Origin of the sequence: Gordonibacter sp. RACS_AR49 (assembly GCF_030418435.1) — a bacterium.
Classification (GTDB): Bacteria; Actinomycetota; Coriobacteriia; order Coriobacteriales; family Eggerthellaceae; genus Gordonibacter; species Gordonibacter urolithinfaciens.
In genome coordinates this window covers 57,672-173,014 of record NZ_JAIUDM010000005.1, presented here as the reverse complement: position 1 = coordinate 173,014, position 115,343 = coordinate 57,672, and the positions used below count along the sequence as shown (strand labels likewise).

The window sequence follows — 115,343 nt, the reverse complement described above, 5'->3', positions numbered from 1 at the left end:
TGCGCCGCCTCTCGGTCAAGCCCGGCCTCACCGGCTACTGGCAGGTGAGCGGCCGCAGCGACACGACCTTCGACGACATGGTGGAGCTGGACCTCAAGTACATAGAGGAGCGCGGCGTGCTGACCGACTTCAAGGTGATCTTCAAGACGGTGGCCGTCGTGTTCACCGGCAAGGGAGCGTGCTAGGTGGCTGCCGAGCCCTGCGTCCAGGTCCCGCCGCGCGTGCCGGTCATCGGCGTGCCCATCACGGCGGTCGACCTCGAGGGGTGCGTTCGCTTCGTCGAGGAGAACCTCGACGCGATCCGGGGGAGCTACCTCTGCCTCTCCAACGCCCACACCACGGTCATGGCCCACGACGACCCGGCGTACTTCGAGGTGCAGGCGGGATCGCTGATGTCCCTGCCAGACGGCAAGCCCCTCTCCGTAATCGGGCGCAGGAGCGAGCCCTCGATGGGCCGCGTGACCGGCCCCGACTTGCTGCGGGCCCTGCTCGAGCGATCGCCGTCGCACGGTTGGTCCCATTACTTTTACGGTAGCACGCCGGAGAACCTCGGGCTCTTGGCGGCCGCCCTCGGGCGGGACTATCCGCGGGTTCGGGTCGTCGGCGCCGAGCCCTCGGTTTTCCGGGAGATCTCCGACGAGGAGGTGGGGGAGCTCGCGGAGCGCGTGGACGCCTCCGGCGCGGACTTCCTCTGGGTCGGCATCGGGGCCCCGCGCCAGGAGGCGCTCTGCGCGCGCCTCGAGGGCAGAACGCGCTGCCTCATGGCCGGCGTCGGCGGCGCGTTCAACATCCTGGCCGGGGTGGTGCCGGAGGCTCCAGGCTGGATGCAGCGGGCGGGGCTCGAGTGGCTCTACCGCCTTGTCCAGGAGCCCGGTCGGCTGTTCGAGCGCTACGCCGTCACCAACACGAAGTTCGTCTACTACGCGGCGACAGGGAAGAAAAGGATCTCCTAGATGCGGGCAATGGAAGGCAGGACCCTCATGATAACCGGCGGCACGGGCAGCTTCGGCTCCACCGTGCTCGAGCACTTCGTCGGATCGGACGTGGGCGAGGTGCGCGTGTTCAGCCGCGACGAGAAGAAGCAGGACGACATGCGCCACCGCCTGCAGGAGCGCGACCCCGGGCTCGCCGCGAAGGTGCGCTTCCTCATTGGAGACGTGCGCGACGAGCGCAGCGTCCGCGACGCGATGCGCGGGGTCGACTACGTGTTCCACGCCGCGGCGCTCAAGCAGGTGCCCTCCTGCGAGTTCTTCCCGATGGAGGCCGTGAAGACCAACGTGGTCGGCACCGACAACGTGCTGCACGCCGCCATCGACGAGGGCGTGCAGAAGGTCGTGTGCCTCTCCACCGACAAGGCCGCCTACCCCATCAACGCCATGGGCACCTCCAAGGCCATGATGGAGAAGATCATCTACGCCAACGCCCGCAACGGCGCGGGCCGGACCACCATCTGCTGCACCCGCTACGGCAACGTCATGTGCAGCCGCGGGTCGGTCATACCGCTGTTCATCGACCAGATCCGCGCCGGGCGGCCCGTGACGGTCACCGACCCGGCCATGACGCGGTTCCTCATGAACCTCGACGAGGCGGTCGACCTGGTGCTCTTCGCCTTCGGGCACGCCGAGCCGGGGGACCTCTTCATCCAGAAGGCGCCCGCCGCCACGGTGGGCGACCTCGCCGAGGCCGTGCAGGAGCTCTTCGGGCGCACGGGCACCAAGGTCATCGGCACCCGTCACGGCGAGAAGCTCTTCGAGACGCTCATGACGCGCGAGGAGCGCCTCCGGGCCGAGGACATGGGGGAGTACTTCCGCGTGAGGGCCGACACGCGCGACCTCAACTACGACAGGTTCACCGTGGGCAACGTGCGCACCCAGGCCGACGAGTCCTACACCTCCCACAACACCGAGCGGCTCGACGTGGCCGCGACCGTGGGGAAGATCGCGACCGCCTCCTACGTTCGCGAGGCGCTCGCCGGGCGGAAGGGGGACCTGCTGTGAGGGTGCTCGTGACCGGCGCGAGGGGCTTCGTGGGCCGCAACCTCTGCGAGTCGCTCAAGGCCATCCGGGACGGCAAGGACCGCCGGCCGCGCTACGCCCCGCTGCTGCCGCTGGAGGTCTGGGAGCACGATCGGGGCTCCTCCCCGGAGGACCTCGACGCGTGGTGCGCGGGGGCCGACTTCGTCTTCAACCTCGCCGGCGTGAACCGGCCCGACGACCCCGCCGAGTTCATGGAGGGCAACCTCGGGTTCGCCTCCGAGCTCCTGGGCCTGCTGGAGCGCTGCGGCAACGCGTGCCCGGTCATGCTCGCCTCCTCCGCGCAGGCGTCGCTGGAGGGCCGCTACGCGGGAAGCGAGTACGGGAAGAGCAAGCTCGCCGGCGAGCGCCTGTTCCGAGAGCACTCGGAGCGGACGGGCGCGAAGGTGCTCGTCTACCGCTTCCCGAACCTCTACGGCAAGTGGTGCCGCCCGAACTACAACTCCGCCGTGGCCACGTTCTGCCACAACGTCGCGCGCGGGCTTCCCGTGAGGGTCGACGACCCCTCGACGGAGCTGGAGCTCCTGCACGTCGACGACCTCGTCTCGGAGATGCTCGAGGCCCTGCTCGGGAACGAGTCCCGCGGCGACGACGGCCTCTGCCATGCCGGCCCGACCGACAGGGCCACCCTCGGGGAGATCGTGGCCCTGCTCGAGTCCTTCCGCGACTCGCGCGCCACCCTCGTCGTCCCCGACCAGTCGGAGGGCTCCTTCTCCAAGAAGCTCCACTCGACGTTCCTGAGCTACTGCGAGCCGGAGTCGCTCTCCTACCCCCTCGACCCCAAGAGCGACGAGCGCGGCTCCTTCTGCGAGGTCCTGCGCGCCCCCGACCGCGGCCAGGTGTCCGTGAACGTCTCCAAGCCCGGCGTGACCAAGGGCAACCACTGGCACTGCATGAAGTGGGAGAAGTTCCTCGTCGTCTCCGGCGAGGCGTCGATCAGGCTGCGGCGCGTGGGCCTCGACGAGGCCGGCGGGCCGTACCCCGTCGTGGAGCACCGCGTCTCCGGCGGGCGCCCCGAGGTCGTGGAGATGGCGCCGGGCATGACCCACTGCATCGAAAACCTCTCGGCCGAGCGCGACCTCGTGACCCTCATGTGGGCCAACGAGCCCTTCGACCCGAACGACCCTGACACGTTCTACGAGGAGGTGGATCTATGAGGACGGACTTCTCCGACGTCTCCTTCAAGGGCGACGGCCGCCTCAGGCTGCTCGTGATCGTGGGCACGCGCCCCGAGGTCATCCGCCTGTCCGAGACGGTCAAGAAGTGCCGCCGGCACTTCGACTGCCTGCTCGCGCACACGGGGCAGAACTACGACTACTCCTTGAACGGCGTCTTCTTCCGCGACCTCGAGCTCGGCGACGCGGACGTCTACCTGGACACGGCGGGGGAGGACCTCGGCGAGACGGTTGGCGCGATAATCGAGTCGAGCTACAAGCTCATGGCCGCCGTCCGCCCCGACGCGCTCCTGGTCCTCGGCGACACGAACTCGTGCCTGTCGGCCATCCCCGCCAAGCGCCTGCACATCCCCATCTTCCACATGGAGGCGGGCAACCGCTGCAAGGACGAGAGGCTCCCCGAGGAGACGAACCGCCGCATCGTCGACATCATATCGGACGTCAACCTCGCCTACTCCGAGCACGCGCGGCGGTACCTCGCCGAGTGCGGCTGCGCCCCCGAGCGCACCTTCGTGACCGGCAGCCCCATGGCCGAGGTCCTGCGCGCGAACCTCCCGAAGATCGACGCGAGCGGCATCCTGGGCGGGCTCGGCCTGGAGCCCGAGCGCTACATGCTGCTGTCCGCCCACCGCGAGGAGAACGTCGACGACGAGGCGAGCCTGCGCTCGCTGTTCGGGGCCGTGAACGCGCTCGCGGAGCGCTACGGCATGCCGATCCTCTACTCCTGCCATCCGCGCAGCCGCAGGAGGCTCGCCGAGGCCGGCCTCGCGCTGCACCCCCTCGTGCGCATGCACGAGCCGCTGGGCTTCCACGACTACAACAAGCTGCAGTCGAGCGCGTACTGCGTCGTCTCCGACTCGGGGACGCTGCCCGAGGAGTCGTCCTTCTTCGCCTCGATCGGCAGGCCCTTCCCGGCGGTGTGCGTGCGCACCTCCACCGAGCGCCCCGAGGCCCTCGAGAAGGCCTGCTTCGTCCTGGCCGGCATCGACGAGCGGGGCCTCCTGCAGGCCGTGCGCACGGCCGTCGCCCTCGAGGAGGCCGGCGACGGCGGCATCCAGGTGCCCGACTACGCCGACGAGAACGTGTCGGCGAAGGTCGTGAGGATCGTCCAGTCCTACGCCGGCGTCGTCGACAAGACGGTGTGGAGGAAGGGCTGACGTGAGATACGTCCAGATCAACTCCTTCTACAACGGGTCGACCGGCACCATCATGCGCGGCCTGCACAAGGAGCTGCTCGAGCAGGGCCACGACTCGTACGTCTTCTGGGGGCGCCGCCACGAGACGGTGTCCGACCATGAGCGGCGCTGCGCCTCGAAAGCGGGGGTCTGCTTGCACGGGGCGCTGACGCGCCTGACCGGCCGCGCGGGCTTCTACTCGAGGCGCGACACGGCGAGGCTGCTCGAGGAGCTCGACCGGATCGATCCCGACGTAGTGCACCTGCACAACGTCCACGGCTACTACGTCAACGTCGAGATGCTCTTCGAGTGGCTGGCGGCGCACCGCTGCCAGGTGAGGTGGACCCTGCACGACTGCTGGGCTTTCACGGGCCACTGCGCATACTTCACATATGTGAAGTGTGCGCAGTGGCAGTCCCGCTGCGCATACGAAAAACCCTGCTGCCAGCTATCCACATACCCGAAGACGATCTCAAAGCGCTCCTGCATACGGAACTTCGACGACAAGAAGCGCCTCTTCGGCCTCGTCCCCGCCGAGCGCATGGAGCTGATAACCCCCTCGAAATGGCTCGCCGATCTCGTGGGCGAGTCCTTCCTCTCCAAGTACCTCGTGACGGTGAAGCATAACGAGATCGATCGCACCGTGTTCAAGCCGACGCCGAGCGACTTCCGCGAGAGGTACGGCATCGGCGACCGGTTCATGGTGCTGGGCGTGGCGAGTCCGTGGACGGAGCGTAAGGGGCTTGGGGACTTCGAGTGGTTGGCCGCCAACCTAGACGAGCGCTACGCCGTTGTATTGGTGGGTCTGAGTTCCAAGCAGATGAAGCAGCTCCCCGCCAACGCCGTTGGCCTTGGGCGCGTAGACGGCCCTGCTGAGCTTGCCGGTATATACACCGCTGCAGACCTGTTCGTGAACCCGAGCCGCGAGGAAACCTATGGGATGACCGTTGCCGAGGCCGCCGCCTGCGGGACACCCGTGGCCGTTGTCGAGGGAAGCGCTTGCGTTGAGGTCGCAGAGGTCTCGGGGGCGGAGGCGCACGTCATAGCCGCCGACCTCTCCGACCTGCGTGCGACTGTCATTCGGCTGGGGGGGGGTGCCTCGTCGTGATGCTTGAGCGCACCGAGAGCCATGGGCAGCTGGCGGCGATCTATACCGCCGCGGACCTCTTTCTCAATCCCACACGAGAGGACAACTACCCCACGGTGAACCTGGAGGCCGAGGCTTGCGGAACGCCGGTATGGACGTACGGCACGGGCGGATGCGCGGAGACCCTTACCTTGCGCGAGAGCAGGGTTCTGCGATGAACGCCGGTGCCCGTCTTCTCATATACGACACGTCAAACTTCGAAGACTTCCCGCTCGGAGGGCAGCTGACAAGCGTCAAGGGCTTCCTACGCAATCTGGCGGAAGAGCACCCCGATGTTGCTGAGCGCACGGTGCTCATCGGCGTTACGCTCGACGGGGGCGCCGTCGGCAAGCTTGGCTCCGTGGAGCTCTTCGGCATGGCTTTTGCCTTTCTGCCCGTCTGCCTTGCTGAGCGCGACCAGAGCCACACAAGGCGCTCGCTTAGATTCGAGTATGCCAAGGGCCTCCTGCGGAACCTTGGCCGGCTCCACCTGACCGGCAACGACGTCAACTACATTCACACCCCCGAGGCGTTTTCCTTCATCCGACTGCGCGGCGGACGGAGGCGCTACGTCTTCTCGCATGGCAGCTTCGTCGGGATGTCCAGGAACCTGCGGTTCTTCTCCGGCTCCCCCGTGGCGGCGGCTTTTCAGCACTACATGACGCACGTTATCAAGGCTGCCGACGGGCTGTTCGTACTCGACCGTGGGACTCAAGCGGAATACGAGAGGCTGAACGACAACGTGAGGCTCGTCGGGAATTCGATAACGTATCGCGAGGGGGTCAAGAGAGCTTTCGATCCAAATGCCGTGAGGCTGCTCTTCGTCGGGCGCTTCTCGGCTGTGAAGGGCATCCCCGCCATCATTGAAGCTGCGGAGTCCGACGCCCGCGTGGCCTCGCTCACGCTTGTTGGAGCCGGGGAGCTCGATGACGACCTTCGTTCAATCCCGACGGCGAAGGTGCGCTTCACAGGAGCCCTTGCGCACGATGAGGTTCTCGACGAGATGAGGCACGCCGACGTCCTCGTTATGAACTCCAGCCATGAGGGCATCCCAATGACCATCTTAGAGGCCTTGGGGATGGGGCTGCCGGTTGTCACCACCGCCGTCGGCGGCATTTCCGAGGTCTTGGAGTTTGGGGTTACTGGCGAGAGCGCCGACGGGACTGCGGAATCGATTCGAAGGGCGGTCGAGCGCGTCGCCAATAGCTACCAGCTCTATTCGCTGAATGCGTATAAGGCCTCGGAGCAATACCTGTACACGGCTGTGAACGAGAGGGTCCTGTATGCGCTCTTGGGTGGGGAGGCACTATGGAGGGCATAGCGTCGAAGACAGATGACGTGCGGTGCACCTCAACGACCGGAGCATCCTATAGGCGGCGAGTGATCGGCCTTTCTTCCATCGCCTCTTTCCTTTTTGTTGCCACCTATGCGCTGAAGGCGCTTACCGACGGGCTTTACGTTGCCCACGACGTGGAGTCAGCGCTTGTCGACGTCAAGTACCTGACGGCTCTCCTCGCGGTGCTTTGCTCTTTACCATCGGTGCTTCGCTCGAAGCGTGAGGTGTTTGGGGAGCCTTTCAAGAAGCTGCTCGTCGTTTTATTCGCCTTCATGATCTTCACCTGCCTCGTCATGTTGATCAGGGGGGCTGTCAACACGACCTGCCTGGGGCTTTTGCTCAAGATGGCCATCCCCATCTTTCTTGCCTACTGCATGCTGAATTGTCTCAGCGAGGATCAGATCTATCGGGATATGGTAGCGATCCTCGTCTTCTCCATTATCGGTTATGGACTTGAGATAGGTTTCGAAAGCCTGTCCTTCGATGCCCTCTTTTCGGCAAGCATCGAAGACTCCGAGTCCGTAACCGAGTCGAGTCATGCCGCCAGTAACGCCATCATGCTTTGCTTCTACTTCTGCTACTTCAGGAAGAACAAGGTTTGGGTCGTTCTGAGCATTCTCTTTGCGATATTCGTGTTCAAACGCCTCATGATTGTTTACGCGATAGCCGCGTTCATCCTGCCGTTGGTTTTCGACCCTGACAGGCGCATCAAGAAAGGCTGGGCCGTTTTCTTCAAACTCGCTTTCTTCCTAGCGGCCTTTGCGTGGCTCTGGCTCCTTCTGCCAGAGAACGGCATACTCTTCTACGGCCTGTTCGGCGAGACCCAGTCCGACTTCACCTCCGGTAGAAACCAGATGCTCGTAAATGCGCTTTCACATAACTACGTGATGTACGGCTTCGGATCCATCCAGGCCTTTGCGGGAAGGGGCATCGAGATGGACTTCGCCAGGCTCATCCTGGAGGTTTCTCCCTTAGGCCTTGCGCTGTTCATCTGGCTTTACTGGGATATGGCCTGCAACCGCCTTTACGGGACGTTCGTGATGACCTTCGTCATGGCCCAGATGCTTTTCGCTGACTCTCTCGGAACCAACTTCGCCTGGACCCTGCTTATGATCCTTATGGGGCTTATGGCGAAGCGCCCCGCGAGCGGACGTCTTTTTCGTATCCACCTTGCAGGCGACAATGCCTGCTCAGCAGAGAAGGGCGGAGGGCCTCGATGAGCGAGCCAGGAAAAAAGGTGCTTGTTTGGGGCCTCACTTCGAACGTCGGCGGCCTGGAGATGGTTGTCAAGAACTACGTCGGGCGCATATCCCCCTCGGACGTGCGTTTCGACTTCGTGACCACGCACGAGAGCATGGCCTTCGAAGACTGGGTCCTGGAGTTAGGAAGCGAGGTGCTCTATCTGCCTTCGCGCTCAAAGGATCCGATTGGTTACAAGCAGGCCATTGACAGGTTTTCCAGCGAGTGCTTAGGCTCATATGATGCCGTTTGGCTCAACGACTGCAGATGGGGCAACCTCGACATTCTCGTTAAGGCGAAGAAGGTCGGGGTACCGCGGCGCATCGCCCACGCGCACAACACTCGCGACATCGCCGACGGTCAAGTCAGGATCTTGAGGCACAAGGCGAACCGGATCCGCATTGCCTCGCTGGCCACGGACTTCTGGGCGTGCTCGTTGGCGGCGGCTAAGTGGTGCTTCAACGAATCCCAGCTTGAATCCCAGCGCTTCCGAGTTGTCCGGAACGCCGTGGACGTCGGTCGCTTCTCGTTCGACGAAGAGACAAGAACGCGCATGCGCAGACAGCTGAGGCTCGGCGACCTGCCTACCTACATCAACGTAGGCAGGCTCGATCATCAGAAGAACCAGGCCTTTCTCCTAGAGGCCTTCAAGGAGTTGCTTGCTTTACAGCCGGAGAGTGTGCTGCTGCTTGTTGGCGGCGGGCCTGACGAAGGGGCACTTAGGGCCAAGGCGAGAGATCTAGGCCTGGGCGACAGCGTGCTGTTTCTCGGGTTCAGAAGCGACATACCCGAGCTGCTCTGCTCCGCCGACTGCTTTATGATGCCGAGCCTGTTCGAAGGCCTGAGCCTCGTCCTTGTTGAGGCTCAGGCATCGGGCCTTCCTTGCCTGTGCTCGGATGCTATCACGCCCGAGGTTGCGATTCTCGGCTCGCTTGAGAGGATCCCGCTCTCCACTGGGGCGATGGCCTGGGCAAAGCGAATGGCCTCGGCTGAGTTGCCCGCCGACAGGAAGGCCGGAGTCGCTGCGGTGAGAGCCGCGGGCTACGATATAGACGCGGAGGCTGCAAGGCTTGCCGAGTTCTTCGCCTCGGGCGGTGCACGGTTCGAGCCCTCAGCGGTATTGAGCAGAAGGGAGGGCTAGACTGATGCCCATGCTTTACTCGGTGATAGTCCCGGTGTACAACGTGGAGGCGTATCTTCGCGAGTGCGTGAGCTCGGTTAGGGCGCAGACGTATCCGGACTGGGAGCTTGTCCTCGTGGATGACGGCTCGACGGATTCCTCGCCTGCGATCTGCGACGAACTTGCGGAGGAGCTAGGGGAGCAGGCCTGCGTTGTCCATCAGGACAGCGCAGGCCCGCTCGCCGCCCGGCGAGCGGGCCTGCGGGCGGCGAAGGGCGACGCCTTTGTCTCGCTTGATTCCGACGATGCCCTTCGCTCCGACGCGCTTGAAATGATCGATGCAGCCTTTCGGTCGGGTGAGGATGTCGACGTTGTCGCGTACGGCTACAGCAGGGACAGGGGCTTCTCCACGATGGTCGCGGCTCCCTTTGACTCCGCCGGGCACTTCACGAGGGCCGACCTTGTGCGAAGGTCGTGCCTTCCGCCCACATTGTTCTCAATGTGGGCGAAGGCGGTTCGCCGCAGGGTCATGGATTTGGATGCCGACTATTCCGATTACTTCGGCCTCAGCTTCGCCGAAGACCTCCTGCAATCGCTGCCCATAGCCGATGCCGTGCGAAGAGGCTACTACATCGATGAACCTCTGTACTACTACCGGGTCAACACGGCAAGCCTTACGAGGAAGTTCGACCTCAGGCAACTCGATGCACGCGAACTGGTGCATAAGATCCACCTTGGGTACGCCAGGCGATGGGCCGAGGAACTTGGAGACACCTCGCTTGTCGCGGGCGTGCAGATGACGGGACTTAAGTCCTACGCCGAAATCGCTCAGGGCGTCTGCGAGGTCTTGCCCAAGGCAGAAGCAATGAATTGTCTTTGCGAATTTTCCCAAGACCCAACCTTCCTCGAGTACTATGCGCTTCCCTGCTGCCTTGACGGCATCCGTAGGGACAGGCGCTTGATTCTCAGGATGCTCTCCTCGGGCCATTTCGACGTCATCTGGGCCATGGCGAAAGCGAAGGCCGCCCTGCATAAGATCTCGAGGAGATGAGGTGCCGCAGCGTGGCTAAGCTGTTGCCGACCAACACGTCGATGTCGTGCATGAAGCATGGGAGACATCTTGTCGATTTTTTCTACTAAAGAGAACGCGGGCCTGACCAAGAATCTGGCGTATGCGGCGACTGCGCAGGGTATGGGCTTTGTCTCCAGCATTGTCATGTCCCTGGTGATACCGAAGGTGCTGGGCCTTGAGAACTACGCCTATTGGCAGATGTTCACGCTCTATTCCTCGTACACTGGCTTTGCCGCCTTGGGCGTCAACGACGGAATATACCTCCGGCTCGGCGGGATGAGGTACGGGGAGTTGGACAAGAGCGGGCTCAAGGCTCAGCTTTCCGTTATCGGGATTTCCCAGGTGACTGTCGGTGCGCTTTGCCTTGCTGCGCTGCTCGCGTCAGGTATCTCGGGGGATCGATTGCTGGTGTTCCTTGTGGTGATCGCCTACGGGCTGCTCGCCAACAACTTCGTCTGTCTAGGTTACGTTTTTCAGAGCGTGAACCTGACGCAGGTGTCTTCCCTGGCTAGCTTCTTCAACAAGGTGCTGTTCCTGCCCCTGCTGGCCTCTTTCATCGTCCTGGACATTGACAGCTACATTTCGGTGGTCGTTGCATTCATTCTGTGCCAGCTCGTTGCGTTCGCATACCTTCTCGTCTGCGCGCGCGATGTCATCAGGGCTTGGTGCGGGTCTCTTTCCAAGGCGGCCCGCACCTGCGCTGCCGACATAAGGGCGGGTGCAAAGGTCATGGTCGCCTATTACGCGGACTCTCTCGTGGTCGGTTTCACGCGCATGCTTACCGACTGGCACCTTGGCCTCACTGTGTTTGGTAAGCTGTCCTTCTCCTTCTCCCTCATCAACTTCGCCCTCAACTTTATCGGGCAGTTCGCTATGGTGGCGTTCCCCGTGTTGAAGCGACTCGGCGAGGAGGGCAAGCGCGAGAAGTACCTGGAGATCCGCTCGGTGCTGCACTGCTTCCTACCTGCGGTGTACCTGGGCTATGCCCCCGTTCTGCTCATCCTGGGCTGGTGGTTGCCTGAGTACAGGGAGAGCCTTGCCTACCTTGGCCTGGTCCTGCCCGTATGCGTCTACAGCTGCAAGGCGAATATCCTGTTTAACACCTATCTCAAGATGTCGCGTGACGAGGGCTTGCTGTGCGCCGTGAACGTTGCGACAATGGTTGCGAACGCCGCCCTATCTGCCACTGCGATTCTGGGAACCGGGAGCGTGGGGGCCGCATCCGTGGGTATCGTTGCCTCACTGGCGGCGAGGGACTTCGCTTTCGAGAGAATTATGGCTGGCCGCTACGGAGAGCCCTACGTGCGGGACTGCGTCCTGGAGGCGGTTCTTTCGGCTGTGTTCATGGCGGCGTCGTGGTTCTTGACCGCCTGGAGCGTGCTGCCCGTGGCGGCTGCACTTGCCGCGTTCTGGTGGGTCGAGCGGGACCAGGCGGCGCCGTTGGCGCGAGGCCTTGCTGTCAGGCTGCGAAGGGAGAGAGGCTCTAACAACAATATGGGTAGAAAATCACAATAATCAACTCGCCATCAGGTAAAACATCGTAGAGTGATCACTTCTTTGACAACCAAAACTCCTGATCGGGTCCGAATCTGGGCACAACATCCTACGCTTTGGACAGGGCGGTTTTTCACAGATTTGATTGTCAGCGTCCCCTAAGCGTGTCTAAGCCATGTCCACGCTCAGGCAGAAGTCGATGTTTTCCAGATGCCGGTTGATCGTCTTCTAAGTCTGACCTGGGCTCTTGAGCGCCGCTAATGATTGGATTGTTGCACATCATGCTACAATCCAATCATGGAAGCAATCGATCAGAGGACATGATGTCGGTTACGCACGGTACTCGTGGCCGATCGCCAGTTCATTATCCATAACCTGACAACTGGTCTCGACGGTAAGCGCGCAGTACTCGAGCAGGCAGGAGATGAGCGCGACGGCTTCTGAATCGGCTATACCGCTTTTGGAGAGCGCCATTGCGAGCGCCGAGGTTCCATCGAGCGTCATCTGCACGTCGCGCAGCTCGTCGAGGGCCTCTAGTCGCGATGTTATAACGGGCCTTTGCCGATACATCTATTCTCCTTTGAATGGCTGGATGTACGGAGAATATCACTTATAACAGGGTGTTTCAATCGGAGCATCTGTGCGAGCTTCTTTTGCCGTAGGACGCATCTGCGAGCGGTTCGACGTGCAGCCGGGGGCATCATGGAGTATATTCCCGACTAGGCTAGGCTTATGTGGGCAGTGGAGGCCGAGGATGATTTCGCCCATGGTAGGAGGTATATGGCGCTTCACCGTGTGGAGGATCACACGGTGAAGGTTGGCCGTATTTTCCATGCATCACAGAATTACGCCCGGCTCGTGTAGGCCGGGCGTTTCGCTCTTTACCTGATGAAGTTCGTCATCACCTTGGGCTCCACTTCGGGGGCCGGCACCTGGGCTGTGGCCTTCAGCAGCCAGGCCATGTTCCTGCCCAGGACGCGCATGATCTGCAGGCCCTCGGCGTCCTGCGCCACGTCGTCGGCGGTCTTGCCGTGGACCATGGGCCAGTAGTTCGACGAGACCACCGGCATGCAGCTGATCTGGAAGTACTTGTTCACCTGGTCGATGGCGGGCGTCGTGCCGGCGCGGCGGGCGGAGGCGACGGCGGCCGCGGGCTTGAAGCGCAACCGCGCGCTCGCGGCGTAGAACATGCGGTCGAGAACGGCCAGCAGGGCGCCGTTCGCACCGGCGTAGTAGACGGGCGTGCCCACCACCAGGCCGTCGGCGGCCTCGGCCTTCGCTATGAGTCCGTTCACCACATCGTCGTCGAAGATGCAGTGGGCGTCGCCGCGCTTGGCGCAGCCGCCGCAGCCGAGGCACCCGCGCACGGGCTCGCGGCCGATCCAGGCGATCTCGGTTTCCACGCCCTCGGCCTCGAGCGCGCCGGCTACCTCGGCCAGCGCGGTGTGAGTGCAGCGCTTCTCGTTCGGGCTTCCGTTGATCAGCAGGACTTTCATGGGCGTGCCTTCCTCTCGCGTGGTCGTTCCTGTTTTGCTCATGTTCCAGATTAGCAGAAACTATGGCAGCCCGGTACCGATGGCGAACAACGGCCGGGGCCTTACGCTATACTGGCCGCATGGACGACATGCAGACAACCTCCCCGGCATCCGGCGCAGCCGCGGTGCCATCCTCGGCCCCGGAGCCCACGGCACCCGCGCCCGCCTTCGACGATGCGCCCATCGGCGTGTTCGACTCCGGGTTCGGCGGCCTCACCGTGGCGCGCGAGCTGGCGAAGGCGCTGCCGCGGGAATCCATCGTGTACCTGGGCGATTCGGCGCGATGCCCCTACGGGCCGCGCACGCTGCAGGAGGTGGACGGCTTCGTGCAGCAGATCGGCGGCTGGCTGGTGGACCGCGGTGTGAAGATGGTGGTCATCGCCTGCAATACGGCCACGGCGGCCGGGTTGGCGCACGCGCAGAGGACGTTCCCCGTGCCGGTCATCGGCGTGGTGGAGCCGGGCGCGCGCGCGGCAGCGCACGCCACGAGGAACAATCGCGTGGGCGTCGTGGCCACGAAGGCCACGGTGGAGTCGAATGTGTACACGAGGGCTATCCGGCACCTGGATGCCGGCATCACCGTGTTCTCCACGGCCACGCCGCGTTTCGTGGAGATTGCCGAGCAGGGCATCCGCATGGCGGAAGGGCCGCTGGAGAACTACACGTCGCTCGCGTCGAAGGTGTACATCCGCCCGGCGTTCGAGGAGATAGCGCGCGAGTACCTGGAGCCGCTGCGGCGCGCGGGCGTGGACACGCTCGTGCTGGGCTGCACGCACTTTCCGCTGCTCAAGGCGCTGATCGGCGGAGTTATGGGGCGCGAGGTCACGCTCATCTCGTCGTCGACGGAGGCAGCGCGCGACGTGGCCGAGATCCTGGCCCGCCGCGGCGCCTATGCGCGCGCCGACCACGAGGCGCGCTACGAGTTCTACACGACGGGCGACGACCTGGAGGAGTTCCGCGGATTCGGCAGCCGCGTGTTCCGCGAGCCTATCGACACGGTGGCGCACGTCGACCTGGCTTGACGGCGCCGCGGCGAGGGTCGCGGAGCCCAGGCGGGCGATGGAAGACGATGACGCACCGCGGTTTGCCACGGTGCGCGGTAGGGAAGGGGAGCTGCTATGAAGACGGTGGTGCTGGCCACGAACAACACCCACAAGGTGGCGGAGATCGCCACGGCGCTGGACTTCCCGGGTTGGGAGTTCCGCACGCTGCGCGAGCTGGGCATCGAGTCCGACCCGGCGGAGGACGCCGACACGTTCGAGGGCAACGCGCGCATCAAGGCACGCGCGGCGCACGAGGCCTCCGGCGGGCTCGCGGCGCTGGCCGACGACTCCGGCTTGGTGGTGGATGCGCTCGACGGCGCGCCCGGCGTGCACTCGGCCCGCTATGCCGGCGAGCCGTGCGACGACGCTGCGAACAACGTCAAGCTGCTCGCGGCGCTGGCCGATGTGCCGGACGCCGAGCGCACCGCCCGCTTCGCAAGCACGCTCGTGTTCGTGGACGAGGACGGCTCGGAGGTCGTGGCGGAGGGCACGGTCGAGGGCCGCATCGGGCGCGAGGGACGGGGAAGCGAGGGCTTCGGCTACGACCCGCTGTTCCTGCCGGACGTGTTCGGCGGCGCCCGCACGCTCGCCGAGGTCGGCCGCGACGAGAAGAACGCCGTGTCTCACCGCGGCAACGCCCTGCGCCAACTGCGCGCGAAGCTCGAGGAAGCCGGCGGCGCCAACGCCTAAGGCGATGCTAGGCTAGGCCATCCGGTAATGCCGGCGAGCGCTTCGGCGGGCGGGATGCCGTCGGCTCCGCGCCGCGCGACCCCTTTCCGCCTTCTGAGCAGAGCTCGCTTCGGAGCGCGGAGAAGATGCGGAGACGCCGGAAACGTCGATGAAGCCGCTGTCGCCATGACGGCGGCTTCTGCTATAATGGCCCCTGCTGTTTCAGCGTCGGGGCGTGGCGCAGCTTGGTAGCGCGCCTGCTTTGGGAGCAGGATGTCGCAGGTTCAAATCCTGTCGCCCCGACCACAAGGTTCGCTTGCTAATTTTCCTGCGATATACTAATCATTGTTCTTTCCACTTGCTGGCATAGACTTGCAGTAATTATCGTGCAATTGGTATTAACATAGTGGTGAGACTCTATTTTATATAGAAAGCCTTTTGCGAGGCAATGGATTCGACTTTGTCTATAAATTCCAACCAGTGCTTTTCCCAATCTGAAATGATGTTAAGGACTTCGTTATAGGTATAGTTTCTCCCGACTTCAGATGGAGTTTCTTCCCCGTGCGAAATACTATTTCGTGCTCTTCTGACTGTGGGAATATCACTCCACGTCTTTTTGAGAATTTTTGCCGGATCTGGAAGAGCGTAGTAATTGCAAAAGCACCTTACTTGAGACTGATTCATGAAAGACCCGTCGTCTGGAAAAAATCCTGTGCTAATGCAATCAGCTTTGCAGGATAGCTTTGAGAGGATTTCGGGAGCAGTTTTATGCCAAAGCTTACTTTTCTCAGTGTCTCGGATACTTTGAACGCATTCGAACAAGCCAGCAGTTGCAAACTGTGGTTGGAGATTCTCAATTTTGCCTCGAAAAGAAGAAGCAACTTCAAGCATTTCTCGAGATAATCCTTTAAGCAAACTTTCGTAGCCTGCAAAAAGGATAACAAACGCAAGACCTCTAGTTTCCTTCGATACGTCAAGAAGATCTACGTCTTTTGAAGCAGTTTTTTCGCCTTGCTCAACTAGCGTCCTTGCAGTATTTGTAGACGATTGAAAATTCGAACGAACAACGATTGTGCTAAATGACTTCATGCCATCAAAAATCTATCTCTTGCGTATTCAATCCTTCTTTTTACTTGAACGCGGGAGTTCGTTGCTCCTGTTGTCGCCTTTTTGTATTCTTCCGAGAGCGTCCAGCTGAGGTTTTGGGCTACGGGCAATTCGGGATTTTTCTTTAAAGCAAGTGCGGCCCCAACCGCTATTCCTTCATAAAAGTTTACAGGTGTTGTTTTACGGTTTCTTACTATTCCCTCTGGGAAGCATTTTCTAAGATATCGAAACGTTTTGCGAAAAACCTTTCGATAATCCTTACTGTCACCCACTTCATTATCGGCCCATTCAGTATATCCATTTAAAAAGTCTTTTACGGAATGATCGAACTGTTCGTAATTATCCATAAATGCAAAAAATCGCAAAACATATTCTTGTTGCGTGCCATCACTTTTTTGCGAATCGACCAAACGAACCGTTGTGACGAAGTCTTCTTCTTGAGACAAGTCGCTTAACATGTCAACAAACTTGCCTCTAAAAATGCATTCACGCACTTCTTGGTCGGTTAGCGATATTCCTCCGGTATTTAGTCTTTCGAAAAGGTCGAATCGCACTTGTTTGTCGCTCTTATCGTTAAGAACGGTTACTTTAAGCGGCCTGTCAAGCAGAAGCGTGGCGATGTCATCGGATAAATCTTTATAGCATAGACCGTTTAAATGAGTTAGCTTAGACATTCCCCTTAATCGCAAACTCTTTCCCGTAAGGCCGACAAGCTCCCTTTTTTCGTCCGAGGCGATGAAGTTCATTATAGTAAGACTACGTTGCAGTCCGTCGACAATCTCCCATTGCAAAGGCTGATCTGGCGAGTTGTTTGTGGCCATGAATAAATTTGGAACAGGGATGCCGAGGAGTAAAGATTCAATTAATGCAGATTGCCTATCGTTGTCCCAACGGAATTGCCTTTGATAAACGGGAGCGACATCAATTCGGTTCTTCGCTATTCTCGACACAAGCTCTTCGCATGAAATATCATATGCGTCAAAATCAACTTTTCGTCGTTGTTCATGCAGCTGCTCACGAATTTCTTGGTTGGATTTCATAAGCATCCTCTCACTTATATTTATAAAAGTATATCTCAAAGTAAATAGAGTGAACCAAGATGTTTGGTGACTCTTTTTTGTCATGTGGGTGCAAGCTAGTTGCACTCATATGCTGGCGAGGTTTTTCATGTTTTCCGATTGATGGCGTGACGATAAAAATTCAAGCCCTGTAGCCTCAAAGAATGACGCTTGGGATAGTTTTGCGGTCCGGCAACGTTTTGGGGTTTGCGGCAGGGCGTCTCGTACCATGCAGGCCAACAGACAAACGCGGCGGTTGGAGTTGCCATGGAGCATAGGGATGGGCGAGGAGCGGAAGAGCGGGGCGGGATCATGCAGGTGTTGGAGAGCCGGTTCGCGCAGCATCCCGAGCGGCATCCAGGCGTCGACTGGGATAACGTGCGGGCTCGCCTGGAGGTGCAGCCAGGGAAGCTGCGCGTGTTGCAGGGTATGGAGAACACCGGCGGCGAACCCGATGTCGTCGATGTCGACGAGCGTACGGGAGGGCTCGTCTTCTTCGACTGCTCGCCCGAGAGCCCGATTGGTCGGCGCAACCTCTGCTTCGACGATGCGGCCCTTGCTGCGCGTAAGCGGAACAAGCCGCGCGGCAGTGCCATGGGCGAAGCCGAGCGGCTGGGCATCGAGCTTCTGACGGAGGGCCAGTACGCCCTGCTGCAGAGCCGCGGCGAGTTCGACCAGAAGACGTCAAGTTGGCTTGCCACGCCCGAGGACGTGCGGCAGCGAGGCGGCGCTCTCTTCGGCGACCGGCGGTTCGGTCGCACGTTCGTCTACCACAACGGCGCCGAGTCGTACTACGCCGTCCGCGGCTTCCGTGGCTGCCTGTGCGTTTGAAACGCCCCCTGCGTCACCCCAGCCCCTGGTCCACGTCGAAGTAGCCCTTCCAGGGGTCGGGGGCGGCGGCGCGTGCGAGGGCGGCTTCCAGGTGGATGGCGTCGGGGGCTACCGTGTCCAGCTCGTCCCAGGCGAGGGGGGCCGACACGGGCGCACCCGACCTCGCGCGCAGGGAGTAGGGGGCCACGCTCGTGGCGCCGCGGCCGTTGCGCATCCAGTCGATGAATATCTTGCCGTTGCGCTTGGCCAGGCGCACGTTGCTGGTGTAGCGGTCGGGCCACTTCTCGGCCATCACCTGTGCCATGCGGCGCGCGAACTGGCGGAACGCGTCCCAGGACGAGGCGGGCTCGAACGGCACCACCACATGGTAGCCCTTGCCCCCGCTCGTCTTCAGGAACGACGTGAGCGACAATTCGTCCAAGAGGCCCTTCAGGTCGCGCACGCCGCGGCGCACCTGCTCGAGGTCGAGGCCCTTGTCGGGGTCGAGGTCGAACACCATCGTGTCGGGGTGCTCGAGCTCGTCCACCCGGCTGCCCCATACGTGGAACTCCATGGTGTCCATCTGCGCCTCGGACACGAGCCCCGCGGCGCTCTCCAGGTAGAAGTACTCCTCCGTCTCGCCGTCGCTTGCGGAGACGTCGATGGTGACTATCCCGGAGCTGCCGGGACCCGGATGCTTCTTGAAGAAGCAGGCCGAGCCCACGCCGCGCGGGCAGCGCACGATGCTCAGGACGCGCCCGCCCACGTAGGGCAGCATGCGCTCGGCAACCTGCGCGTAGTACCTGACCATCCGCTCCTTCGTGATGCCGCTCTCGCCGAACATCACCTTGTCGGGGTTCGTGACGGTCACGCCGTCGATGACGAGCCCGCCGCCCTTCTTGCTCGCGGTAACCATGGGACGCTCCAATCGGTCGGGGGAGTGCGGATCGGACGACGGCCACGCGGAAGGGCTCGCCGCCGCTTGTGGGGATGCCGCCTGTTGGCGGGCGGCTGCCGGCTTCACGGCGTCCGCGGCCGCCGTGGCAGGGGAGGGCCCTGCGGCGTCGTCGGCGGGCCCGCCCTCGTCCGGTTCCTCGCGCCGCACGGCGCGCGGATCCTTGTCGGCGCGCAGGCCCAGGTAGCTGGGGTGGCGCAAGAGCCCGTCCTGCGTCCATTCGGCGAATCTGACCTCGGCTACCAGCCTCGGCTCAAGCCAGGCCGCCTGCTCGTGCGGTCGCGGCTTCGGCGGGTTTTCGAACGGCGCGTCGGCGCGCTGCAACCCCTCGAAGGCCTCCTCCAGCTCGCGCGCCTCGGCTGCTCCCAGGCCCGATCCCACGCGGCCGACGTAGCAGAGCCCGCCGCCGTCGTAAGCGCCCAGCAGCAGCGAGCTTACGCCCGTGCGGTTCTTCTCGGAACGCGTGTAGCCGCCGACGACGAATTCCTGGCGATGGTCGCACTTCAGCTTGATCCAATCGCCGTTGCGCACGCCGCGGTAGGGCGCGTCGGCGCGCTTGCCCACCACGCCCTCGAGGCGCAGCTCGCAGGCGGCGCGCAGGCTGTCCTCGCCGTGCCCGCGCACGTGGCTGCTGTAGCGTATGCCGGCGGGCGCGCCTTCCAGCAGCTGCTCGAGCGCCTCCTTGCGCTCCAGCAGGGGGCGGTCCCGCAGGTCCGCGTCGTCAAGCGCCAGCAGGTCGAACACGAGGTAGGCGGGCTGCGGGCCGCCGGGGTTGCGCAGGAAGTTCTGCAGGGCCTGGAAGTCGGTGCGACCGTCCGCGTCGATCATCGCCACCTCGCCGTCCAGCACGAACGCGCGGCCGGCGGACCAGTCGGCAAGCTCGTCGGCGATGGCGGGGAAACCCCCGGTGTAGTCCTTGCCGTTGCGGCTGACCAGCCGCGCGCGGTTCTCCTCCACGAACGCGAGCATGCGGTAGCCGTCGTATTTCACCTCGTACAGCCATCCGTCGCCCTTCGGCGCCGAGGCCACGAGCTTCGCCAGCTCCACGTCGGACCGTTCGAAGGGGTTGCGCGCGAGCTGCCCATCGTCGCCGGACGCTATCTCGTCCATGGTGCGGCCCGTGCGCACGCTCGTGTCATAGCCGGCGATGCCGGGTTCGGCTTGCACGTGCTCGTCCTTCTCCTTGATGAGGAGCCAGTTGTCTCCATGCTCTCCCGGCTTGGGCTTCAGCCGCACGAGCACCCAGGCGCCTTTGAGGCGCCGGCCGTCCAGCACGAACTTCAACTCGCCGTCGCGCAGGCCCGCGTCGACGTCGCCGAGCGGCTCCCAGAACCCCTCGTCCCAGAGCATCACCGTGCCGCCGCCGTACTCGCCCTGCGGGATGGTTCCCTCGAAATTGCGGTACTCCAGCGGATGGTCCTCCACGTGCACGGCAAGCCGCTTGTCGTGCGGGTTGTACGAGGGCCCCTTGGGCACCGCCCAGCTCAGCAGCACGCCGTCCCATTCCAGGCGCAGGTCGTAGTGGTCGCGGCGGGCCAGGTGGTGCTGCACGAGGAACCGCAGGCGCCCCGCGGGCTCGCCGGGCTCGCCTTCCGGCTCGGCGGTTCGGTTGAAATCGCGCTTCTCGTTGTAGGCGCTCAGCTTCGCGGGCACGGCGGAAACCTCCGCATCTTTCGGGTTTTACTTGGATGCCGGAGATATTCTCGCTCGCAGGGGGCCATCTTGCGGTACAATAATCGCCGCGTTACGCGGGTGTGGTTCAATGGTAGAACCTGAGCCTTCCAAGCTCATGACGCGGGTTCGATTCCCGTCACCCGCTCCACGGAAACATGACGGCCCTGCCAATTGGCGGGGCCGTTTTCGATTGCCGGGGTTGGGGGTGGCGCAAGCCTGATTCGGTCTGGCTCGACGCAGGGCGCTTGGTAGCTTGGGTTTCGCGGTATGCCGCGCTCAGCCCGCTTTCCCGCGCAGGTAGGCGATGATGTCGTCGGACTCGTACATCGGCTTGCTGCCGATGACGAGGCAGGGAACCTGCTTCTTGCCGCCGATGTGGATGAGGTCGTTCTGGTTGCCAGGCTGGAGCGTGTCGCGCATATCCAGGTTGATCTTGTTGTCCTGCATGAAACGCAGCACTTTCTGGCAGTAGGGACACGATTTCTTGTAGTACAGGGTGTGGTCTTCCAGATAAGGCATAGACGTTCCTTTCCTCATCGCTCGAGCAAGCGGCCTCGACGATATATATGAACGGAAACTTTATCATAGGCGAGCAGTCAGAATTGTTTGCAGCCGAGGGCCAACTTGTTGCCGAGCGGTTTACTTTATTAAGATAAAGCAAAGGGGCGGACGCCCCTTTGCGAGGGGTGCGCACAGGACGGCATACGGCGGCGGGGGGCCGGGGTGGAAGCCGGGGGCTGGGCGGCGTGGAAACCGGAGCTGGCAAGCTGCATGGCTGTCGCGCCGGTGCGGCGCGCGTCGTCGGGCGCGCCGCGAGAAGGGGTGCAAGGTTTCGGCAGGGCAGAGGAACGGAAACCAGATAGCAAAAAAATTCTCAAAAATACAAAACTTATGATATACTTTAAAATTTTTTCAAACAGTCATAAAAAAAGCCGCCTTCCGAGGGGGAGGCGGCTGGCGATTCCTGGTGCGCCCGGCAGGACTCGAACCTGCAACCGACGGATTAGAAGTCCGTTGCTCTATCCATTGAGCCACGAGCGCGTTTGCTTCGGCATCGGTATTATACCGTAAAACGCGCGCGTGCATCCTGCGGAGCCGAGAAAGGCCGACGAAGCCCCCTCTGTGGAGAAACCGCACGTGAAAACCTCGTTTCTTGCGTGCTTCACCAAGTGGAAGAGCGGAAGCCCTCGCTGCGTCCGCCCAGCAGGCGGCCCATCGATGAGCCGTTTGCGCTAAGAATGCATCTTTGGCCTCGTTTATGCATTCCCATTTATCAGCGTGTCGCAGGGTGGGGGACGGCCGCCCTGCAGCCGGGTCGAAAAAGCGCTGTTCCGTTCGATTTAACGCTCTGTCGCAGTAAAGTATATGTGAAGGAAATGTGAATAAGAGGTCATCTAAAAGCAACCGTTCACCGAAAAAGCACCCGATATCAAACGGGGTCCGGTTTTGTTGCGAAATTGTGGTTGCAATTCGAATCGAACCGTGCGATTTTGGGGTCATCGAGCGGGCAGACGGTGCGCAACGGATGCCCTCGAGGCCGAAAATCTGGAAAATGCATAAAGAAAAGGAGGGTTGCAATGGCTGGTGTCAACGTTAAAAGCGAGATCAAGCCTTTAAAGCGAGTCCTGCTGCACCGCCCGGGTAACGAGCTTCTGAACCTGACGCCGAACACGCTGGAAGAGCTGCTGTTCGACGACATCCCGTTCTTGAAGGTCGCCCAGGAGGAGCATGACGCGTTCGCCCAGGCTCTGCGCGACAACGGCGTGGAGGTCGTGTACCTCGAGGACCTTATGACCGAGGTGCTCGACCAGAACCCCGACGTGCGCGAGACTTTCCTGAAGCAGTTCATCGAGGAAGCCGGCATCCGCACCGACCGCTACCAGAAGATCATCTTCGACTACCTGAACGACAACTATCCCGAGAACAAGGACCTCGTGCTGAAGACGATGGAGGGCATCAACCTCACCGAGCTCCACACCGACAAGTCCAACTCGCTGGTGGACCTGGTGTCCGAGGCCTCCAAGATGGTCGTCGCCCCCATGCCGAACCTGTACTTCACGCGCGACAACTTCGCCATGATCGGCAACGGCGTGTCCATCAACCGCATGTACTCCGTCACGCGCAACCGCGAGACCATCTACGGCGAGTACATCTTCAAGTACCACCCGGACTTCAAGGACGTCCCCCAGTACTACAGCCGCTACAACACGTTCCACATCGAGGGCGGCGACATCCTCAACATCAACGACCACGTGCTCGCTGTGGGCATCTCGCAGCGCACCGAGCCCGACGCCATCGACGCGTTGGCGCATAACATCTTCAACGACGAAACCAGCCCCATCGACACCATCCTGGCGTTCAACATCCCGAACAACCGCGCAATGATGCACCTCGACACAGTGTTCACCCAGATCGACACGGACAAGTTCACCATCCACCCGGGCATCATGGGCCCGCTGACCGTGTTCGAGATCACCCCCGAGGGCGAGGGCATCAAGGTCAAGGAGATGACCGGCAAGCTCGAGGACATCCTCGAGAAGTACGTCGGCATGCCGGTGGAGCTCATCCCCTGCGGCGGCGGCGACCGCATCGCGGCCGAGCGCGAGCAGTGGAACGACGGCAGCAACACGCTGTGCATCGCCCCCGGCACGGTCTGCGTGTACGAGCGCAACGACGTGACGAACAAGGTGCTCGAGGAGAAGGGCATCAAGCTGATCGTGATCCCCTCCGCCGAGCTGTCCCGCGGCCGTGGCGGCCCACGCTGCATGAGCATGCCCATCTGGCGCGAGGACTAGCAGAGCCGGGGCCCGGGGCGCACCGGGCCGCAACCCTTTGTCTTTCCAGCGGAGAGGGGAGCCCCGAGGCGGGTTCCCCTCGTAGGCTGAAAAGAGGCGGGCGGTTTCAACTTGGCGACGCCCGCCTGCACGGTTCACACGGTAGGAAAACTTGGCAAAGAACGACGAAAGGAATGAATCATGCCCACGAGCCTGAGCGGACGCAACTTCCTGAAGCTGCTGGATTTCACGCCTGACGAGATCCGCTACCTCATCAAGCTGTCCAAAGAGTTCAAGAACCTGAAACTGACGGGTACCCCCCATCGCTACCTCGAAGGCAAGAACATCGTCCTGCTGTTCGAGAAGACCTCCACCCGTACGCGCTGCGCGTTCGAGGTGGGCGGCATGGACCTCGGCATGGGCGTCACCTACCTCGATCCCGGCAGCTCCCAGATGGGCAAGAAGGAGTCCATCGAGGACACCGCCCGCGTGCTCGGCCGCATGTACGACGGCATCGAGTACCGCGGCTTCTCCCAGGAGATCGTCGAGGACCTGGCCGCCAACGCCGGCGTGCCGGTGTGGAACGGCCTGACCAACGAGTTCCATCCCACGCAGATGATCGCCGACATGCTGACGGTCGAGGAGAACTTCCCGCAGGGCCTCAAGGGCCTGAAGTTCGTGTTCATGGGCGACGCCGAGAACAACGTGGCGAACTCGCTCATGGTCGTGTGCGCGAAGCTGGGCCTGCACTTCGTGGCCTGCGGTCCCGAGGCCCGTATGCCGAAGGCCGACCTCGTGGCCCAGTGCCGTGAGGTTGCCGCCGAGACCGGCGCCACCATCACGCTGACCGAGGACGTGAAGGAGGCCTGCACGGGCGCCAACGTCATCTACACCGACATCTGGGTGTCCATGGGTGAGCCGGCCGAGCTCTGGGCCGAGCGCATCAAGCTGCTGGAGCCCTACCGCGTGACGAAGGAAGTCATGGCCATGGCCTCTCCGGACGCCATTTTCATGCACTGCCTGCCGTCGTTCCACGACACCAAGACCACCATCGGCGCCGAGATCGCCGAGCAGTTCGGCGTGACCGAGATGGAGGTCGAGGACGCGGTGTTCGAGTCCACGCAGTCCAAGGTGTTCGACGAGGCCGAGAACCGCATGCACACCATCAAGGCCGTCATGTACGCCACGCTCTCCTAAGCACGAGCTGGAGAAAGGAGACGAACTATGGCATACCAGAAAGGCGAAGGCAAGTCCGTGGTCATCGCGCTCGGCGGCAACGCCCTGGGCAACACGCCCCAGGAGCAGCTGGAGCTGGTGAAGAACACGGCCGAGCACATCGTGGACATGGTGGCCGAGGGCATCAACGTCGTGGTCTCCCACGGCAACGGCCCGCAGGTCGGCATGATCAACAACGCGTTCGACTACGCCTCCACGCATGACGGCAAGACGCCGGCCATGCCGTTCCCCGAGTGCGGCGCCATGAGCCAGGGCTACATCGGCTACCAGCTGTCGCAGGCCATCCTGAACGATATGAAGCGCCGCGGCATCATGCGCTCCACGGCCTGCATCGTGACGCAGACGGTCGTCTACCCGGAGGACCCGGCGTTCCAGAACCCGACGAAGCCCGTGGGCGCCTTCCTCACCGAGGAAGAGGCCATGAAGCGCGCCGAGGAGACCGGCTACACCTACAAGGAAGACGCCGGCCGCGGCTGGCGCCAGGTGGTGGCCTCCCCGAAGCCGCAGCGCATCGTTGAGTTCGACGCCATCAAGGACCTCATGGACGACGGCTACATCGTCATCTCCACGGGCGGCGGCGGCGTTCCGGTCATCGAGAAGGACGACAGCTACCATGGCGTGCCGGCCGTCATCGACAAGGACCGCTCCAGCGCCAAGCTGGCCGCCGATTTCAAGGCCGACATGCTGGTCATCCTCACGGCTGTGGAGAAGGTGTGCATCAACTTCAACACGCCCGAGCAGCAGGAGCTCAACTCCATGACGGTTGCCGAGGCCCAGAAGTACATCGAGGAGGGCCAGTTCGCGCCCGGCTCGATGCTGCCGAAGGTCGAGGCCTGCATCGAGTTCGTGCAGCAGCATCCCGAGGGCAAGGCGCTCATCACCTCGCTCGAGTGCGCTGCCGACGGCCTGAAGGGCAAGACGGGCACGGTCATCACGGCTTAGTGTTTTACCTGCGGCGGCGGATGCGGAAGCATCCTGCCGCCGCAGGAGGGGTATCCGCGTGCCGGGCGGTTATGCTTCCGGCCGGTACGTTCAAGAGGTTTCTCGTTCGCCAAACGTATTCACCTCGATCCTCTTCAAAGGAGGGGTTCTCATGACCGAGAAAGCGAAGGAAAAAAGCAAGAAGAAGCGATCTATATCATCGTTCACCATTTTGCTCATCATGCTCGTTGCACTTGCTCTGATCACGGTGGCCATGTCTTTAGCCGGTGTTGAGGGAGTCGAGGGCGCAACCATCGCCAACGTGGCGACGGCGCCCGTCAAGGGCTTCACCGATGCGCTTCCCGTGTGCCTGTTCGTGCTGATCCTGGGTGGTTTCTTGGGGATCGTGACCGAGACGGGCGCGCTGGATGCCGGCATCGCCGCACTGGTGAAGAAGCTCAAGGGCAACGAACTCGTGCTCATACCGATCCTGATGTTCATCTTCTCCATAGGCGGTACGACGTACGGCATGTGCGAGGAAACGGTTCCGTTCTACCTGCTGCTGGCGGCCACTATGGTGGCGGCCGGCTTCGACAGCGTCGTCGGCGCGGCGGTCGTCCTTCTGGGCGCCGGCTGCGGCGTGCTCGGCTCGACGGTCAACCCGTTCGCGGTCGGCGCGGCGGTCGACTCGCTGTCCGGCAGCGGCATCGCCATCAACCAGGGCACCATCATCATGCTTGGCGTGGTGCTGTGGCTCGTGACGCTGGTCATCTCCATCATCTTCGTCATGCGCTACGCGAAGAAGGTCAAGGCCAACAAGGGCTCCACCATCCTGTCGCTGCAGGAGCAGGAGACCATGAAGGCCGAGTTCGGCGAGGCGCAGCAGGAGGCAGTCGACGCCGAGGCAAACCCGAACGAGAAGCTCATGACGGGCCGCCAGAAGTGGGCGCTCATCGTGTTCGCGCTCACGTTCGTGGTCATGATCGTCGGCTTCATCCCCTGGGGCGACTTCGGTGTGGAGATCTTCGACGCCGGCGCTGCTACCGAGGAGGTAACGACTCAGGTCAACGGCGACGATATCTCGGCGACGTGGGCCGATGCCGCAGATGCGGGTGCGGCTGAGGGCGAGCTCACGTTCAACGGCGACGTGACCGGCACGGTCACGGCCGAGGAGCAGGTCTCCGAGGGCTGGTCCGCCTTCCTCACGGGCCTGCCGCTGGGGCAGTGGTACTTCGACGAGGCTTCCACCTGGTTCCTCATCATGGCGCTGATCATCGGCGTGGTGGGCGGCGTGTCCGAGAGCCGCTTCGTCAAGGCCTTCATCAACGGCGCGGCCGACATGATGAGCGTTGTGCTGATCATCGCGCTCGCCCGCTCCATCACGGTGCTCATGGGCGAGACCGGCCTGGACATGTGGATCCTCAACAACGCGGCCAACGCGCTGAACGGCTTGTCGGCGATCATATTCGCCCCGATGTCGTTCCTGCTCTACGTGGTGCTGTCGTTCCTCATCCCGTCGTCGTCCGGCATGGCCACGGTATCCATGCCCATCATGGGCCCGCTGGCGAACTCGCTCGGCTTCTCGCCCGACGTGATGATCATGATCTTCAGCGCCGGCAACGGCCTGGTGAACCTGTTCACCCCCACGTCTGGCGCCATCATGGGCGGCCTGGCGCTTGCCAAGGTGGAGTACTCCACGTGGCTTAAGTTCGGAGGCAAGCTGTTCATCGTGCTGGGCGTTGCCTGCATCATCATCCTCACCGCGGCGATGATGCTCATACCGGGCGCCGCGTAACGTCGGCTGCACTGGGCTGACGCATCGCGCGCTCGCGACGCGCTTCGGGAATCCCCCGCCTCGGCGGGGGATTCCTTTATAGGTGCACGCATGCGTTTCGAGCAGGTCGTCCGCCCTGCGCGGTTTCCGCCCTACAGCGCCTTCCGCATCCAGACGTGCTCCACGTGCTCGTCCAGCTCAACGGGGCCGTACTGCTCGTAGCCGCGGCGCTCGTAGAACGGGGTCACGCGGCACTGGGCATGCAGGTGCATCTCCGTGGCCCCGGATTCGCGTGCGAGGCGCTCGGACTCGGCCAGCAGCGCCGCGCCGAGGCCGTCGCCGCGCGCCTCGGGCAGCACGGCCAGGCGGCCGAACACCCAGCGGCCGGGCTCGTCGGGGTGCTCGGGGTCGGGGAACGTGCGCGCGCAGCCCGCGAGCGCGCCCTCGGCGTCGTAGAGGGTCACGTGGAGGGTGGCCGGGTGCGCATCGAGGCTGTCGAACTCGTTCGCGAAGCCCTGCTCCTCCATGAACACGCGCGTGCGCACGATGCGCGCGTCCGCGAAGTTTCCCTGCTCGAACCGGTATTCCATGGCGTTTCCTTTCCGTGGGGTGCAGGCGTCTACGATACCACAGGGCGCACGGCGGGCGGGGCGCGCTTAACCGAACTCGCTTTTTGCGAGGTCATGTGTGCTTTTTCTGCATAAGGAGCCACGCGTGGTCCGGGTGGCGCCGCGCGGGTCCTCCGTGCGGGCAAAAGGTGGTAGAATCGACCGATATGCAACCGTTTGGATATCGAACAGGAAAGATGCGCACCATGCAAATTCGCGAACAACTTGAACAGCTGATCGACGCGGCCGTCGCGGCTGCGTGCAAGGACGGATCGCTCGAGCTCGAGCAGGCTCCCGAGGCGGCGCTTGAGCGTCCGCGCGACGAGGCCAACGGCGACTGGGCGTCCACCGTGGCCATGCGCTCGGCCAAGCTCGCCAAGAAGAACCCGCGCGAGATCGCCCAGATCATCGTCGACCACCTGCCGGAGAACGATCTCGTGCAGAGCGTGGACATCGCCGGCCCCGGCTTCATCAACATCCGCCTGGCCCCGTCGGCCCTGCAGGGCGTGGCCGCCCAGGCGCGCGCCGAGAAGGGCGACTTCGGCCGCGGCACCATCCCGGAGGGCGAGCGCAAGATCAACCTCGAGTACATCTCGGCGAACCCGACCGGCCCTTTGCACGTGGGCCACGGCCGTTGGGCCGCGCTCGGCGACGCCACGGCGCGCGTCATGCGCCACGCGGGCTACGACGTGTTCGAGGAGTTCTACATCAACGACGCCGGCACGCAGATGGACAACTTCGGCGAGTCGGTGGCCGTGCGCTACCAGCAGCTGCTCGGCCGCGACGTCGAGATGCCCGAGGCGTGCTACGCCGGCTCCTACGTGAAGGACATCGCTCAGTTCATCATTGACGAGGACGGCGACGTGTGGCTCGACGCCGACCCGAAGGAGCGCATGGAGAACTTCCGCGAGCGCGCCTACGCCTACGAGCTGGCCGAGCAGCATCGCGTCACCGAGCGCTTCGGCACCACGTTCGAGTGCTGGTTCAGCGAGCGCAGCCTGTACGTGCCCGACGAGACCGGCAAGAGCGCGGTGGACCGAAGCCTCGAGGCCATGGACGAGAAGGGCTACATCTACGTAAAGGACGGCGCCACCTGGTTCAAGTCGAGCGCGTTCGATGACGAGAAGGACCGCGTGCTCATCAAGGCCAACGGCGAGATGACGTACTTCATGAGCGACGTGGCGTACCACTACAACAAAATGGAACGCGGCTTCGACCATCTCATCAACATCTGGGGCGCCGACCACCACGGCTACATCGCCCGCTGCGAGGCTATGCTCGCGGCCTGGGGCTGGCCCGGCGCGCTCGAGATCATGCTCGGCCAGCTGGTGAACCTGTTCCGCGACGGCGAGGCCGTCCGCATGTCCAAGCGCACCGGCGAGATGATCACGTTCGAGGAGCTCATCGACGAGGTGGGCGTGGACGCGACCCGCTACCTCATGCTGGCGAAGTCCTCGGACCAGCCCATCGACTTCGACATCGAGGTGGCGAAGAAGAAGGACGCGTCGAACCCGGTGTACTACGTGCAGTACGCGCATGCCCGCATCTGCTCCATCCTGCGCAAGGCGGCCGACCCGGCCGACGCCGAGGCCGCGGAGGCCGGCGAGATGAGCATGGACGAGCTGGCTGCGAAGGTGATTCCCGCCGACGTGGACCTCTCGCCCCTCACGCACGAGTCCGAGCTCGCGCTCATGCGCAAGATGGACGACTTCGGGCCGCTCGTGGCCCAGGCCGCCCGCGACCGCGCCGCGTTCCGCCTGACGCACTACGCGCAGGACCTCGCATCGCTCTTCCACTCGTTCTACACGAACTGCCACGTCATCGGCGAGGAGGAGGCTGTTACGAACGCGCGTCTCGCGCTCGTCGATGCCACCCGCATCGTGTTGGCGAAGTCGCTCGACCTCCTGGGCGTTACCGCTCCGGCGAAGATGTAAGCACGGACGCACCAGCGATTCGAAGGGCCGCCCGCGGGCGGCCCTTTTGCGTGTGGGCGGTCGGGGCGAGACAGGGGGGCGAGACAGGGGGACGGGGATAATGTCTCATTCCGGAACGCCTTCGGAGCTCGCTAGGCGCAGGGGAATGAGACATTATCCCCGTCCCCCTGTCTCGCCCCATCACACGTTGTCCTCCAAATCCACCTGCATCAGGTACACGTTCTCGCGCAGGCGCTTCGCGGAGGCGCGGCAGAGGTCGCCCTCCTCGTAGCGGGTCTGGATCTGCTCCAGCTCCAAGCGCAGCCCCAAGCGCTCCACGTCCGTCGCCAAGGCGCCGGCGCGGGCGAGCGCGGTGATGGAGGGGTTCGCGTTGCGCAGCATCGAGATGGTGCGCTGGTACTCCATGACCAGTGCGCTCACGTCCTCGGCCGGCTCGTTGCACTCGGGCGACGTCAGCATGGCCTGCAGCTTCCCGACGACGTGCTCGGAGCCCTTGATCTGCAGCTCGCGGATGGCCTGCGTGCGCTCGGTGGGGCTCACGCCGGGCAGGCCGCTTAGTAGGCGGTGCCATCCGGTGCGGGCCAGCGCGCGCATTCGCAGGTAGGCGTTCTGCAGCGACCAGCGGCCCGCATGGTGCTTCAGCAGGTTCTCTATGTGCGCGAGGCGGCTTAGGTACTGGTAGCCCACGATGGGGTAGACCTCCTCGGCCTCGATGAGCTTCAGCACGTAGTCTTGCTCCCAATCGAGCGCGCGCAGCCGCAGGGCGGTGTTCGGCTCGTCCAGGATGTCGTTGCTGTTCTTGATGCGCGCGATGCGCTGGTTGTACGAGTGGATGACCGTCTGCGTGGCCGTGCGGTTCTCGGGCGTCTGGCGCGCGGCCAGCTCCTCTATCACGGAGCGCAGTATCTCCAGGCTCACCTGCGTCTCGTCGCAGCGCAGATCCTCGTCGGTCGGGGGCTTCTTCGGCGCCAGCAGCGGCACCACGAACGTGGCCAAGAGCAGCGTGACCACGATGACGCCGCAGGCCAAGAATATGATGAGTTCCCGCTGGGGGAAGGCCACCACGCCGCGCAACGGGTCGAGGTACGTCACCGGTATGGTGAGCACCACGGCCAGCGTGATGGTGCCCTTCGGCCCGCCCAGCGCCATGACCAGCGACGAGCGCACGTCGGCGCGCCATCCCGGCCGCTGGCCCTCCGGCGCGCGGTGCGAGTGGTAGCGCTCCATGGCGAGCAGCCACACGAAGCGCACCGCCACGTAGATGAGCGTGAGCAGCAGGATGTAGCCGATGAGCACGCCGTTGTCGATGCTCACGTCGTCCCAGGTTCCCTGCATGGCCTTCGGCAGCTGCGTGCCCAAGAACACGAACACGATGCCGTTCAGCGCGAACGACAGCACGCGCCACACGCTGGACGACACGATGTTCATGCGCGAGATAGAGGGCCCGATGGTGCGCGGCGATATGACGTTCACCAGGCCCGCCGCCACCACGGCGATGATGCCGCTCGTGCCCAGCTGGTTGGCCACGAGGTACACGATGAACGGTGTGAACACCTCGAACAGCACGTGGAACGTCGTGTTCTCGAGGCCCCACGAGCGCACGCGCCGCACGAGGAAGTTGCCCAAATACCCCAGCGCCAAGCCGATGGCGATGCCGCCGAAGAAGCTCACGACGAAGTCGAGCGAGGCGTTCAGCAGCGAGAACGTGCCCGTGGTGGCCGCCGCAAGGGCGAACTGGAACGCCACGATGCCCGAGGCGTCGTTGATGAGCGACTCGCCCTCCAAAATGCTCTTGTCGCGCGGTGCGATGTCCGTCTCCTTCGAGAGCGACGCCACGGCAACGGCATCGGTGGGGCCGAGCGCAGCTCCCAGCGCGAAGGCGGCGAACAGGCCGATGGAGGGCTCGAGCCATTCGACGGCGAACCCGATGATAAGGGCGGTGACCACCACCAGGCCGATGGCCAGCGACAGCACGGGCCGGCGGTTCTTCCACAGCGCGCCCTTGTCCACGTTCTTGGCCTCGTCGAACAGGAGGGGCGCGATGAACAGCACGAGGAACAGGTCGGGGTCGAGCGTGATGTTGATCTGCGAGGGGGCGAACAGGGCGATGAGCAGCCCCAGTCCGATCTGGATGAGCGGGGAGGACACTTTGGGGACAAGCTGGTCGATCACCGAGGAGAGCAGGACGGCCGCGAGCATGAGCAGTGCGAGCACGAGTGCCTCCACCGATCGCCCTCCTTACGTTGCGTTGCTTTCCGGGATGCCGGACCGAAAGGCCGGCCCCTTTATTGTAACCGACCGTTGAGCGGGGGCGCCCTTCAAAGGCGAGGGTTTTTCATGTGGTTACGCAGGCCCTGCAACGCCTTGCGAGTCATTTCCCCCAGCGGGCTCCTCCCGTATGAGAGCGACGCTGGCCTTGATGTGAAGCGTGTAGGCCACGGCTGCCGTGGACGCCAGCACCAGGTCGCGCTCGAAGTCGCCAGGCGCATCGCCGCTGGCAAGGCCCTGGGGGCTGGCGGGGCGGGCTCCGAACAGCGCGCGGACGGCCGCCTCGAACGCATCGCAGTAGTAGTCGTAGGCCACGCCTGTGTCGAACGTTGCTATCTGGCGGCGAATGAGAAGGTCGATTTCCGAGAGCGAGAATGTCTGCTTCAGCGTGCAGATGACCACGAGGTAGGCCACGTGGTCGCGCGAGTACTTCTTGCCGGCCGCCGCCGCCAGCACGCCCTGCTTCACGTAGTTGTTCACCATCGAGCGCGTGATGATCTTCTCGTCGGGCTGGTAAAGGGGTGCGAGCGTTTCCTCGAGGAAGCCCACGAGCTGGTCCATGTACAGGTCGATGCGGGGTATCTCCCCGTAGCGGGGCAAGTGCAGCTTGAGAAGCCGCTGGGCGTAGGGCGTTGCGCTGACGTCTTTCATGGGCCGTGCCTTCCGGTTCGAGCGCTTTTTGCGGGTCGTATCGGGGGAGCATAGCAAGAAAGGGTTTCTGCGTCAATTACTACAACTTGTTGACATGGTGATAAAAAGCACGTAATCTAGTTTTTAATACAAGATAGAGAAGCACCCGATCGAAAGCAGGCCCCATGGACTCTTCCCGCATCGCGCTCGTCGTTGACTCGTGCACGGACGTTCCCCCGGAGGACATCGAGCGCTTCGGCATGTACGTGGTGCCGCTGCAGGTGAACTACCGGGACGAGACGTTTCTGGACAAGGTCACCATCACGCCGCAGCAGGTATACGACCGCTTTGCCGAGGAGGTGCCCACCACGTCCACGCCCACGCCGGCCGTGGCGCGCGAGGTGCTGGAGCGCGTGGTGGCCGACGGTTACAGCCAGGCCGTCGTCGTCACCATATCGAGCGGGCTCTCGGCAACCTACGACCTCATGCGCTCGGTAGCGTCGGGCGTAGCGGGGCTCGAGTGCGCCATCGTGGACACGCGCAACATCGGCATGGGCGCCGGGCTCGTGGCGCTGGCCGTGGCGCGCATGCTGGCGGACGGGGCATCGCTCGATGATGTGCGGCGCGAGAGCGAGCGCATCGTGCGCGACACGAAGGTGTTCTTCTGCGTCGATACGTTGGAGTACCTGCATAAGGGCGGGCGTATCGGCAACGTGACGTACGCCGTGGGCAGCATGCTGGACATGCGGCCGGTCATCACCTGCAACGAGCAGGGCGTGTACGTGACGGTGTCGAAGGCGAAAGGTCGCCGCCAGTCGCTCAAGAAGGCCATGGCGTGCGCCGAGAAGTTCGCGTCGCGGTTCCCGTGCTGCACGATGGCAGTGGTGAACGGCGACGCCGCCGAGGAGGCTGCTGCCGTGCGCTCCGAGCTGGGAGAGCGGGTCGGGCATGCGGACGCCTGGTACGAGGGCCAGATCAGCCCGGTGCTCGTGGTACACACCGGCCCCGGCCTCATCGGCATCGGCATCTGCGGGGCGTAGGCCTTCCGGCGTCCGTCACGCCAACGGCAGCAGGACCTCCACGGCGAAGCCGCGTCCCGGCTCGCTCTCCAGCGCGATCGAGCCGCCGTGGGCGCGGGCGATGCGGTCCACCAGCACGAGGCCCAGCCCGTGCTCCTCGCCGTAGGAGCCGGCGGCGCTGCGGGCGGTGCGAGCGCGCGCCAGGCGCGCCTCGAGCGCGGCAAGCTCCTCGGGCGCGGCCCCCGCGCCGTCGTCGGCCACGCGGATCGCGGCGAGCCCCTCGCGCGCCGAAAGCGTCACCGCCACGTTGCAGCCGCCCTCGTTGTGCAGGCGCGCGTTGGCGATGGCGTTCTCCACGGCGCGCGTGATCAGGCGCTCGTCGCCCAGCACCACGGCCTCGGCAGCGCCCTCGGCCACCTCGAGGTCGAGGGGGTGCAGCTCGTCGAGGCCCGCGTTCATGTGCCCCGCCACCACCGAGCGCAGAAGGCGCGGCAGGGGCACGCGCTCCAGCTTGAGCGGCTGCATGTCGTAGTCAAGCTGGGAGGCGGTGTTGAGGTCGGTGACGAGGTCCTTGATCTTGAGCCCCTGCGCGCGGATGAGGGCCGCCTCGGCGCGCGCGTCCTCCGGCATCCGTTCGTCGGCCGCCAGCGCGTCGGCGTAGCCGAGGATCATCGACAGCGGCGTGCGGATGTCGTGCGACACGCCGCGGATCCAGTTCGCGCGCGCGGCGTCCTTCTGCTCGATGATGCCCGATGCCTCGGTGATCTGGTCGCCGATCTCGCGCAGGTCGCCCTTGAGGCGCAGCTCGGCGGCGCGTCCTTCCGAGAGCGCGTCGAGCGCGTCGGCGATGGGGCCCACCGCCCTCTGCGTGCGCCGTCGCGACGCCGCGTACACCGTGAACAGGATCCCCAGGTCGACGGCGAACACGAGCAGCAGGTAGAACGGGACCATGCGCACGGTGGACGCGGGGAACGTGAGGCCCATGTGCCAGTACGTGCCCTTCGGGAAGCCCACCGCGAGCAGGCCGTCGTCGCGGTCCCAGAAGAAGGCAGGGTAGTCGGCGATGTTGGCGTAGTGCGCGGCCATGGCCACCTCGTCGGGGGAGAAGGACGCGGGAACGTCGTCAGGCGCTCCGTGCGACCAGGCCACCGCGCCTTCGCCGTCCACGAGGATCGCCCACGCGCCGTGGGCGTCGAGCTCCGCGGCCCCCGCCTCGCCGAGCTCCCAGCCCTCCTCGCCGCGCGCGAGCGCGCCGTCCACGGCACGCGTCACCGTGGCGGGCGTGCCGTCGTCGAAGTTCTCGTTGGACTCGTTGTAGGCGATGACCGTGTACAGGAAGAAGTCCACCACCACGATGAGAAAGGCGAGCGCGGCGAACAGCAGCAGCTGCTTCGTGAAGAACCGCGCGAGGCTGGGGGCCCGCTTCCCGCGCCGTCCGCGCGTCCCGCCCGCCATGCTCATCCTCGCTTCACGAGCTTGTAGCCGAGCCCCCGTGCCGTGACGAGCGAGGCGGGCTTCGACGGGTTGGCCTCGATCTTCTCGCGCAGGCGGCGGATGTGCGCCATGAGCGAGTTCTCGTAGCCGAACGACGTGCCCCAGCACGCCTCGCACAAGGCGTCGATGGTGACGATGCGCCCGGCGTTGCGCGCGAGCACGCTCAGTATCTCATGCTCCTTCGCGGTGAGCAGCACCGTGCTCCCGTCCTCGCGCTCCACCTCGGCCGTGGCGAAGTTCACGCGGCAGGCGTCGAGCTCGAGCGACGGGCTCTCCTCGGCGTAGCAGCGCCGGAGCACCGCGGCGATGCGCAGCACGAGCTCCTGGGGAAGGAACGGCTTGGCGATGTAGTCGTCGGCGCCCAGGGAGAGGCCGCTCACGCGGTGATAAGGCTCGTCCTTCGCCGTGAGGAACACCGCGGGCACGCGTGCGCAGGCGGGCCGCTCGCGCACGCGTGCGAGCAGGTCGAAGCCGTCCATGCCGGGCATCATCACGTCCAGCACGAGCAGCTGGTAGGCGCGCTCGGGCGAGGCCGCGCGGCTGTCGATGGCGGCGAGCGCCTCGGCCCCCGCATGCGCGACGTCCACGCAGGCGAACCCCGCTCCGTGCAGGATGGCCGCCACCATGTCGGCCAGCTCGCGCTCGTTGTCCACCACCAGGATGCGCTTGCCGCGCAAATGCTCGTCCACCATGCCGAATCCGCCCGATGCCATCTTCGCTCCCTTCTCTCACGTTCGCATTATGGCACATCCGCCCCGCGCACGGGCGGCCGCGCGGGGGGCGTAAGGCAGCCGCAAGGCAGCGTAAGGAAAGCGCAAGGGAGGGGAAGGGAGGGCGTAAGGCCGCCCGCGTAAGCTTGTCTGCGGAGCCGATCGAGAGAAGGAGACGAACATGGCGGCACAACATGCAGGGCAGGCGATGCAGACGGTGGTGGAAGTGCGCAACGTGGGCAAGCGCTACGGCATCGAGGGGCGCAAGCGCGACGGGAGCGTGACGCAGGCGCTCGACCACGTGAGCTTCGCGGTGGCGGCAGGCGAGTTCACCGGCATCATGGGGCCCAGCGGGTCGGGCAAGTCCACGCTGCTCAACTGCCTGGCCACCATCGATGCGCCCACCAGCGGCAGCATCCATATCGGCGGGCGCGACGTGGGGTCGCTCGCCGGCAAGGAGCTGGCGCGGTTCAGGCGCGAGGAGCTGGGTTTCATCTTCCAGGATTCGAACCTGCTCGACACGCTCACGGCGTACGAGAACATCGCGCTCGCGCTGACCATCCAGAAGATCCCGGCGCGCGAGATCGACGCGCGCGTGCAGGAGGCGGCGCGCACGCTCGGCATAGCGGACGTGCTGCAGAAGCATCCCTACCAGCTGTCCGGCGGCCAGAAGCAGCGCGTGGCCGCGGCACGCGCCACGGTGGGCCGCCCGCGCCTCGTGCTGGCCGACGAGCCTACCGGCGCCCTCGACTCGAAGTCGGCCAGGCAGCTGCTCGAGTCGCTCGCGTACCTGAACAGCCGCGGGTCCACCATCCTCATGGTCACGCACGACTCGTTCTCGGCCAGCTACTGCAACCGCATCATCTTCATCAAGGACGGCGGCCTGTTCGGCGAGCTGCGCCGATCGGGCGCCGACCGCGGGGCGTTCTACCGCAAGATCGTGGAGATGGTGTCGACCATGGGCGGCGCGGGCGATGACGAGCTTGCCGAAGGCGAGGTGGCGCGCCATGCTTGCTAGGCTCGCGCTCGGCAACGTGCGCAAGTCCCTCGCGGACTTCGGCGTCTACTTCCTCACGGTCATGCTGGGCGTGGCCGTGTTCTATGCATTCAATTCCATGACGGCCCAGCAGGGCGTGCTCGCGTTCTCCGAGACGCAGGACAAGATGTTCGATCTTCTGGGCATGGTGATCGGCGGCGTGTCGGTGTTCATCGCGTTCGTGCTCGTGTTCTTGGTGGTGTACGCGAACGGATTCCTCATCAAGCGGCGCAAGCGCGAGTTCGGGGTGTACCTGACACTGGGCATGAGCACGGGCGACGTGGTGAGGATCGTGGCGCTTGAATCGCTCATCGTGGGCGCGGCGTCGCTCGCGGTGGGCCTTGCGGTGGGCGTGGGGCTCTCGCAGCTTCTGCTGCAGCTCACAAGCGCGTTGTTCAAGGCCGACGTGGCGGCTGCCGGCGGGTTCGCGTTCGTGTTCTCGGCCGACGCGCTGGCGAAGACCGCCGTCGTGTTCGCGGCCATCTTCCTGGTTGCCGCTTTGCTGAACGCGCGCACGGTGGCACGGGCGAAGCTCATCGACCTGCTCCACGCAAGCAGCAGGAACGAGGAGATGAAGCTCAAGAGCCTGCCGCTGTCGCTCGTGCTGTTCGCGGTGTCGCTCGTGCTGATCGGCGTATCGTACAAGCTGCTCATCGACAACGGGCTCATGGAGCCTTCGCCGGAATTCGCCGCGGCCACGGTGCTCGTGTGCGTGGGCACGGTGCTGTTCTTCTATGCGCTGTCGGGCTTTTTGCTGAAGTTCGTGCAGCTTGCACGCCCGCTGTACCTGCGCGGGCTCAACATGTTCACGCTGCGGCAGCTGAACGCCAAGGTGAACACCACGTTCGCGTCGCTGTCGGTGGTGTGCATCGTGCTGTTCCTGGCCATCACCAGCGTGTGCGGCGGCATCGGCATCCGCAACGCCATCGACGGCTCGCTGGACAGGAGCACCGACTACAGCGCCAGCGTGTCCACCTCCTTCGGCTCCTACAACGCCGAGGCGGGCTTCCAGGCGGCGGACCTGGGGGCGTTCGGCGAGTTCGCCGAGCAGCAGGGCTACGATATGGTTGCCGGGCTGCGCTCGAGCGTGGCTGCAGTGGGGGCAGGCGACTATGACGCGGTCGTGTCCGGTGCGGCTCAGGTCGATCTGTTGGTTGACCCGTCCGACGGCCTGGTGATGGACGACGTGGAGCGCGCGAGCGGCCTGGTGCTGGCTGATTACGCGGGCGCGTCCATCAACAGCGGCTACGGCGTGTACCCTGTGTACGTGGCGGCGTTGTCGCAGGTCAACGATGCGCTTGCGCTGGCGGGCAAGCCCGCGCTCGAACTGGGAGCGGGGGAGTGCGCGGTCTATAGCGACTCCGACATTACGAGCGGGTTCTACCGCGATGTGGTGGAACGCGGCACCATGCTGACGGTGGGCGGACGCGCTATGCGCGTGGTCGAGTTCCGCGACGATTGCCTGCAGACCACGCCGTTCCCCATGAACACCGGTACGCTCGTGGTGCCCGACGAGGCGGTGTCGGAGGGTGCGCGCATCCTGCAGTCCATCCTCGACGTGCAGTGTGCAAGCGATGCGGACGAGGCGGCGTTCGGCGAGATGATGGACGCCGTGTCGGATACCGACAATCCCGACACCTGGCCCATCACGCTGTCCATGACGCGCGCCGATGTCTTCGACCAGAGCATCAGCCTTTCCACCATCGTGGCGTACCTGGCCATCTACCTCGGTTTCGTGCTGGTCATCGCCTGCGCGGCCATCCTGGCCATCCAGCAGCTCTCCGACGCGTCCGACAACGCGCAGCGCTACGGCCTGCTGCGCAAGCTGGGCGCCCCCGAGCGCATGATCGACGGCGCGCTGTTCGTGCAGGTGCTCGTGTACTTCCTGTTCCCGCTGCTGTTGGCCGTGGCGCACTCCGCGTGCGCGCTCGTGGTGGTCACCGACGTCGTGGCCGTGTTTGGGCACCTCGACATCACCTCGATGGCGCTCGCCTGCGCCGGAGCGTTCCTCGCGGTGTACGGCGTCTACTTCGCCGTGACGTACCTCGGCGCCCGCAAGCTCGCCCGCGAGTAAGGACGACAACGCCCCCGCAGGTTCGACCTGCGGGGGCGTTGCATGGAGGGACCGGGCGGCTAGATCTGCCCGCCTACGGAGAACACCACGAGCGCGCCGTCCTTGTCGAAACCTGCGAGGAAGAAGAGGCTCCCATCGTCGGCGAGCCGGATCGGCAGCACGTGCAGCAGGGTCAAGCGGGCGGTTCCGTTCGGTGCGACAATCGCATTGCGCGGATTATCGGGGTCGAGCGTTACCTCCCCCGTTGCGCTCACGTCGAGCGTGAAGTAGCTCGTGTCTATCTCGTGCAGACTATCGTTCCCATCGACGAGGCCGAATGCTCCGAAGTTGCGCAAGTCCAGCTCCACGGGCTCATCGTTCGGGTTCTTTACCTCGATGGCGGCTTCAAGGTAGCAGTACCCCTCATCGGAGAGGGTGCCGTCGTCGTTGAACGCGTAACCGTAGCGCTCCTGCGTGCACTTGTTGAAGTACCCCACGTTGCCCAGCCAGCCATAGACGGTCTCGGTAAATTCGTCGGGCGTCTTGCCACTCGGCGGCGTGGCTGCGCGTGTGACGGAGACCGGCCCTACGGCAAGCTGCCGCTCGTCGTCGCCCTGCTCGTAAGGTGGTTGAATTTGGATGGCCGCAGTCTCGCCCGCATCGTGGATGGCCATGTCGGCGATGGTCGCGGCGTGCGGCTCGCCGTTCGAGAACGTCGACACAGGGCGCGTCTCCTCGGCGCGTTCGAGCGTGTCGGCGGGCAGCACCTCGTCGGCGCGGTCGTTCGCGTCGTCCAGCGGGAAGGGGAACGGCCCGTTTCCGGCTTCCACTACGGTGCCGTAGAGCGACTTCGCCGATGTGCCCGCCTCGGCATCGTCCGCAGCGAGGCGAGGGGTCAGGCGGGGGGTGCCGTCTACCATCTCGGTCTCGAAGTTGGCGACGTGCAGCTCGATGGCCTGCGTGGATATGCTGCCGTCCTCGAACGTCACGGTGACGGTGAGCGTCTGCCCGTCGAACAGGTCGATGACGGGGGATTCGGGATTGTTCGCGGCGTTTTCGGGAACCTCGCCCTCGTTCGTCCAGAGGCCGAAGCTCGTCGTGCCGTCGGCGATGCCGGGGTCGTCGTCCGCGGAGACGTCGATGGTGGCGCCCATGAGCTTCGCAAGGCTCAGCTTGCTCTCGCCGTCGCGCATGGCGCTGCCCACGAAGTCGTAGCCGCCGTAGTGCTCGCCGGTGCCGCGCGACGTGGGCTTCCAGCTCGCAAGCTCGCCCATGCGCGGGTCGTCGGGGTCGGTCGGCCCGTCTTCGAACGTCACGCGGTACAGCGCCCCGCCCGTGAGATGCGCCTGCACGCGGACGATGCCCTCGCCTTCCACGTGGAAGAGGCAGCCCGAGAAGAAGCCGCTCACCTTGTAGTCGTCGCCTCCCCGAAATCGGTAGCCCAGGTCGCGGTCGAACGCCACGGTGCCGCCCTCGCCCGGTGCAAGGGGCGCGCTGCCGTCGCTCGCGTAGGCGCGCACCGAGAAGCCGCAGCGTGCTGCGGCCTCGTCGAGCGTGATGGCGGGGGAGCCCGAGAGCGACGAGGTGAAGGCGGGGATGCCGGCCACCGCGAGCGCGCCGGCCACGAGGCAGGCGGCCGCGACCGGCGCCCAGCGGCGGGCGAGGGATGCGGCGCCGACGGAATGGCCGGCGGTGCGCGAGACGGGCCGGGGACGGCGCCGGGTCGGGCGCTTGGCGGACACGGCTCCCTTCGCGGGCGCCTGGCTCCCGGCGTACTGTGCCGTGCCCTCTTGCAGGGCGTTGCAGACGGCGCGCTGTTTGAGCTCGGGGGAGGCTTCGACGTGGGATTGCGACGCGGCGTAGCGCGTGCGGAACTCGTTCTCGTTCATGGGCGTGCTCCTAGGTCGATCTTGAGTGCCTTGCGTGCGCGGTGGAGGTGGGAGCGGACGGTGGCGGGACGCTCGCCGGTGATACGGGCGATCTCTTCGGTTGCGTACCCCTCGTAGTAGTGCAGGTGCACGGCGGTGCGCTGGCGGTCGGTCAGGCGGGCGAGGGCGGCCTCCAGCTCGTCGTCACGGTCCGCGGCGCCCTCCGGGGCGTTCGGGTCGGGATGGTCGGCGAGGCGCGCCACGTCCTCGTCGCCGAGTGCGGCGCGCTTCCGGTGCCAGGGGCTGCGGTGCAGGTCGTTGCAGCAGTTGACGGTCACGTGCAGAAGCCAGGCCTTCAAATGCTCGTCGTCGCGGAAGCGCTTGCCGCCTTGATGCAGGCGCAGGAACACGGTCTGGAACACGTCCTCGGCGTCGGCGCGGTTGCCCGTGCGGCTCGCCGCCAGGCGCAGGACCGTGTCGCCCCAGCGCCCGACCGCATCCTCGAGGAACGCCGCCGCCTCGCGCGCCTGCGCGCCGCCTGCCTCGGTTATTGCGTCGGGGGCGTCGCCGCGGAAGGCGTTGCACGCATCGCTGCCGCCTGCCGCCCGGGACGTGCCGGTGCTGGAAGCGCCGTCGAGCGGGGGGCGTGCCGCGTCCGGCCGCCTCCGCCCTGCGCCGCCGAAGCCCGCGGGCAGCGCTATCTCGCCTGATTCTTCCATACCTCATCTCCTTTCCCCTAGAACACGGGGAAGGAACCGTCATTTGTTGCGCTCTGCCCGAAAAAAGACGGGCGGTTTCGATCGCCCGTCGAAACCGCCCGTTGGGTGCTCGCGCCCTCGCTTGCCTCGCCGCAGGCTGGCGTCCACGGGCTCCATCGCAGTTCAGCGCCCGATTCGCACGACCTACCGCAGTCCGGCACCCAGCTCGCGGCCCTCGTCGAGGGCGGGGTTGCCGGCGATGTCGCCTGCGCGGTACACGCCGCCAACCAGCACGCGCCCCAGGTCGCGCCAGCCCATGCGCTCGCAGAGCGTCTCGTAATAGGAGACGACGGGGGCGAAGTTGCGCTCCGTGTCCTCCTCGGCGGGCATGAGCAGCACGCAGCCCTTGCCGCCCGCCTCCGCCTCGGCCGCTGCCGCCTCGGCACCGCCCGCCACCGCGGCGCGCATGCCGGCCTCCATGAGCGCGAACAGGCGGTCGAGCACGGCCTTTTCCTGCGCGGTGACGCTCCAGCAGTACATGGGCGAAGCCAGCACCACCACGTCGGCCGCGCGGTAGGCGGCGTACACGGCATCCATGTCGTCCTTCTGCACACAGGGGCTTTCCGCGTCGGCGCCTCCGCCCAGACAGCCCCGGCAGGGCGCGATGTCCATGAGCGCCACGTCGAAGCGCACCACGTCGTTGCCCGCCTGTCCGGCCCCTTCCGCGAAAGCGTCCACGAGCGCCGCCGTGTTGCCGTTTGTCCGCGGGCTCCCGTTCAGCACCAGCACGTTCTTCCCCATGGTCCTCCGCCTTTCCTCGCTTGCTTCGAATCTTCCCGTCCGCCGGGCTGCCTTTCGCTCGTCCGCTCGGCCGCTTCCCATGCGCTGTGCCGTTCCTGGCCCGCTGCGTCCGGCTTCTCCGTCGCACCCGATTGTACCGCGCCCGCCCCGCCCTTGCCGCGGGGGTTTTCAAACCGCGCGATGACGTGCCCGTCAAGCGAAGGCGTGTTCACGCCGGCAATTCTGGGTGCTGTCCAGCGAGGTGGCCTCGGAAGGGCGCGGCCGGCGCGGTGTGCGCGAGCGGCCGCGCGCCGCACCGTGCGAACACGCGAATCGCCGTGCGGCAAGCGATTTTTTCGATTTGTGTACCCATGTAGCGGCAATCGCGCGCCTTGGCGCGCCGCTGGTCCCAATAAGACCAGCTCGCGATTTGCGGAGCCTCGTTCCGCACCTGTGAGGAAGCGCTTTTCGCGCCTAAAGCCTACATAAATCGAAAAAATCGCTTGCCGCACGGCGATTCGCGTGTCGAGCGCCGTCCCGGGGCGGCAGAAAACGGCGCGCGGGTGCGCAATGGGGCGCTGCTTCGATGGCCGACTCCCGCCTCCGCCCACGTGCCCGTTCGCGCGGGCGCCGCCGTTTCCCCGCCCGCCGAGCGGGGGAGGGAGTATACTGCTACAGCATGCTAAAGCGGCTCGGCTCCCACGCAACGACGGCGCGGCTCCCCTGCGCGACGGCAGCCCTCGGCCTCACCTTATACGAGAGAAGGAGAAGAACCATGCGCTACATCCACTGCTTGAACAACATTTCCTCGCACGGCACCGACCTGCTCACCGACTCCTACGAGCTTACCGACGACCCCGCGCAGGCGTCGGCCATACTCGTGCGCAGCGCTGCCATGCACGACATGGCGTTCGGCGACGGCCTGCTGGCCATCGCGCGCGCGGGGGCGGGCGTGAACAACATCCCCACAGACCGCTGCGCCGAGGAGGGCATCGTCGTGTTCAACACGCCGGGTGCCAATGCCAATGCCGTGAAGGAGATCGTTCTGTGCGCGCTCTTGCTGGGAAGCCGCGGCATCGTGGACGGCATCGCATGGTGCCGCGACAACGCCGACGACCCGAACATCGCCAAGGCGGTGGAGAAGGCGAAGAAGCAGTTCGCCGGCTGCGAGATCAAGGGCAAGAAGCTGGGCGTCATCGGCCTGGGCGCCATCGGCGCCGAGGTGGCGAACGCGGCCGTGGCGCTGGGCATGGACGTGTACGGCTACGATCCGTACGTCTCGGTGGGCGCGGCGTGGCGCATCTCGAGCGCCGTCCATCACGTCACGAACCTGGACGACGTCTTCCGCACCTGCGACTACCTCACTATCCATGTGCCAGCCATGGAGGGCACCGTCGGCATGGTGGGCGGGCGCGCCTGCTCGCTCATGAAGGACGGCGCCGTGGTGCTGAACTTCTCGCGCGACACGCTCGTGGACAACGCCGCCATGGCCTCGGCGCTGGCGTCGGGCAAGGTGGGAGCCTACATCACCGACTTCGCCACGCCCGAGGTCATGAAGATGGAGCACGCGATCGTGCTGCCCCACCTGGGCGCCTCGACCGCCGAGGCGGAGGACAACTGCGCCGCCATGGCCGTGCAGGAGATGATGGACTACCTGGAGAACGGCAACATCAAGAACTCGGTGAACTTCCCCGCATGCGACATGGGCGCGTGCCCCGCCGGCATGAGCCGCGCGGCCGTCATGCACGAGAACATCCCCAGCATGATCAGCCGCATCACCGACGTGTTCGGCGAGGAGGGCGTGAACATCGAGAACATGACGAACAAGTCCCGCGGCGACGCCGCCTACACGATGCTCGACCTCGACCAGCCCGTGCCCGCCACCGCCGTGGAGAAGCTGGAGGCCCTCGAGGGCGTCCGCCGCGTGCGCGTGGTGTGCTAAGGGGGCTCCGAGCCGCGCCGCATGCCCCTCGGGCATGCGGCCGACGGCGGGGACGGCCGGCTCCCAAGGTCCGGCCCTCCCCGCCGCAGGCGGGGAGGGAAGATGCTCGCAAAACGAAAAAAGCCAGCCGGTTTCTGCCGGCTGGCTTTTAGGTTCTCAATGGTGGACCGTCGGGGACTCGAACCCCGGACCTTGGGATTAAGAGTCCCCTGCTCTACCAACTAAGCTAACGGTCCAAAGAAAAAACTATGTCAAAGTGCTCAAAGCGCTGGGCTATCTTAAAGCATGCGTCCAACGATTGCAAGCCCTAATTTCAAAAAGCGCGCTGGGGTGGCTAATCGGACTCGAACCGACGACCTCCAGAGCCACAATCTGGCGTTCTAGCCAACTGAACTATAGCCACCAAGGCGCAAGGTGGAAGTATACGGATTTTCCCTCCCGAGCGCAAGAGGATTATGGACAAATTGTATCAGACTTGCTGCAATCGGGCTCTGATCGGCCCGTTTAGAGTAGTATAGTCGCCTGAAACGCCGTGTTTTCCGCCGGTTGGCATCGCTTCGGGCTGCCGACCGTTTCCGGCCACGGCGCAAAAACCGGCGTTGCGCGCCTGGGCGCGCCCGCCTCCATCAATTTCACCGAGGAGCGGCACCACGTGGAAAAGCAATCATCTGAAAAGCGCTTTGCGCTCTTGATCGACGCCGACAACGTGTCGGCCAAGTATATAAAGCCCATCACCGACGAGCTGTCGAAGTACGGCACCGTCACCTACAAGCGCATCTACGGCGACTGGACGCTCACGCTCCATGCCAAATGGAAGGACGCGCTGCTGGAAAACTCCATCACGCCCATCCAGCAGTTCGGCTACACGCAGGGCAAGAACGCCACCGACTCGGCCATGATCATCGACGCCATGGACATCCTGTACACGCGCTCGGTGGAGGGCTTCTGCATCGTGTCGAGCGACAGCGACTTCACGCGGCTGGCCAGTCGCATCCGCGAAAGCGGCCTCACCGTCATCGGCATGGGCGAGAAGAAGACGCCCACGCCGTTTCGCAAGGCATGCGATATCTTCACCACGTTGGAGCTCCTGCTGGGCGATGCGGGCGGCAAGGCGTCTGGCCGCGGCAAGGGCCGGGGCGACCAGGCCGGTGCGAATGCCGCTGGCGCGGGCGCGGGCACGGCCACCGCGAGCAAGGAGGAGATCGAGCAGGCCGTAGTGAACATCATCACCGACAACCAGAACAACGGGAAGTCCACGGGCCTCGGCGAGGTGGGCAGTCGTCTGCTGAAACGCTACCCGGACTTCGACGTGCGCAGCTACGGCACGAACCTGCTGTCGAAGCTGCTCGACGAGTTCCCGAGCGTGCAGATCACGAAGGACGGCAGCTCGGTGACGGTGGAACTCGCGGGCGACGATCGCGAGCGTCGGGGCGGCCGCGGCAAGGACGCCCCGCACGGCGCGGAGGCACCGGCCTCCGAGGCGTCCGACGCGCAGGCGGAGCAGGAGCCGAAGGGGCCTGCCAGCGCCGAGGCCGCAGTCGACGCGCAGGCGGAACCCGCCCCGGCCGAGGACGCCGGCGAGCCGGCGCGGCAGACGGCTGCGAACGGGGGCGGGGAGGGCGCTTCCGCGAAGAAGCCCCGTCGCTCCACGCGCGCGGCCGCGCATCGCGGCGGTAAGGACGACGCCCCGAAGGCGGCTGCCGAGGACGCCGTCGAGGCGAAGGGCGCCGAAGCCCCCGCCCCGGAGGTTCCGGTAAAGGAGCCGCAGGCTGCTTCGCGCGCCGAACAGCCCGAGCCTGTCGAAGAACCCCCCGTGGACAACCGTCCGGGCCGAGCGGCCCGCTTGCGGGCCGCCGCCGCATGGGCGAACGCCATGGGCGGGCGCAAGGCTGCGGCCAAGACGAAGCCGGCCGCGCGCAAGGAGCCGGAGGTGCAGGCGCAGGACGTCCCGGCCGCCCCGCAGGCCGAGGAACCCGAAGAGGCGCGGCAGGAGCAGGCGCCGAAGTCGAAGTCCCGCCGCAAGTCGGCCTCCAAGGCCGCCGCTGCGGTCCCGCAGCCCGCCGAGCAGGGCGAAGTCCCGCCGCAAGCCGCCGAGGCCCCCGCAAAGGCCTCGTCGAAGGCTTCTGAGAGGCCGGCGCCGAAGTCCTCGGCGAAGCGCGCGAAGGCGGCCGATCCGGCCGAGACGGCGCAGCCCGCCGAGAAGGCCGCGAAGTCCGGGAGGGCTCCCAAGCCTCCCAAGGCTGCGCAAGCCCCCGAGGCCCCCGCGCAGGATGCCCTCGCCGCAGGCGGGCCCGAGGAGTACATCCGCCAGACGCTGGCCGAGGCCGGCCCCGACGGCGTGGCGCTCGCCACGCTCGGCAAGCGCGTGCGCGGCAAGTTCCGCACGTTCAAGCTGCGCGACCTGGGCTACGCCCAGTTCCGCCCGTACCTTGCCGACCTCGAGGGCGTTGCCGTCGAGCAGCGCGACGGCCAGTTCTACGCCCGCCTGGCCCGCTAGGCGGGCCGCGGACCAGCGAGACCGGCCCGCCCTTCGCGCGCCCGGCGCGACCCGCGCCGCACCCGGCGTGCCCCAGTGATCCGGGGTGTGCCGGGTGCAGGGGCCATCCGGCGCGCGCCTCTTTTCAACCGCTCGTTGACGGGGGGCGGGCGCCTTCGCGTCCGTGGTATCCTGCCCCTGGATCCCGTTTTATCGAGAAGGAACCTTGCCATGAAGAAGTTACTCGTGATCGTGGCGGCCGTGGCGCTCGTCGCCGTCGGCGTCGTGGGCACGCTCGCGTTCCAGCGCGCCTTCGAGCCCAGCGTCAGGCTCTCTGCCACGTCCATCCAGGAGCAGCTGTCGAACTCCAGCGAGCTGGCCACGGCCAAGCTGGAGTACCGGGGCCTCGTGCGCTACGAGAACGGCGACATCGATTTCATCAACAAGAAGGGCTTCACCATGGTCTACGACGCCGAGGTGCGCGCTGGCGTGGACCTGTCGCAGGCCTCCGTTGACGTGAGCGGCCGCACCGTCACCGTGCGCCTGCCGAAGGCCCGTCTTCTGGGCATCGAGATAGACCCGCACTCCATCGAGTTCTACGACTCCGCGTTCGCGCTGTTCAACTGGGAGAACAAGCAGGATACCGCCGAGGCGCTCAAAACGGCCCAGGCCGACGCCGAGGGCAAGGTCGACCAGACGGGCATGATCGGACAGGCCAACGAGCAGGCACGCACCCTCGTGGAAAACCTGCTGCACCCGTTCACCGTGGGAGAGGGCGCCTACACGCTGCAGATCGTGGACGCGTAAGGGGGCGTAAACTGCGCCTTATACGGAAACGGCGCGGCGGCCCGGTGGGCCGCCGCGCCGTTTTGGGAAGGGGCTTGCCCCGCCCCGCCCCGCCCTACGCCAGCTCGTTCTCGTCGAACGCGTCGCGGCCCAGGCGGAAGCTGCGGCCCTCGAGGCGGCGTTGGCGGTACTCCGCCGCGGCGGTGAACAGCACGTCGGACGAGGAGTTCAGGGCCGTCTCGCACGAGTCCTGCACCACGCCGATGATGAAGCCGATGGCCACCACCTGCAGGGACACGTCGCCGTCGATGCCGAACAGCGAGCAGGCCAGGGGTATGAGCAGAAGCGACCCGCCGGCCACGCCCGACGCGCCGCAGGCGGAGGCGGCGGCCAAGGCGCTTAGCACCACGGCGGCGAGGGGGTTCACGGCGATGTCGAGCGTGTGGGCGGCCGCCATGGCCATGACCGTGATGGTCACGGCCGCGCCCGCCATGTTGATGGTGGCTCCCAACGGGATGGAAACCGAGTAGTTGTCCTTGTCGAGGCCGAGCTTCCGGCAAAGCTCCATGTTCACCGGGATGTTCGCCGCCGAGCTGCGCGTGAAGAACGCCGTGACGCCGCTGTCTTTCAGGCATCGCAACACGAGCGGGTAGGGGTTCGCGCGCACGCAGGCGAACACGATGAGCGGGTTCGCAACGAGAGCGATGAACAGCATGCAGCCCACGAGCACGAGGAGGAGCCGTCCGTACTCGGCGAAGACGTCCAGCCCGTTCTGCGACACGGTGGAGTACACGAGCCCCAGCACGCCGAACGGGGCGAGCGCGATCACCCAGCGCACCACGGTGGACACGGCGTCCGACACGCTTGCGAACACGTCCTTCACCGTGCCCGACGCCGCGCGCAGCGCGATGCCCAGCACGACGGCCCACACGAGGATGCCCAGGTAGTTCGCGTTCGCCAACGCGTCCACGGGGTTCGCCACCATGTTCGAGACGAGCGTGCCCAGCACCTCGCCGATACCCGAGGGCGTGCCCTGCGCCTCCGCCGGGGCCGCCAGCGTCAGCTCGGTGGGGAACAGGTAGCTCGCCCCCACGGCCACGAGCGCCGCTGCGAACGTGCTCACCAGGTAGAGCACCACGACCGTCCGCATGGACCCCGCCGCCTTCGCGTTGGCCAGCGCGCTTGTCACGAGGAAGAACACGAGCACCGGTGCCACGGCCTTCAGGGCCGACACGAACAGCGTGCCCAGAAGCCCCACGGCCTCTGCGTTTGGAAACGCGATGCCCAGCACCGCGCCCACGGCGAGTCCCGCCACGATGCGCTTGATAAGGCTGATGTCGTTGTACTTGCGCGCGAGCGCCTTGAAGTCCACGTCTGCTCCTTGCCTTCGTTCCCTACGGTTCGGGCGCCTATGATAGCAGACCGCGCAACCTGGCCGCGCGCCGCCAAGTTCTGCTATCATGTTCGCTGCGCGAAAAGGGCGCACGTGCGGGCGTGGCGGAATTGGCAGACGCGCCAGATTTAGGTTCTGGTACCGAAAGGTGTGAAGGTTCAAGTCCTTTCGCCCGCACCAGCATACCCGGGGAAGCTGCAAGCTTCCCCGGGTATGCTGCGTTTGGGGCTGCGGCCGAAGGCGCGGGCCGTGCGCGCGGGCGCTGCTTCCGGGCGCGCTTCCCGGTTGCCGCAGCGCATCGTCTCTGCCGCAGCCTGCGCAAAATGCGCATCCTCGCCCGATTCTCGCCTCGGCCGGGGCGCGTTGCGCTAAACTGGTCGCGGATACGAGGGGGGAGTACGCCATGCGCATGCAGCCACGACCGGAAAAACTCACGACCGAGGAGCTCGGGCAGATCGCCGGCCTGGACGCGGCCAAGCTCGATATGCTGGCCGCCTGGGCGAACAAGAAGCTCACCTGCGCGCACTGCAAGCGCTGCACGCTGCGCTGCGAGGTGCTGAAGGAGCCGGGCCTGGACATGGGCCAGGTGGAGGAGGGCTACGGCGCCATAGCGGCGCTGCCGTTCGACGACCAGCCCGCCGCCGTGCTGCAGCTCGTGCAGGACCGCCCCGAGCTCTACCACGCGCTGCGCCGCTGCTGCTTCTGCGGCTTCTGCACGGCCACGTGCCAGACCCACGTGCTGGCGCCCGAGCGCATGCGCGACTGGCGCGTGCTGTTCATGCGCGCCGGGCTCATGCCGCCCGACGACTCCAAGCTCGTGATGGTGGACAACGAGTGGAACATCTTCAGCGCCTACCGTGCCGTCTACGGCATCGGCTACCCGGAGCTCACCTCGCTCGAGCAGGCGGCCGAGCACGGGCCGGGCCTGGCGGACACGCTGTTCTTCCCCGGCTGCTCGCTGGTGAGCTACGCGCCCGAGCTCACGCGCACGGTGGGGAGGTGGCTCACCGACAACGGCGTGGCCTGGGCGCTCTCCACCGATTGCTGCGGAAGCCCGCTCATGAGCGCCGGGCTGTTCGACCGCGCCGCCGCGCTGCGCCAGCGCATCCTCGACCAGATACGCGCGGCGGGCATCGAGCGCGTGGTCACGGTGTGCCCCGGCTGCGGGGAGGAGTTCGTGGAGCTCATGGGCGAAGAGGTGGACATCGTCCCCTTGCCGGAGCTCCTGTTGAAGAAGAGCCGAGCCGCCGAGCGCGCCGACCGTCCCACGGGCTTCGCGCCGCTTCCCGAACGAAGCGTCACGTTCTTCGACTCGTGCCACGACCGCTTCGACGGACGCCATGGCGCCGCCATCCGCGCGCTCGTGGCGCGCAACCTGCCCGAGACGGCCCGTCTGGAGATGGACCACCGCCGCAAGGGCACGCTTTGCTGCGGGGCGGGCGGCGCCGTGGCGGGCTACGACGGCGACGTCACGGAGCGCCGCGTGTGGCGCATTATCGACGAGGCGCGCGCGACCGGCGCCGAGACGCTTGTCACCACGTGCCCCACCTGCACCTACACGGTGGCGCAGGCCTGCCTCGGCGCGCCGCCCGAGCGCGGCATCGGCAACCGCCACTACCTGGAGCTGCTGTTCGGCCAGACCATCGACTGGCCGCAGGTGTTCGCCCAGCTGGGCGGCATGTGGGAAGGCGAGTACGGCCCCTGGCTCACCCAGACGTTCTTCGCCTAGGAGGGCGCCGCCCGATGCGCGGCCCGGCCGTCGGGAAGGCTGCCGCGGCCCTTTACGCCAGGAAGCGTCCCAGCAGGAAGCCGGCCACCACGCAGAGCGCGGCGAACAGGGCCGACAGGCCGATGAGCCGCGCGTCGCGCTTCTCGCGGCGGACGCGCTCGCGCTCGGCGCGGTTGCGCTCGAGGAAGAAGGAGTACCCGTCCGAGGTAATGACCACGATGGTGCCGCGCTTGCCCTCGGCCTTCGCGGCAAGCGCCCCGGCGTCGATGAGCTCGGCCTGAAGCTCGTCGTCGGGGCGGTAGGGGAAGGCGCAGCGGTACACGAGCTCGCCCTCGACGCTGCACGTCGAGCGCTCGTAGTCGATGAGCCGCGCCAGCTCGCGCTCCTGCGGTATGTTCAAGGAGATGGCCACGCGCACCTCTCGGTCGGGTTCATGATGATGGTTTCCATGATAGCGGGTCGCGGCGGACGGTGGGTGTGGAAAATCGCCGGAGATCAGGAAACGTCCCGGTACCCAGAAGCTCCGGGCGGGCAACGCGGCGTTTGCGCCCCCATACCGCGCCTCTTTCGTCGGTTCTTCGTGAACCTGCTTCCTCAACCCTACCATATGTGCGATAATTCCGTTTCGGTGTGCCAGAGTGCGAATCGGACGTCTTGCGAGGCCGACGCGGATGCGCGCCGCTAGGGGGCAGCCGCCGAGAGCACCGCACGCTGCCGCGAGGCGATTTATCGGAAATGATGGAGGATAGTTACGTGGAGACAAAAGTTGAGGCATTGCAGGATAACCGCGTCAAGGTGACCGTTACCGTCGATGCCAAGGATATCGACGCGCGCATCAAGAAGACCTACAAGGACTTCGCGCACAAGTACAACTTCCCCGGGTTCCGCGCCGGCAAGGCGCCGCGCCCGATCATCGACAACGCGCTGGGCGCCGAGGCGGTCCCCGCCACGGTGACGGACGACGTGGTGAACGAGACCTATCCTCTCGCCATCGACGAATGCAACCTGTACCCCGTGTCGAAGCCGACGTTCGCCGAGGACATGGGCCTCGTGGCGGCCGGCAAGCCGTTCGAGTACTCGCTCGAGGTGGAAGTGAAGCCGGAGCTGGAGCTTTCCAGCTACGAGCCGGTGGAGATCGACATGCCCGCCGAGGGCGCGAGCGACGCCGAGGTCGACGACCAGATCGACCAGCTCCGCGAGCACTACTATGACTACGAGGACGCCGCCGCGGCCACGAAGGTCAAGGAGGACAGCTACCTCGACCTGGGCATGAAGGCCACCGACGACGCCGGCGAGGACATCGCCTCCCTGACCACCCCCACGCGCCTGTACGGCCTGGGTACCGGCCTGTTCCCGGCCGCGTTCGACGCCGAGCTCGTGGGCATGAAGAAGGGCCAGAAGAAGGAGTTCTCCATCGACGTGCCGGCCGAGCCGACCGTCATGACGCAGCCCCTCATGGGCAAGACGTCCAAGATCAACTTCGAGGTCGAGGTGCAGGCCGTCAAGAACAAGGTGCTGCCCGAGGTCACGGACGAGTGGGTCAAGGACACGCTCGGCTTCGAGAACGTGGCCGACCTGCGCACCCGCGTGGCCGACTCCATCCTGGAGCAGAAGGAGGAGGTGCTGCCCCGCATCAAGGAGAACCAGTGCCTCTCCAAGCTGGCCGACCGCCTGCAGGGCGAGGTGCCGGAGGCCATGTGCGAGGAGGCCGAGACGAGCCTGCTGCAGGATTTCTTCCAGCAGCTGCAGCGCCAGGGCGTGAGCTTCGACGCCTATTTGAAGCAGCAGGGCATCACGCCCGACCGCTTCAAGGAGGACGTGAAGGCGCAGGCCGCCGACATGACCAAGCAGGACCTCGCGCTCGATGCGTGGGCGCGCCACTACAGCATGGAGGTCACGGACGAGGACGTGGCCGAGGAATTCGTGAAGAGCGGCGTGGAGGATCCGAAGAAGCTCCAGGAGGAGTGGCGCAAAAACGGCCAGCTCCACATGGTGAAGAACGGCATCGCCCGCACGAGGGCTGCCGAGGACGTCATGGAGAAGGCCGTCGTGACCATCGTCGAGCCGGGAGCGGCCGCCGACGACAAGAAGGACGAGAAGAAGCCCGCCAAGAAGGCCGCGGCCAAGAAGACCGCCAAGAAGGACGAGGCCAAGGACGAGGCTACCGAGAAGAAGCCGGCCGCCAAGAAGGCCGCCCCGAAGAAGGCCAAGAAGGACGAGGCCGCCGACGCCGAGAAGGCAGCGGACGCCGAATAGCGCCGCAGGCGGCTCTTCGGACGCGCCCTTCCGGGGGCGCGTCCGCTCGTCTCGCCGAGGGTAACGAAACGGTAGCCTGGCCTTGCGTGGCGGCGAAACGTACATCACTATGGCATTAGACGATTCCGTGCGGTCCCGCCGGGGCCGCGAGCGAAAGCGAGGCAACAAGCTATGAGCTACGATACCAAGGCAGCACTGATCCCCTACGTCATCGAGCAGTCCCCCCGCGGCGAGCGCAGCTACGACATCTACTCCCGCCTGCTGAACGACCGCGTGATCTTCCTGGGCGAGCAGATCGACGACAACGTGGCGAACTCCGTGGTGGCGCAGCTGCTGCACCTGGAGAGCGCCGATCCCGAGAAGGACATCTCCCTCTACATCAACTCGCCGGGCGGCTCCGTCACGGCGGGCCTGGCCATCCTGGACACCATGGACTTCATCAAGTGCGACGTGTCCACCATCTGCCTGGGCGAGTGCGCCTCCATGGCCGCCGTGCTGCTGTCCAACGGCGCCAAGGGCAAGCGCCTGTGCCTCCCGAACTCCATGGTGCTCATCCACCAGCCGTCCGGCGGCGCCCAGGGCCAGCAGACCGAGATCGCCATTGTGGCCGACTTCATGCTGAAGACCCGCAACCGCCTGAACAAGATCCTCGCGGACAACACGGGCCAGACGCTCGAGACCATCCAGGCCGACACCGAGCGCGACAACTATATGACCGCCGAGGAGGCGCTGGCCTACGGCCTGGTGGACCGTATCACCACGTCGCGCGCCGTCGCGTCGGACGCCGAAGAGAAGAAGAGCGAATAACCTGTTATGACGAACGAGAGACACGAGGAATTCGCCGGCCGGGACGACATCGCGTGCGCCTTCTGCGGGAAGCACCCGCAGGAGGTGGCTGCGATGATCTCGGGCCCCAACGGCATCTACATCTGCGACGAGTGCATATCCGTGTGCGCCGATGCCATGATGCGCGACCTGGGGCTCTCCGTGCCGCCCGAGGCGGCCGCCCCGATGGAGTCCGAGCCGCAGGGCCGTCACGCCAAGCATGCGGGCGAGCCGTACACGGCCGAGGCCGAGCCGGCGCCCGAGGACGTCCTGGCCGACCTGCCCACTCCCCACGAGCTGTACGCGGAGCTCTCCGAGCATGTGGTGGGGCAGGAGGCGGCCAAGCGCGCGTTGTCCGTGGCCGTGTACAACCATTACAAGCGCATCAGCCTGGGTGCCGACGCAGCCGAGGGCGACGTGGAGCTGGCCAAGAGCAACATCATGCTGCTGGGTCCCACAGGCTCCGGCAAGACGCTCTTGGCGCAGACGCTCGCCCGCACGCTGAAGGTGCCGTTCGCCATTGCGGATGCCACCACGCTCACCGAGGCCGGCTACGTGGGCGAGGACGTTGAGAACATCCTGCTCAAGCTTATGACGGCGGCCGACTTCGACATCCCGCGCGCCGAGATAGGCATCATCTACATCGACGAGATCGACAAGGTGGCCCGCAAGGCCGAGAACCTGTCCATCACGCGCGACGTGTCCGGCGAGGGCGTGCAGCAGGCGCTCCTGAAGATCGTGGAGGGCACGGAGGCGAGCGTCCCGCCGCAGGGCGGCCGCAAGCATCCCCAGCAGGAGCTCATCCACATCGACACCACGAACATCCTGTTCATCCTCGGCGGTGCGTTCGTGGGTTTGGCCGACATCATCGCCGACCGCGTGGGTAAGAAAGGGCTCGGCTTCAACGCCGACCTGCCCGAGTCCAAGAAGCACGCCGAGGCCGAGCTTTTGGCCCAGGTGCTGCCTGAGGATCTGAACAAGTACGGCATGATCCCCGAGTTCGTGGGCCGCATCCCCGTGGTGACGTCCCTGAACGAGCTGTCGGAGGAAGACCTCGTGCGCATCCTCACCGAGCCGAGGAACGCGCTGGTGAAGCAGTACACGAAGATGTTCGACTTCGAGGATTCCACGCTCGTGTTCGAGCCCGAGGCCCTGCGCGCCATCGCGCACGAGGCCGTGGAGCACGGCACGGGCGCCCGCGGGCTGCGCTCCATCTGCGAGCGGGTGCTCATGGACGTGATGTACGACCTGCCCGAGCACGAGGGCGCCACCGCCGTCACCGTGCGCGCGAGCGACATCAAAGGCGAGACGAAGCCGGAGATCGAGCCAGCGGACGGGGCCGGGGCCCTGCCGATGGGCGACGAGGTGAGCCTGCAGAGCGCATAGCGCGGTCGCGGGATACGGGAGACGAGCGGGCGGATCGCGGATGTGCGGCGCGCCCGCTTTTCGGTTTGAGAGACTTTGAGGACGAAAGAGCAGACCATGGCCGATAACACGAACGAGAAAACCGGGGCGAGGAAGATCGACTACGACTTCGCCGCCCACGAGCGCCCGCTTTTCAAGGCGTGGAAGGATGCCGGCTACTTCCAGCGCGGCGAGGGCTTCGGCGCCAAGAAGGGGCAGCCCTACACCATCGTCATCCCGCCGCCGAACATCACGGGTGTGCTGCATATGGGCCACGCCCTCAACGACACCATCCAGGACACGTGCATCCGCCGCGCCCGCATGCAGGGCCGTCCCACGCGCTGGATCCTCGGCACCGACCACGCCGGCATCTCCACGCAGACCAAGGTGGACAAGAAGCTGGCCGACCAGGGCATCAGCCGTTTGGAAATTGGCCGCGAGGCGTTCATCGAGGCGTGCTACGACTGGTACAAGGAGTACGGCACCACCATCGTGAACCAGATCAAGGGCATGGGCTGCTCGTGCGACTACGACGACGAGCACTTCACGCTGGAGCCGGCCTACGTGCGTGCCGTGCGCAAGCTCTTCGTGGACTGGTACCACGACGACCTCATCTACAAGGGCAAGCGCATCGTGAACTGGTGCCCCCACTGCACCACGTCCATCTCCGACGACGAGGCCGAGTACGTGGACGAGGCGGGGCACCTGTGGTACCTGCGCTACCCGTTGACCGAGCCGGTGGACGGCCTGGAGTACCTCGTGGTGGCTACGACGCGCCCCGAGACGATGCTCGGCGACACGGGCGTGGCGGTGAACCCGAAGGACGAGCGCTTCAAGCACCTCGTGGGCAAGACGGTGAAGCTGCCGCTCGTCGACCGCGAGATCCCCATCTTCGCCGACTGGCACGTGGACAGGGAGTTCGGCACCGGCTGCGTGAAGACCACGCCCGCGCACGACCCGAACGACTGGGCGATGGGCGAGCGCAACGGCCTCGAGCGCATCAACATCTTCGACGAGCGGGCGCACGTGGTGGACGGCTACGGGAAGTTCAGCGGCATGGACCGCGACGAGGCCCGCGAGGCCGTCGTGGCCGCGTTCGACGAGCTCGGGCTGCTCGACCACGTGGAGGACCACGATCACTCCGTCATGACGTGCTACCGCTGCCACACGAAGCTCGAGCCCTGGGAGTCCGAGCAGTGGTTCGTGGCCGTGGACGGCCTCAAGAAGGATGCGGCGCGCGTGGTGGAGGACGGCTCCATCCAGTTCCATCCCGAGCGCTGGAAGCAGGTCTACCTCGACTGGCTCGAGAACCTGAAAGACTGGTGCATCTCGCGCCAGCTGTGGTGGGGGCACCGCATTCCCATGTTCTACTGCGACGCGTGCGGCTGGGAGGACGCTTCGGTGGAGGACGTCGAGACGTGCCCCGTGTGCGGGGCTCCGGTGCGCCAAGACGAGGACGTGCTGGACACGTGGTTCTCGTCGCAGCTGTGGCCGTTCGCCACGATGGGCTGGACCGAGGAGGGGGTGGACGCGCCCGAGATGCGCGCCGCGTACCCCACGCAGGTGCTGTCCACCGCGCGGGACATCATGGGGCTGTGGGTGGCGCGCATGGTGATGGCGTCCATGTACTGCACGGACCAGATCCCGTTCGAGCACGTCATCATCCACCCGACGGTGATGGCGGCCGACGGCAAGCCCATGTCCAAGAGCCGCGGCAACGGCGTGGACCCGCTGCGCCTCATGGAGGACTACGGGGCCGACGGCATGCGCTTCGGCCTGCTCATGCAGGTGACGGGCGCGCAGGACCTCAAGTTCAACGAGGCGAAGCTGGAAAGCTCGCGCAACTTCGCGAACAAGATCCGCAACGCCGCGCGTTTCGTCATGATGAACCTGGACGGCTACGAGCCGGGCGAGCCCGCGCCCTCGACGCCGGCCGACCGCTGGATCTTCTCGCGGCTGGCGGGCCTCGTGGCGCGCCTGGACGCGGCGTTCGACGGCTTCGAGTTCGGCGAGGCCACGCGCGAGCTGTACGCGTTCTTCTGGAACGAGTTCTGCGACTGGTACATCGAGTTCTCGAAGGCGCGCCTGGGCGCCGATGCCGACCCGGTCGACCGCCTGGCATGCCAGCGCAACCTCGTGTTCGTGCTCGACCAGGCGCTTCGCCTGCTCCACCCCATCATGCCCTTCGTGACCGAGGAGATCTACCAGGAGCTGCCCATCGACCGCAGCGGGGCTCCGTACCTCATCGGGGCCGCCTGGCCTGACGCTCAGGGGTTGGCGATGTACGCAGACCCCGAGGCCGAGCGCGCCATCGAGATGGTGTGCGAGACGGTGTCGGCCATCCGCAGCACGCGCGCCCGCTACGGCATCTCGCCGAAGTCCAAGCTGGCCGTGGTCGTGAAGGCCGACGGGGCGGACGCGGCCCTGCTCGAGGCCCAGCGGGGGCTCATAGAGGGCATGGGCAATACGGCGTCGCTCGCCATCGGCGCGCAGGTGGAGAAGCCGGCCGAGTCCAGCGCCGTGCTGGGCGCGGGGCTGGAGGTGTACCTGGTGCTGTCGGGCCTCGTGGACCTCGGCGCCGAGCGCGAGCGCCTCGCGAAGGAGCAGGCCAAGCTCGCCGCCGACGCGGGCAAGCTGGAGAAGAAGCTCTCCAACCCGGGCTTCCTGGCCAAGGCCGCGCCCGAGATCGTGGAGAAGGACCGCGCCAAGCATGCCGAGCTCGCCGACAAGCTTGCCCGCGTGGAGGCCCAGCTGGCGGAGTTGGGGTAGGCGCGGGCGGCAGGCGGGCGTGGGCGTCCGCCTGCCGCAAAGGCGCATCAACCCACGGGGTCTGTTGGGCGCCTCTTGCGGAAATTGCCTGAACACGGGGGTGTGGTCGGACAACTTTGGTATAATGACTGACCGTGTCGACGCTCGTGGAGGCCGGCACGGTGCAACGGTCGCCCCCGCGGCGTCTGGCAAGTCGAAGAAAACGAGGTTGAAATGAGCGAACTGCTGTCCCAGTTGTGGACGCCCGAGTTGCAGGCCGCGTTCACCGTGGTCGTCATACTGCTCGTCATTCTGTACGTGCTCTCCATCGTCTGGGTGGTCCGCGACGCGTACCTGCGCGGCTCCTACTGGTACGTGTGGGCCATCGTGGCGCTCATCCCGCTGCTGGGCATCATCGCGTACTGCCTGCTGCGCCCGCCGCTGCTGCAGATCGACCGCGACGAGCAGGAGCTGGAGATCGCGCTCAAGCAGCGCGAGCTCATGAAGTACGGCGAATGCGCGAACTGCGGCTATCCGGTAGAGGCCGACTTCGTGCTCTGCCCGAACTGCCACCAGCGGCTGAAGAACCTTTGCGGCACCTGCAACCATGCGCTCGACCCGTCGTGGACCGTGTGTCCCTACTGTGCCACGCCCGTGGGCGGTGCCGCTCCCGCGCGCCGCAACGCCCCGCGCGCCCGAACGCAGCAGCCGCAGCAAGCGGCTTCCCAGCAAAGGCAGGCCCGGACCCGCTCCCCGCAAGGCGAGCATCCCGCCCAGTAACCCGCGCTGTCGAAGAAGCCGCCTCGTTTACCGGGGCGGCTTTTTATGCTGCGCCGGTGTCTGCCGCCTGCCGGCCGGCCGTTTGCTGCGGCGTTTGTTGAAACCATGTGCTCGGAGGGCCCTCCGGCCGTTCGTGGCATACTGAGCCCAGGCCGCGCACTCAAGACGCGGCCATACCGATCGTGCAGGCGCTTTGTGCGCGCCCGGCACAGGAAAGGAACTATCATGAACATCGTACTCCCCGACGGCTCGAACAAGGAGCTCGCCAAAGGCGCCACCGTCGCCGACGTGGCCGCCTCCATCGGCCCGGGCCTGGCGAAGGCCGCGCTCGCCGGCATCGTGAACGACCAGCCGGTCGACCTCTCCGCGCCCGTGGCCGAGGGCGACTCCGTAGCCATCGTCACCGCCAAGAGCGACGAGGGCCTGGAGCTCCTACGCCATTCCACGGCGCACGTAATGGCTGCCGCGCTCGTCGACCTCTACGGCGACGTGCAGTTCGGCGTGGGACCGGCCATCGAGGGCGGCTTCTATTACGACGTGAAGACGGGCCGCGCGCTCTCGCCCGACGACTTCGCCGCCATCGAGGCCCGCATGGCCGAGATAGTGAAGTCCGACGAGCCCTTCGAGCGCCGCGTGGTCACGCGCGCCGAGGCCGAGGAGATCTTCGCGAATCAGCCGTTCAAGCTTGAGCTCATCGCCGAGCTTCCCGAGGACGCCGTCATCACCACGTACACCATCGGCAAGTTCACCGACCTCTGCCGCGGGCCGCACCTGCCCTCCACCGGCAAATTGGGCGCGTTCAAGATCACGAAGCTCGCCGGCGCGTACTGGCGCGGCGACGCCGAGCGTGAGATGCTCACCCGCATCTACGGCACGGCGTTCTTCAAGCAGAAGGAGCTGGACGAGCACGTGCGCAACCTGGAGGAGGCCGAGAAGCGCGACCACCGCAAGCTGGGGCGCGAGCTGGGCATCTACGTCATGGACCCTCTGGCGGGCGCCGGTCTGCCGCTGTACCTCCCCAAGGGCGCGCGCATCATCCGCACCCTGCAGGAGTGGCTGCGCCGCGACCTTTACACGCGCGGCTACGAGGAGGTCATCACCCCGCACATCTACAACGCCGACGTGTGGAAGACCTCGGGCCATTACGGCTTCTACAAGGAGAACATGTACTTCTTCGAGATCAACGAGGGCGACGACGAGAACCCCCGCATGACCGAGTACGCCGTGAAGCCCATGAACTGCCCGGGCCACGTGATGCTCTACAAGAGCGAGCTGCATTCCTACCGTGACCTGCCGCTGCGCTACTTCGAGTTCGGCACGGTGTACCGCCACGAGATGAGTGGCGTCGTGCACGGCCTGCTGCGCGCGCGCGGCTTCACCCAGGACGACGCGCACGTGTTCTGCACGCGCGACCAGGTGGTGGACGAGGTGGTGGCCATCCTCGGGCTCGTGGACCATATCATGTCCACGTTCGGGTTCGAATACGAGGCCGAGATCTCCACGCGTCCCGAGAAGTCCATCGGCACCGACGACATGTGGGAGCATGCCACAAACGCGCTCAAGGAAGCATGCGAGCGCCACAGCCTGTCCTACGACATCAACGAGGGCGACGGCGCGTTCTACGGCCCGAAGATCGACATCAAGGTGAAGGACGCCATCGGCCGCACCTGGCAGTGCTCCACCGTGCAGGTGGACTTCAACATGCCCGAGCGCTTCGGGCTCACCTACCGCACCGAGGACAACACCGAGGAGCGCCCCTGGATGCTCCATCGCGCCATCTTCGGCTCCATCGAGCGCTTCCTGGGGATTCTGATCGAGCACTATGCCGGTGCGCTGCCGCTGTGGCTGGCTCCCGTGCAGGTGGCCGTGCTGCCGCTGGCCGACCGCCACAACGAGGCGGCCCACGAGCTGGCCTTGAAGCTGGCCGACGCGGGCGGCCGCGTTGAGGTGTACGACCAGAACGAGCCCATGCGCGTGAAGATCGCGAAGGCCCAGAGCCAGAAGATCCCGTACATGGTGGTGCTGGGCGACAAGGAGGTCGAGAACGGCACCGTGTCCGTGCGCGAGCGCCACGAGGGCGACCTCGGCGCCTGGGACGTGGAGAAGCTGGTGCAGACCATCAAGGACGCCGCGTTGTAGCGGTGCTCCGGGCGGAGCCATACCGCGCCGCCGAGCTCGGCCGCGCGGTATGCCCGAGCGGCGGCGCACCGTGCCCCAATCTCGCTTCGAACGGAAGCCCCTGCCTGGTCGGGGGCTTCTCTCGTGCTTGCCGAACAGTGCGGGGGCCGGTATGATGGCTTCATGTCCATTCAAGGTAGGGGAGGGGAACGTTTCATGAAGAGGATCAAGATAGCCGCCGTCTGCGCCGCCGCGCTCATGGTGCTGTGCCTAGGGGCGCTTGCAGGATGCGGGCCGAACGACGAGGAGGTTATCCGCAACGGGGTGGCCGAGGAACTGGACGGGCTGAAGAACCTGGACGAGGCAGCGCTCGCCGACCTTATGTCCGGTGCGGACGTTGCGGACCTGTCCGAGTTCGGCATCGATGCGAACGAGTTCATGAAGGCTTACCTGGCCGGCTTCGATTACCGTATCGGTGACGTGACGGTCGACGGCAAGGAGGCGCATGTCGACGTGGCGCTCACGTGCAAGAGCTACGCCGCCTACGAGCAGGCGCTCGAGGATGCTGCGGCGAAGCTGGCCGAGGACGAGTCGTTCCTCGAGCTTCCCGAGGCCGAGATGAACCAGAAGATCGGGGAGACTGTCATGGAGGCCACCGCGGCCATCGAGCCGGTCGATGCCGGCTCCGTCACGATCGACTACACGCTCGAGGGAAGCACCTGGACGCCCACCGAGCAGTCCACCCGCAACATAGCCGAGGTTCTGTTCGGTTAGGCGGGAGCGTGGAATACGGCTGGGGATTCGCGGCGCTCATGGCGGGCCTGCTGCTCATGGGGCTCGTGTTCGTGGTGACGGGCGTCCAGATGGCCTGCGGCCGCTGGCGGCATGCGCTCGCCGGCGCCGCAGGGCTTCCGGAGCGCGAGCGCGAGGCGAGCGGCGTGGCGCAGGCAACCCGTGTAGGCGGTGTGCTGCTCATCGTCGTTGGAGCGGGCGTCGTGGGCTTCGGCGGCTGGCAGGCTTGGGCGTCCTACACGCCCGAGAGCGACGGCATGCTGACGGTGGCCGGCGTGTTCCTGGTGCTTGTCGACCTGTTCGTGGTCTGGGCGCTGCGCGCCGCACGCCGGGAATACGAGGACGGCTCCCGCTAGCAGTACGTCCAAAAGCTGGCGCGATCCGTCCGGCTGCCAGCCTGCCCGTTTCGCGCCGTCCTTCAGGAACGGGGCCCGTCGTCCCCGTTCTCGTCGTGCCCCGCGCCTGTGCCGTACCGGTCGCGCAGGGCAGACTCCCGCATCTCGCGCGCGTCCTCGAACAGCCGACGCGCGTCCTCGCGGCTGACGCCCATGCGCTCGGCCGCGCCGCCCAGCTCGTTCATGCGGCGTCGGTACTCCCTCACGGCATGCTCGGCAACAAGGCGCCGCCGTTCCTCGCGGCGCTGCTGCCGGTTCGCCTGACGGGGCCCGTCGCCATCGGGATCGGCGTCGTCCACGAGGGCCCGGCGTGCCATCTCCTGCGAGGCGAGGTCCAGCGCCTCGTCGATGGCGCGCTTGCGCGCCGAGGCTCGCTGCAGCAGCGCCGCACGGTCCTGCCAGTTCAGATCCTCGAAGTCGCGCCCCTCCCGGCGTGCCGCCAGCCGCTCGAGCGCCTCCCTGCGGGCGAGCATCCGCTCCAGCTCCCAGTGCTCGCGCAGGATGTCGCCGATGTCGCGCGGGCTGTGCGCTATCTCGCGCACAGCCTCGATGGGCTTCGCGTCGGCCACGCGGTAGGTGAGCATGCCCAGAAGCGGCATGAGGAACACGGTGATGGCGCCGGCCGCAACGAGCACGCTGGCCGTCTCCTGCGGCATGGCGCCCGCGCTCACGGCTACCGACGTGACGGCCACGATGATGGGCAGCGCCGTCGTGCAGTACAGCGCGATGGTCAGGCGGTTGTGCGTCGATATGTCGCGCGTGTCCTTGCCGGTTGAGAGTGCGGCGAAGATGGGCACCGCGCGGATGAGCAGCAAAAGCGCGATGAAGCCCAGCAGTACCTCGGGCTGCTGGAACACGGCCGCCAGGTCGATCTTCGCTCCGGACACCACGAAGAAGATTGGTATGAGGAAACCGTACGCCACGCCGTCCAGCTTGTGCTCGAGCGCGTGGTCGCCCTCGGGGATGATGTAGCGGAGCACGAAGCCCGACGCGAACGCTCCCAGCACGATGTCGAGGTCGAACGCGGCCGACAGGGCCACCAACCCCACCAGCAGGAGCACCGTCACGCGCATCATAGTCTGCGAGGTGCCCTCGGCGTTGGCGGTGAGGAAGCGGAACAACCGGTGGCCGGCCTTCTTCGCCTTGGCGGGCACCACCGCCACCAGCACGCACAGGGCCATGAACGCCATCAGGATGAGCACGGTCTTCCACTCGGCGCGCGTCGACAGCAGAAGCGCCATGGCGAGCACCGGGCACAGCTCGCCCCACGTGCCGTAGGCCAGGACGGACTCGCCCACGCGCGTGCCCATGAGCTCGCGCTCCTTCAGGATGGGCATGAGCGTGCCGAGCGCCGTGGTGGTCAGCGCGATGGCCACGGCAACGGACTCTATCTCGTTCGCGAACAGGCCGCTGGCGAAATGCACGAACAAAAAGGCCAGCACGATGGACACGGCCCAGGTGGCCAGGCCCCGCTTGCCCTGGGAACCGGTGAGGCTCTTCGGGTTTATCTCGTAGCCCGCCAGCAGGAACAGGAAAGCCAGGCCCAGGTCGGACAACAGCCCTACCGAGTCGGTGAGCTCTATGGCGCCCGCGAGGTTCGGCCCGAGCACGGCGCCGGCGATGAGCAGGAACACCGTCTCGGGGATGAGCTTGCCGGGGATGAGCTTGGCGAGGATGGGGCACGCCGCCGCGACGAGCGCGATGATGGCGAGCGAGATGAGGTCGACGGGCATGAAGGGCCTTTCGGGCGTGCGAGAACGACGTTTGCAGACGAACGATGTCATTGTAGCGCAACGGAGGGGGAGGGCGTCGTGGTATGCTTAGGGCGCACGCAGAGCACGTACCGCCCGCCGCCCCCGCGGCGCGGGCGAGCGGGAAAAGGAGCGAACCCCATGATCGTCATCGCCGAGGTCTCCGCCGAGGACCGCCGTCCCCGTTCCGTCCCAGGGTGGACGCGGGCCCATGGCTAAACGGGAGGAGCTGCTGGAGCGCCGGCTGGCACAGGCATCCCCGTTCAAGCGACAGGCGTTCCTCGCCTTGGAGGACGTGCGCGCGGCGCGCGGCGCAGCGCGGGCGGTGGGTATCGCGCTGTTCGCGCTCATCGTGGCGAACGCGCTGCTCGTGTTCGCCGAGCCGCAGCTGGACGTGTCGTCGGGCGTGTCGCATGCGCTGCTCGTGTTCGGGCTGGCCTCGAGCGCGTGCTTCGCGGTTGAGTATGGGGCGCGCCTATGGGTGGCCGACCTCGTGCATCCTTGCTGCGGGCCCGTGAAGGCGCGGCTGCGCTACGCGCTCTCGCCCATGGGGCTCGTCGACCTGCTGGCGTTCCTGCCGGGGCTGCTGGTGCTGGCGGTGCCGGTGTCCGCCTCGGCGCTCAACGCCGCGCGCATCATCCGCCTGCTGCGGCTCGTCAAGCTGTCGCGCTACATGCGCGGGCTGCGGTCCATCGCGCGCGTGTTCGCGAAGCGCCGCCAAGAGATCGTCGCCGCGTTCACGGTGCTGGGGCTGCTCACCGTCACGGCCAGCGTGCTCATGTTCGAGGTGGAGCATCCGGTGCAGCCCGACAAGTTCGACAGCGTGCTCACGGGCATGTACTGGGCCATGACCACTATCACCTCAACGGGCTACGGCGACCTCGTGCCCCTGACGGCGGCGGGGCGCCTCGTGGGATTCCTCACCATGCTGCTGTCCATCGGCGTGGTGGCCATCCCGGCGGGCATCTTCTCGGCCGGCTTCGTTGCCGAGTTCCGCGCGCAAGACGCGCGGGCCCGCGCAAGGTGCGGTGCGGACGAGGGGGATGCGCGCGACGGCGATGGGGAGCGTGGCGACGGGTGCTGCGACGACGGCGTCGAGGCCGATGCCGATGACTTGTAGGGGCCCGGCGGGGGCGCAGGCGCAGCCCGTCGCTTGACGGGGCATCACCTGCGGCACGGCTACCCCGCCGTCTGCGTGCCGGGCGCAGCGGCACCCCGGGGCTTGCGACGCGCTCCGCCTCGTTGTCTGCGGCGTGGTCGCGCATCACGCCGATCTCGTCCGCGCATCCCCGTGATCGCCGAGGCGGCCCGGCTGCTATCCTGCCAGGTAACGCTCGAGCGCGGGCCAGACGCGCAGGGCCTCGGCGTAGCCCTGCTCGTAGAGGGCCATGAGCTTGGCCTGGTCCTTCTCCATGCTCGACACCGTGACGGGCTCCGGCGGGCGGATGAGGAAGAGGAGGCCCTCGTCGTGCAGGCAGGGCAGGGCCCGGTACAGGCGGTTGTACTCGTAGTGGCGATGCTGCAGGCGGTCGACGTAGAAGGGGAAGTCGGCGTAGCGCTGGCGCAGGAGCGCCATGAGCTTGTTCGGGCCCTTCAGGTAGTCTTCGGCTTGCGTGAGCACCACGATGCGCTTGGCGGGGCCGGTGAGCAGCGAGTAGATCACGGGCACGCTGTCGCACGTGCCGCCGTCCAGCAGGTGCTTGCCGTCCACCTCCACGATCTGGCTCACAAGCGGCATGGACGACGAGGCTATGAGGTAGTCGACGTCGGCCAGGGCGTCGGAGAACTCATGGTAGTCGGCCTCTCCCGAGTCCAGGTCGCTCGACACGGCCACGAGGCGCATCGGCGAGCTGTTGAAGGCGGCGTAGTTGAAGGGCTCCAGCTGGTTGGGTATCACGTTGAAGGCGAAGTCGCGTCCGCAGGCGTTGCCCGTGCGCACGAAGCTCTTCATGGAAAGGTAGCGCCAGTCGCCCGCGTACTTCACGTTGAGGTAGCAGGAGCGGCCCGTGTCGCCGGCCACGTAGTTGTAGCCGCAGAGCGCGCCCGCCGACACGCCCACCGTGCGCTCGCAGAACAGCCCGCGGTCCATGAAGGCGTCCAACACGCCGGCCGTGAACTGGCCGCGCATGGCCCCGCCCTCCAGCACGAGGTCGACGGGCGCCACGGTATGCCCGCGCCAGGCGGGCTCGTGGAGGTCGCGGGGGTCGGTGCGGGGGAGGCGTGCGGTCGTGTCGCTCATGCGGGGTCCTTTCTGCGTGATCGCGTCCCATTATAGCGCAGCGGCCCCAAAGGCGGCACGCGCTGTAGCCTAATCGGGAGGCGCCGTTCGCCTTGCCAGCTGGCCGGGACCGGTCGCGCTCGCAGCGCCCTGCACGAGGGCGGGCGCGCCGCTTCTCCGGCCGAGGGGACGGCGGCCGCAGCCTTTTCCCGTATCTGTGAAGTAACCATGGAGCGCCTGCCGGCGATCGGCCGTTCGCGGGGCGAAAATGTCGGGAAACCCAAGTTTTATGCCCTAAACCGTAACAATTAGATGCACAGTTGAGCGAAGGCGTTTACAATACGGGCAGAACAAACTGATCGTGCGCCCGCCGGGCGTCGCGAGAGACGGTGCCCGCGGCACCGCGAGCAGGGCCGTGCGAGCGGCCGAGACTATAAGGAGGCTTTACATGAGCGAGGTCGTTTCTTCTTCCGATTTCCAGTCCAAGGTGCTCGACGCGCAGGGTCCCGTGCTGGTGGACTTCTTCGCCACGTGGTGCGGCCCGTGCAAGATGCTGGCGCCCACCATCGACGAGATCGCGGCCGAGCAGGCCGGCAAGGCGTCCGTCTACAAGCTCGACATCGACCAGAGTCCCGACATCGCCCAGAAGTACGGCGTGATGAGCGTGCCCACGCTCGTTGTGTTCGAGAACGGCCAGGTGAAGAAGCAGGCTGTGGGCGTGCAGCCCAAGCAGAACATCCTGTCGATGCTGGCCTAGCGCCGCCTCGCCGCAGGTTCCCGGAAGCGCCGGCCGCCTTGGGCAGCCGGCGCTTCCTTGTGCTCGGGGAGGCAAAGGGGGACAAGGGGACGGGATAACGTCACGTTCTTCGAAGTCCTCGGATCTCGTTAATCGCTTGGGAATGTGACGTTATCCCCGTCCCCTTGTCCCCCTCCTCCACGCATCCTGCCGCTCGTGCGCCCCGGCGGTCAGCCCAGCACCCAGGCGCGGTAGTAGTCCCAGCGCGCCGCTTGCGGGCCCTCCTCGACGGCGGTGAGCAGGTAGGTGCCAACCGCGAGGCGCGGCTCGAGGCCCTGCCGGGCCGCCTCGGCGAACAGCGCGGGGGCGTTGCTGCGGTTCGGGTCGTCCGGGTCAACCAGCAGCAGGCACTCGCGCCCCTCCCCGGCGCCCGGCGCATCCCGCTCCCAAACGGCGCCTGCGCGCGTGGGCGTGTCGGCCACCATCTCGAACACGGTTCCCGGGTCCGCTGCGTCCACGAGCACGGCGAAGCGCCAGGGCTCGTCCACGAGCAGGGGCCAAAGGGCCGGGTCGGCGTAGTCGATGGCGTCGAGGCGGGCGATGCCCGGCGCGCCGGGCCGCATGCCCGCCGCCTCCAGCTCCTCGGCCCGTGCGTTCAGGGCGCGCTGCCGCGCCAGGCGGGCCCGCATGGCCTCCAGCTCGGCGATGCGCTGCTCCACGTCGCGGGCCGTGCGGTCGAGCGCGTCGTCCAGGTCGCGTGCCGAGAGCGTACGGTAGCCCGCCAGCTCGCGCACCGGCACGCCCAGGCGACGGTAGAACGCTATCTCGCTCGCGTCGATGAGGTCGTGCAGGGCGTACTGCCGGTAGTCGTTGCCGCGGTTGCGGCCGGCGCGCACGAGCCCCTCGCGCTCCCAGTAGCGCAGCGTCGACGGTGACACGCCCAAGTAGCGCGCCGCGTCCTTGATGTCGTACAGCACGGGTTCCATGACGCGCTCCCTTTCCGTTTGGAGATTTGGGGGAGGTGGGCAGGGCGCCCCTTTACCTTAAAGTCGCTTTAAGGTTTAGAGTATCATGCGGCAATGGCCAAGACAAGCCCCGCCCGCGCAGCGAGGCGTTGGCGAGGGGGCGCCCCTTGGGGGCGCGATAGAGCACCGGCGGAGTGGAAAACCATGATCAAGAAGAATATGTTGAAAGAGTACCTGCGCTACATCCTGCCCACGATGCTCACGTTCACGCTCGCCAGCGTGTACAGCATCGTGGACGGCATGTTCGTGGGGCACGCGGTGGGCGATGCGGGCGTCGCGGGCATCAACGTGGCGTTCCCGCTCGTGGCCTTCGTCATGGCCGTGGGCACGGGCATCGGCATGGGCGGCGGCGTGATATCGTCCATCGCGCGCGGCGCGGGCGACGAGGCGAAGTCGCGGCGCGCGGTAGGCACGACGTTCGTCATGCTGCTGGCGGCCGCACTGCCCGTCATGGCGCTGCTGCTGTTCGCGGCCGAGCCCATCTGCCGGCTCCTGGGAGGCCAGGGCGGCACGCTCGAGCAGGCCGTGGCGTACACGAGCGTCATCGCGTGGGGCGTGCCGTTCCAGATCTTCGTCACGGGATGCACGCCGCTCATCCGCAACCAGGGGCGCGTGGGCTTCGCCATGACGGTGCAGGTGTTCGCGGGCCTGATGAACGTGGTGCTGGACTACGTGTTCGTCATGCTGATGGGCTGGGGGACGGCCGGCGCCGCCGCGGCCACGGCGGTGTCTCAGGCTGCGGCGTTCGTGCCGGTGCTCGCGTTCTTCCTGCTGAGGAAAAACCGCATCGCGCGGGCCGACCTGCGCCCGGACGGCAAGATCGTCGCCCACGCGCTGAAGCTGGGCATGGCGCCCTTCGGCCTGACGCTGCTGCCCGAGGCCACGGTGGTGGCCATCAACGTGAACCTGTCGGCCTACGGCGGCGAGACGGCGCTCGCGGCCTACGCCGTGGTGTCCTACACCGCCTGCGTCATCCAGATGCTCATCCAGGGCGTGGGCGACGGCTCGCAGCCGCTCATCTCCAAGCACTACGGCGCGGGCGACGCCGACGGCGTGCGGCGGTTCAGGAACACGAACTACCTCATAACCATCTCGCTGGGCGCGCTGGGGCTTCTGGCCATGTACCTGCTGCGGAACCTTGTGCCGCTGGTGTTCGGCTCGTCGGCCGAGACGGCCGCCATCGTGGCGTACGCGCTGCCCATCTTCTCCATGGCGTATGTGTTCTACGGGTTCACGCACGCGTCCACGTCGTACTTCTACGCGGTGGACGACGCCCGCGCCTCGAACGCCATCGTATACGGCGAGGCGGTGCTCGTGGTGCTGGTGGTGTTCGGCATCGCACGGGTGGCGGGCGTCGACGGCATCTGGTTCTCCGTGACCATCGTGCAGATGGTGCTGGCCTGCGGGGCCGGGGCGCTGCTGCGCTACCGTCACCGGAGGCGCGCCGCGCAGGCCGCCCCGGCCCCGCAGCCGGTGGGCGAGGGCTGCTAGCGGCGGCTGCGCACGACCTGGTTAGGCTGCCGCGCGCTGGCCGACCCGGGCTGTGCTGTCGTACGACCCGGCCGGCTCTGGTCGGTGCGCGATCGGTGCGGGCCGGAGGGGGGCGGTCAGCGGAGGGCCGGCATGCGGCTAGCCTCCTGCTGCTCCACGAGGGGCTTGAGGTAGCCGTAGCCCTCGGCGTCCATGCGCTCGAGCGGCACGAAGCGCAGGGCGGCGCCGTTGATGCAGTAGCGCAGTCCGCCTGCCTCGGCGGGGCCGTCGGTGAACACGTGGCCCAGGTGCGCATCGTCCGCGCGGCTGCGCACCTCCGTGCGCAGGGTGCCGAAGCTGCGGTCCAGATGCTCGGTGACCACGTCCTTCGAGAGGGGGTGCGAGAACGCGGGCCAGCCGCAGCCGGAGTCGAACTTGTCCGCGCTGGCGAACAGGGGCTCGCCGCTGGTCGCGTCCACGTAGATGCCCGGCTCGAACGTGCGGTCGTAAGGGTGGGCGAACGGGCGCTCCGTGGCGCCCTCTCGCACGACGCGGTACTGCTCGGGCGAGAGGGCGCGGCGCAGCTCTTCGTCGGGCGGCGCCGCGTAGCCTTGCGCGCGGATGGCGTCGGCCACGCCGGCCGCGTCGAGGGGGCCGGCAGCGCCTGGGGCGCCGGGGCCGTCGGCTGCAGGCGCGTCGAGGGCATCGTCCGGGCCATCGTCCGCGCCGCCCGCGCCGGCGTCGCCCGGATTGCGCGCTTCGCCGGCCGAGACGCCCTGCGCTTCGCTCGAGCCGGCATCGATCCCGGGGATGGCGCCCATCACCGCCGGATCATCGGGCGATTCGCACAGGCCGTCGAACTGGATGCACGGCTGCCCTTCCGCAAGCCCCATGCGCCGTGCGAATGCCTCGGCGGCGGCCAGGTCGATGTGGCAGTAGCCGTGCGGGTTCTTGCCCAGGTAGTCCTGGTGGTAGTCCTCGGCTGCGTAGAAGCCGTCGAGAGGCTCGATCTCGGTGACGATGGGCTCGGTGTAGCGCGCTTGCTGGCGGCGCAGCGCCGCCTCGATGGCGGGCAAGTCGGCCTCGTCCTGCCAGTAGATGCCGCTGCGGTACTGCGTGCCCGCGTCGTTGCCCTGGCGGTTAAGGCTCGTGGGGTCCACGACCTCGAAGAAGCCGTCGAGCAGCACGTCGGTGGGTAGGATGCGCCGGTCGTAGGTCACGGCCACCGTCTCGGCGTGGCCCGTGTTCCAGTTGCACACGTCGCGGTAGCTGGGATTCTCGGTGGAGCCGTTAGCATAGCCCGCTACCGTGTGCCGCACGCCGGGCAGGCGCTTCAGGAACGCCTCGAGCCCCCAGAAGCAGCCGCCGGCCAGGTAGAGCGTGTGCAGGTCCTCGCCATCCGTCCTGCCGTGGCGGCCCGCACCCGCCCGCTCGCCGTGCGTACGCGGGCCGCCAGCCGACGCGCCGTGCAGGTGCGCGCTGCGTGCGGGAGACGATCCGGCCGGGTGGTTCGTGTTCTCAGCGTCCATGGAACGTTCCTTTCCTCGCTTGGTCGCATCCATGGTAGTGCGCCCTGCGGGCGCGCGGCGCCGCCTTCGCGAAACCGTCACGCACGCGTTGAGCACGCGGGGCCCGGCGCGGCATGACGGTTCGCCAACCGAATCCTGCTTATTCGGCGTAAAGTGGTGCCGATCTTGTGACAATTAGGCGACGAGCCCTATACTGGATGCAAAGCAAAGGTTCCGCGATAGGAGGCTTCCCATGACAGAGGAACCCAACAACGACACGTCCGCCGCGTGCAAGGCGGACGGAGCGCAGGATAAGGCCATCGACGTCGCCGTCATCGGCGCCGGGCCTGCGGGGCTCACCGCGGGGCTCTACGCCGCGCGCGCCGGGCTGGAGACCGTGCTGTTCGAGCGCATCGCGCCGGGCGGGCAGCTGGCGCAGACCGAGCACATGGAGAACTACCCGGGCTTCCCCGAAGGCACGAACGGTTTCGAGCTGGCCTTCTCCATGAAGCAGCAGGCCGACCGCTTCGGCGTGCGCAACGTGGGCGAGGAGGTGCTGGGCGTGGACTTCACCCAAAACCCGAAGGTGCTCAAGACCGCGTTCAACGAGTACCGCGCCAACAGCGTGATCATCGCCACCGGCGCCCGTCCGCGCAAGCTGGGGCTGGAGCTGGAGGAGGAGCTGCAGGGCCGCGGCGTGTCGTACTGCGCCACGTGCGACGGCAACTTCTTCCGCGACAAGACCGTCATGGTGGTGGGCGGCGGCAACACGGCCGCGGGCGATGCCATCTACCTGTCGCGCATCTGCAAGAAGGTGTACCTGGTGCATCGCCGCGACAAGCTGCGCGCCACCGCCATCTACCACAAGCGCCTGGAGGACCTGCCGAACCTGGAGTTCGTGTGGAACGCCGTGCCGCGCAAGCTCGTGGCCGACGAGGGCGCGCTCGCGGGCGTGCGCGTTGAGATGCTCGAGACGGGGGAGGAGCGCGACATCGCCGTGGACGGCCTGTTCGTGGCCGTGGGCACCGAGCCGAACACCGAGTTTCTGGCCGGTGCGCTGACGACGGACGAGACGGGCTACATCGTGGCCGGCGAGTCGGGCGAGACGGAGGTTCCCGGGGTCTACGTGGCCGGCGACGTGCGCACGAAGTTCCTGCGCCAGGTGGTCACTGCCGTGGCCGACGGGGCGCTGTGCGCCGAGGAGGCTGCGGAGTACCTGGCTATCTAGGGGAGGCACCGCGGGAGGGGCTGCGCTTTGCGCTGCTCTCTGATATCATGAACCAGTTACCGTAACGGCGCCCGGTGCCTTGTGCACCGGGCGCCCGCCGCGCGCGGGCGTGCGCCGCGCAACCACGTTCAAGAAGGACATATCCCATGCAGGAAACGGACATGCGAGAGAAGCTCGAGAAGATCATCCAGGCTTACGAGGACCTCCAGGGGCGCATGGGCGACCCGGCCGTGCTCGCAGACCAGAAGGAGTACAACCGGCTGGCCAAGGAGTACGCGAGCCAAGGGCCGCTGGCGAAGAAGGCCCGCGAGTACGTGCAGGCCTCCGACGACCTGGCGGCGGCCAAGGAGATGCTCGCGGACCCCGATATGAAGGAGTTCGCCCAAGAGGAGATCGCCGGCATCGAGGCGCGCCTGCCCGCGCTCGAGGAGGATATCAAGTTCATGCTCATCCCGGCGGACCCCGCCGACGACAAGGACATCATCGTGGAGATCCGCGCGGCCGCCGGCGGCGACGAGGCCGCCATCTTCGCGGGCGACCTCTACAAGATGTACGAGCGCTTCGCGGGCGCGCAGGGTTGGAAGACCGAGACCATGGACGTGTCGGCCTCCGAGGCCGGCGGCTTCAAGGAGATCCAGTTCAAGGTCAAGGGCGACAAGGTGTACTCGGTCATGAAGTTCGAGAGCGGCGTGCACCGCGTGCAGCGCGTTCCCAAGACCGAGAGCCAGGGGCGCATACACACGTCCACGGCCACCGTGGCGGTGCTGCCCGAGGCCGACGAGGTGGAGGTCGACATCAACGAGAACGATCTGCGCATCGACGTGTACCGCGCCGGCGGCCCGGGTGGCCAGTGCGTCAACACCACGGACTCGGCCGTGCGCATCACGCACCTGCCGAGCGGCCTGGTGGTGCAGTCGCAGGACCAGAAGTCGCAGCTGCAGAACAAGATCGCGGCCATGGCCGTGTTGCGCGCGCGCCTCTACGAGAAGATGTTGGCCGAGCAGCAGGCCGCCGAGGGCGCCGAGCGCCTGGCGCAGATCGGCTCGGGCGACCGCTCGGAGAAGATCCGCACCTACAACGGCCCGCAGGACCGCGTGACCGACCACCGCATCGGCTACAACGGCACCTACAACGGCGTGCTTCTGGGAGACGGCCTGGGCGACGTGATCACCGCGCTGCAGGCTGCCGACCGCGCGCAGAAGCTCGAGGCGGCTGTGTAAGCTCGCACTCGGCCGTATCCCATATCGGCCGGCATGCGGCAGAACGCGCTCCGAAGTCACCGTTTTGGCCGCGGTGAAGCCCTTTCGCCGCGATAGGGGCCTTGTTTTCGACGGAGCCGTGGAATGACGAGAATCATCATGCGCTTGACCTGGCCTTCTTCGGAAGGGTTGTGGCGCGGTGGGGCTGCACGCCGAAATCGGGCTTCACGGCGGCCAAAACGGTGACTTCGGAGCGCGAGAAACCGTAGGCACGCTTCAAAGCGGGTCTCGATGGGGGCGGCTCCGGTACCTGCAAGATTCGGTTCGAAGGGGATATGGTCGTGGAGAACGACATCTGGACCATCAAGGCTGCGCTTGACTGGACGGTCGGGTACCTTGAGCGCAAGGGCGACGAGAGCCCGCGCATCTCGGCGCAATGGCTCCTTTCCGAGGCGTGCGGCCTGTCCCGCATCGAGCTCTATGCCAACTTCGAGCGCCCGCTGTCGATGGACGAGCGCGACGCGCTGCGCGGCTACGTTACGCGCCGCGGCCGGGGCGAGCCCTTGCAGTACATCACCGGCGAGGTGGGGTTCCGCCACATCACGGTGCGCGTGCGCCCCGGCGTGCTCATCCCGCGGCCGGAGACCGAGGTGCTCGTGAGCGAGGCGCTCGCGCTCCTGCCCCCGGCGCCGCGCCCGCGCGCGAAGGGCGAGGAGGCCGAGGCGCCCGCCGAGGACGAGGCAGGGCTGGCCGGTGCCGCGGACTCCGATTGCACCGAGGCGTCCCCGGCGCCCGCCGAGACGTCCGCGCCCGAACCGCTCTTCGTGGCGGACCTGTGCACGGGGTCCGGCTGCATTGCCTGCTCCATCGCCTACGAGCATCCGCTCGCGCGCGTTTACGCTACCGACATCGCACCCGAGGCCGTCTCCCTCGCGCGCGCGAACGCCGCGGCGCTCGGGCTGGACGGGCGCGTGAGCGTGGTCGAATGCGACCTGGGCGAGGGGGTTCCCGCCGAGGTCGTGGGCGCGCTCGACCTCGTGGCGTCGAACCCGCCCTACGTGCCCACAGCCGTGCTCGCCGGCCTCCCGCGCGAGGTGGCCGCCTACGAGCCTGCGCTCGCGCTCGACGGCGGCGCCGACGGGCTCGACGTGTTCCGCCGCCTGCTGGCGTTCTGCGCCCATGCTCTCAAGCCGGGCGGAGGCTTCGCCTTCGAACTGCACGAGACCTGCCTGGACGACGCGGCCCGTCTGGCCGCCGAGGCGGGCTTCGTGGACGTGCGCACCGTGTCCGACCTCGCCGGCCGCCCCCGCGTGCTCGCGGGCCGTTCCGCGCGAACCTAGCTGCGGGCGGTACGCATCTGAAGGGTTCGCCCGCGGCCGGCGCGGCTCGCGCGAGCGGCTTTCCGTCGCTGCGCGGCTCGCGCGAGCGGCCGCCCTGTTCTGCGTGGAGCACGCGAATCGCCGTGCGGCAAGCGATTTTTTCGATTTGTGTACGCTTGTGGTGGGAGTCGCGCGCCTTAGCGGGCCGTCGGCTCTCAAAAGCCCTGGTCGCGTTTTGTGAGACCTCACTTCGTGTCCGTCGGAAAGCGCTTTTCGCACCCGAAGCTCACACAAATCGAAAAAATCGCTTGCCGCACGGCGATTCGCGTGTCGGGGCGCCGTTAAGGGCTGCAGGATGGTGCGAGGGCCTATAATGGAGCGGTTGCACGTTGGTGAGGGGAAGGGGATCGCATGAGCAAGATCGTCAACGAGCCGAAGAACACGTTCCCGCTGTTCGTGAAGGTGCGCGAGCAGCTGGAGCACCGGGCGCTGTGGCTCTACCTGCTGGTGGACGAGGCGCGCAAGCACGGGCTGCCCGACGACGCGTTCGCGGCCGATGCCGTGAAGCGCTGCGGGCTGTACCAGGGCGCCGAGATCATTGAAAAGAGCGGCACGAAGAGCCTGAAGGGCCTGAAGAAGGTGCTGTTCACGAAGAGCGCGCAGATCGTGTTCGAGATGAAGGTGGTGGAGAGCACCGACGACAAGCTGTCCATAGACTTCCACTATTGCCCGCTTGTGAAAGCGTGGCAGAAGCAGGGCTGCACCGACGAGGAGATCTCCCGGCTGTGCGATTTGGCCATGTGCGGCGACCGCGGCATCGGCGAGGCGCACGGCGTGGAGCTGGACCTGCCCAAGACCATCGCACGCGGTGACGACTGTTGCGCCATCCGCTACGTGCGTCGCGACGGGGCGTCGACTAGCTAGGGAAACACAGGTCGATACATGGTTCGACCGGTCGGGTAGGGCAAGGGCCCTGCCACCGACCCGAGGCAGTCTAACCCGTCGAGAGGCAAGGGCGGGGGCCTTGCCCGAGCGCATGGACGAACGCCGCATGGATCGGCGTTTCCCTTGGTCGGCACTCCGCTCCGACATGCGCTAGAATACGTCTAACAGTAGCTATCGTCCTCTATCTCGAAGGAGCAGCAATGGTCCAGCGCAACGTGTTGAAAGAGAACCTTGCCGAGTCCGCGCGCGTCGTGCGCGAGCGCATCGGCGACCGCCGGCTCGAGGTGGGCATGATCCTTGGCTCGGGGCTGGGCCCGTTGGCCGAGCGGATCGAGGGCGCCGTCTACGTACCGTACGGCGAGGTTCCCCATATGAGGACGAGCACTGCCACGAGCCATGTGGGCCGCTTCGTGTGCGGCATGCTGGGCGGGAAACGCGTGCTGGCCATGCAGGGCCGTTTGCACGGTTACGAGGGCAACACCGCCCAGGAGGTGGCCTACCCCGTGTGGCTCATGCACGAGCTGGGCGTGGACACGCTGTTCGCGACGAACGCGGCCGGCGCCATCAACGAGAGCTACCGGGTGGGCGACTTCTGCATCATGGAGGACCACATCAACTTCACCGGGCGCAACCCCGTGGCGGGCCTCGAGCCCGACGGCATCGCGTTCCGTTTCTTCTCCATGCTGGACGCCTACGATCCCGCGCTGCGGCGTCTTGCGCGCGAAACTGCCGACGAGCTGGGCATCCGCGTGCAAGAGGGCGTGTACCTGGGGCTGCTCGGCCCGAGCTTCGAGACGCCGGCCGAGATACGCGCCTTTCGCGCCTGGGGTGCCGACACGGTGGCCATGAGCGTGTGCGAGGAGGTCATCGCGGCGCGGCACACAGGGATGCGCGTGCTGGGCATGTCACTGGTGAGCAACATGGCCTGCGGCATCGAGGGCGCCTCGCCCACCGACGAGGAGGTGCTCGACGTGGCGCGCGACCGCGAGGCCGACTTCGCGCGCCTGGCCACTGCCATCGTGGAGCGCATGTAGGGAAAGTGCCCGCGCGGCGGGAGGAGCCTGCGCCCTCTCCTCAGTCCTCCAACTTGAGGTCGCCTTCGGCGATGAGGCCGGCGCGGCGCATGAGGATGCATACCGCCCAGCTGATAACGGCGGGCAGCACCAGGCACACCAGCACGAGGCCCGCCCATTCGAACGCGCCGGGTGCCGCCGCGCCGGCCTCCATGCCCGCCACCCAGCCGGTGTACACGCCGATGGGCCCCACGAGGCCGCACGTGCCCATGCCCGAGGCCACGGCAGGGCCGTTCTGCTGCAGGGCGAACACGCAGGTGGCAAGCGGCCCGGTGACGGCTGACGCCACGATGGGCGGCACCCAGACGAGCGGCTTCCTCATGATGTTGCCCATCTGCAGCATGGAGGTGCCCAGGCCCTGCGACAGCACGCCGCCCCAGCGGTTCTCGCGGAAGCTCATGACGGCGAAGCCCACCATCTGCGCGCAGCAGCCCGCGAGCGCAGCCCCGCCGGCCAGCCCCGTCAGACCAAGCGCCGCGCAGATGGCGGCGGACGAGATGGGCAGCGTGAGCGCGATACCGATGACAACCGACACGATGATGCCCATGAACATCGGCTGCAGCTCAGTGGCCCACATAATGAACCCGCCCACCGACGAGGCCAGCGCCCCTATCCACGGCGCCACGCCCAGCGCCAGCCCGCAGCCGGCCAGGACGGTGACGGCGGGCGTGACGATGATGTCCACCTTCGTCTCCTTCGACACCGCCTTGCCCAGCTCTGAGGCCGCGATGGCTATCACCAGTACGGCCAAGGGTCCGCCGGCCCCGCCCGCCGCGTTGGCGGCGTAGCCGACGGCTGCGAGCGAGAACAGAACGAGCGCTGGCGCGCGCAGCGCGTAGCCTATGGCAACGGCCATGGCCGGCCCTGCCACGCTCTTGGCGAACGTGCCGATCTCGTTGAAGAAACCGACGCCGGATAGGTCGCCCACCGTGGTGAGGATAGTGCCGATGAGCAGCGAGGCGAACAGGCCCTGGGCCATGGCCGACAGCGCGTCGATGGCGTAGCGCTGGAACGATACCTCGATGTTCTTGCGTGCAAGGAATGCTGTAACGGAGTGCTTGGGCATGCCGTCCCCCTTCGGGCGCGAGCGGAGCTATGCGGTTCTGACCGGGATTTCTCGTGGAACCATGGTAGACGAAGCCGCAGGCGGGAGGGACGGGAGCGCGGCCGGCGCCCGTCTGCGGCGGATTTCCGGCGAGCCTGTGCGGTTTGCGGCGTCCCCGCGCGGCCGAGGGGCGCTTCGGGTACAATCGACGCGAAGCGACAGGACCGAAGGGCCGCGAGGCCGCGCGATGGGGCTGCGGGGCCGGATGGCGGTGCGGACGGAGCCGGGCGGGATCGGGCAGGAGGGGCGAGCGCAGGCGTGGATATGGTTTTCGAAGAGGTCTTCTCGCGGCGGCAGATAGAGGCGCGTCGGGTGGCCGACGGCGCGGCGGATGCGCCGGTTCCGGCTATGACGCAGACACGCCTCGGCACTCCTGTGCCCGGTGGGGCGCGCACGCTGCGCCTGCACGTGCTGGCCAGCGGCAGCCGCGGCAACGCGGCCGTGGTGGAGGACGCGGCCACGGGCGCGGGCGTGCTCGTGGACTGCGGCATCTGCAAGCGCGACTTCTTCGCGCGCTGCGACGAGGCCGGCTTCGATCCGGCGAGGCTCGCGGCCATCCTCGTGACGCACGACCACACCGACCACACGAAGGGCCTCGGCGTGGTGCTGCGCGGCCTGGCGAAGAAGGGCGTCGAGCCGGCCGTGTACGCGGACGACGCTGTGCGCGCTGCCAGCAGCGAGGTGCGCGCGCTCGAGGATGCGCATGACGTGCGGTCCCTGCGCGCAGGCGATGCGCTCTCGCTTGCCGGCCTGGCCGTCCACGTGTTCCGCACCTCGCATGACGCTGCCTCGTCGTGCGGGTTCCGCTTCGAGAGCGCCGGCGGCGACGTGGCGGGCTTCGTCACCGATACCGGCATCGTCACGGGGGAGGCGCACGAGGGCCTCATGCATGCGCGGCTGTTGGCGCTGGAGAGCAACCACGATGTGCAGATGCTCGCCGACGGCCCCTACCCGTATCCCGTGAAGCGCCGCGTGGGCTCCGATGTGGGCCACCTGTCCAACGACCAGGCCGCCGCCGAGCTGGAAGCGCTTCTGTGCGACGAGCTGGAGCAGGTGGTGGCCATGCATATCTCGCAGAACAACAACACCTACCGCCTGCCCGCCGAATCCCTCGCCGCCGTCGTGCGCCGCGCGGGTCATCCCGCTGCGGTGCAGGCCGCCCTCCAATCCGTGCTCGTGAGCGTGGGCTGACCGAGGTGGCCGCTATACGGCCGTTGACGCTGGCAAAAGGGGAACGGTGCGAACGCCTGCACCCTGCGAGCGCTTCGCCCGCCCCGCTCTCGACATGCCCTACATGGTCTTCTGCGCCTTCGCGATGAACGCGACGTAGGCGATGAAGGCCACTACCTCGATGCCGACGAACACGAGCATGCCGACGAGGGTTACCTGGCCCAGCACCCACAGCACGAGCGCTGTCACCGGTACGAGCACGGAGAACAGCGTGAACGCCCGCGTCGCGGCCAAGTTGCCGATGGCCACGTTGCGCTCGTCGTTCTGTTCGACGAGCTCTTTTTGCGTGGGCTTGTGGGCGAGTGCGAACAGGCCGCACACGATGAGGGCGAACGCGCATCCTCCCAGGCCGAAGGCGGCTTGGGCGCCCAAGGGCAGCGCGTCCGACACGCCGCCCAGGTTGAAGGCGAAGGCGAGCGTGGCCACGAGGAACAGCACCCCGATCGACAGGGTGATAACGGCGGGCTTGTTGTTCATTGCGCTTCCTCTCGGTAGATGAACACGTCTTCGATGCTCAGGTCGAAATGGCGGGCGATCTTGAACGCCAGCAGGATGGAGGGGTTGTAGCGCCCCTTCTCCAGCGAGCTGATGGTCTGGCGCGACACACCCAGCTCCGTGGCAAGGTCCTCTTGCTTGATGCCGCGCGCCTTGCGGATTTCCTCCAAGCGGTTCTCCATGCGCGTTCCTTCCGCTTTTGATTTAAGGTAAAGCTAGCTTTCCATGAAGTATAGACGCGTGGGTGTCATATGTAAAGCTAGCTTTCCAAAAAGAAGGACGAAAAGAAAGGCAGCGCACTCGGTGGGCCACGTGAGCAAGGGATCGTGACGAGCGGTGCCCTTTGCGCGGATGGTGTGCTGTTGCCGTCGTTCGCCGGTACGGAATGTGGAGAAACCGTGCCGCTGCCCGCAGCAAGGCGCTACACTGGGTTCATCTCGCTTGCCTTTGTGGGGCGGAGCGTCGCCACCGGGTTTCCCGGCCGGCACAACACCAACAAACCACTGCAACCAAGTTTCCGCTGACGCGCCGCCGGGCGCTCGCGCGCGCCTGCGCTGCGGCCCAAACGCGCCCAACCGAGAAGAAGAGGTACTACATGACCCGTTCCGAGAACCCCGAGCAGCGCACCCGCTACTCCTACGCCGATTGCCTGCGCGGCGACTTCGACCCACCCGCGTCGGAGGGGGAGTCCACCCTGTTCCAGACGCTGTTCGTCATCGGCATGGCCGTGACCATGATCCTGTTCGTGAACGTGGTGGTGCATCCGGCGGCCACGCTCGACCCGCTGGCGCTTGCGGCGTCGTTCCCGCTGTGGTTCTGCATCGCGTTCACTGTGCGCAGCCTGTTCGCGAACCGCTTGAGCTTCTGGCTGTTCGACAAGCTCAACCCCGGCCACCTTGAGGGTGTGGGCGCGTCGGCCCTGCTTGTGCTCGTGAACGTGTGCATCATGGCGCCCATCATGTGTGCCATCGGCGTGACGCTCTCGGGCGCTCATGCAGCAGCGTTCCTCGGCGCCTATGCCACCATGCTGCCCCTTGCGGCCGCGGCGGCCTATGCCTTCTGCTTCCTGGTCGTGCGCCCGCTGGTCATGCTCGTGTTCAGCGACGTGTGCAAGCCCCTGATCGCCCGCCTTAGGCAGGCGGGGTAGGGGAACCTCTCGCCCGCGCACAGGCCCCAAGCCGTTCTCGGGCCCCGAAGCCGCCGCACGCCGACGATGTTTTTTTCTGCGGCTGTCAAAAAATCCTTCGGCTTGCATTCACCCGCGTTCGTTATGATGGGATTCCATTCGGCTTTAGCCGAATGCGGCCGGTTGAAAGGCCGCATAGGACGTGGATGGCAGGACGAGGCGTGCGAGGGGGCGTGGCCCATGCTGCTGGACGATATAGAGATTTTCACGGTCATATCGGAGACGAAGAGCCTTTCCCAGGCCGCGGAGCGCCTGTACATGTCGCGACCGGGGCTCTCGCAGAAGATCGCCAACATAGAGGCGCGCTACGGCACGAAGCTCTACGTACGCACGTCGACGGGCGTGGTGCCCACGGCAGCCGGCCAGATCGTCACGAAGTTCGCCAAGAAGATCGCCACGTTGGAGACCGCGCTCTCGGCCGAGCTCGCGGCGGTCGACGAGCACTTCGACAGCACTATCGAGGTGGGCATGAGCATGAACGACGGCGTGGCGCTGCTGCCGGCGCTGGTCAAGCGCTTCCACGACCTGCACCCCGACGCGCTCGTGCACCTGGACGCGGGCTACGAGCCCGAGCTCATGGAGAAGCTGAAATCCGGCAAGCTGGACTTCGCCCTGCTGGAGAACCAGCCGCTCGACGACGGCATCTCGCGCGAGACGCTCGGCTACAAGCGCCTGCTGTTCTGCGCGCCCGACCGGCCGCCCTACAACTCCGTGCCCCAGCCCGTGAAAATCGAGACGCTGCTCGAATGGCCCATGATCATCTACGAGTGGAACTCGGGCCGCCACATGGTGGGCAACCGCCACTTCCGCGAACGCTACAACCTGTCGCTCACCGACCACAACATGGTGGCGCGCTTCGACACGCACGAGGCCATGGTGAACGGCGCGAAGGCGGGGCTCGGGTGGGCGAGCATCCCCGAGTGCGTGGCCGAGCGCTACCGCAACGAGCCGGGCCTCATCTGGTTCAAAATCGATACCGACCCCATGCGCTACCCGGTGGACCTGGCCTGGCACACCGGGCGGGTCATATCGCCGCTGGCGCTGGAGTTCAAGGACTTCATCCGCGACAACGTGCCCGCGGGCTACTTCCACGGGCGGGGGTAGGGCTTCCTGCGAGCAGGGGAGGCGTGCCGCGGCGTCCGCCCGTGCGCCGCGCCTGCCGAGCCCGCTGTGCCTGCGCTCGCCTCCTAACGCCCGCCCGTCCCGACGGCACCGCCCCTTGCCAGCCGCGCGTCCGCGGACGTGCCTGGCGCTTCCGGCCGTCAACGTCGCTTTACGGCGGCGGTAAGCGAGCGCTTCCCGGAGCATCCCCTTACACCCCCTGCTTCCTATCGTGACGGCGAATCCGCCTGCGCGCCCAGCCGGCGTTCTCCGCAGGGTCTAACCTTGCCTTCATCGCCCCGCCCGGAGACGAGGGGCGGCATAGGAGAAGGAGGAGCGATGGACAAGCAAGGCATCATCGAGGCCAGCCGCGCCCGACGCGAAGGGGAGCGCATCTTCTACACGTCGTGCCCGGCGAACGGCTGCTGGGACAGCGCGTGCATCCTGAAGTGCCACGCGAAGGACGGCCGCATAACGGCGATCGAGCCGGACGACTCGGTGAACCGAAACGACAGCCGCGAGGACTGCGGCTGGGAGAACATCTGGAAGGGCAACGTGCAGATGCGCCCCTGCGCCATGGGCCATTCATGGAAGAAGGAGCTCTACGCCGAGACGCGCCTCCTCCACCCCATGAAGCGCGTGGGGGAGAAGGGCGCCGGGCGCGGGTACTTCGTCCCCATCAGCTGGGAGGAGGCGCTCGACACCATCGCGGAGAAGATGGTGGAGATCAAGGGGAAGTACGGCCCCTACGGCATCTTCCACTCGCAGTACCCGAGCTTCGAGAAGAACGGGTTCCCGCTCGCGCCCTGGTGGGAGGCCGGCTTCGGCGCTTGGGGCGAGCACTCCACGTCCGGCCACGCGGCGGGCGAGATGCTGCACCTGGGCGTGGACCTGTCCAAGACGGCCAAGGGCCTCTCCGAGGCGCTGCCGGGCTTCGAGGCGTCCGACATCTTCAACTCGAAGCTCTTCGTCATGTGGGGCATGGACCCGGTGGTGGCCTGGTTCGGGCCGTCCTCGTACTACATGCAGCTCGCGCACGAGTACGGGTGCAAGACCATCGTCATCGACCCGCGCTACACCCAGTCGGCCGAGCTGCTGGCCGACCAGTGGATTCCCATCCGCCCCGGCACCGACTTGGCCATGATGCTGGCCGTGGCCCAGGTGCTCTACGAGGAGGACCTCGTCGACCACGAGTTCGTGGACCAGTGGGTCGACCCGGTGGGCTTCGAGGAATGGCGCGCCTACTGCATGGGCGAGGGCGAGGACGGCATCAAGAAGACCCCCGAATGGGCGGCCCCCATCTGCGCGGTGCCGGCCGAGACCATCCGCGAGTTCGCGCGCCTCTACGGCACGACGAAGCCGGTGCACCTGCAGTACTTCTACTCGTGCGCGAAGCGCCACATGGGCGACTACAGCGCGTCGGCGTCCATGCTGCTGCAGGCCATGACCGGCAACATCGCCTGCGCCGGCGGCTGCCAGACAGGCGCCTGCCTGCCCACGCCCGGCCGCGTGCCCGCCCCGCGCGCCGACTTCGGGCGCGACCCGGGCGACTACCGGGTGCCGGTGCTGTTCAACAACAACTGCCTGACGGAGGTGCTGGCCTGCCAGAAGGACTACTGGGAGGGCCGCATGGACGAGAGCGAGTTCCGCCACCGCATCGGCTCGCCTACGAACGACGCCCCGCTGCCGAACGTCCAGATGATCATATTCGAGAACAACTACGCCAACAACCACTCGAACGTTAACAAGCGCTTCGCCGGCATGGCGTCGACCGAGTTCAACTGGGGCTTCCAGTGGCATCTCAACCAGCCCACGGCCGAGCTCTGCGATATCATCCTGCCGGCGCCCGTGTGGCAGTTCGAGGGCATGGACGAGTACATGTACGGGCACCAGCGCTTCGTGAGCGGCCCGAACGGCATGCGCAACTACTTCACGTTCTGCGCTCGCGGCGTGGACTTCCCCGGCGAGGTGCGCTCGAAGGAGTGGGTGTGGACCGAGATCGCCAAGCGCCTGGGCGACGAGGTGGTGCAGGGCTACAACCCGCGCCTGGCCGACGTGGCCTGGGAGGATTGGGTCGACGCGCAGGAAGCCATCTACCGCGAGGCCTTCGAGGAGTGGGCCGACAACGAGACCGTCATGGCGTACCTGGGGTACGACCACCGTCCCACCTGGGAGGAGTTCAACGCCAACCCCGTCGTGCGCACCGAGGTGGACGTGCCGTACTACCCGTTCAAGACCCTCATGGAGCGCGGCGAGAGCCCCTTCGGAACCCCGACCGGCAAGATCGAGTTCTCGTCGAACTTCGTGAAGGACCACGACATGACCGAGACGCGCTGGCGCGGGCAGATCGAGCCCATGCCGGTGTGGAGCCCGAGCTACGTGGAGGGCGATATCGGCTCGGCCTCGAACGACGGCTTCTACAACCCGAAGGCGAAGGAGTACCCGCTGTCGCTCGTGTCGCCGGTGTCCATCTACCGCCAGCATTCGAGCAACGACAACAACCCCTTCATGCGCGAGGACTGCTACCGCCACGCCGTGTGGATCTCGGGCGTGGACGCCCAGGCGCGCGGCATCAAGGACGGCGACCTGTGCCGCGTGAGCAGCGACCGCGGCGAGACCGTGCTCACGGCCTACGTGACGAACCGCATGATGCCGGGCACCGCCGCCGTGCACCACGGCGCGTGGTACCAGACCGACGGCACCGCGGCCGAGATGAACGAGTACGGCCAGGATCTGCGCGGCACGCCGAACATCCTCATCGACGACGGCCATCTGCCGCATATCCTGGGCGCGCTCATCACGGCCGGCCTCGTGGAAGTGGAGAAGCTGGCCGATGGCGACGCCGAGGGCTTCGGCCTGGAGGCGGAGCGCGGCGGCATGCGCGGGGCGAAGGCGGCGCTCGGCCTGCGGGCCGCGCTCGGAGAGGGAAGGGAGTAGGACCATGACGCAGTACGGATTTATGTTCGACATGAACCGCTGTTACGCATGCCAGGCGTGCAGCATCGCGTGCAAGGATTGGAACGGCCTCGAGCCGGGCGCCGAGAAGTGGATGGGCGTCTACGAGTGGGAGCAGGGCACGTTCCCGAACATCCGCCTGCACGCGCTGGCGTTCCCGTGCGGCCATTGCGAGGACCCGGCGTGCGCGAAGGCGTGCCCGAACGGCGCCCTCTACAAGGAGGACGAGTTCGGCGCCGTGCTCGTCGACCAGGACAAGTGCGACGGTTGCCGGAAGTGCTACGATGCGTGCCCCTACGGCGCGCCGCGTTTCGCCTCCGACGAGCCGGGCACGAAGATGAGCAAGTGCACCATGTGCGTCGATCGCCTGGCCGAGGGCATGCAGCCCGCGTGTACGGCGAGCTGCCCGCTGCGGGCCTTCGACTTCGGCCCGCTCGACGAGCTGGTGGAGAAGTACGGCGACGTGCGGTACTGCGAGGGCATGCCCGCGCCCGATGCCACGGCTCCCGCCTTCCTCGTGTGGAACCCGCGCGAGAAGCAGCCGCTTGTGCCCTACGACGCCGAGGAGGCCATCGCGCTCAACCGCCAGCGCGGCGACTTGGGCACGCTCTTCGAGGGCGCCGAGGACCTCGCCTCCTTCGACGAGGGCACCGTCCGCCGCGACGAGCTGCGCATGAAGCACGGCACCGTGGTGGAGTTCATGCGTGCGACCCGCAACGATATGGCGTAGGAGAGCTCCGGGAGCGCTCTGGCGAGCGCTCCCGGAGTCGGGGGAACGAAAAACCAACGAAAGGGGAAAGCTATGGAATGGATAGGAGTTGCCGGCATCGTCGTCGGGCTCGTGTTCTTCGTCATCGCGGCCATGAAGGGGTGGAACGTGCTTATCACGTCCCTCGTCACGGCCGTCATCATCGCGCTCACCAACGGCATGGATATCGCCGCGGCCATGGTGGGCGGCGAGTCGTCGTACGTCACGGGGCTCGCGGGCTTCGTACAGAAGAACCTGCTCATCTTCATGGGCGGCGCCATCATGGGCGAGTTCATGGACAAGTCGGGCGCGGCCAAGGCCATCGCGAACGCCGTCATGGGGAAGGTGGGCTCCAAGAGCCCGTACCTCGTGCTGCTGGGCATCGCCGCGGTGGGCGCGGTGCTCACCTACGCGGGCATCTCCATGTTCGTGGCCATGTTCGCGCTCATTCCGCTGGCGCGTCCGCTGTTCAAAGAGTGCAACATCCCGTGGCACCTGTTCTGCGCTGCCTGGACGCTCGCGGCCTGCTCGTTCACCATGGCCATGATTCCCGGCGTGCCCGCCATCGCGTGGATCAACGCCGCGAACGGCTGCGGCGTGTCGCTGACCGCTGCGCCCGTCATGGGCATCGTGGGCTCGATCGTCGCCATCGCGGTGTCGTGCGTGTACATCAAGTTCGCGCTGAAGCGCGCCCAGGCCAAGGGCGAGACCTACGAGACGTCCGCAGGCGAGGCCGAGGTGGCCGACGACAAGCCGCTGCCGGGCGTCGCCGTGGCGCTGCTGCCGCTCGTGCTGCTCATCGCCATCATCATCGTCGGCTCGCAGCTGGGCGTGGCGAACATCATCTACATCGCCATGGTGACGGCCGTCGTGGCCAGCATGGTCCTGTTCCACAAGCACATCGACAGCCAGCGCGACGTGCTGGGCAACGGCGCCAAGGCGGCCCTCGGGCCTGCGCTGTTCACCTCGGCCGCCGTGGGCGTGGGCACCGTGGCCGCCGCCTCCGTGGGCTTCACGGTCATCTACGAGGCTATCTTCAACATGCCGGGCGGCACCTACGTGTCCGCCGCCACCATGGCGGCCGTGCTCGGCGGCGTCATGGGCTCCGGCTCGGGCGCGGTGGGCATCATCGCCGGCAACTTCCTCGACCCGTACCTGGCCACGGGCGTGAACCCGGCCGCCCTCGCGAAGATCATCGCCACGTCGGCCACCATCGGCGGCGCACTGCCGAACTCCGGCGCCATGTTCGGCATGCTGGCGGCCATGGGGCTCAACCACAAGAACTCGTACAAGCACATCGCGGCCATATCCATCGGCGCGGGGCTCTGCGCGCTGGTCGTGATGATAGTGATGGCGAACATCGGAATCGTTTAGGTCCGAGCACGCCGCAGGTTCGAGGGCGTGACAGAGGGCGTGACAGAGGGACGGGGATAATGTCTCATTCCCCCTGCGCTTGCAGCAATCGAGAGACTTCGGAGAATGAGACACTATCCCCGTCCCTCTGTCACGCCCGTCACACCTCTAACAAAGGGGGCAATCATGAAGGAAACACCGGTTGCCGGGAAGGCGCCCAACGAGGTGAAGGCGCCGGCTCGGGGGCGGGCGCCGGACGCGGCGGGGAAGGCGTCGCTGTTCGAGCGCGTGCCCGACGCGGCGCGCCTCGCCTGGCCCGATATTGCGGCCATCCTCTCGGGCGTGGTGTCCAGCCTCTCCAAGCTCATGGGCGGCGGCATCGTGGCGTTCTACGCGGGCTGCCAGCTGGGCGGGGTGGCCATGGCCATCACGTTCGCCTTGAGCTTCGTGCTCACGTACCTGGTGGGCAAGATCACGTTTCACGAGGGCCTGCCCAACAACGTGGTCAGCCGCCTGTACATCTTCGGCACGAAGGGCTCGGCCGCCGGCTCTCTCGTGTGGATATTCCTGCTGGTAGGTGTTCTGGCAGTGGGGACGGTGCAGCTGGGCAACGCCATCCTGTTCGCGTTCGGCTGGAGCGAGGAGTGGATGCGCTGGGCGCTGTTCGCGGGCATCTCGTGCGTGTGGGTGCTCATGGCGCTCTTCGGCACGAAGGCCATCGCGCGCATGAACGCCGTGTTCGTGGTGGCGCTGTTCGCCGTCATGGGCTACGTGGTATATCTTGTGGCCGCGAACGGCCAGATGGGCGACGCGCTCACGCACGGGGTGCTCATTCCCGGCGTGGAGGTGGGCGAGGGGTTCGCCTACGGGGTGAACTACGCCATCATGACGTCGGGGCTGCTCGCACTCTTCGCCGCCGACTTCACGCGCTTCGCCCGCCGCGAGCGCGACCTCGTGCCCATCTCGCTGGTGGGAAGCCTGTTCGCCGTGGTCACGTACCTGTTCGGCGCGCTCATCACGTACTTCGGCTTCGAGCAGTCGGCGGCGTACTTCTCCACCATGGGCTACGATGCCGCGGGCGCGGCGCATGCCGCCATCACGAACCCGGGCGTGTCGCTCGTGCTGGCGGCCGGCGGGGTGGGGCTCGCCATCATCTGCCTGTCGCAGATGAAGGTGGAGACGTCGAACTCCATCGGCGGCGCGAACGCGGTGTCGAACCTGTTCGACTCGCTGTTCGGCGTGAAGTTCTCCTGGCCCGCGGCCGTCGTGGTGGCGAACGCCATTGGGCTTTTGTTCATCCTGGGCGGCATCTTGGACCAGGTGAACGCGTTTATGAGCTTCGGCAGCATCCTCACCATCTCGTGGTGCGTGCTGCTCGTCACCGACTACTACCTCGTGCGCGGGCCGATGCGCATAGGCTCGCGCGGCCTGCCGCTCGACCAGGTTGAGAGCGTGAACTGGCGCGGCGTGGCCACTATCGCCGTCGTGAGCGCGGTGAACGGCGTGCTGTACGCCACTGGCGCGGTGGCCGTGCCGTTCGTGACCACGGCGCCCATGACCGCGGCCCTGTACGTGGCCTTGAGCTGGCTCGCCCGCGGTCGCGTGCGCGCCCGCGAGTCCGCGTGCGGCGCGGTGGCGGGAGAGCGGGTCGAGGGAGCGCCGGCGGCCGGCGCCGCACCCCGCGGCGAGGATGCCGCTGCGGCGGCCGAATGAGGTTCCCGGCCGCACGGCCGTGAGCAAGAAGAGAAACCGACAGAGAAACCGACCAGAAGAAGGAGACAGAGCCATGTGCTTCAGACCAGCGGTAAGCGGGATGGGCCCCGTCAAGTGCCCGAAATGCGGTGCGGAAGTCGACCCGAAGCTCGACGAGTGCCCGAACTGCGGCGCGAAGGCCGCCCCGGCGCCCGGCGTTCCCGCCATGCCGGCAGCTCCCGGCGCGCCCACGCCGCCTGCGGCCCCGAAGCCGCCGAGCGCCCCGCCGGCTCCGGGAGCGTAGGCGCTCGGCGCGATCAACCCCCTCAAACGCGAGGCGCCCCCGATGCGGGGGCGCCCTGACAACGAAAGCCGCCCCCGCATTTCGGGGGCGGCTTTCGTTGCGTCATGCTAGCCTGCCACGCTGTAGGCCCAGAGGCCGGTGCTCGATGGCAGGATCTCTTCGAAGTCCCAGTGCCGCTCCGTGCGGTCGACGCTCGCGGGGTCGTTCACGACAAGGCGGCCGCGCTCGTCGATGTCCGTCAGCACGATGTAGGCGGTACCGTTGCCGAATGCGCTGGACTGCACGGCGCAGACGACCGGGAAGCCCGAGTTGATCTGTCGCCTGACGGCTGGCTCGCTTGCCTCTACGGGACGTGCCGTCAGGCCGAGCCCGGCTGCGCCGTCGGTGAGCAGCGCCGTGGCGTCGGGTTGGTAGGCATAGCCGTCGCGCTGCGCGGCCGAGGCCACCTCCACCGGCCCCACGGAGGCGTCGCCCGTGAGGTCGATGCGCACCATGGCCAGGGCGAGCGGCGCAGCGCCGGACGTGCCGATGGTGCCCGAGCCGTAGGGGCGATCGGCCCATTGGGGATCCACCTGGTACAGCTGGGGCACGGTTCCCTGCTGCCACGACGATGGCGCCGCGCTGAGCGTGGCCTTCGTCGTGGCAGCAGGCTCGTCGGTCAGGATGGCATTGTCGACGATGCCGGTGAAGCCGTTCGCGACGCCGATGCCCACGAAGGCCGCGCCCACGGCGATAACCGCCATGAGCATGACCGCCGCCAGGATGCGCATGGGCTCGACGTCGGTGATCAGGGGCTTGGCATCGACCCGCGCACCGTGGGCCTGCGGAGGGCATACGGTTTCGCAGGCGCGGTAGGACACGACGCGCCGCTCGTTGCTGCGCGGCGCCGACGAGTAGCGCACGCCCTGCGCGCAGTCCGGCAAGGTGTGCCGCTCGGACGCGTACGGGTCGACGCGGCCGCCGGTGCTCGCTTGCTCGGCGACGAAGTAGGGCAGTCCACGGTACGGCATGCCGCGCCTCCTTTCCAAAGGTTCTCGAGCTTGCGGGGCCGGCGCGGTTCGCCCGCGTCCGGCGCCCGGGGTTTCTAAGGGTGCGAAGAGGGAGTTTAGGCTGTCCGTACGTGCTACCGCCTATGATCGGGGCATTCGTTTCCCGCGCATGGCCGATCAGTCAGCGAACCGACACGTGTGCAGCTCCTCACGCGGCTTCCCCGCCACCGGCGCTGCCCGCTGATCTTTTCCGCGCCGCCTGCGCAAACGCGTCGCGCGCATAGTACAATGCACCCATGACCAACCGCCACCGGCCTGCGTGCCGCAGCGCGCCACTTGCAGCGCGGCCGGCCGGGGAACCGAAGAGAGAGAAGGAGCGCATGGCCAGGGTGTACAACTTTTCAGCAGGTCCCGCCGTCTTGCCGGAGGAGGTGCTTGCCGAGGCCGCATCCGAGATGCTCGACTACCGCGGCTCGGGCATGTCCGTCATGGAGATGAGCCACCGCTCCAAGCCGTTCGGCGAGATCATCGAGAACGCCGAGGCCGACCTGCGCGAGCTCGTCGGCATCCCCGAGAACTACCGCGTGCTGTTCCTGCAGGGGGGCGCGTCGCAGCAGTTCGCCGCCGTTCCCATGAACCTCATGAGGAACCGCGTGGCCGACTACATCATCACCGGCGCCTGGGCGAAGAAGGCCTTCAAGGAAGCCAAGATCTACGGCGACGCCCGTGCCATTGCCAGCAGCGAGGACGAGACGTTCTCCTACATCCCCGACTGCTCCGACCTGGACGTGTCCCCCGACGCCGACTACCTCTACATCTGCGAGAACAACACCATCTACGGCACAAAGTTCCACACGCTGCCCGACACCAAGGGCAAGGACCTCGTGGCCGACGTGTCGTCGTGCTTCCTGTCCGAGCCGGTGGACATCACGAAGTACGGCGTCATGTACGGCGGCGCGCAGAAGAACATCGGCCCGGCCGGCGTGGTCATCTCCATCATCCGCGAGGACCTTATCACGGACGACGTGCTAGAGGGCACGCCCACCATGCTGAAGTGGAAGACGCAGGCCGACGCGAACTCGCTCTACAACACGCCGCCCGCCTACGGCATCTACATCTGCGGCAAGGTGTTCAAGTGGCTGAAAGACCAGGGCGGCCTCGAGGCCATGCAGAAGCGCAACCAGGAGAAGGCCGCGCTGCTCTACGACTTCCTCGATGCGAGCAAGCTCTTCCGCGGCACCGTGCGGAAGGCCGACCGCTCGCTTATGAACGTCCCGTTCGTCACCGGTGACGCCGACCTCGACGCCGCGTTCGTGGCCGAGGCCAAGTCCGCCGGCCTGGAGAACCTGAAGGGCCACCGCAGCGTCGGCGGCATGCGCGCGAGCATCTACAACGCCATGCCCCGCGCCGGCGTGGAGGCCCTCGTTGCCTTCATGGACAAGTTCGAGCAGGCGCACGCGTAGGCACTTTCCTCTTTGAAGAAGAGTCGCAGGCGGCGCATCGGAAAACGGTGCGCCGCTTTTTCTAGAGGCGTTTGCTAAAGAAGGCGTCTGTTTGAGGTGCTCCAAAGATAAAGGTCCTTAGAAAAACTGGCAAAAACGCCTTCAAGTTCCTTAGGAGAAGTGGAGTCCCATCGAGTGAAAACCTTCCTACGTCATTGCTTCCCGACGGTTCGCCCCTCTTCCGCCAGGTCGATCGGCTCTTGTTGGGAGTTTATCGAGAGCTTGCGGTAGATGCGCGACGTATGGGTCTTGACCGTGTGGGCGGAAATGAAAAGCTGGCCGGAGATGACCTCGGCGCTGCGGCCCTTGGCCCGCAGAGCGAACACCTAGTCGGAGGGCGTGGCATTTCGGCGTCCTTGCATTCGGGACTTGAAAAAGGGTAAAATAAGGTTCTTAATAAAGACCGCAATAAAGAACCTTATTAAGGAGAAAAGCTATGCCGGCTATTTACCCCTCTACTGCGCTGAAAAACCAGCAGCGTGAGATCAAGAAAATTGCAGACACCGAAGTTGTCTACATAACCGAGAACGGCCGCGGAAAGTATGCCTTCATGTCGGAGGACGTATTCCAGAAAAAGATTGACGAGGCTGTTGAGCAGGCGCTTTACGAGCAGCGTATGGCGCAGGCCCTCCGGCAATCCCGTGATGATTTCCAGAATGGACGCTACTATTCTTCCCGCGATGACCTCATGGCTGCGGTGCATGACAAGCGGGCCTCGCATGCCTAGAATGGAGTACGCGGAGCGCTTCGCCGAAGATCTTGCTTTGGCAACCTCTCCGAAAGTGGAGAGTCGTATCCTTGAGAATCTGGACAACATCGAACGTTTCGGCGAATTTGGATCTTCGATGGTTCCCGCGTCGATCAAGGAAGAGTTCGGCGAAGGCGTTCGCAAAGTGGCAGTGAACCCGTTCGATCTCGTGTACACACTCTACCCTGAGCAAGACCTTGCACGGGTAGAGGCGCTCGTACATCAGCGCGCCGCTCGCTAGGGCTGCGTGCGGTTTTGGAGATAAATGCCAGCTTCTCCCTCATTCCCGACCTCGTCCATGTGAATTTCCTACGGGAAACCTTCGATATTCAAAGTTTTTCTTGCACGGGGCGGATCGGGGAGTATACTGGCGTCCAACAACCTCATAGATCGAAATGCGATGACGAGGACCAGTAGGGACGAATCCATCTTCCAGAGAGCCGGCGGAAAGCTGCGAGCCGGCGGTGGACGGTCCGAAAGCCCCCTCCGAGCAGTTCGGCATGAACGTTTCGCGCGCGGACGGACGATCTCCGGCCCGGCGCGCGGGGCAAGTAGGGCTGAGCCGGCGACAACCGTTACCCGTCGAAGCGTGCAGTGCGGCTTAAGGCCGCGGTGCATTCTTTCTCCTAACCGTGGTCCTGGTGCAGCGACTTGCCTGCAGCGGGATTTTTTTATGGCTGGTTGACCGCAGGGCAGGGGCCCTGCCCTTGCCGGCGAGCGAGGTCGACCCCGCCTGTGGCGGCAAGGGCAGAGCCCCTGCCCTGCGGGACGGATCGACAGCCAGCACGGACGAAGGAGGAAGGAACGGCATGAAACGAAGAAGCTCGGCCGTCACCGAGGGCGTGGCGCGCGCGCCGCACCGCAGCCTGCTCAAGGCCGACGGGATCACCGACGAGGAGCTGGAGCGGCCGCTCGTCGCCGTCTTCAACTCCCGAAACGACATCATCCCGGGGCACAACAACCTCGACAAGATCGCCGAGGCCGTGAAGGCCGGCATCTACCTGGCCGGCGGCGTGCCGTTCGAGATCTCGACCATCGGCGTGTGCGACGGCATCGCCATGAACCACGACGGCATGCACTACTCGCTCGTGTCGCGCGAGGCCATCGCCGACTCGCTGGAGTGCGCGGTGCAGGGCCACGCTTTCGACGCGCTCGTGTGCATCCCGAACTGCGATAAGATCGTGCCGGGCATGCTGCTGGGCGCGCTGCGCGTGAACATTCCCACGGTGTTCGTGTCGGGCGGCCCGATGCTGGCCGGCAAGCAGCCGGGCGGATGCGGCCCCTCCACCGACCTCAACACGCTGTTCGACGGTGCAGCGCGCGTGAGGAGCGGCACGATGACCGAAGAAGAGCTCAAGTTCTACGAGGACACGGCGTGCCCCACCTGCGGCAGCTGCTCGGGCATGTTCACGGCGAACTCCATGAACTGCCTCACCGAGGCCCTCGGCATCGCGCTTCCCGGCAACGGCACCATCCCCGCGGTGTACTCCGAGCGCATCCGCTTGGCGAAGCATGCGGGCATGAGGGTGATGGAGCTCTTGGAGCAGGGGGTCTGCGCGCGCGACATCGTGAGCGAGGCCGCCATCCACAACGCAATGGAGTGCGACATGGCCTTCGGCGGCTCCACGAACACGGTGCTGCACCTCACGGCCGTCGCCCGCGAGGCGGGCCATCCCATCACGATGGACGATTGGGACGCGGCGAGCGCGCGCACGCCGCACCTCGTGAAGCTCGCGCCCTCGGGCCCGCGCCCGCTCACCGACCTGTACGAGGTGGGAGGCGTGCCCGTGGTCATGGCGGAGCTCGACCGCTTAGGGCTCATCGACCGAAGCGCGCTCACCTGCATGGGCCCCATGGGGGGCTACCTCGACTACATGGCCGAGCATTGCGCCGGCGCGGATGGCGAGGTGGTGCGCGCGCACGACAACCCGTTCTCCCCGGTGGGCGCGCTTAAGGTGTTGCACGGCAACATCGCGCCCGACGGCGCCATCGTGAAGAAGTCGGCCGTCGATCCCTCGATGATGACGCATACCGGCCCCGCGCGCTGCTTCGACAGCGAGGAGGAGGCCTGCGCCGCCATCAACGCCGGGAAGATCGTGGCGGGCGACGTGGTGGTCATCCGCTACGAGGGGCCGAAGGGCGGCCCGGGCATGCGCGAGATGCTGACGCCCACGTCCTCCATCGTGGGGATGGGCCTGTCCACGAGCGTGGCGCTCATCACCGACGGGCGCTTCTCGGGCGCGACGAAGGGCCCGGCCGTGGGGCATGTGAGCCCCGAAGCGGCCGCAGGCGGGCCCATCGCGCTCATCGAGGAGGGCGACCAGGTGACGGTGGATATCGAGGGCGGCGCGCTCACGCTGGGCGTGGACGATGCCGAGCTCGAACGCCGCCGCGCGGCCTGGACGCCGCCGGCGCCAAAGCACGACCACGGCGTGCTCGCGAAGTACGCGAAGCTCGTCTCTTCCGCAGACAAGGGGGCGTATGTTTCATGACCGAGGCGAACCAGAACCAGCAGCAGCCGCGTCCCGGCGCGACGGCGGCCGTCAAGGGCGCGCCGCGCGGCCTCGGCAGCCGCACGGAGAAGCAGGGCCGCACCATGACGGGCGCGCAGGCGGTCGTCGCCTCGCTCGAAGCCGAGGGCGTCGACCTCGTGTTCGGCTACCCGGGCGGCCAGGCCATCAAGATCTACGACGCGCTCTACGACTCCACGCAGATCAAGCACGTGCTCTCGCGCCACGAGCAGGGAGCCGTGCACGAGGCCGACGGCTACGCGCGCGCCACGGGTAACGTGGGCGTGGCTATCGTCACGAGCGGCCCGGGCGCCACGAACACGGTCACCGGCATCGCGACGGCCTACATGGACAGCGTGCCGCTCGTGGTGATCACGGGGCAGGTGCCGCGTGGCGTCATCGGCACCGACTCGTTCCAGGAGTCCGACATCGTGGGCATCACCATGCCGGTGGTCAAGCACAGCTACCTGCTGCAATCCACCGACGAGCTGACGGCTACGTTCCGCGAGGCGTTCCACATCGCCAAGACCGGCCGCCCCGGCCCCGTGCTCATCGACGTGCCGAGCGACCTCGCCAGCGAGGAGCTGGTGTTCGCGTACCCCGACGAGGTGAACCTGCCGTCGTACAAGCCCACCTACCGCGGCAACGCCAAGCAGGTCAAGCAGGCGGTGGCCCGCATCCGCCGCGCCGAGCGGCCCGTGCTCTACGTGGGCGGCGGCGTGGTGTCCTCCGGCGCGTCCGAGGAGCTGCGCGCGCTGGCCGAGCTCATGCAGGTGCCGGTGGTCACCACGCTCATGGGCAAGGGTGCGTTCCCCGCGTCCCATCCGCTGAACCTGGGGCCCGTGGGGATGCACGGCTCGAAGTACGCGAACCTGGCCATGACGGAGAGCGACCTCATCATCGCGGCGGGCGCGCGCTTCTCCGACCGCGTCACGGGCCGGCTCGACGAGTTCGCGCCGCACGCCGAGGTCATCCACATCGACATCGACCCCGCCGAGATCGGCAAGGTGCGCGAGGCGCAGATCCCCATCGTGGGCGACCTGAAGGGAGTGCTCGGGGGCATCGTGGCCCAGCTTTCCAAGGAGGGCGTGAGCCCCGAGACGGAGGCGTGGCTCGGGCAGATCGCCGAGTGGCGCCGCCGCCACCCGTTCTACCATCCGAACGTGGGCGACGCGCCCGAGGAGATCGTGCCCGAGGTGGTCATGGAGAAGCTCTCCGACGCGCTCGATCCCGAGAGGAGCATCGTCGTGACCGAGGTGGGGCAGCACCAGATGTGGGCCGCTCAGCACATCGCGCGCGAGCGCCCGCGCTCGTTCATCTCGTCGGGCGGCTTGGGCACGATGGGCTTCGGCTTCCCGGCCGCCATCGGGGCCGCCATCGGGTGCCCCGACAAGACGGTGGTGTGCGTGGCCGGCGACGGGTCGTTTCAGATGAACAGCCAGGAGATGGCCACGGCGGGCATCCACGGCGTGCCGGTGAAGGTGCTCGTGATGGACAACCGGTGCCTCGGGATGGTGCACCAGTGGCAGCATCTGTTCTACGGCGAGCGCTACTCCTCCACGCTGCTCGACGCCAACCCCGACTTCGTGAAGCTGGCCGACGCGTACGGCTGGCAGGCCGCGCGCGTGGAGAGCCCCGACGAGCTGGACGCCGCGCTGGCTGCGATGCTGGCCGCCGAGGGCCCCTACCTGCTGGACGTGGCCATCTCGCGCGACCAGAACGTGTTCCCCATGGTGGCGCCCGGGCGCGCGCTCGACGACGTGATAGGCGCCATCGACGTGGCCGTGGGGGCCGTGCGCACGGACGTGCCCGAGGCGGACGGCGCCGCGGGCGGGAAGGGAGGCATGCGATGAGGCACATCCTGTCCGTCCTGGTTGAGAACAAGCCGGGCGTGCTGTCGCGCGTGACGGGGCTCATCTCGCGGCGCGGCTTCAACATCGAGTCGCTGTCGGTGGGCCCCACCGAGGACCCCACCATGTCGCGCGTCACGGCCATCGTGAAGGCCGACGAGGTGGCCTACGAGCAGATCACCAAGCAGCTGCACAAGCTGATCAGCGTGCACAAGATCAACGACCTCACCGACGAGGGCGCCATCGAGCGCGAGCTCGTGCTGTTCAAGGTGAACGCCACGCCCGAGCGCAGAAGCGAGATCATCGAGATCGCCAACGTCTTCCGCGCGAAGATCGTCGACGTGGGGAAGAGCTCGCTCACCATCGAGGCCACCGGCGACGAGAGCAAGCTCAAGGGCATGGAGGACCTCTTCCGCGCCTACGGCATCAAGGAGATCACCCGCACCGGCAAGATAGCGATGTCTCGCAACAGCAAAGACGTTTAAAACCAGCCTACAGAAAGGAAACCAACACCATGGCTGTCACGATCTACCACGAGAACGATGCGAACCCCGAGCTCATCCAGGGCAAGAAGGTGGCCGTCATCGGTTACGGGAGCCAGGGCCACGCCCATGCGCTCAACCTGAAGGACTCGGGCGCCGACGTGCGCGTGGGCCTGCGCGAGGGCTCGAAGTCGCGCGAGGCCGCCGAGGAGGCCGGCCTCAAGGTCATGGGCGTGGCCGAGGCCGCCGAGGAAGCCGACCTCATCATAATACTCACGCCCGACGAGACCCAGGCCGCCACCTACGAGGCCGAGATCGCCCCGCACCTGAAGCCCGGCGACACCCTCGCGTTCGCGCACGGCTTCAACATCCATTACGGCTGCATCACCCCGCCCGCCGACGTGGACGTGGTCATGATCGCGCCGAAGGGCCCGGGCCACATGGTGCGCCGCGTGTTCACCGAAGGGGCGGGCGTGCCCTGCCTCATCTGCGTGCACCAGGACGCGTCGGGGCAGGCCAAGGACGTGGCGCTGTCCTATGCCTGGGGCATCGGCGGCGCCCGCGCCGGCGTCATCGAGACCACGTTCAAGAACGAGACGGAAACCGACCTCTTCGGCGAGCAGGCGGTGCTCTGCGGCGGCGTGACGGCGCTCATCAACGCCGGCTTCGAGACGCTCGTGGAGGCGGGCTACCCGCCCGAGATGGCCTACTTCGAGTGCTTCCACGAGATGAAGCTCATCGTGGACCTCATGTACGAGGGCGGCATGGCCAAGATGCGCAACTCCATCTCCAACACCGCCGAGTACGGCGACTACTACGCCGGCCCCCAGGTGATCACCGACGAGGCGAAGGCCGCGATGAAGATCATCCTCGCGCGCATCCAGGACGGCAGCTTCGCCCGCGAGTTCATGGAGGACTCGGCGAACGGCCAGAAGTGGCTGCTCGAACAGCGTGCCGAGCACGCCGAGGCCCCCATCGAGCAGGTGGGCGAGGGCATCCGCTCCATGTTCAGCTTCGCCCGGCGCTAGGAAGGTCGCGCGGCGCCGCGCAGCTGCCGGGTTGAGCGGCGCCGGCGACCGATTGCTTGGGCGGCTTTTCGCATTTCGTCGATAATTTCCCGCCCGACCCGGCGCGGCGGGCGGTTTCGCCTTATCATGGGGCAGCCGCCCGGACGCGTCCCGACGGGTTCCCGCGCGGCGCAAGCGAAACATACCAGGAAGACTCTTGCAGAGGTGGTAGTTCTATGACGAAGAAAGTGCTGGTTGCCGAAAGGCTGGCCGACGCCGGCCTCGCGGTGCTCCGCGACAAGGGCTACGAGGTGGACGTCAAGCTGAAGATGCCCCCCGAGGAGCTGATCGCGGCCATCCCGGCTTACGATGCCCTCATCGTGCGGTCGGCCACGAAGGTGACGCGCGAGGTCATCGAGGCGGGGAAGAACCTGCGCATCATCGGCCGGGCCGGCGTGGGCGTGGACAACGTGGACGTGGAGGCCGCCACCGAGCGCGGCGTCATCGTGTGCAACGCCCCCACGTCGAACATCGTGAGCGCCGCCGAGCACACCATGGCCCTCATGCTGGCCTGCGCCCGCAACGTTGCCCAGGCCAACGCCTCCATGCACGAGGGCCTGTGGGAGCGGACGAGGTTCACCGGCGTCGAGCTGTACGAGAAGACGCTCGCCATCTTCGGCCTGGGCCGCATCGGCGGCCTCGTGGCCGAGCGCGCCCGTGCCTTCGGCATGAGGCTCGTGGGCTACGACCCGTACTGCAGCCCCGAGCGCGCCGAGCAGCTGGGCGTGACGCTCTACGACGACGTGGACGCCATCGTGCCGCTCGCGGACTTCATCACCGTGCACCTGCCGAAGACCAAGCAGACCATCGGCATGTTCGGGCCCGACCAGTATGCGCGTATGAAGGACGGCGTGATCCTGGTGAACGCCGCGCGCGGCGGCATCTACAACGTGGACTCGCTCGCCGACTTCCTGGCCGCCGGCAAGATAGGCGCCGTGGGCCTCGACGTGTGGGAGAACGAGCCGTGCACCGGAAGCCCGCTGCACGAGTTCCCCAACGCCATCCTCACCCCGCACCTGGGCGCGTCCACGAAGGAGGCGCAGCTGCGTGCCGGCGTGCAGACGGCCGAGTACGTGGCCGCGGGCCTGGCGGGTTCCATCGTGCCCACCGCCGTGAACATGGCGCCGGTGCCGCCCGAGGTCATGGACGCGGTGGGGCCGTACGTGCCCGCCTGCCAGATGATGGGCAGCATGCTCGCGCAGATCCACGGCGAGGTGCCGCAGTACCTGAAGCTCACGGCCGCAGGGTCGCTCGCCGATGCCGACCCGTCCATCCTGGTGGCCGGCACCGTCAAGGGGCTCCTGTCCTACCAGGGCCGCGCCACGGTCACGCCCGTGAACGCCGATGCGGTGGCCCAGCGCCACGGCATCAAGGTGGAGACGCAGGCGCGACCCGATGCCGACGGCTACGCCTCCACGGTGGCCGTCATGGCCGACGGCACCGAGGTGGCCTGCACCCGCGGCGATGCCGCGCAGACCGCGCGCCTCGTATCGCTCTTGGGCTACAAGATAGACATCGCGCCGGGACGCCAGTCGCTCATCTTCGAATACGTGGACGCCCTGGGCCGCATGGGCACCATCGGCACCATCCTGGGCGAGGCGGGCATCAACATCACCACCATGCAGATCGGCGCGAAGCCGGCCGACCGCTGCGCGCTCGTGTACATGAACGTGGAGGGCGAGGTGGACGACGCCGTGCTGTCCCGCCTGCGCGCCGAGATACCCGAACTGAAGAACCTCTGGTACGTGAAGCTGTAGCGAGCTCCTTCACCCAGCAAAGGAGGCATTATGCCCCGTATTACAGAATTTGCCCTGATCGATCGCGCCGAGCAGCCTTGCGTTGCGGTGAAGGAGCGTACGCCAGTCGCGCAGCTACCTGCGCTCATTGGTTCCGCGTTCCCGAAGTTGGGCGCCTATGTCGCTGGGGAGGGCCTCGAGCCTGCCGACATTCCGTACGTACGCTTTCTCGATATGGGCGACATGGATAACCTGCTCGTGGAAGTGGGCTTTCCGCTTGCCCGCCCGCTGCCGGATGCAGGTGACGTCGTGGCCGGCAGTATTCCGGCTGGGCGCTACGTCACGTTCATGTTTCTGGGGCCGAACGAGGACATGGAGCCAGTCTATCAGGAGATGGAGACATGGCTGGCACAGCGCGGGCTCGTTTCGTCAGGTCAGTGTATCGAGCAGTACTACAACGGCGCGCCGTTTCCGCGCGAGAAAGCGCTTACGGGCGTGTTAGTGCCTTTGGTTTGAGCGACGCGTTTCTTTTCCACGTCGCCAGGCAATCCCAAGTGACGCACTTGGGATATTTGCTAAGATAGTCGAAGCAATCGTGAATAACCCGCCGCCCCTGCGAGGGTGCAGCGGTCGTTTAGAAGGAAAGGACGCATGACATGACGCGCAAGATCGACATCTTCGACACCACGCTGCGCGACGGCGAGCAGTCGCCGGGCGCTTCCATGAACACCGAGGAGAAACTGGTGGTCGCGCGTCAGCTGCTGCGCCTGAACGTCGACGTCATCGAGGCGGGCTTCCCCATCTCGAGCCCCGGCGACTTCGAGAGCGTGCGCCGCATTGCCGAGCTGGCGGGCGATGCGGCCGTGGTCTGCGGCCTCACGCGCGCGGTGGAGAAGGACATCGACGCGGCGGCCGACGCGCTCAAGTACGCCAAGCGCCCCCGCATCCACACGGGCATCGGCGTGAGCCCGAGCCACCTGCGCGACAAGCTGCGCATCACCGAGGACGAGTGCGTGGAGCGCGCCGTGAAGTGCGTGAAGTACGCCAAGCAGTTCGTGGAGGACGTGCAGTTCTACGCCGAGGACGCGGGCAGAAGCGACTACGACTTCCTCGTGCGCGTTATCCAGGCCGTCGTGGACGCGGGCGCCACCGTGGTGAACATCCCCGACACCACGGGCTACTCGCTGCCCGAGGAGTTCGGCCGGCGCATCAAGTACCTGGTGGAGGGCGTGAACGGCATCGAGAACGTGAAGATCGCCGTGCACTGCCACAACGACCTCGGCATGGCCACAGCACTCGCCATGGCCGGCGTGAAGAACGGCGCGCGCCAGGTGGAGTGCACCATCAACGGCCTGGGCGAGCGCGCGGGCAACACGGCCATGGAGGAAGTGGTCATGGCCATCCGCATGCACGAGGACGAGCTGGACGCGCACACCGATATCAACACGCGCGAGTTCTGCAAGGCGAGCCGCCTCGTGTCGTCCATCACGGGCATGAACGTACAGGCCAACAAGGCCATCGTAGGCGCGAACGCCTTCGCGCACTCCTCGGGAATCCACCAGGACGGCGTGCTGAAGAAGCGCGACACCTACGAGATCATCGACCCGGCCGATGTGGGCGCGGGCTCGAGCCAGATCGTGCTCACGGCGCGCTCGGGCCACGCGGCCCTCAAGCACCGCCTGGAGGAGCTGGGCTACGAGCTTGAGGGCGAGGCGCTCGACCAGATGTACGAGGCCTTCCTCAACCTGGCCGACAAGAAGAAGGAAGTCTACGACGAGGATCTGGAGAGCCTCGTGAACGAGCGCGACCGCAACGAGAGTGCGCTCTACACGTTGGAAGGCGTGCAGATCAGCTGCGGCTTCCCGCTCACGCCCACGGCCACGGTCACGCTGAAGAACGCCGCCGACCAGGTGGTGACGGCATGCGAATACGGCACAGGCCCCATCGACGCCATGTGCAAGGCCGTGAACAAGATCGTGCAGGTGGACAACGATCTCACCGAGTTCGCCGTGCAATCCGTCACGCGCGGCATCGACGCGCTCGGCGAGGTGACCATCCGCGTGACCGACCCGACGGGCGACATCTACACGGGCCGCGGCGCCGACGGCGATATCGTGGTATCGTCCACGAAGGCGTACCTGAACGCCCTCAACCGCCTGCTCAACGACAAGCAGGGCAAGCGCGCCTAGACCTGGCCGAAGCGCTGCGGAGGCGCCGCGCCCTCATGGGATGCGCGCGCACCGCCTCATGACGGGGAGCCCGGGCCGTACGACGGCCCGGGCTCCCCGTTCGCGCATCGGCCCGGTTTCTCCTTTGCGCACCCTAATGCTACTTCATCAGCAGCGTTTCTTGACCGTTGACGGGTTTCCACAAAACCCCGACTGACACGCCTTCGAGGCGCGCGCTATGCTGGGATCGGCGGCCAAGCTGGCCGCGAGGTTGGGAGCAGCGGCGCGAAGCCGCCGGACGAAAGGATGCGCGCAATGGAGAACCCCGCACAGAAATCCTACCAGCTCTACATCGACGGCCAGTGGGTCGACGCCTCGGACGGCGGCACGCTCGACGTGTTCTGCCCGGCCAACGGCGAGCAGCTGTCCACCATCGCCGACGCCACCAAGGAAGACGTCGACCGCGCGGTCGACGCGGCATGGAAGGCGTTCGAGACCTGGGGCAAGACCGACAAGGCAGAGCGCGCCATCATCCTGAACAAGGTCGCCGACATCATCGAGGCCAACGCCGAGAAGCTGGCGCTCTTGGAGTCGCTCGACAACGGCAAGCCCATCCGCGAGACGCGCGCCATCGACGTGGCGTACTCCGTCGACCACTTCCGCTACTTCGCCGGCGTCCTTCTGGCCGACACGGGCGAGGCCGATATGCTTCCCGGCAACATGATGTCCCTCGTGCTGCACGAGCCCATCGGCGTGGTGGGGCAGATCGTGCCGTGGAACTTCCCGTTCCTCATGGCCGCCTGGAAGCTGGCCCCGGTGCTGGCCGCCGGCGACTGCACGGTGTTCAAGCCCTCGTCCACCACGTCGCTCACGGTGCTGGAGCTGGCGAAGCTCACGCAAGACGTCATCCCGGCCGGCGTGTTCAACGTGGTCACGGGCCGCGGTAGCAAGTCGGGCCAGTACATCCTCGACAATCCCAAGATCAGCAAGCTCGCGTTCACCGGATCGACCGAGGTGGGCCGCGACGTGGCCCGCGCGGCCGCCGAGCGCCTGATCCCCGCCACGCTGGAGCTGGGCGGCAAGTCCGCCAACATCATCTTCCCCGACTGCAAGTGGGACATGATGCTGGACGGCGTGCAGCTGGGCATCCTGTTCAACCAGGGCCAGGTGTGCTGCGCCGGCAGCCGCATCTTCGTGCACGAGGACATCTACGACAAGTTCGTCGAGGACGCGTGCCGCGCGTTCGGCAACGTGAAGATCGGCATGCCGTGGGAGGACGACACCCAGATGGGCAGCCAGATCGACCAGGGCCAGATGAACAAGATCCTCGAATACGTGGAGATCGCCAAGCAGGAGGGCGGCCGCGTCCTCTGCGGCGGCGAGCGCGCCACCGAGGGCGAGCTGGCCCGTGGCGCGTTCCTCAAGCCGACGCTCATCGTGGTGCCGAACAACTCGTGCCGCGTGGCTCAGGAGGAGATCTTCGGCCCCGTGGCCGTGGTCATCAAGTTCAAGGACGAGCAGGAGGTCATCGACCTGGCGAACGACTCGGTCTACGGCCTGGGCGGCGCCGTGTGGACTCGCGACATCAACCGCGCGTTCCGCGTGGCGCAGGGCGTGCGCACGGGCCGCATGTGGGTGAACACCTACAACCAGATCCCCTCCGGCGCGCCGTTCGGCGGCTACAAGGAGTCCGGCATCGGCCGCGAGACGCACAAGGTCATGCTCGAGCACTACACCCAGACGAAGAACATCATGATCAACCTCGGCGAGGAGCCGAGCGGCTTCTACCCCGAGAAGTAGCGGCTGACCGATAACTCGGCAGGCAAGCGGGCGGCAGCGATGCCGCCCGCTTTTTGCGTTGGGGCCCCGCGGGAGAGGGGCCGCGCGATGCAGCTCCTATTATGCGTTCTGCTGCGTGCAGGAGCGCCCGAACCGCTGAACGACGAGGGGGCGTCGGCGGGCACGTTCCCTAGAAGTCGCTCCTCTGCAGGTTGATGTAGTTCAGCAGCTCGCTGCGCTTGTGGATCTGCATCTTCTCGTAGATATGGCGGATGTGGGTGTTCACCGTATAGGGTGATATGACCAGCTTCGTGGAGATGGTGCTGGTGGTGTAGCCGCGGGCGATGAGCCCGAGGATCTCGCGCTCGCGTGCCGACAGCGAGAACTCCTCGGCCACCTCGGCGCAGATCTCGTCCACCTCGGCCTTCGAGGGCGGTGCCGCCGTCAGGGCCACGATGCTGAACTCCTGGCGCACGAGGGGGATGAGCAGCGCCGCGAGCACGCAGATGAGTGCGAGGCACGTCTCGGGCGCCACGGCCAGCGCCATGGCGGGCGCATGCTCGTAGGCCACGGCCAGCGTGTTGCCGAAGGCGATGCCCGCGCGCACGCAGCCTCCCGAGAAGCTGAACGCCATGGCCGGCGTGCTGTAGCCCTTGGACATGAGGATGCCGAAGTACATGATGAGGAGTATCTCGAAGATGGACGAGATGCCCACCGCGGCCACGAAGGAGGGGAAGTACAGCGCCTTGTCGGCCAGGAACAACGAGAAGGCTACGATCTCGAACACGAGCAGCCATGGGTAGAGCTTGAAGATGTTCACCTTGTCCTTGGACGCGATGCAGATGCCGGCGATGGCCAGCATGAGCACGGCGCCGCCCAGGATGCCGAACGTGAAGCTGGACACCTCGGTGGGCAGCACCTCCCAGGGGATGACGGCCGCCAGGAAGTACGAGGCGAACGACGCCACGAACGAGATGGCGCACACCACTGCCATGCTCTTGAAGCCGCCGCCCGCGGCGTGCTTCGGCAGGAGCGCCGGGAACGAGCACGTGCCGTCGCGTCGCGCCAGCACCAGAAGCCCGCCCGAGGCCAGCGGCAAGAGCGCCACGAACGCCGTGGCCGCCACGGGCGGCAGGAGCAAGGTCGTGCCCACGCACGCGAGCAGCGTGAAGCCGAACACCGTGCCGATGTGCTTGATGGAGAAGTTCGCCTTCACGCAAGCGTAGCGTTCGCCCCAAAGTATCCACATCACAGCCTCCGTGGCGCCCAGGAAGAACGACAGCGCGTAGGCCACGCCGGGTGCCGTGAACGAGAAGGGTGCCAGGCACAGCGCGAGGGTGGCCGCCGTGGTGAGCGCAGGCGCCGCCCATGCGAGCCAACGGTATGACGAAAGGTGCCGTTTGCGCCCCAGCAGCAGCGCGATGAGGAACAGGAACAGCACGGTGGCGCCCAGGTTCAAGAGCCATGACACGGTCACGCGCTCGTCGAGCAGCTCGGTCTGCACGAACGCGTGCGGCACGAACCACAGCGCGTAGTGCCATGCCAGAAGCAGCGCGAAACCGACGTACTTCGCCGCCGGCCCCTTCGCGAGCCGCGCCAGCGATTCTTCTGCAACCTTACCCTGCTCCCTGCGATCCTCCGATTGGCTTCCCATGGACGCGCCCACCCCTTCGTTCTCGGTCATGCGATGGATGACGATGCTGCCTACCTGCCCGAACCGTCGGTGCGCGACGGCGGGCGCATGCGCTACTCATTGGTGAGAACCTATCACCAATTCTACGGTAACGCCTCGCAAAAAAGTAAGTATTCGGGTGTTCATGGCCATTTTGCGATGGCAAAACCACGGCTCGCGAACAGAATGCGCCCATCGGCTCGGAACCTGCCGCTCGCCGCCTCACCCAAGCCGTTGGGCGCCAGGTTCCCGGACAACCGCAAGGAGAAAGGAAAGCGCAATGTCACTGCTTGCCAAGAGCAAGGGCGAGGTGACCTACAAGGAGCTCTCGGGCTTCCACAAATGGTTCCTCATCATCCTCGTGTCGATGGGCTCCTCCATCATCTACACGCCCGTCTACCTGAAGAACGTGTTCTACGAGCCCCTCATGCAGGGTCTCGGCTGCACGAACGCGGACCTCGGCGCGCTGCTGTCGTGCTACGCCGTGGCGGCCGTGGTCTGCTACCTGCCCTCGGGCATCCTCGCGGACAAGATCCGCATGCGCACGCTGTCGTGGGTCGGCTTCGGCGGCACGGCGGTGCTCACGTTCGTCTACGCGCTGCTGCCCTCGCTCGGCCTTCTGTACGTGCTGTTCGTGGGCTTCGGCATCACGTCCATCCTCATCTGGTGGGGCACGCGCTTCAAGATCGTGCGCCTGTGCTGCGCCGAGGACGAGTACGCCTCCAAGATCGGCACGAGCTACTCCATCTACGGCGCCGCCGGCCTCGTCATCGGCCTCATCAACGCCGCCATCGTGTCGGCCATTCCGGTGCCGAGCGAGGGCATCCAGGTGCTGCTCGTGTTCCTGGGCGTGCTCATTGCCATCCTGGCCGTGTTGTCGTTCGTCTTCATCCCCAACTTCAAGGGCGAGATCGACCCGAACGCGAAGCTGTTCAGCCTGGGCGAGGTCGTGCAGGCCATCAAGCATCCCGGTGTCATCTGGGCGTGCCTGGCGTACTTCTGCGTGTACACGGTGTACCAGGGCGTCACCTACACCACGCCGTTCATGACGACGTGCTTCGCCGCCCCCGTGTTCATCGTGTCGGTCGTCGGCCTCATCCGCACCTACGGCATCGGCCTCATCGCGGGTCCGGTGGCGGGCCTGTTCGCCGACAAGCTGCTGAAGAGCCCCTCGAAGTCCATCCTGCTGTTCTTCGCCGCCGCAGCCGTCGTGCTGGCCTGCTTCCTCGTGCTGCCGCGCGATGCGGGCATGGTCGTGGCCGTGGCCGCCCTCATCGTGGTGCTGGGCTTCGTTACCTACGGCGCGTTCTCCATCGGCTCGTCGCCCCTCACTGAGGCCAAGGTGCCCATGGCCATCTTCGGCACGGCCTCCGGCATCCTGTCGGTCATCGGCTTCATGCCCGACGTGTTCGTGCACACCTGGTTCGGCGGCATGATCGACGCCCAGGGCGCCGACGCCTTCAACTCCATCTTCATCATCCTCATCGCGTTCGCCGTCGTGGGCTGCTTCTGCCTGGTCATGACGCGCCGCGCCATGAAGAAGAACGAGGCGCTCGAGGCCGCCAAGGCCGACGCCGCCCCGGGCGAGGACGCCGTCGCCGCCTAGCAGGTCCGAACCGCCCCGCACCCATCCGACCGACGCTGGAAAGGACGCCGCCATGAACAAGATCGACGTGCTCGCGAAGATCAATCCGCAGATGAGAGCCGTGCTGGCCCGCGAAGACGAGCTGGCGGGCGACGCGAACGACACGTCCGCGGGCTTCGAGAGGATGCGCGAGAACTACGTGGCCGGGCGCGCATGGTGGGCCGAGGGCGGCCCCGCCATGGCCGAGAAGGCCGACGGCGAGGTGCCCGGCCCCCACGGCGCCATCCCGGTGCGCTGCTACTATCCGACCGAGGCTGCCGCCGCGGGCCGCGCGGCGGGCGAGGGTGCCACGCCGGGCATCGTGTACGCGCATGGCGGCGGGTTCGTGCTGGGCAACCTGGACACGCACGACCGCATCTGCCGCATCCTGGCCGAGAAGACCGGCTCCGTGGTGGTGGCCGTGGACTACCGGCTGTCGCCCGAGGCGAAGTACCCCTCGGCCGTGCGGGAGGTGGCCGCCGTGGCCTCCTACCTGCACGGGCAGGGCGCCGCGCTCGGCGTCGACGGGGAGCGCCTGGCGTTCGCCGGCGACTCGGGCGGCGCGCACCTGGGCCTCGCCGCCACGCTGCACCTGCGCGAGGAGCTGGGCGGCAGCGGCTTCGTGAGGTGCTGCCTCTTGTTCTACGGCTGGTTCGGCCTGGCCGACTCGTCGTCCATGCGCCTGCTCGGCGGCCCGTGGGACGGCCTGACGGAGGAGGACTGGCAGTGGTACCTGGGCCTTTACGCCGAGGATGCCGCCGCGCTCGCCCGCGAGCCCTACGCGAACCTGTTCCTGAACAACATGACGCGCGACATGCCGGCCTGCTACATCGCCGCCGCGGAGTTCGACCCGCTGCGAGACGACTCGGCCACGCTGGCGGCCATCTGCGAGCAGTACGGCACGCCCGTGCGCTACGAGGTGTTCAAGGGCGTCATCCACGCGTTTCTGCACTACACGCGCATGCTCGACGAGGCGAACGACGCCCTCGAGCATGCCGCGACCTTCTACCGCCAACAGCTGGGGCTTGGCCCCCTGCCATCCTAGGCGCAGGCTGTAGGCCGTAGCCGAGGGATCTCGACAAACAAGGTTTTACGGCGGGGGGAAGCCCCGCTGGACACACTGAAAAAGGAGGATCGTCATGGATTTCAAGTTGACTGACGAGCAGGAGCTGATCGTCGACAGCTACCGCGAGTACATGGAGAGCGAGAACTGGGAGACCTACTTCCACGAATGCGACGAGAGGCACGAGTACCCGCTGCGCTGGGTGCGCGGCCTCTGCGAGCTCGGCTTCGACCAGATCATGCTGCCGGAGAGCCACGGCGGCCTGGGCCTCGAGCAGCCCTGCGTGACGCTGATGGCCGTGTACGAGATCCTTGGCAAGTACGGCGCGCCCACCTACGTGCTCTACCAGCTGCCCGGCTTCGAGACCGTCATCCGCGAGGGCACCGAGGAGCAGATCGACGCCGTGCTGGCCACGCTCGGCACCGGCGAGCAGATCTGGAACTCCGCCTGCACCGAGCCGGGCGCCGGCTCCGACGTGGGCGCATTGGCCACCACGTACAAGCGCGAGAACGGCAAGATCTACCTCAACGGCACCAAGACCTTCATCACCTCCTCGGCTGGCGTGAAGTACCTGGTCATCATGGCCAAGAATGCCGATGACGAGTCCATGTTCACCGAGTTCTTCCTCGACATGACCAAGCCGGGCGTGAAGCTGTCTCCGCTGACCAAGCTGGGCCTGCGCATGGACAGCTGCTGCGAGGTGTACCTGGACAACGTGGAGCTGGAGGAGAAGGACATCTTCGGCAAGGAGGGCAACGGCTTCATGCGCGGCGTGTCCGACTTCAACTTCGAGCGCTGGCTCGTGGGCGCCTGCGACTACGGCACCGCCATCAGCGCGTTCGAGGATGCCATGGCGCACGCGAACAGCCGCATCGCCTTCGGCAAGCCGCTTAGCCGCTTCCAGCTCAACCAGCTCAAGATCGCCGAGATGTGCATCAAGCTCACGAACATGAAGAACATGCTGTACGAAGCCGCCTGGAACGCCGACAACAACGACGGCAACTTCGATCCGGCCGCGGCCGCCATGTGCAAGTACTACTGCGCCAACGCCGCGTTCGAGGTGACCGACGACGCCATGCAGATCATGGGCGGCATCGCGGTGGCAAGCGAGCATCGCATCAACCGCATCTGGCGCGACCTGCGCGTGGACCGCGTCTCCGGCGGCACCGACGAGATGATGGTCCTCGCCACCTCCAAGGGAGCCTCCATCAAGTACAAGCAGAAGTAGCTCCTCGGACCCGTCCGCGGGGGCCGCTGCGCCCCCGCTTCTAGAAACCCATGCGAACAAGGAGGAACACCATGGCACTTCCCACCGAAAAGCCGTCCTACGGCCCCCTCGACGGCGTCAAGGTTGTCTACGCGGCGGTCGAGCTCGCGTGCCCGAAGGCCGCCGACCTCATGGCCGACTGGGGCGCCGACGTCGTCTGGCTCGAGAACACGGGCGCGGGCGACACCATCCGCGACACCCCCTACATCAAGCAGGCCGAGCGCCGCAACCAGCGCTCCGTGGCCCTGAACTACTTCTCCGAGGAGGGCAAGAAGGTCTTCTTCGACCTCGTGCGCGACGCCGACATCTTCATGGAGGCCTCCAAGGGCGGCACCTGGGCGCGCAAGGGCATCACCGACGAGGTGCTTTGGGAGCTCAACCCGAAGCTGGTCATCGTGCACGTCTCCGGCTTCGGCCAGGAGGGCGACCCCAAGATGGTCAAGCGCGCCGCCTACGACCTCACGGTCATGGCCTACTCCGGCATCATCATGCAGAACGGCACCGAGGAGCAGCCGATGCTGCCCGGACCCTACGCCGGCGACTACTTCAACACGCTCATGATCGCGAGCTCTGCGCTGGCGGCCCTCTACCAGGCCGAGAAGTCCGGCAAGGGCGAGTCCATCGACCTGGCCATGTACGAGACGCTGCTGGCCATCGGCCAGTACTACCTCGTCGACTACCTCAACGAGGGCATCAAGTGGCCCCGTCCGGGCGCCCGCAACCAGAACCTCTGCGGCATCGGCGAGTTCAAGTGCAAGGACGGCTTCCTGGGCGTGTGCCTGTACGGCGTCGACCAGAACAAGTACTTCCTCGAGACGATCGGCCTGGGGCACCTCTGGGGCACCGAGGACATCCCCGAGGACACGAGCGGGCTGTGGCTGTCCAACCCGCACGCCGACGAGATCCAGAAGGCGTTCGAGGACTACTGCCTGGCGAACTCCAAGTACGACATCGAGGAGGACTTCGCGGCGCACCGCATCGCGGCCCAGGTGGTCAACGACATGGAGGACCTCGTGGAGGAGGAGCACCTCAAGCTCCGTGACACGTGGGTGGACTGGGAGACGGCCGACGGCGAGACGTTCCACGGCCTGGGCGTGTTTCCGAAATTCAAGAACAACCCCGGGGCGATCTGGCGCCCGATGCCCCCGCAGGGCGGCGACACCGTCGACGTCATGACGAAGCTGGGCTATACGCCCGAGCAGATCGACGAGCTTGCCGCGGCCGGCGTCGTGAAGGTCGGCTAGGACGTTCGCCGTACGCCGTTCCGGGAGCTGCATCCCGGGGCGGCGGGCTCTGCGGATGCGCGGCCCGCATCGACGCCGCGCATCCGCTCGATACCGCCCTCGTCGGGAGGAGCCCCGCGCATGGCGGCATCGAGCGGATAGCCGGGGAATCGGAGAAGGAAGAGGTGAGGCGAGTGACGGACATCGTGGGGAACGAAACGGTGCGCAGCCTGTGGGACGGCCTCGTGGCCGCTTGCGGCGACCGCACGTTTCTGCGGTTCCGCAACCGCGCCGACGAGACGCGCTCCTACACGTACCGCGCCTTCGACGAGGAGATCAACCGGGCGGCCAACGTGTTCCTGACGCTGGGCGTGGAGCGCGGCGAGCGCGTGGCCGTGCAGCTGTGCACGTGCCCCGAGTTCATGGTCGCGCTGTTCGGCCTGGCCAAGATCGGTGCGGTCATGGTGCCCATGAACGACCAGTACCGCGCCGAGGAGGCCGCCTACGTGCTGGAGGGCACGGAGGCCACGTGCGCGGTCATAGAGCCGAAGTTCTTGGGGCTCTACGCCGAGCTGCGCGATGCAGGCGGGCGGCTTCCCAAAGGGCTCTTGGTCGCGCGCATGGACGAGGACGACGTGGAGGGCGCGGCCGAGGCCCGCGCGGCGCTCGCGGCCGACCCGCTGCTGCGCGACTTCACGGCCCTGCGGGCGGGGGCGCCCGTGGAGCTGACCGAGCGCTGCGAGCTGTCCTCCGACGACCCGGCCGAGATCATCTTCACCTCGGGTACTACCTCGCGCCCCAAGGGCGTCGTGCTGACGCATGCGAACATCCTGTTCAGCGGCCTGTACGCTGACTGGGAGGTATCGCTTACGCACAACGACCGCCTGCTCACCACCATGCCGGCCTGCCATTCCAACTTCCAGCTGGCGGCGCTCATGCCCGTGCTCACGGCCGGAGCGGAGCTCATCGTGGTCGAGAAGTACAGCGCGAGCCGCTTCTGGTCGCAGATCCGCGAGTTCCGCGCCACGGTCACGCAGTGCGTCGCCATGATGCTGCGCACGCTCATGCTGCAGCCCGAGTCGCCGAAGGACCGCGACCACGAGCTGCGCGAGATCCTCTACTTCCTGCCCGTGACGACGGAGGAGAAGGAGGCGTTCGAGCGGCGCTTCGGCGCGCGCCTCATGAACACCTACGGCTCCACCGAGACCGTCGGCTGGGTGCTCACCGACCCGCCCTCCGGCCCGCGCAACTGGCCGAGCGTGGGGCGCGCGGGCCTGGGCTACGAGGTGCGCGTCATGGGCAACGACGGCGTGGAGGCGCGCACCGGCGAGGTGGGGGAGATCCAGGTCAAGGGCGTGCCCGGCCGCACGGTGATGAAGGGGTACTTCCGCAACCCGAAGGCCACGGCGGCCGCGTTCACCGAGGACGGCTGGCTGCGCACGGGCGACAAGGGCTACATGGACGAGAGCGGCTGGTTCTTCTTCGTGGACCGCAAGGCCAACATGATCAAGCGCGCGGGCGAGAACATCTCGGCCGGCGAGGTGGAGAACGTGCTCGAGTGCCACCCGGCCATCGCCGAGTCGGCGGTGATCGGCGTGCCCGACCCCATCCGCGACCAGGCCGTGAAGGCGTTCGTGCGGCTCGAGGCCGGCGCGCGCCTTACCGAGGAGGAGGTGCGGGCGCACTGCGAGGAGCACCTGGCCCCGTTCAAGGTGCCCTCCCTCGTGGAGTTCGTGGAGGACTTCCCCCGCACATGCTCCATGAAGATCGAGAAGAAGCTGTTGAGGTAGGGCCGCGAGTGGGGCGGGGATCGCGGGTGGGACAGGGTGGGACAGGGGGGTGGGACAGGGGGACGGTTCTCTTGTCCCACTGAATTCGTGGGACAAGAGAACCGTCCCCCTGTCCCACCCTGTCCCCCTGTCCCACCCACAGAACCAGTGACCGTCTTCGAATGTGAAGGAGAGGAAGCCATGGCTATCAGCACCGAGATCGTGGGCAAGGAGTTCGGGCCGTTCGTCCGCGAGTACACGTTCAAGGACCTGGAGATCTGCGCGCTGGGGTGCAACGCGGGCTTCGACGGGCAGACCGACCTCATTTACGTGAACGAGAAGGACGCCGCCAACCCCGACCTCAAGGTGCTGCCCATCTTCGGCGTGCCGCTCACGGTGCACGAGGAGATGACGCGCACGCTCGACTACGGCTACGACTACGAGGGCTCGCTGCACTACGGCTTCGAGATCCGCCTGCACGCGCCGTTCAAGATGAACGACCGCGTGGAGACGTTCGTCACCCAGGACGCGCTGTACGACCGCGGCGAGGGCCGCGGCTGCCTATCGAAGCAGACGGGCCGTTCCTTCTCCTCCGACGGCACGCTCTTGTGCGAGACCGAGACGTGGGACGTGTGCATCTACGACGGCGGTTGGGGAGGCCCCAAGCCCCCGAAGGACATCGTCGAGATGCCCGACCGCGCGCCCGACGCCGTGGTAGAGGAGACCATGCCGCTCAACATGCCGCTCATCTACCGCCTCATGGGCGATTGGCACCAGCAGCACATCGACTTCGCCTACACCGAGCAGACGGGCCTCGCGCGCCCCATCGCGCACGGCGTGAGCCTCGGCGGCTTCACGATGCGCCATATCATCAGCTCGTTCTTCCCGGGCGAGCCCGAGCGCATGACGCGCTTCAAGACCCGCATCACCTCGCCGGTGCTGCCGGGCACCACGCTGCAGACCCGCATGTGGAAGGTGGGCGAGAACGAGATCCGCTTCCAGCTGGTGGACGCCGACGCCGACGAGACCGGCGCCAAGCCCCACCTGAACTTCGGCATCTGCGAGTGGGACTAGGCGGTTCTGCTAAGACGAGAAGGTGGTGGCACCATGATCGACAACGTCAAACAACTTACCCAGGTGGCAAGCCCTCCAACCTCCCAGCAGGCAGCCGATGCCGCCCTGCAAATCGGTGGGGAAGTGGTGGACGCCACGAAGCGCGTCGTGAGAAAGACGCTCGACGATGTGTCAATGACCCCCTTCCTGCGCAAGATCACGTTCTTCGCCAGCGGCGGCGCCTTCCTCGACGGCTATGCGCTCTCGCTCATCGGCGTGGCGCTCACCCAGATCGTGCCCGCTTTCTCGCTCGCACCTGAGCAGAGCGCCCTCATCGGCGCGTCGGTGCTCGTGGGCATCTTCTTCGGCACCATCCTCGGCGGCTACGTCACCGACCGCATCGGCCGGCGCAAGATGTTCATCGCCGACGTAATCGCCATCTGCCTGTTCTCGCTGTGGAGCGTGTTTGCCCAGGCCCCGTGGGAACTCGCGGCGGCCCGCTTCTTCATCGGCCTGTTCATCGGCGCCGACTATCCCATAGCCACTTCGCTCATCGCCGAGTTCGCTCCCAAGAAGAGCCGCTCCATTAACATGGGTATCGTGTCGGCGGCGTGGTATCTCGGTGCCACGGTGGCCGCGGTGGTAGGGTATGCGCTCTACAGCGTCGACGATGGTTGGAAGTGGATGCTTGCCTCACCTATTCCCATTTGCATCTTCCTGCTCATTGGTCGCAGTCAGGTGCCCGAGTCGCCCCTGTGGCTCACAAGCAAGGGACGCACCCGGGAGGCGCACGCCGTCATGGAACGCGTCTACGGTATGGACGTGGAAATCGAACGCCCCGAGGTGGGCAAAAAGAAGATGACCGTGCTCGCCATCTTCCGCGGCGGCTATCTCAAGCGCATTGCGTTCCTCGGCATCCTTACGCTCTGTCAGGTGGCTCCCATGTACGCCATCTACACGTTCGGACCCGAGATCATGACCGCGTTCGGCCTGGGTGCGGGGCATGAGGCCATTCTCGGCGAGAGCGTGGTCAGCCTGTTCTTCCTCATCGGCTCCATCCCGGCCATGTTCTGGCTGAACTCCATGGGGCGACGACCGCTGCTCATCCGCTCGCTCGCCCTCATGGCCGTGGGGCTGGTCATCTTGGGGCTGTTCCCCGACGCGCCGGTGTTCGTGGTGGTCATCGCGTTTGGCCTGTACGCGTTCTTCAGCGGCGGTCCGGGCATCCTGCAGTGGCTCTATCCCAACGAGTTGTTCCCGACCGAGGTGCGCGCCTCGGCGGTGGGCATCGCCATAGCGTTCTCGCGCATCGGCACCGTGGTGGCCACGTACGGCACGCCGCTGTTCCTGGCCGCGTTCGGCGTGGGCCCCACCATGCTCGTGGCGGCCGGCCTCGTGATCCTGGGCCTGGTGCTGTCGGTGCTCATGGCGCCCGAGACCCGCGGAAAGACTCTTGAGGAGACGAGCGCGCTCGACCCGGGAGACGCGCGCCCGCGCGGCGCGTAGGGCAAAGCGCCCGCGCACGGTCATCCCGGGCCCCGAGGCCAGGCGGAAGCGCCCGCCGGGATGGCCTCGGTCTTCCAGCTCGCCCGCACTCCCGGCTCGCCCCCACATCCCTGCCCGATGGGCGCGGGCCGCCTGGCTCGCATGCGCCTGCTCCCTTTTTCGCGTCCAACGGTCAAAAAAGAGCCGGTTTGGCAATCTGCAGGATGGCCCAGACGCTTCGCTTCGGCCTTCTGCTCGAGAAAAGCCTGGTCGCTTTCCCTCTGAATTCAGCAAAGCATTTTGACGATTGCCAAACCGGCTCTTTTTTGACAGTCGAAGGCCTTTTCAACGTCAGGGGCGGGGTAAGCGCGGGTTTTCCAGGAGCATCCCATGCAAGACGTGCTGCCTCGCACGCCAGGAAGGCTGCCCGCTGCGCAAGCGCACCCCGAGCCGCGTCCGCAGGATCTGCGCGATGCGGTCGAGTTCGATGAGGTTCCGGGCGCTGCCCGACGTTACCGACACCACCGTGAACCCGCGGTTCAGGAGGACGTTGCGCCTTCTCGCGTCGTCCGCTGCCTGCCTGGGCCCGTGGAACTCCGAGCTGTCGTATTCGAGGGCGACGCGGGCCTCGTGCCAGACGAGGTCGC

Annotated in this window: 96 protein-coding genes and 6 tRNA genes (2 of these 102 cut by a window edge); 72 read left to right on the top strand and 30 right to left on the bottom strand. The window is 66.3% G+C overall.

Annotated elements, in window-relative coordinates:
* The 12 genes in view from LB310_RS09920 to LB310_RS09865 are tightly spaced (at most 57 nt apart) and all read left to right on the top strand, a layout consistent with a single transcriptional unit that may run on beyond the window.
* Nucleotides 1–185, top strand: the 3' end of a protein-coding gene (locus tag LB310_RS09920) for a sugar transferase (RefSeq protein ID WP_238991220.1). The gene continues 526 nt to the left of window position 1, outside the view; only the last 185 of its 711 coding nucleotides appear in the window; its start codon lies beyond the left edge, outside the window; its stop codon occupies nt 183–185.
* Entirely contained in the window at nt 186–953 is a 768-nt protein-coding gene (locus LB310_RS09915; protein ID WP_278806993.1) for a WecB/TagA/CpsF family glycosyltransferase, read from the top strand. It begins immediately after the preceding gene.
* Nucleotides 954–1,997, top strand: a complete 1,044-nt coding sequence (locus LB310_RS09910; RefSeq protein ID WP_278806995.1) for a polysaccharide biosynthesis protein — start codon at nt 954–956, stop codon at nt 1,995–1,997.
* The gene (locus LB310_RS09905; protein WP_278806996.1) at nt 1,994–3,190 is read left to right on the top strand and encodes an NAD-dependent epimerase/dehydratase family protein; all 1,197 of its coding nucleotides are present in this window, start codon (nt 1,994–1,996) and stop codon (nt 3,188–3,190) included. Before LB310_RS09910 ends, LB310_RS09905 begins: the two co-directional genes overlap by 4 nt.
* The gene (locus tag LB310_RS09900; RefSeq protein WP_278806997.1) at nt 3,187–4,365 is read left to right on the top strand and encodes a UDP-N-acetyl glucosamine 2-epimerase; all 1,179 of its coding nucleotides are present in this window, start codon (nt 3,187–3,189) and stop codon (nt 4,363–4,365) included. Before LB310_RS09905 ends, LB310_RS09900 begins: the two co-directional genes overlap by 4 nt.
* Nucleotide 4,366: 1 nt before the next feature.
* Complete coding sequence (locus LB310_RS09895) at nt 4,367–5,491, top strand: glycosyltransferase (protein WP_278806998.1); 1,125 nt, start codon at nt 4,367–4,369, stop codon at nt 5,489–5,491.
* Nucleotides 5,491–5,688, top strand: coding sequence for a glycosyltransferase (locus LB310_RS09890; protein ID WP_087192287.1), 198 nt, complete (start codon nt 5,491–5,493; stop codon nt 5,686–5,688). The genes LB310_RS09895 and LB310_RS09890 overlap by 1 nt, the downstream gene beginning before the upstream one ends.
* Nucleotides 5,685–6,830, top strand: coding sequence for a glycosyltransferase family 4 protein (locus LB310_RS09885; protein WP_161959736.1), 1,146 nt, complete (start codon nt 5,685–5,687; stop codon nt 6,828–6,830). Before LB310_RS09890 ends, LB310_RS09885 begins: the two co-directional genes overlap by 4 nt.
* Nucleotides 6,818–8,065 (top strand): hypothetical protein, encoded by a 1,248-nt coding sequence (locus LB310_RS09880; protein WP_278806999.1) that lies wholly within the window; start codon nt 6,818–6,820, stop codon nt 8,063–8,065. Before LB310_RS09885 ends, LB310_RS09880 begins: the two co-directional genes overlap by 13 nt.
* Complete coding sequence (locus tag LB310_RS09875; RefSeq protein WP_123673828.1) at nt 8,062–9,225, top strand: glycosyltransferase; 1,164 nt, start codon at nt 8,062–8,064, stop codon at nt 9,223–9,225. The genes LB310_RS09880 and LB310_RS09875 overlap by 4 nt, the downstream gene beginning before the upstream one ends.
* A 4-nt stretch (nt 9,226–9,229) precedes the next feature.
* Entirely contained in the window at nt 9,230–10,255 is a 1,026-nt protein-coding gene (locus LB310_RS09870) for a glycosyltransferase family 2 protein (RefSeq protein ID WP_301155007.1), read from the top strand.
* A 57-nt stretch (nt 10,256–10,312) separates the two neighbouring features.
* Complete coding sequence (locus LB310_RS09865; RefSeq protein WP_278807002.1) at nt 10,313–11,791, top strand: hypothetical protein; 1,479 nt, start codon at nt 10,313–10,315, stop codon at nt 11,789–11,791.
* A gap of 309 nt (nt 11,792–12,100) precedes the next feature.
* On the opposite strand, the gene LB310_RS09860 is transcribed toward LB310_RS09865, so the two are convergent.
* Nucleotides 12,101–12,340: a hypothetical protein gene (locus tag LB310_RS09860; RefSeq protein ID WP_278807003.1), complete on the bottom strand. Its 240-nt coding sequence runs from the start codon at nt 12,338–12,340 to the stop codon at nt 12,101–12,103.
* A 311-nt stretch (nt 12,341–12,651) separates the two neighbouring features.
* Nucleotides 12,652–13,266: a flavodoxin family protein gene (locus tag LB310_RS09855; protein WP_278807004.1), complete on the bottom strand. Its 615-nt coding sequence runs from the start codon at nt 13,264–13,266 to the stop codon at nt 12,652–12,654.
* 119 nt (nt 13,267–13,385) lie between these two features.
* Between LB310_RS09855 and murI the strand changes: the two genes are divergently transcribed.
* From murI to LB310_RS09840, 3 genes are all read left to right on the top strand, one after another.
* Nucleotides 13,386–14,327, top strand: a complete 942-nt coding sequence (gene murI, locus LB310_RS09850; RefSeq protein ID WP_341461062.1) for a glutamate racemase — start codon at nt 13,386–13,388, stop codon at nt 14,325–14,327.
* 96 nt (nt 14,328–14,423) lie between these two features.
* Nucleotides 14,424–15,038 carry an RdgB/HAM1 family non-canonical purine NTP pyrophosphatase gene (gene rdgB, locus LB310_RS09845; RefSeq protein ID WP_278807006.1) on the top strand — a complete coding sequence of 205 codons (615 nt, stop codon included), beginning with the start codon at nt 14,424–14,426 and terminating at the stop codon, nt 15,036–15,038.
* 208 nt (nt 15,039–15,246) lie between these two features.
* A tRNA-Pro gene (locus tag LB310_RS09840) sits at nt 15,247–15,323 on the top strand.
* Nucleotides 15,324–15,434: 111 nt separating this feature from the next.
* Here LB310_RS09840 and LB310_RS09835 read toward each other — a convergent pair.
* Both LB310_RS09835 and LB310_RS09830 read right to left on the bottom strand, forming a co-directional pair.
* The gene (locus tag LB310_RS09835; protein WP_301155006.1) at nt 15,435–16,106 is read right to left on the bottom strand and encodes a hypothetical protein; all 672 of its coding nucleotides are present in this window, start codon (nt 16,104–16,106) and stop codon (nt 15,435–15,437) included.
* Entirely contained in the window at nt 16,103–17,164 is a 1,062-nt protein-coding gene (locus LB310_RS09830) for a DUF262 domain-containing protein (protein WP_301155005.1), read from the bottom strand. The genes LB310_RS09835 and LB310_RS09830 overlap by 4 nt, the downstream gene beginning before the upstream one ends.
* 330 nt (nt 17,165–17,494) lie before the next feature.
* Here LB310_RS09830 and LB310_RS09825 point away from each other — a divergent pair, with 330 nt between their 5' ends.
* Complete coding sequence (locus tag LB310_RS09825; RefSeq protein WP_301155004.1) at nt 17,495–18,013, top strand: DUF4256 domain-containing protein; 519 nt, start codon at nt 17,495–17,497, stop codon at nt 18,011–18,013.
* 13 nt (nt 18,014–18,026) lie between these two features.
* On the opposite strand, the gene ligD is transcribed toward LB310_RS09825, so the two are convergent.
* Nucleotides 18,027–20,600, bottom strand: coding sequence for a DNA ligase D (ligD, locus tag LB310_RS09820; RefSeq protein WP_301155003.1), 2,574 nt, complete (start codon nt 20,598–20,600; stop codon nt 18,027–18,029).
* A gap of 95 nt (nt 20,601–20,695) precedes the next feature.
* On the opposite strand from ligD, the gene LB310_RS09815 reads away from it, so the two are divergent.
* Nucleotides 20,696–20,769: transfer RNA gene (locus LB310_RS09815), tRNA-Gly, on the top strand.
* Nucleotides 20,770–20,897: 128 nt separating this feature from the next.
* On the opposite strand, the gene LB310_RS09810 is transcribed toward LB310_RS09815, so the two are convergent.
* Nucleotides 20,898–21,140 (bottom strand): glutathione S-transferase N-terminal domain-containing protein, encoded by a 243-nt coding sequence (locus tag LB310_RS09810; protein WP_087192277.1) that lies wholly within the window; start codon nt 21,138–21,140, stop codon nt 20,898–20,900.
* 446 nt (nt 21,141–21,586) lie between these two features.
* Nucleotides 21,587–21,662, bottom strand: a tRNA-Arg gene (locus LB310_RS09805).
* 536 nt (nt 21,663–22,198) lie between these two features.
* On the opposite strand from LB310_RS09805, the gene arcA reads away from it, so the two are divergent.
* The 4 genes from arcA to LB310_RS09785 all read left to right on the top strand — a co-directional run bounded on the left by arcA (nt 22,199) and on the right by LB310_RS09785 (nt 27,347).
* Complete coding sequence (arcA, locus tag LB310_RS09800) at nt 22,199–23,416, top strand: arginine deiminase (protein WP_087190962.1); 1,218 nt, start codon at nt 22,199–22,201, stop codon at nt 23,414–23,416.
* Nucleotides 23,417–23,596: 180 nt separating this feature from the next.
* Nucleotides 23,597–24,592 (top strand): ornithine carbamoyltransferase, encoded by a 996-nt coding sequence (gene argF / locus LB310_RS09795; RefSeq protein ID WP_087190961.1) that lies wholly within the window; start codon nt 23,597–23,599, stop codon nt 24,590–24,592.
* 27 nt (nt 24,593–24,619) lie between these two features.
* Nucleotides 24,620–25,573 (top strand): carbamate kinase, encoded by a 954-nt coding sequence (arcC, locus tag LB310_RS09790; protein WP_087190960.1) that lies wholly within the window; start codon nt 24,620–24,622, stop codon nt 25,571–25,573.
* Nucleotides 25,574–25,724: 151 nt separating this feature from the next.
* A complete protein-coding gene (locus LB310_RS09785) occupies nt 25,725–27,347 on the top strand; it encodes a YfcC family protein (protein WP_278807136.1) in 1,623 nt (540 codons plus the stop codon).
* 131 nt (nt 27,348–27,478) lie between these two features.
* On the opposite strand, the gene LB310_RS09780 is transcribed toward LB310_RS09785, so the two are convergent.
* Nucleotides 27,479–27,916: a GNAT family N-acetyltransferase gene (locus LB310_RS09780; RefSeq protein WP_087190958.1), complete on the bottom strand. Its 438-nt coding sequence runs from the start codon at nt 27,914–27,916 to the stop codon at nt 27,479–27,481.
* Nucleotides 27,917–28,140: 224 nt separating this feature from the next.
* On the opposite strand from LB310_RS09780, the gene argS reads away from it, so the two are divergent.
* The gene (gene argS / locus LB310_RS09775; RefSeq protein WP_278807135.1) at nt 28,141–29,868 is read left to right on the top strand and encodes an arginine--tRNA ligase; all 1,728 of its coding nucleotides are present in this window, start codon (nt 28,141–28,143) and stop codon (nt 29,866–29,868) included.
* A gap of 180 nt (nt 29,869–30,048) precedes the next feature.
* Here argS and LB310_RS09770 read toward each other — a convergent pair whose 3' ends face one another.
* Together LB310_RS09770 and LB310_RS09765 are read right to left on the bottom strand one after the other, a co-directional pair.
* Complete coding sequence (locus LB310_RS09770; protein ID WP_278807226.1) at nt 30,049–32,094, bottom strand: Na+/H+ antiporter; 2,046 nt, start codon at nt 32,092–32,094, stop codon at nt 30,049–30,051.
* Between the two features lie 117 nt (nt 32,095–32,211).
* Nucleotides 32,212–32,787 carry a DUF1836 domain-containing protein gene (locus LB310_RS09765; protein WP_278807228.1) on the bottom strand — a complete coding sequence of 192 codons (576 nt, stop codon included), beginning with the start codon at nt 32,785–32,787 and terminating at the stop codon, nt 32,212–32,214.
* Between the two features lie 164 nt (nt 32,788–32,951).
* Between LB310_RS09765 and LB310_RS09760 the strand changes: the two genes are divergently transcribed.
* The gene (locus LB310_RS09760; RefSeq protein ID WP_278807229.1) at nt 32,952–33,806 is read left to right on the top strand and encodes a DegV family protein; all 855 of its coding nucleotides are present in this window, start codon (nt 32,952–32,954) and stop codon (nt 33,804–33,806) included.
* A 15-nt stretch (nt 33,807–33,821) separates the two neighbouring features.
* On the opposite strand, the gene LB310_RS09755 is transcribed toward LB310_RS09760, so the two are convergent.
* Together LB310_RS09755 and LB310_RS09750 are read right to left on the bottom strand one after the other, a co-directional pair.
* Complete coding sequence (locus LB310_RS09755) at nt 33,822–35,240, bottom strand: sensor histidine kinase KdpD (RefSeq protein ID WP_278807230.1); 1,419 nt, start codon at nt 35,238–35,240, stop codon at nt 33,822–33,824.
* Nucleotides 35,241–35,242: 2 nt separating this feature from the next.
* The gene (locus tag LB310_RS09750) at nt 35,243–35,971 is read right to left on the bottom strand and encodes a response regulator transcription factor (RefSeq protein ID WP_367316812.1); all 729 of its coding nucleotides are present in this window, start codon (nt 35,969–35,971) and stop codon (nt 35,243–35,245) included.
* A gap of 226 nt (nt 35,972–36,197) precedes the next feature.
* On the opposite strand from LB310_RS09750, the gene LB310_RS09745 reads away from it, so the two are divergent.
* Complete coding sequence (locus LB310_RS09745) at nt 36,198–37,007, top strand: ABC transporter ATP-binding protein (protein WP_367316811.1); 810 nt, start codon at nt 36,198–36,200, stop codon at nt 37,005–37,007.
* A complete protein-coding gene (locus LB310_RS09740; RefSeq protein WP_278807235.1) occupies nt 36,997–39,099 on the top strand; it encodes an ABC transporter permease in 2,103 nt (700 codons plus the stop codon). Before LB310_RS09745 ends, LB310_RS09740 begins: the two co-directional genes overlap by 11 nt.
* 59 nt (nt 39,100–39,158) lie before the next feature.
* On the opposite strand, the gene LB310_RS09735 is transcribed toward LB310_RS09740, so the two are convergent.
* The 3 genes from LB310_RS09735 to LB310_RS09725 form a co-directional block, all read right to left on the bottom strand.
* Nucleotides 39,159–40,967, bottom strand: coding sequence for a hypothetical protein (locus tag LB310_RS09735; protein ID WP_278807236.1), 1,809 nt, complete (start codon nt 40,965–40,967; stop codon nt 39,159–39,161).
* Nucleotides 40,964–41,665: a sigma-70 family RNA polymerase sigma factor gene (locus tag LB310_RS09730; protein ID WP_278807237.1), complete on the bottom strand. Its 702-nt coding sequence runs from the start codon at nt 41,663–41,665 to the stop codon at nt 40,964–40,966. Before LB310_RS09730 ends, LB310_RS09735 begins: the two co-directional genes overlap by 4 nt.
* A gap of 183 nt (nt 41,666–41,848) precedes the next feature.
* Nucleotides 41,849–42,445, bottom strand: coding sequence for a flavodoxin family protein (locus LB310_RS09725; protein WP_278807238.1), 597 nt, complete (start codon nt 42,443–42,445; stop codon nt 41,849–41,851).
* 754 nt (nt 42,446–43,199) lie between these two features.
* On the opposite strand from LB310_RS09725, the gene LB310_RS09720 reads away from it, so the two are divergent.
* Nucleotides 43,200–44,366 carry a phosphoglycerate dehydrogenase gene (locus LB310_RS09720; protein ID WP_278807239.1) on the top strand — a complete coding sequence of 389 codons (1,167 nt, stop codon included), beginning with the start codon at nt 43,200–43,202 and terminating at the stop codon, nt 44,364–44,366.
* 160 nt (nt 44,367–44,526) lie between these two features.
* On the opposite strand, the gene LB310_RS09715 is transcribed toward LB310_RS09720, so the two are convergent.
* Together LB310_RS09715 and LB310_RS09710 are read right to left on the bottom strand one after the other, a co-directional pair.
* Nucleotides 44,527–44,602, bottom strand: a tRNA-Lys gene (locus LB310_RS09715).
* Nucleotides 44,603–44,692: 90 nt separating this feature from the next.
* Nucleotides 44,693–44,769 (bottom strand) — tRNA-His (locus LB310_RS09710).
* Between the two features lie 249 nt (nt 44,770–45,018).
* Here LB310_RS09710 and LB310_RS09705 point away from each other — a divergent pair.
* Both LB310_RS09705 and LB310_RS09700 read left to right on the top strand, forming a co-directional pair.
* Complete coding sequence (locus LB310_RS09705) at nt 45,019–46,863, top strand: NYN domain-containing protein (RefSeq protein ID WP_301155000.1); 1,845 nt, start codon at nt 45,019–45,021, stop codon at nt 46,861–46,863.
* Nucleotides 46,864–47,073: 210 nt separating this feature from the next.
* Nucleotides 47,074–47,649 (top strand): DUF4230 domain-containing protein, encoded by a 576-nt coding sequence (locus tag LB310_RS09700; RefSeq protein WP_301154998.1) that lies wholly within the window; start codon nt 47,074–47,076, stop codon nt 47,647–47,649.
* 94 nt (nt 47,650–47,743) lie between these two features.
* Here the strand turns inward: LB310_RS09700 and sstT are convergent, their stop codons facing one another.
* Nucleotides 47,744–49,000 carry a serine/threonine transporter SstT gene (sstT, locus tag LB310_RS09695; protein WP_087190941.1) on the bottom strand — a complete coding sequence of 419 codons (1,257 nt, stop codon included), beginning with the start codon at nt 48,998–49,000 and terminating at the stop codon, nt 47,744–47,746.
* Between the two features lie 116 nt (nt 49,001–49,116).
* Here sstT and LB310_RS09690 point away from each other — a divergent pair.
* Both LB310_RS09690 and LB310_RS09685 read left to right on the top strand, forming a co-directional pair.
* A tRNA-Leu gene (locus LB310_RS09690) sits at nt 49,117–49,201 on the top strand.
* Between the two features lie 229 nt (nt 49,202–49,430).
* Nucleotides 49,431–50,750, top strand: a complete 1,320-nt coding sequence (locus LB310_RS09685; protein ID WP_278806144.1) for a (Fe-S)-binding protein — start codon at nt 49,431–49,433, stop codon at nt 50,748–50,750.
* 52 nt (nt 50,751–50,802) lie between these two features.
* Here the strand turns inward: LB310_RS09685 and LB310_RS09680 are convergent, their stop codons facing one another.
* Nucleotides 50,803–51,162: a hypothetical protein gene (locus LB310_RS09680; RefSeq protein WP_041239908.1), complete on the bottom strand. Its 360-nt coding sequence runs from the start codon at nt 51,160–51,162 to the stop codon at nt 50,803–50,805.
* A 341-nt stretch (nt 51,163–51,503) separates the two neighbouring features.
* Between LB310_RS09680 and tig the strand changes: the two genes are divergently transcribed.
* The 8 genes from tig (at nt 51,504) to LB310_RS09640 (ending at nt 62,029) form a co-directional block, all read left to right on the top strand.
* The gene (tig, locus tag LB310_RS09675) at nt 51,504–53,006 is read left to right on the top strand and encodes a trigger factor (protein WP_278806421.1); all 1,503 of its coding nucleotides are present in this window, start codon (nt 51,504–51,506) and stop codon (nt 53,004–53,006) included.
* A 171-nt stretch (nt 53,007–53,177) separates the two neighbouring features.
* Nucleotides 53,178–53,813, top strand: coding sequence for an ATP-dependent Clp protease proteolytic subunit (locus LB310_RS09670; RefSeq protein ID WP_278806420.1), 636 nt, complete (start codon nt 53,178–53,180; stop codon nt 53,811–53,813).
* A 6-nt stretch (nt 53,814–53,819) separates the two neighbouring features.
* A complete protein-coding gene (clpX, locus tag LB310_RS09665) occupies nt 53,820–55,217 on the top strand; it encodes an ATP-dependent Clp protease ATP-binding subunit ClpX (RefSeq protein ID WP_278806418.1) in 1,398 nt (465 codons plus the stop codon).
* Between the two features lie 96 nt (nt 55,218–55,313).
* On the top strand, nt 55,314–58,004 hold the full coding sequence (locus LB310_RS09660) for a valine--tRNA ligase (RefSeq protein ID WP_278806417.1): 2,691 nt from the start codon (nt 55,314–55,316) through the stop codon (nt 58,002–58,004).
* 213 nt (nt 58,005–58,217) lie between these two features.
* Nucleotides 58,218–58,763 (top strand): zinc ribbon domain-containing protein, encoded by a 546-nt coding sequence (locus LB310_RS09655; protein ID WP_087190935.1) that lies wholly within the window; start codon nt 58,218–58,220, stop codon nt 58,761–58,763.
* Between the two features lie 225 nt (nt 58,764–58,988).
* Nucleotides 58,989–60,902 (top strand): threonine--tRNA ligase, encoded by a 1,914-nt coding sequence (gene thrS, locus LB310_RS09650; protein WP_278806415.1) that lies wholly within the window; start codon nt 58,989–58,991, stop codon nt 60,900–60,902.
* A gap of 195 nt (nt 60,903–61,097) precedes the next feature.
* On the top strand, nt 61,098–61,655 hold the full coding sequence (locus tag LB310_RS09645) for a hypothetical protein (RefSeq protein ID WP_096226732.1): 558 nt from the start codon (nt 61,098–61,100) through the stop codon (nt 61,653–61,655).
* Nucleotides 61,656–61,663: 8 nt separating this feature from the next.
* A complete protein-coding gene (locus LB310_RS09640) occupies nt 61,664–62,029 on the top strand; it encodes a hypothetical protein (RefSeq protein ID WP_278806413.1) in 366 nt (121 codons plus the stop codon).
* Nucleotides 62,030–62,091: 62 nt separating this feature from the next.
* On the opposite strand, the gene LB310_RS09635 is transcribed toward LB310_RS09640, so the two are convergent.
* Nucleotides 62,092–63,801 (bottom strand): cation:proton antiporter, encoded by a 1,710-nt coding sequence (locus tag LB310_RS09635; RefSeq protein ID WP_278806411.1) that lies wholly within the window; start codon nt 63,799–63,801, stop codon nt 62,092–62,094.
* A 229-nt stretch (nt 63,802–64,030) separates the two neighbouring features.
* On the opposite strand from LB310_RS09635, the gene LB310_RS09630 reads away from it, so the two are divergent.
* Nucleotides 64,031–64,939 (top strand): ion transporter, encoded by a 909-nt coding sequence (locus LB310_RS09630; protein WP_278806410.1) that lies wholly within the window; start codon nt 64,031–64,033, stop codon nt 64,937–64,939.
* Nucleotides 64,940–65,134: 195 nt separating this feature from the next.
* Here the strand turns inward: LB310_RS09630 and LB310_RS09625 are convergent, their stop codons facing one another.
* Nucleotides 65,135–66,058 carry a patatin family protein gene (locus LB310_RS09625; RefSeq protein WP_278806409.1) on the bottom strand — a complete coding sequence of 308 codons (924 nt, stop codon included), beginning with the start codon at nt 66,056–66,058 and terminating at the stop codon, nt 65,135–65,137.
* A gap of 427 nt (nt 66,059–66,485) precedes the next feature.
* Between LB310_RS09625 and trxA the strand changes: the two genes are divergently transcribed.
* Nucleotides 66,486–66,794, top strand: a complete 309-nt coding sequence (gene trxA / locus LB310_RS09620; RefSeq protein WP_087190929.1) for a thioredoxin — start codon at nt 66,486–66,488, stop codon at nt 66,792–66,794.
* Between the two features lie 209 nt (nt 66,795–67,003).
* Here the strand turns inward: trxA and LB310_RS09615 are convergent, their stop codons facing one another.
* A complete protein-coding gene (locus tag LB310_RS09615; protein ID WP_278806408.1) occupies nt 67,004–67,759 on the bottom strand; it encodes a MerR family transcriptional regulator in 756 nt (251 codons plus the stop codon).
* A 183-nt stretch (nt 67,760–67,942) separates the two neighbouring features.
* Here LB310_RS09615 and LB310_RS09610 point away from each other — a divergent pair, with 183 nt between their 5' ends.
* Nucleotides 67,943–69,289 carry an MATE family efflux transporter gene (locus LB310_RS09610; RefSeq protein ID WP_301154994.1) on the top strand — a complete coding sequence of 449 codons (1,347 nt, stop codon included), beginning with the start codon at nt 67,943–67,945 and terminating at the stop codon, nt 69,287–69,289.
* Between the two features lie 116 nt (nt 69,290–69,405).
* Here LB310_RS09610 and msrA read toward each other — a convergent pair whose 3' ends face one another.
* Nucleotides 69,406–70,797, bottom strand: coding sequence for a peptide-methionine (S)-S-oxide reductase MsrA (gene msrA / locus LB310_RS09605; RefSeq protein ID WP_301154993.1), 1,392 nt, complete (start codon nt 70,795–70,797; stop codon nt 69,406–69,408).
* 232 nt (nt 70,798–71,029) lie between these two features.
* Between msrA and trxB the strand changes: the two genes are divergently transcribed.
* The 5 genes from trxB to LB310_RS09580 all read left to right on the top strand — a co-directional run bounded on the left by trxB (nt 71,030) and on the right by LB310_RS09580 (nt 76,501).
* Nucleotides 71,030–72,004: a thioredoxin-disulfide reductase gene (gene trxB, locus LB310_RS09600; RefSeq protein ID WP_278806405.1), complete on the top strand. Its 975-nt coding sequence runs from the start codon at nt 71,030–71,032 to the stop codon at nt 72,002–72,004.
* A 146-nt stretch (nt 72,005–72,150) separates the two neighbouring features.
* The gene (gene prfA, locus LB310_RS09595; RefSeq protein WP_238386225.1) at nt 72,151–73,224 is read left to right on the top strand and encodes a peptide chain release factor 1; all 1,074 of its coding nucleotides are present in this window, start codon (nt 72,151–72,153) and stop codon (nt 73,222–73,224) included.
* A 320-nt stretch (nt 73,225–73,544) separates the two neighbouring features.
* Nucleotides 73,545–74,543, top strand: a complete 999-nt coding sequence (locus LB310_RS09590; protein ID WP_278806404.1) for a HemK/PrmC family methyltransferase — start codon at nt 73,545–73,547, stop codon at nt 74,541–74,543.
* Between the two features lie 390 nt (nt 74,544–74,933).
* Nucleotides 74,934–75,446 (top strand): L-2-amino-thiazoline-4-carboxylic acid hydrolase, encoded by a 513-nt coding sequence (locus LB310_RS09585; protein WP_278806403.1) that lies wholly within the window; start codon nt 74,934–74,936, stop codon nt 75,444–75,446.
* A gap of 221 nt (nt 75,447–75,667) precedes the next feature.
* Nucleotides 75,668–76,501, top strand: coding sequence for a purine-nucleoside phosphorylase (locus LB310_RS09580; RefSeq protein WP_301154992.1), 834 nt, complete (start codon nt 75,668–75,670; stop codon nt 76,499–76,501).
* 40 nt (nt 76,502–76,541) lie between these two features.
* Here LB310_RS09580 and LB310_RS09575 read toward each other — a convergent pair whose 3' ends face one another.
* Nucleotides 76,542–77,606, bottom strand: a complete 1,065-nt coding sequence (locus tag LB310_RS09575) for a PTS transporter subunit IIC (protein ID WP_278806399.1) — start codon at nt 77,604–77,606, stop codon at nt 76,542–76,544.
* Nucleotides 77,607–77,993: 387 nt separating this feature from the next.
* Here LB310_RS09575 and LB310_RS09570 point away from each other — a divergent pair, with 387 nt between their 5' ends.
* Complete coding sequence (locus LB310_RS09570; RefSeq protein ID WP_087190966.1) at nt 77,994–78,836, top strand: MBL fold metallo-hydrolase; 843 nt, start codon at nt 77,994–77,996, stop codon at nt 78,834–78,836.
* Between the two features lie 99 nt (nt 78,837–78,935).
* Here the strand turns inward: LB310_RS09570 and LB310_RS09565 are convergent, their stop codons facing one another.
* Nucleotides 78,936–79,352, bottom strand: a complete 417-nt coding sequence (locus LB310_RS09565) for a hypothetical protein (RefSeq protein ID WP_015538697.1) — start codon at nt 79,350–79,352, stop codon at nt 78,936–78,938.
* Complete coding sequence (locus LB310_RS09560; RefSeq protein WP_015538696.1) at nt 79,349–79,552, bottom strand: helix-turn-helix transcriptional regulator; 204 nt, start codon at nt 79,550–79,552, stop codon at nt 79,349–79,351. The genes LB310_RS09565 and LB310_RS09560 overlap by 4 nt, the downstream gene beginning before the upstream one ends.
* 413 nt (nt 79,553–79,965) lie before the next feature.
* On the opposite strand from LB310_RS09560, the gene LB310_RS09555 reads away from it, so the two are divergent.
* The 7 genes from LB310_RS09555 to LB310_RS09525 all read left to right on the top strand — a co-directional run bounded on the left by LB310_RS09555 (nt 79,966) and on the right by LB310_RS09525 (nt 88,709).
* On the top strand, nt 79,966–80,517 hold the full coding sequence (locus LB310_RS09555) for a hypothetical protein (protein ID WP_157007210.1): 552 nt from the start codon (nt 79,966–79,968) through the stop codon (nt 80,515–80,517).
* 219 nt (nt 80,518–80,736) lie between these two features.
* Nucleotides 80,737–81,660: a LysR family transcriptional regulator gene (locus tag LB310_RS09550; RefSeq protein ID WP_015538695.1), complete on the top strand. Its 924-nt coding sequence runs from the start codon at nt 80,737–80,739 to the stop codon at nt 81,658–81,660.
* Between the two features lie 336 nt (nt 81,661–81,996).
* Nucleotides 81,997–84,594 carry a molybdopterin-dependent oxidoreductase gene (locus LB310_RS09545; protein WP_157007214.1) on the top strand — a complete coding sequence of 866 codons (2,598 nt, stop codon included), beginning with the start codon at nt 81,997–81,999 and terminating at the stop codon, nt 84,592–84,594.
* 4 nt (nt 84,595–84,598) lie between these two features.
* The gene (locus LB310_RS09540; RefSeq protein WP_157007216.1) at nt 84,599–85,342 is read left to right on the top strand and encodes a 4Fe-4S dicluster domain-containing protein; all 744 of its coding nucleotides are present in this window, start codon (nt 84,599–84,601) and stop codon (nt 85,340–85,342) included.
* 72 nt (nt 85,343–85,414) lie between these two features.
* Entirely contained in the window at nt 85,415–86,734 is a 1,320-nt protein-coding gene (locus LB310_RS09535) for a GntP family permease (protein ID WP_087190916.1), read from the top strand.
* A 165-nt stretch (nt 86,735–86,899) separates the two neighbouring features.
* A complete protein-coding gene (locus LB310_RS09530; protein WP_278806395.1) occupies nt 86,900–88,426 on the top strand; it encodes a hypothetical protein in 1,527 nt (508 codons plus the stop codon).
* 73 nt (nt 88,427–88,499) lie between these two features.
* Complete coding sequence (locus tag LB310_RS09525) at nt 88,500–88,709, top strand: hypothetical protein (protein WP_087190914.1); 210 nt, start codon at nt 88,500–88,502, stop codon at nt 88,707–88,709.
* A 107-nt stretch (nt 88,710–88,816) separates the two neighbouring features.
* Here the strand turns inward: LB310_RS09525 and LB310_RS09520 are convergent, their stop codons facing one another.
* A complete protein-coding gene (locus LB310_RS09520) occupies nt 88,817–89,719 on the bottom strand; it encodes a papain-like cysteine protease family protein (RefSeq protein ID WP_278806393.1) in 903 nt (300 codons plus the stop codon).
* 359 nt (nt 89,720–90,078) lie between these two features.
* On the opposite strand from LB310_RS09520, the gene serC reads away from it, so the two are divergent.
* Complete coding sequence (gene serC / locus LB310_RS09515; RefSeq protein WP_278806392.1) at nt 90,079–91,161, top strand: 3-phosphoserine/phosphohydroxythreonine transaminase; 1,083 nt, start codon at nt 90,079–90,081, stop codon at nt 91,159–91,161.
* Between the two features lie 191 nt (nt 91,162–91,352).
* On the opposite strand, the gene LB310_RS15340 is transcribed toward serC, so the two are convergent.
* Nucleotides 91,353–91,526 (bottom strand): helix-turn-helix transcriptional regulator, encoded by a 174-nt coding sequence (locus LB310_RS15340; RefSeq protein WP_367316810.1) that lies wholly within the window; start codon nt 91,524–91,526, stop codon nt 91,353–91,355.
* 110 nt (nt 91,527–91,636) lie between these two features.
* On the opposite strand from LB310_RS15340, the gene LB310_RS09510 reads away from it, so the two are divergent.
* From LB310_RS09510 to LB310_RS09465, 10 genes are all read left to right on the top strand, one after another.
* Nucleotides 91,637–91,927 carry a sodium:proline symporter gene (locus tag LB310_RS09510; RefSeq protein ID WP_278806391.1) on the top strand — a complete coding sequence of 97 codons (291 nt, stop codon included), beginning with the start codon at nt 91,637–91,639 and terminating at the stop codon, nt 91,925–91,927.
* A complete protein-coding gene (locus LB310_RS09505) occupies nt 91,920–92,189 on the top strand; it encodes a sirohydrochlorin cobaltochelatase (RefSeq protein WP_278806390.1) in 270 nt (89 codons plus the stop codon). Before LB310_RS09510 ends, LB310_RS09505 begins: the two co-directional genes overlap by 8 nt.
* A gap of 568 nt (nt 92,190–92,757) precedes the next feature.
* Nucleotides 92,758–94,440, top strand: coding sequence for a dihydroxy-acid dehydratase (ilvD, locus tag LB310_RS09500; RefSeq protein ID WP_301154990.1), 1,683 nt, complete (start codon nt 92,758–92,760; stop codon nt 94,438–94,440).
* Nucleotides 94,437–96,311, top strand: a complete 1,875-nt coding sequence (gene ilvB, locus LB310_RS09495; protein WP_341461050.1) for a biosynthetic-type acetolactate synthase large subunit — start codon at nt 94,437–94,439, stop codon at nt 96,309–96,311. Before ilvD ends, ilvB begins: the two co-directional genes overlap by 4 nt.
* On the top strand, nt 96,308–96,793 hold the full coding sequence (gene ilvN, locus LB310_RS09490; RefSeq protein ID WP_015538691.1) for an acetolactate synthase small subunit: 486 nt from the start codon (nt 96,308–96,310) through the stop codon (nt 96,791–96,793). The genes ilvB and ilvN overlap by 4 nt, the downstream gene beginning before the upstream one ends.
* 29 nt (nt 96,794–96,822) lie before the next feature.
* On the top strand, nt 96,823–97,818 hold the full coding sequence (gene ilvC, locus LB310_RS09485) for a ketol-acid reductoisomerase (protein WP_301154989.1): 996 nt from the start codon (nt 96,823–96,825) through the stop codon (nt 97,816–97,818).
* A 215-nt stretch (nt 97,819–98,033) separates the two neighbouring features.
* Nucleotides 98,034–99,614 (top strand): phosphoglycerate dehydrogenase, encoded by a 1,581-nt coding sequence (serA, locus tag LB310_RS09480; protein WP_301154988.1) that lies wholly within the window; start codon nt 98,034–98,036, stop codon nt 99,612–99,614.
* Between the two features lie 30 nt (nt 99,615–99,644).
* Complete coding sequence (locus tag LB310_RS09475) at nt 99,645–100,109, top strand: GyrI-like domain-containing protein (RefSeq protein ID WP_301154987.1); 465 nt, start codon at nt 99,645–99,647, stop codon at nt 100,107–100,109.
* A 140-nt stretch (nt 100,110–100,249) separates the two neighbouring features.
* The gene (locus tag LB310_RS09470) at nt 100,250–101,782 is read left to right on the top strand and encodes a 2-isopropylmalate synthase (RefSeq protein ID WP_227115316.1); all 1,533 of its coding nucleotides are present in this window, start codon (nt 100,250–100,252) and stop codon (nt 101,780–101,782) included.
* A 294-nt stretch (nt 101,783–102,076) separates the two neighbouring features.
* Nucleotides 102,077–103,561 carry an aldehyde dehydrogenase family protein gene (locus LB310_RS09465; protein WP_301154986.1) on the top strand — a complete coding sequence of 495 codons (1,485 nt, stop codon included), beginning with the start codon at nt 102,077–102,079 and terminating at the stop codon, nt 103,559–103,561.
* Between the two features lie 169 nt (nt 103,562–103,730).
* Here LB310_RS09465 and LB310_RS09460 read toward each other — a convergent pair whose 3' ends face one another.
* Entirely contained in the window at nt 103,731–105,194 is a 1,464-nt protein-coding gene (locus tag LB310_RS09460) for a helix-turn-helix transcriptional regulator (RefSeq protein WP_301154985.1), read from the bottom strand.
* A gap of 298 nt (nt 105,195–105,492) precedes the next feature.
* Between LB310_RS09460 and LB310_RS09455 the strand changes: the two genes are divergently transcribed.
* The 7 genes from LB310_RS09455 to LB310_RS09425 all read left to right on the top strand — a co-directional run bounded on the left by LB310_RS09455 (nt 105,493) and on the right by LB310_RS09425 (nt 114,717).
* Complete coding sequence (locus LB310_RS09455) at nt 105,493–106,818, top strand: MFS transporter (protein WP_087190884.1); 1,326 nt, start codon at nt 105,493–105,495, stop codon at nt 106,816–106,818.
* A gap of 52 nt (nt 106,819–106,870) precedes the next feature.
* Nucleotides 106,871–107,881, top strand: coding sequence for an acetyl esterase (gene aes / locus LB310_RS09450; RefSeq protein WP_096226691.1), 1,011 nt, complete (start codon nt 106,871–106,873; stop codon nt 107,879–107,881).
* Between the two features lie 94 nt (nt 107,882–107,975).
* Entirely contained in the window at nt 107,976–109,127 is a 1,152-nt protein-coding gene (caiA, locus tag LB310_RS09445; protein ID WP_278805467.1) for a crotonobetainyl-CoA dehydrogenase, read from the top strand.
* A gap of 71 nt (nt 109,128–109,198) precedes the next feature.
* On the top strand, nt 109,199–110,410 hold the full coding sequence (gene caiB / locus LB310_RS09440; RefSeq protein ID WP_278805466.1) for an L-carnitine CoA-transferase: 1,212 nt from the start codon (nt 109,199–109,201) through the stop codon (nt 110,408–110,410).
* A gap of 164 nt (nt 110,411–110,574) precedes the next feature.
* Entirely contained in the window at nt 110,575–112,179 is a 1,605-nt protein-coding gene (gene caiC, locus LB310_RS09435) for a crotonobetaine/carnitine-CoA ligase (RefSeq protein ID WP_341461051.1), read from the top strand.
* Nucleotides 112,180–112,359: 180 nt separating this feature from the next.
* Nucleotides 112,360–113,232 carry a MaoC/PaaZ C-terminal domain-containing protein gene (locus LB310_RS09430; RefSeq protein ID WP_301154984.1) on the top strand — a complete coding sequence of 291 codons (873 nt, stop codon included), beginning with the start codon at nt 112,360–112,362 and terminating at the stop codon, nt 113,230–113,232.
* A gap of 33 nt (nt 113,233–113,265) precedes the next feature.
* Complete coding sequence (locus LB310_RS09425) at nt 113,266–114,717, top strand: MFS transporter (RefSeq protein ID WP_154270495.1); 1,452 nt, start codon at nt 113,266–113,268, stop codon at nt 114,715–114,717.
* Nucleotides 114,718–115,047: 330 nt separating this feature from the next.
* Here the strand turns inward: LB310_RS09425 and LB310_RS09420 are convergent, their stop codons facing one another.
* Nucleotides 115,048–115,343, bottom strand: partial view of a hypothetical protein gene (locus LB310_RS09420; protein ID WP_096226683.1) — the end only. It continues 697 nt past the right edge of the window; 296 of the gene's 993 nt are visible here — the last part of the coding sequence; its start codon lies off the right edge, out of view; it ends in the stop codon at nt 115,048–115,050.

Coding starts and splice junctions, on each gene's coding strand:
- LB310_RS09910 (WP_278806995.1), top strand. CDS start 954: ATGCGGGCAATGGAAGGCAGGACCCTCATGATAACCGGCGGCACGGGC.
- LB310_RS09900 (WP_278806997.1), top strand. CDS start 3,187: ATGAGGACGGACTTCTCCGACGTCTCCTTCAAGGGCGACGGCCGCCTC.
- LB310_RS09890 (WP_087192287.1), top strand. CDS start 5,491: ATGCTTGAGCGCACCGAGAGCCATGGGCAGCTGGCGGCGATCTATACC.
- LB310_RS09885 (WP_161959736.1), top strand. CDS start 5,685: ATGAACGCCGGTGCCCGTCTTCTCATATACGACACGTCAAACTTCGAA.
- LB310_RS09880 (WP_278806999.1), top strand. CDS start 6,818: ATGGAGGGCATAGCGTCGAAGACAGATGACGTGCGGTGCACCTCAACG.
- LB310_RS09875 (WP_123673828.1), top strand. CDS start 8,062: ATGAGCGAGCCAGGAAAAAAGGTGCTTGTTTGGGGCCTCACTTCGAAC.
- LB310_RS09870 (WP_301155007.1), top strand. CDS start 9,230: ATGCCCATGCTTTACTCGGTGATAGTCCCGGTGTACAACGTGGAGGCG.
- LB310_RS09865 (WP_278807002.1), top strand. CDS start 10,313: ATGGGAGACATCTTGTCGATTTTTTCTACTAAAGAGAACGCGGGCCTG.
- LB310_RS09860 (WP_278807003.1), bottom strand. CDS start 12,340: ATGTATCGGCAAAGGCCCGTTATAACATCGCGACTAGAGGCCCTCGAC.
- LB310_RS09855 (WP_278807004.1), bottom strand. CDS start 13,266: ATGAAAGTCCTGCTGATCAACGGAAGCCCGAACGAGAAGCGCTGCACT.
- murI (WP_341461062.1), top strand. CDS start 13,386: ATGGACGACATGCAGACAACCTCCCCGGCATCCGGCGCAGCCGCGGTG.
- rdgB (WP_278807006.1), top strand. CDS start 14,424: ATGAAGACGGTGGTGCTGGCCACGAACAACACCCACAAGGTGGCGGAG.
- LB310_RS09835 (WP_301155006.1), bottom strand. CDS start 16,106: ATGAAGTCATTTAGCACAATCGTTGTTCGTTCGAATTTTCAATCGTCT.
- LB310_RS09830 (WP_301155005.1), bottom strand. CDS start 17,164: ATGAAATCCAACCAAGAAATTCGTGAGCAGCTGCATGAACAACGACGA.
- LB310_RS09825 (WP_301155004.1), top strand. CDS start 17,495: ATGCAGGTGTTGGAGAGCCGGTTCGCGCAGCATCCCGAGCGGCATCCA.
- LB310_RS09810 (WP_087192277.1), bottom strand. CDS start 21,140: ATGCCTTATCTGGAAGACCACACCCTGTACTACAAGAAATCGTGTCCC.
- arcA (WP_087190962.1), top strand. CDS start 22,199: ATGGCTGGTGTCAACGTTAAAAGCGAGATCAAGCCTTTAAAGCGAGTC.
- argF (WP_087190961.1), top strand. CDS start 23,597: ATGCCCACGAGCCTGAGCGGACGCAACTTCCTGAAGCTGCTGGATTTC.
- arcC (WP_087190960.1), top strand. CDS start 24,620: ATGGCATACCAGAAAGGCGAAGGCAAGTCCGTGGTCATCGCGCTCGGC.
- LB310_RS09785 (WP_278807136.1), top strand. CDS start 25,725: ATGACCGAGAAAGCGAAGGAAAAAAGCAAGAAGAAGCGATCTATATCA.
- LB310_RS09780 (WP_087190958.1), bottom strand. CDS start 27,916: ATGGAATACCGGTTCGAGCAGGGAAACTTCGCGGACGCGCGCATCGTG.
- argS (WP_278807135.1), top strand. CDS start 28,141: ATGCAAATTCGCGAACAACTTGAACAGCTGATCGACGCGGCCGTCGCG.
- LB310_RS09765 (WP_278807228.1), bottom strand. CDS start 32,787: ATGAAAGACGTCAGCGCAACGCCCTACGCCCAGCGGCTTCTCAAGCTG.
- LB310_RS09760 (WP_278807229.1), top strand. CDS start 32,952: ATGGACTCTTCCCGCATCGCGCTCGTCGTTGACTCGTGCACGGACGTT.
- LB310_RS09755 (WP_278807230.1), bottom strand. CDS start 35,240: ATGGCGGGCGGGACGCGCGGACGGCGCGGGAAGCGGGCCCCCAGCCTC.
- LB310_RS09750 (WP_367316812.1), bottom strand. CDS start 35,971: ATGGTGGACGAGCATTTGCGCGGCAAGCGCATCCTGGTGGTGGACAAC.
- LB310_RS09745 (WP_367316811.1), top strand. CDS start 36,198: ATGCAGACGGTGGTGGAAGTGCGCAACGTGGGCAAGCGCTACGGCATC.
- LB310_RS09740 (WP_278807235.1), top strand. CDS start 36,997: ATGCTTGCTAGGCTCGCGCTCGGCAACGTGCGCAAGTCCCTCGCGGAC.
- LB310_RS09735 (WP_278807236.1), bottom strand. CDS start 40,967: ATGAACGAGAACGAGTTCCGCACGCGCTACGCCGCGTCGCAATCCCAC.
- LB310_RS09730 (WP_278807237.1), bottom strand. CDS start 41,665: ATGGAAGAATCAGGCGAGATAGCGCTGCCCGCGGGCTTCGGCGGCGCA.
- LB310_RS09725 (WP_278807238.1), bottom strand. CDS start 42,445: ATGGGGAAGAACGTGCTGGTGCTGAACGGGAGCCCGCGGACAAACGGC.
- LB310_RS09720 (WP_278807239.1), top strand. CDS start 43,200: ATGCGCTACATCCACTGCTTGAACAACATTTCCTCGCACGGCACCGAC.
- LB310_RS09700 (WP_301154998.1), top strand. CDS start 47,074: ATGAAGAAGTTACTCGTGATCGTGGCGGCCGTGGCGCTCGTCGCCGTC.
- LB310_RS09685 (WP_278806144.1), top strand. CDS start 49,431: ATGCAGCCACGACCGGAAAAACTCACGACCGAGGAGCTCGGGCAGATC.
- LB310_RS09670 (WP_278806420.1), top strand. CDS start 53,178: ATGAGCTACGATACCAAGGCAGCACTGATCCCCTACGTCATCGAGCAG.
- clpX (WP_278806418.1), top strand. CDS start 53,820: ATGACGAACGAGAGACACGAGGAATTCGCCGGCCGGGACGACATCGCG.
- LB310_RS09660 (WP_278806417.1), top strand. CDS start 55,314: ATGGCCGATAACACGAACGAGAAAACCGGGGCGAGGAAGATCGACTAC.
- LB310_RS09655 (WP_087190935.1), top strand. CDS start 58,218: ATGAGCGAACTGCTGTCCCAGTTGTGGACGCCCGAGTTGCAGGCCGCG.
- thrS (WP_278806415.1), top strand. CDS start 58,989: ATGAACATCGTACTCCCCGACGGCTCGAACAAGGAGCTCGCCAAAGGC.
- LB310_RS09645 (WP_096226732.1), top strand. CDS start 61,098: ATGAAGAGGATCAAGATAGCCGCCGTCTGCGCCGCCGCGCTCATGGTG.
- LB310_RS09635 (WP_278806411.1), bottom strand. CDS start 63,801: ATGCCCGTCGACCTCATCTCGCTCGCCATCATCGCGCTCGTCGCGGCG.
- LB310_RS09630 (WP_278806410.1), top strand. CDS start 64,031: ATGGCTAAACGGGAGGAGCTGCTGGAGCGCCGGCTGGCACAGGCATCC.
- LB310_RS09625 (WP_278806409.1), bottom strand. CDS start 66,058: ATGAGCGACACGACCGCACGCCTCCCCCGCACCGACCCCCGCGACCTC.
- trxA (WP_087190929.1), top strand. CDS start 66,486: ATGAGCGAGGTCGTTTCTTCTTCCGATTTCCAGTCCAAGGTGCTCGAC.
- LB310_RS09615 (WP_278806408.1), bottom strand. CDS start 67,759: ATGGAACCCGTGCTGTACGACATCAAGGACGCGGCGCGCTACTTGGGC.
- LB310_RS09610 (WP_301154994.1), top strand. CDS start 67,943: ATGATCAAGAAGAATATGTTGAAAGAGTACCTGCGCTACATCCTGCCC.
- msrA (WP_301154993.1), bottom strand. CDS start 70,797: ATGGACGCTGAGAACACGAACCACCCGGCCGGATCGTCTCCCGCACGC.
- trxB (WP_278806405.1), top strand. CDS start 71,030: ATGACAGAGGAACCCAACAACGACACGTCCGCCGCGTGCAAGGCGGAC.
- prfA (WP_238386225.1), top strand. CDS start 72,151: ATGCAGGAAACGGACATGCGAGAGAAGCTCGAGAAGATCATCCAGGCT.
- LB310_RS09585 (WP_278806403.1), top strand. CDS start 74,934: ATGAGCAAGATCGTCAACGAGCCGAAGAACACGTTCCCGCTGTTCGTG.
- LB310_RS09580 (WP_301154992.1), top strand. CDS start 75,668: ATGGTCCAGCGCAACGTGTTGAAAGAGAACCTTGCCGAGTCCGCGCGC.
- LB310_RS09575 (WP_278806399.1), bottom strand. CDS start 77,606: ATGCCCAAGCACTCCGTTACAGCATTCCTTGCACGCAAGAACATCGAG.
- LB310_RS09570 (WP_087190966.1), top strand. CDS start 77,994: ATGACGCAGACACGCCTCGGCACTCCTGTGCCCGGTGGGGCGCGCACG.
- LB310_RS09565 (WP_015538697.1), bottom strand. CDS start 79,352: ATGAACAACAAGCCCGCCGTTATCACCCTGTCGATCGGGGTGCTGTTC.
- LB310_RS09560 (WP_015538696.1), bottom strand. CDS start 79,552: ATGGAGAACCGCTTGGAGGAAATCCGCAAGGCGCGCGGCATCAAGCAA.
- LB310_RS09555 (WP_157007210.1), top strand. CDS start 79,966: ATGACCCGTTCCGAGAACCCCGAGCAGCGCACCCGCTACTCCTACGCC.
- LB310_RS09550 (WP_015538695.1), top strand. CDS start 80,737: ATGCTGCTGGACGATATAGAGATTTTCACGGTCATATCGGAGACGAAG.
- LB310_RS09545 (WP_157007214.1), top strand. CDS start 81,997: ATGGACAAGCAAGGCATCATCGAGGCCAGCCGCGCCCGACGCGAAGGG.
- LB310_RS09540 (WP_157007216.1), top strand. CDS start 84,599: ATGACGCAGTACGGATTTATGTTCGACATGAACCGCTGTTACGCATGC.
- LB310_RS09535 (WP_087190916.1), top strand. CDS start 85,415: ATGGAATGGATAGGAGTTGCCGGCATCGTCGTCGGGCTCGTGTTCTTC.
- LB310_RS09530 (WP_278806395.1), top strand. CDS start 86,900: ATGAAGGAAACACCGGTTGCCGGGAAGGCGCCCAACGAGGTGAAGGCG.
- LB310_RS09525 (WP_087190914.1), top strand. CDS start 88,500: ATGTGCTTCAGACCAGCGGTAAGCGGGATGGGCCCCGTCAAGTGCCCG.
- LB310_RS09520 (WP_278806393.1), bottom strand. CDS start 89,719: ATGCCGTACCGTGGACTGCCCTACTTCGTCGCCGAGCAAGCGAGCACC.
- serC (WP_278806392.1), top strand. CDS start 90,079: ATGGCCAGGGTGTACAACTTTTCAGCAGGTCCCGCCGTCTTGCCGGAG.
- LB310_RS09510 (WP_278806391.1), top strand. CDS start 91,637: ATGCCGGCTATTTACCCCTCTACTGCGCTGAAAAACCAGCAGCGTGAG.
- LB310_RS09505 (WP_278806390.1), top strand. CDS start 91,920: ATGCCTAGAATGGAGTACGCGGAGCGCTTCGCCGAAGATCTTGCTTTG.
- ilvD (WP_301154990.1), top strand. CDS start 92,758: ATGAAACGAAGAAGCTCGGCCGTCACCGAGGGCGTGGCGCGCGCGCCG.
- ilvB (WP_341461050.1), top strand. CDS start 94,437: ATGACCGAGGCGAACCAGAACCAGCAGCAGCCGCGTCCCGGCGCGACG.
- ilvN (WP_015538691.1), top strand. CDS start 96,308: ATGAGGCACATCCTGTCCGTCCTGGTTGAGAACAAGCCGGGCGTGCTG.
- ilvC (WP_301154989.1), top strand. CDS start 96,823: ATGGCTGTCACGATCTACCACGAGAACGATGCGAACCCCGAGCTCATC.
- serA (WP_301154988.1), top strand. CDS start 98,034: ATGACGAAGAAAGTGCTGGTTGCCGAAAGGCTGGCCGACGCCGGCCTC.
- LB310_RS09475 (WP_301154987.1), top strand. CDS start 99,645: ATGCCCCGTATTACAGAATTTGCCCTGATCGATCGCGCCGAGCAGCCT.
- LB310_RS09470 (WP_227115316.1), top strand. CDS start 100,250: ATGACGCGCAAGATCGACATCTTCGACACCACGCTGCGCGACGGCGAG.
- LB310_RS09465 (WP_301154986.1), top strand. CDS start 102,077: ATGGAGAACCCCGCACAGAAATCCTACCAGCTCTACATCGACGGCCAG.
- LB310_RS09460 (WP_301154985.1), bottom strand. CDS start 105,194: ATGGGAAGCCAATCGGAGGATCGCAGGGAGCAGGGTAAGGTTGCAGAA.
- LB310_RS09455 (WP_087190884.1), top strand. CDS start 105,493: ATGTCACTGCTTGCCAAGAGCAAGGGCGAGGTGACCTACAAGGAGCTC.
- aes (WP_096226691.1), top strand. CDS start 106,871: ATGAACAAGATCGACGTGCTCGCGAAGATCAATCCGCAGATGAGAGCC.
- caiA (WP_278805467.1), top strand. CDS start 107,976: ATGGATTTCAAGTTGACTGACGAGCAGGAGCTGATCGTCGACAGCTAC.
- caiB (WP_278805466.1), top strand. CDS start 109,199: ATGGCACTTCCCACCGAAAAGCCGTCCTACGGCCCCCTCGACGGCGTC.
- LB310_RS09430 (WP_301154984.1), top strand. CDS start 112,360: ATGGCTATCAGCACCGAGATCGTGGGCAAGGAGTTCGGGCCGTTCGTC.
- LB310_RS09425 (WP_154270495.1), top strand. CDS start 113,266: ATGATCGACAACGTCAAACAACTTACCCAGGTGGCAAGCCCTCCAACC.